The sequence below is a fragment of the Plantibacter sp. MCCC 1A11337 genome, from assembly GCF_013349365.1.
Lineage (GTDB): Bacteria > Actinomycetota > Actinomycetes > Actinomycetales > Microbacteriaceae > Plantibacter > Plantibacter flavus_A.
In genome coordinates this window covers 397,658-513,000 of the sequence record NZ_JABJWX010000003.1, presented here as the reverse complement: position 1 = coordinate 513,000, position 115,343 = coordinate 397,658, and the positions used below count along the sequence as shown (strand labels likewise).

The window sequence follows — 115,343 nt, the reverse complement described above, 5'->3', positions numbered from 1 at the left end:
TTCACGCCCCGTTCGAGAAGCGCTCGACATCGTTCGAAAACTACTTCCATGCCGGATCCCTCGAATTCTCCGCGGACCTGATCGATCACATCGATCGAGTTGCAACCGAAGTGCCGACCATCGTCGACGTCTTCCTTGACCGGCCTGCGATTCTCGGTCCGATCGTCGAGTCGGCAGCTGCCGTCATCGCGAACTTCGGCGCCGATCCCTCCGCGCTCCTCGACGTCCTCACCGGACTTGACGCTCCCAGGGGTCGACTTCCCTTCGACATCCCTTCCAGCATGGAGGCGGTCGTGGCATCTCGTTCCGACGTGCCCTTCGACACCGCTGACCCGCTCTTCGCGTTCGGTCACGGACTCACCTTCCCTGCCCGCCGTCGCACCACTCCCTGACCCTGCTACCCACGAACCTTTCACCGAGACCGACCAAGGAGACCACAATGCTCACGCTCGAATCCGCCACTCGTCGCTTCAGCGAGAGGTTCGCCACATCTGCCCAGCTCACCACGGAGGGTCGGGAGGTGATCCCCGGCGGCTACAGCCGCACGTCTTTCAACTTCGGCCCCCACGCCGTGTTCGTCGAGGGCGGTGACGGTGCGTACATCGACACGGTCGACGGACACCGACTCCTGGACCTGAACAACAACTTCACGGTCAACATCCTCGGTCACGGCAACCAGGCGATCAGCGAGGCGCTCATCGCGGCCATTCCTTCGGGTACGTCGTTCGGCAACCCGGTCGCGGAGGAGGCGGCACTGGCGCGGATTCTCATCGACCGCGTCGCCTCGATCGACATGGTGCAGTTCTCGTGTTCGGCGTCAGAGTCCGTGATGAGTGCGATTCGCGTTGCACGCGCGTTCACGGGAAGAACCCTGATCGCGAAGTTCGAGGGGGGCTACCACGGCTTCACCGACCCGGTCAGTGTGTCCGCCCACCCGCACGGTGGCGAGGAATACGGGTCAGACAGCAAGCCCCGTCCGGTCGCCGACAGTGAGGGCATCCCTGACGCGGTCGTCGAGCACGTGGTGATGCTCACGCAGAACGACGAAGCAGGCACAGAACGCATCCTCCGCGAGCACGCCGACGACCTCGCCTGTGTGATCGTCGAACTCGAAAGCGGCGCGGGCGGCCACGTCGTGCTGCGAAAGGGGTTCGTCCAGATGCTGCGTCGGGTCACCGCTGAACTCGGCATCCTGCTCGTCATCGACGAGACGATGACCCTGCGGGCCTCGTTCCACGGCATGCAAAACACATACGGCATCGATGCGGACATCACCGTGATGGGAAAGATCATCGGGGGCGGGCTACCGCTTGGCGCGATCGGCGGCCGCGCAGACGTCATGGGCCTGCTCGCCGATGGCAGGGTGCCGATTTCCGGGACTCACCACGGGCACCGGCTCGCCCTGATCGCCGGCATCGCGTGTATGACCGCACTCGACGAAGCGGCGTACGACCGGCTCAACACGATGGCCGGGCGCATCCTGTCCGAGGTCGGTGAGTGGACCGCGGCGCGGCGGAGTCCGTTCACGATCTTTGGGAGCGGCTACTCATCACTCGCCTACGCGTACTGCGTCGAGGCGGGAATGACCGTGGAGACCCAACGGGATCACTGGCGCAACGTCGACGCCGAGAAGACACAGACCTTCTCGCTCGAACTCGCGAATCGGGGCTTCTTCCCCGTCGCTCGCGGTGAGTTCTCGCTGTCGCTGGCGATGACCGACGACGACGTCACGTCGTACATCGAGACTGTGAAGGACATCATCACCGACCTCGAGGCCTAAGCGCGGTCCATGGTTTCAGGCTCGGCGCGGCTATCCACTCCGACCCCCGTTCCGATCGAAAGAGAACCAGCATGAGCCGCCACGCGGTTATCGATCCTGCCATCGGCGAGCGCCTGGTCCAGCGCAATAGCTCGCTCACAGGAGCCCGTCGGACCAACGTGCGGCTCGTCTTCTCGCGAAACGAGCTATTCTTCTACATGACGTAGAACTGCGTATCCGCGCTAGTGAAGGAGCCCCATGCGACCCCCTGCCCGACGAATCGTCTCCTCGACAGGGGCTGCCTCGGTCTTTCTCATGGTTGCCACCGCTTGCGCCGGGAGCGGCGCACCGGGTTCGACTGCGCCCACAAGCGCCACTGCCGCGACCGGGTATCCGGTGTCGTTGGAGAACTGCGGCCGGACCATCACCGTCGACTCTGCGCCGGACCGTGTGGTGAGCCTGTGGCAGTCCAATACCGAAGCACTCCTTGCGCTCGGACTCCGGGACAAGATCGTCGCGGTCCAGGCGGACTACGCCCCCTACCCGGACTCGGTCGCGAAGGCGGCGGATGGGTTGCAGACCATCGGGAGCATGATGGGGTTCCCGCCGAAAGAGGTTCTGTTGAGCGAGAAGCCGGACTTCGTCACCGGGCAGGTGCTGGAAGGGTTCGCGTTCGACGCTTCACAGGGATACGCGTCGGTCGAGCAGCTCGAGCAGGCCGGGGCGACCGTCTACGGCGCCAACCTCTGTGGGGCGACCGATTCACAGAGCACGAAGATCTGGAACATCGACTCCGTGTCCAAGACGCTCCGCGACTACGGCACGATCTTCAACGTCTCGGCGAAGGCCAATGAAGTTATCGCTCGGCTCGATGCCGAGAAGGAGGAGGTCGTCAAGGCCGTCCGGGGCAAGCCGACGGTGAAGACCGCGTACTTCAACGGCGGATCCGGCCCCGTGATCGTCCTGGCGGGCGGTATCTACGATGACCTGATCAGCACGGCCGGCGGCAAGAACGTCTTCTCCTCTGACTCCGTCTACGTCAGTAAAGAGGAGTTCGCCGCCTCGGACGCCGACGTCATCCTCGTCGGCACGTTCCCGGGCCAGGACTTCGCGACGCAGAAGGCGTTCCTCGAGGGGAACTTCCCCGACCTCCCCGCGGTGAAGAACGGTCGGATCAGTGAGGTGCCGACGCAGGAGACCGACTCGTCGATCTCGGTCATGGTGGGCCTGACGAAGATCGCCAACGCCCTCCACCCCGATCTGGATCTTCCGGTTCCCTCCTCGTGACAGCAGCTCCCGCACCAGCACGGACACACACCCTAGCCCGGCGGCACCCGCAACCGGTGATCGCCATCCTCCTCGTCGCCTGCATCGTCGCGGTGGTGCTTTCTGTCGCCGTGGGGAGCGTGGGCATCGCACCGGGGCGCGTCGTCGAAGTGATCGGAGCGCGCCTGCTCCCCTGGGGCGGTGGCCCGGTCGCCGGGCTCGACGACCAGATCGTGTGGGAGTTCCGCCTTCCCCGAGCATTGCTCGGGTTCGTCGTCGGTGCGGCGCTTGCGGTCGCCGGCGCCGTGCTCCAGGCCGTCGTGCGCAATCCGTTGGCGGACCCGTTCGTCTTCGGTGTCTCCTCAGGCGCCTCCGTGGCCGCGGTCGCCGCGTTGACGCTCACAAGCGGACTGTTCGCCGCCGTGTCGACTCCCGTCGCGGCCTTCGTCGGGGCCTTGATCACCACGGTTCTCGTCTTCGCTCTCGCGCAGCAGAGTGGGCGGGTGACGCCGAACCGTCTGGTGCTCGCCGGCGTGGCGATGTCATATCTCCTCAGTTCGATCACGAGTTATCTCGTCCTCCGATCCAGCGGGGCCAACCAAGGCGTCGGACAAGTCCTGTCCTGGCTCGCTGGCAGCCTCGCCGCGGCCACCTGGAGCGACCTGGGCGTCCCGGCTCTCGTCCTGATCATCGCGACCATCCTGGTCGTCCTCCTCGCGCCCATCTTGAACGCATTCCTCACCGGCGACGAGACAGCAGTCAGCCTCGGCGTAGACGTCGGCCGGATGCGACTCGTGCTGTTCATCATCACCTCGCTGCTCGTCGGCGTCGTCGTCACGGTGAGCGGATCCATCGGCTTCGTCGGCCTCGTGGTTCCGCACGCTGTCCGCATGGTGATCGGTTCCGACCACCGTTGGGTGCTCCCCGCGTCCGCTTTGGCAGGCGGGCTGCTCCTCGTCGTCGTGGACATCGGGGCACGATTGCTCCTCGCGCCCACCGAGGTCCCTGTCGGGCTGCTCACCGCCGTCGTCGGTGCACCGTTCTTCCTGTGGCTGCTGCGGCGATCCGGTCGGAGCCAGCGATGAACGCGGCCGAAGGCAGATCACTGGAAGTCCAGGGCGTCAGCGTGGACATCGCCGGCCGACGGATCATCGAGGATGTCGCCTTGCGGGCGCGTTCGAACGTCGTCGGGCTCGTCGGGCCGAACGGCAGCGGGAAGTCGACACTCCTCCGGACGGTCTATCGGATGCTGCGTCCGTCAGAGGGACAGGTTCTGGCCGACGACCGCGACGTCTGGACAATGCCGGCCCGCAAGGCAGCGTGGGTGATCGCCGCAGTCGTCCAGGACAGCCCAGCAGACCTCGAACTCACCGTGGCCGACTGCGTCGCGACCGGACGCCTGCCACACGGACGGCTCCTCGCCACCGACAGTGCCGAGGACCGGCAGGTCGTGGAGCGAGCCATGGTGACCGCGGGCGTCGCGGAGTTCGCGGACCGTGATGTCAGCACGCTGTCCGGCGGCGAACGGCAGCGCGTGCAGCTCGCCCGTGCACTGGCGCAGGAACCGCAGATCCTCGTGCTCGACGAGCCCACGAACCACCTCGACATCCGTCATCAGTTGCAGTTGCTCGCACTGGTGCGCGACCTCCAGGTCACCACGCTCGTCACACTGCACGAACTGAATCTCGCCGCCTCCTACTGCGATGAGATCGTCGTGCTCGAGCACGGCCGTGTCGTCGCCTCCGGAACACCGGATGCAGTGTTCACCCCGCATCTGCTCGACCGGGTGTTCGGCGTCCGAGCCGAGACCCTCGTCAACCCACTCACCGGGCGCATGCAGCTCGTCTTCGCCGACAGCTGATCGAACCGGTCCGACAGACACGACACCGACAACCGACAACCAGGCACAGGAGTATCTGCATGCATGACGACGACCAGCCCCTCAAGACCACCGCCCTCCCGGGTCACACGGTGGGGCACGACCCTTCCGCCAGCACCCTTTTCACGGTGATCGGCGATGATCCCGCCAAGCAGCAAGCGGTCGACCGCTCCATCGCCGCCCATCACACGCTCGCCGCACGACGCGGAGTCAGCTTTGCGACGGACAAGATAATCCTCATCGTCCTGCACCCGGGTTTCGAACTCCTCGACGTCGTGGGCCCGTTCCACTTCCTCGCGGGAACCGGTGCGACGGTGCAGTTCGTGACCACCAGAACCACCCTTGAACCCGTGCCGAGTGGGAGCGGGCCGACCCTCTCACCTGCGCTCACGCTCGACCAGGTGACCGATGCACCCGCCGTCATCCTCGTCCCGGGCGGCGATACCGGCATCCTCCTCCGCGACACCCGCGCCATGGCGAACCTCGAGCGCATCGGTCGAACCGCGGAGTACGTGACCAGCGTGTGCTCCGGCTCCATCGCTCTCGCTGCCGCCGGACTGCTCGACGGTCGCCGAGCCACCTCGCACTGGTCCGTCCGCCACCTCCTCGGAGGCTACGGCGCGATAGAGGTCGACGAACGCGTCGTCGAAGACGGCAACCGGCTGACCGCGGCCGGAGTCACCGCGGGTATGGACCTCGGCATCCGCCTCGTCTCCTACCTGTCCGGCGAAGAGCTGGCAAAGTTCGCCGTCCTGGGAGCCGAATACACCCCGGAACCGCCCTTCGACACCGGCACCCCGGAGCGGGCCGGCGCTGAGCTCACCGATCTCTCCCGCGAGTTCCTCGCACCGCTCGTAGTCGAGCTCACAGCACCGACGGTCTGACCGACGAGGCCCGCCGCGACCCGGCCGGTGTTCGTCGATACACCGGCGCTGCCCCCGCTCGAAGAGCGGCGCCTTCGGACATCTGGCTCGACTGATCTGTCCGAAGGCGCCGCAGGGCGGGCCCGCTACACGGGGCGGAAGAACGTCCTCGACGCATACACGCGGCCAGTGTTCATGCGCACCATCAGTACACGTTCCCGGGCATTCTCATGAATGCAACCATCTCGACGACCTTCCGGCTCGTCGTGACGAGCGAGATCTAGGCGGGCAATCGCCCGTCCCGCATCCGAACCTCAGCTCTCAGCAGGCCCCCAGAACGTGTCCTCCGCCGGGCCGTCCGCGGAGAACAGGCTCACCTCGACGATGCGCCCGCTACGGACGGTCAGGAGGTCGACACCGGGCATGTCCATGACGACGTCGCCACGGGTCCCCGTGAACCGGACGGGGACTGCGACGAGCTCGCCGTTCACCATCGCAGGTCCGGTCACAGCAAGCTGGAAGGTGCCTTCGCTCGTGGCCATCATGCCGCCGAGGAGCGCACCGACACCGTCGACGCCGCGGTGATCACCCGAGAACTGGTTCGCTCCGGGCTGGTGCCACACCACCTCGGGGTCGAACTGCGCCATCACCGTCGGAATGTCACCGCGGCCGAGGGCATCGAAGTAGGTGACGGCGACGGCTGCAGGGGTCTGGTCGATCATGGTGTGTCTCCTTCGTGAGGGTGAGTGGTAGCACCATAGTTTCAGGCGGTAACCTGTTACCTCAACGTAACTAAGGAGTATTCGCGATGAACTCTGATGCGCCTGTCGACGCACCCGTCTGGAACGTGATGCTGCCGACATGCCCATCGCGCACCTCGCTCGCCCGGATCGCCAACAAGTGGACCGCGATGGTCGTCATCGCATTGAGCAACGGTCCCCTCCGATTCGGGACGCTCCGCGAGACGGTCGGCGGGATCAGCGGCAAGGTCCTCTCGGGCACCCTTCGGGATCTGGAACGCGACGGCATCCTCACTCGCACCGCATACGACGAGATGCCACCCCGCGTCGAGTACACCCTGACGCCACTCGGCCAGACACTGCGCGAACCGCTGACCGCTCTCGGCCAATGGGCGGAGCAGCACATCGCTGAGGTCCTCGACTCCCGCGACACCTTCGACAACGTCGTGCATGGAACCGCGGCCCAGCGCACCGACAGCTAACGACGTCATCAGCACGTCTGCACGCTCGATAGGGCACCACCCACGCCGGCGGTGATGAACCGCAACCTCGTCGTATAGGCACCTCAGTCCAGCCCTCGACCCCGGAGCGCGGCAGGCTGTAGGCGGAACCTCGAACTGGGGGTTGGCAATACATACTATGTATGATGAACTGTCTATCAGGCCGAGATGAACTCGGACCCCATCGCCAATGAAGCCGACCCGAAATGGATCCACGATGTCCACACAGCACCGTCGTCACCCCCGTCGCGTTCCACGCGCCCTGTCCCTGTCAGCCACCGCTGCCGTCGGTCTCGCCCTGCTCACCGCCTGCACCGCCGGCCCGAGCGCGACGACGGACAAGTACGGTTTCCCCGCCGCAGAGCAGGACCCCAACGCGGGTCTCACCGTTCTGGTCGACGCTGCCCGCGAGCCGATCGCGAAGGCGTTCCAGTCGGAGAACCCCGACGTGAAGATGACCATCGAGACGTACGACGGTAGCGCCGGCGGCAGCGATTCGTTCAAGACGAAGATCGCCCTGTTCGACCAATCAGGTGAAGGGTGGCCCGATGTCGTCTTCTCCACGCAGACCAACGACACCGCCTGGGCGGGCGTCGAGCAGAACGGCGTGCAGGCCTTCGCAGCAGTGCTGAACAAGGGGCTGCTCTCCGATGACTTCCTCGACGGGTTCACGCCCGGCGCCTTGGACCCGATGACGATCGACGAGAACGTCTATGGCGTCCGCAACGACCTCGCTCCGGTCGTGTACTGGTACAACGAACCACTGATGACCCAGTTCGGGTATGAGGTCCCGACCACCTGGGAGGACTACCGGGAGCTCAGCGACAAGGTGGCAGCCGAACACCCCGGCTACATCCTCGGGTCTGTCGGCGACGCCTTCACCGGGCCCTTCACCTACTACTGGAGTGGCGAAGCTCCGGTCTTCCAGGTCGACGGGCAGACGTTCTCCAGCGACTTCGCGGATCCGAAGTCGGAGCAGGTGACGGACCTCATCGACCACATGCTCGCGAACGGCACGCTCGTCCAGGACAGTGTGTTCGGGGCTGACTTCGTGTCGAAGTACAGCGACAAGCTGCTCGGGACGCCCGGACCGGCATGGTTCGCTGGAGCTCTCTTCCAAAATCCCGACAGCCTGAACGCTGCGCCGGGCACCGTCGGTGCCGCTGCTCCCCTGCACTGGGAGGGTGAGGCCGAGGTCACTGGCAACGTCGGTGGCGGGATCTGGTACGGCTCGAGCCACTCGAAGAACCTGGACGGAGTCGCGTCCTTCCTGGAGTTCGTGAGCAGTTCCGACAAGGCCGCAGAGCTTGCCACCGGGCTTCCTGCCTACGGCTCCACCGCTGACGCCTGGCTGGGCGCTCAGGCGGCCTCCGGGTACTTCGCGGGTGATTTCCAGGGCGCCATCACCAGTGCCGCGGACAGCGTCTGGGACGGCTGGGGCTTCCCGTCGTTCAGCCCGGAAACCGGGTTCTCCTCGGTCGTGATCCCAGGTCTCGCCGAAGGCAAGACCCTGAAAGAGCTGGTCCCGGCACTGCAAGCCGAGTACGAGAACCAGGCTCAGGTCCAGGGCTACACCGTCAAGTAACCACCGTTCACCGCAGGTCCCCCTGCGCGAGCAAAGGACACCCCATCACATTCCCAGCACCGACACCCGCCGCCGTCCGCTCCCCCCTCGAGGGGCGGCGGCGGGTGTCCCGCACTCGCCGGCCAGACCGTTCGCAAGCCCGGATCGGAGCTGTCTTCACGTCTGGCTACGCCCTCCTGTTGATCGCCTTCGGCGTCGTGCCGACGCTGTACACGATCTTCCTCGCCTTCACGACCGACGGTGCCTTCGCCGGCATCTCGAACTTCACCCGGATCTTCGGCGATTATCGCTTCCTCCCCGCGGTGGCACACGTGGCCGTCTACCTTGTGGTGTACCTGGTGACGCTTCTCGTGTTCGTCGTCTTGCTGGCCTTGCTCGTCCATTCGATCGGGCGACGCTGGCTGGCGAACAGCCTCCGGTTCGTCTACTACATCCCGGGCGCCCTCGCAGGAGCGTCGAGTGTGATGCTCTGGCTGTTCCTGCTCGACCCTTCCGTGAGCCCGGTGGCGGCCATCCTGAACGCGTTCGGCTTCGAGAATTTCGTGCAGACCGTCTCCGTCGACAACCTGCCGGTCATCTTCACCATCGTCGCGTTCTGGACGGGTGCCGGCGGGTGGATCGTGATCATGTACGGCGCACTCAACAACATCTCCGCTGACGTCATGGAAGCTGCACGAATCGATGGCGCTGGGCCGGTCAAGGCCGCCTGGTACATCCAGATCCCACTTCTTCGGAAATGGATCTCGTACACCGCGGTGATGTCGCTGGCCGCTGGCACCCAACTGTTCGTCGAGCCCCGCGTCCTCTCCCAAGCATCCAAGGGTGTCGTCCCTCCGGACTACTCACTCAATCAACTCGCCTACCTGTACGCCTTCAGACAGGGCGACTTCAACGGTTCCGCGGCGATCTCGCTCCTGCTCCTTGCAGTGGCGGCGGCGCTGTCGGCGATCTTCGTCTTCCGAGGAGGACTCTTTGAACGCGACTGAATTCCGATCCGCCCGCTCCGCCGGGCGCGAAAGCCAGAAGGCGAGCCGCTCGGGCGGTCGCGAGTATGTATCTCCTGGCCGATGGCTCGGGCGGGTCACGGTCGTCGCCGTCCTCACCGTCTTCGCCCTCTTCTTCGCGATACCGATCATCTGGCTCCTCCTTGCCCCGACCAAGTCCGCTAGCGACCTCGTCCAGAACGCGCCGTTCAGCATCGGATCGATCGACGTCCTGCTGGCGAACTGGGCGAGCCTTGCCGAGTTCCAGAACGGCATCATCTGGACCTGGCTCGGCAATTCCGTGCTGTACAGCGGCGTTGCGCTCGTGATCACGCTCATCGTGACGATTCCAGCAGGTTATGCGCTGGCGCTCACCGAGTTCCGCCTGCGGCGGACGTTGCTGGTCGTGACGCTCATCGTGATGCTCATCCCCAACACGGCGTTGGTCCTCCCGGTCTTCCTGGAACTCTCGGCGCTGAAGCTCATCGGCAATCCTCTGGCGGTCATCCTGCCGTTCTCGTTCTTCCCGTTCGGCGTGTACTTGACGTACATCTACTTCACGACGAGCGTCTCGAAGGATTTGCTCAATGCGGCTCGGATCGACGGTGCGACCGAGTTCCGAGTGTTCGCCCAGATCGCCATGCCTCTCGCGACTCCGGTGATCGCCCTCGTCGGCTTCTTCAACCTCGTCGGGAACTGGAACAACTACTTCCTCCCGTTCGTCACCGCTCCGGGACGGAAGTCGCCGATCCAGGTCGGGCTCGTCGAGCTACTGTCGAACGTTCCGCTCTTCAACCCGACCAGCGCTGCATCGGTGACAATCAGCCTGCCGGTGCTCGCGTTGGCGACCATTCTCTCGGTCGCGCCCGTCCTCGTGATCTTCCTGTTCTCCCAGCGATTCCTCGTCTCAGGGATGACGGCCGGAGGGACCAAGGAATGACCGACGAGCAACAGCAGCCGGTCCGTCGTTTCGGGATGGCCGCGCGCCTCGTCGGCTCGAAACGTGACGAGTACATCGAGCTGCATCGCAGCGTCTGGCCGCGAATCGAAACCGCTCTGTCCGCAAGCGGCATCCGGAACTTCACGATCTTCGCGCTGGACGACTACATCCTCGGCTACTACGAGTACGTCGGGTCCGATTACGAGGCCGATCAACGTCGCATGGCGCTGGACCCGATCACCCAACATTGGTGGTCCTACACCGCTCCCTGCCAACGCCCCCTTCGCGATGACTCCACAGCTGACAACTGGGAGCTCTTCACCGAAATCTGGCATCTCAACTGATCTTCATTGCCCGCCGACTGACGAGCCGGCCCCTCAGCGCTCCCCGCCCCATATGCGTTTCCCTACCTACTGCGAGAAGAACCCATGCGTACGAGACAACTCCGCGGACTGAAGGTCACTGAGATTGGTTTCGGTGCCGCCCAGCTCGGCAACCTGTTCCGTCCGACGACCGACGAAGAGGCGAAGGAAGCTGTCGACACCGCCTGGAAGAGCGGGATCCGCTACTTCGACACCGCCCCGCACTACGGACTCGGCCTCTCCGAACAACGACTCGGCGAGTACCTCCGCAGTCGCCCACGAGACCAGTTCGTCATCTCCACCAAGGTCGGACGCCGCCTCGTTCCAACACCGGAACGCGCCGCAGCAGGTGACCTCGACCTCGAGGACGGCTTCGCTGTGCCCGCAACCCATCGTCGGGAGTGGGACTTCAGCCGCGACGGGGTGCTCCGATCGATCGAGAGCAGCCTTTCGCGACTGCATATGGACCGACTGGACATCGTCTATCTGCACGACCCGGACGACCACTGGGACAGCGCATCGACCACTGGGCTGGACGCCTTGATCGAGCTGCGCGACCAGGGCGTGGTCGGGGCGGTCGGGGCAGGGATGAATCAGGCCCCGATGCTCGCGAGATTGGTCCGCGAACGCGACGTCGATGTCGTCATGGTCGCTGGTCGCTACACCCTGCTCGATCGCTCCGCGGAGGATGAACTGCTAGCCGCGGCGGCCGAGCGCGGCGTCGCCATCGTCGCCGCCGGCGTCTACAACTCAGGACTCCTCAGCCAGCCACAAGTACCGGCAGACGCCACCTACGACTACCAACAGGCTCCATCAGAGATCCTCCGCCGTGCGCGGGCTCTGTCCGCCGCGTGCTCCGAGGTGGGCGTGACGTTGCCACAAGCCGCTGTCCAGTTCCCGCTCCTCCAGCCCAACGTCGCCTCGGTCGTGGTTGGAATGCGCACAGCCGAGCAGGTTGAGGGCACCGTCACCTACTACGACTCGACGATTTCCCCGGAAGCATGGCGACACCTCGGGGTGACCTCATGATCATCGACGCTCACGTTCATGTCTGGGATCTCTCCTGCGCGAGCTATTCCTGGCTCACCGACGCCGTCCACCCCCTCGATCGCACGGTTCTGCTCGATGAGTTCCCCAGCATCCGGCCCACGACTCGCATCATTCTCGTGCAGGCAGCAGACAACGCGGCCGACACCGCTGTCATGCGGGCACAGGCCGAGCTCGATCCTCGCGTGGTCGGAATCGTCGCTTGGGTCCCATTGGACCAGCCCCACCTCGTGGCCGAGCTCGCCGAGGAGTACGCGAACGATCCGCTCATCGTGGGCGTCCGAAACCTCATCCACGAACGCGCTCCTGGATGGCTGGCTGGTGCTGCGCAGACCGAGTCTCTGAACCTGCTGGCGAACGCCGGGCTGACACTGGACTTCGTCACGGCGGACCACGCCGCGCTCTGCGAGGTTCCAGCGCTCGCAGATCGCCATCCAGGTCTGCGCATCGTGATCGACCATCTGGGCAAACCTCCGCTGGCCGGTGACGCCAGGGCTCGCCTGGCCTGGAGGTCGGCGCTCGCTGACGCGGCGACACGACCGACGGTGTTCGCCAAGGCGTCTGGTCTGCTCGGCCCCGCGGACTCTCTCTCCCCTGGCGCAGGTCATCCGGCGCGTCCGTTCGTCGACACAGCGCTCGATCTGTTCGGCACGGACCGGGTGATGTACGGAAGCGACTGGCCTCTCGTCGAACTCGTCGAAGACCACCGCAAGGCCTTTGATCTCGTCGCTTCCGCCGCCGGCGATCGAGGCGGAACCTCACTCACTTCCGTCTTCTCCGACACCGCCGCCCACTTCTACGACATTCACGGACTGGACTCATGAAACTCGGACGACTGAACACCCCCACTGGCCCTCTGCCCGTGCTCTTCGAGCAGGACGAGACCTACGACCTGTCCCCCATCACCACAGACATCGACCGGGGGTTCCACGAACGCGGAGGAATCGACCTCGCGCGTGCAGCGATGATCGCTGGGGACCTCCGCACCGTCGCTTCCGGACTCGGAACATCGATGGCGGCGCCCATCGCCCGACCGGGCAAGGTGGTCTGCGTCGGTCTCAACTATCGAGACCATGCCGAAGAGACCGGGGCGGCGATCCCGACGGAGCCGGTGGTCTTCATGAAGGATCCGTCCACGGTGGTCGGCCCTTACGACACCATCCTGATCCCCCGACGCTCACGCAAGACAGACTGGGAGGTCGAGCTCGGCGTCGTCATCGGCCGGACCGCTCGATATCTCGACAGCCCCGCGGATGCTCTCGCGACCGTCGCCGGCTACACGGTGTCTCACGACGTCTCGGAGCGGGAGTTCCAGCTGGAACGAGGCGGGCAGTGGGACAAGGGCAAGAGCTGCGAGACGTTCAACCCGCTCGGCCCATACCTGGTCACGCGCGACGAGATCCCCGATCCGCAGCATCTGGGACTCCGCCTGTCCGTCAACGGACAGCAACGGCAGAACGGGAGCACAGCAGACATGATCTTCTCGGTCGAGTACGTGATCTGGTACCTGTCGCAGTTCATGGTGTTGCATCCCGGGGACCTCATCAACACCGGAACGCCGGCGGGCGTCGCCCTCGGGCAGGCAGACGACGTGTATTTGCGCGCTGGAGACGTCGTCGAGCTTGAGATCGACGGTCTCGGCACGTCGCGGCAGACGGTGAGTGCGGCGTGAGCGGCCGGTTCGTCGGGCTCAGCGCGATCGTCACCGGAGGCTCTTCCGGGATCGGAGCCTCGGTCGTCTCGGCGCTCCAAGCCGAGGGTGCGAGAGTCGGTGTCCTCGACCTCCAGGTCCTCGGGCTCCCAGAAACGGTTGTCGGTCATGCCGCAAACGTGCGGGATCGGTCGAGCGTCACGACAGCGGTCGAGTCTCTCGCTGATGAGCTGGGCGGCATCGACATCGTCGTCAACTCGGCGGGCATCTCCGCCGTGGGAACGGTCGAGGAGAACGACGACGACGATTGGGCTCGAGTACTGGACGTGAACGTCACCGGCACGGCCAGGGTCGTCGCGGCATCGCTTCCCTACCTCAGGCGGTCCGGCCACGCTTCAATCGTCAATGTCTGCTCCATTGCCGCTCTCAACGGACTTCCGCGTCGTGCTCTCTACGCCGCTTCGAAGGGGGCCATCCTCGCCTTGACCTACGCCATGGCGACCGATCACGTCGCGGAAGGTATCCGCGTGAACTGCGTGAGCCCCGGCACCGTCGCGACTCCGTTCGTCGAGCGCATGCTCGCGGGCTTCGACGATCCGATCACTGAGCGGGCGCAACTGGACGAACGGCAGGCGACGGGGCGAATGGTGACCCCAGACGAAGTCGCCGACGCCATTCTCTACCTCGCCTCGCCCGCTGCCGGCTCGACCACCGGTACCGCTCTCGAGGTGGACGGTGGCGTCACGCACCTTCGTCCCCGGCGCCCTGTCTCCAACCGAGCGCACGGCTGATCGAACAACATCGCATGAAACCTCCAGCACGCAAGGCAGCGACGACGCAGCCGAACCGCAACGCCATCGACCTCTCGGGAAGAGCATCATGAAGATCACCGGCTACCGCACCATCCATACCCATCGCGACTGGGGACGGCCCGTGGGCGACGTCAACGGGTTCATCGCTTCGGGTATCACCGACGTCGCGATCGTCATCCTCGAGACCGACGCCGGTGTCGAAGGCATCGGAATGGGCTCTGACCACGCGGTCGAGCTCCTCTTCCCTGCACTCGAAGGCCGCGATCCGAGGGCTGTGACCAGTCTCTATGACGCGATGCTGAGCCATGCCTTCAAGGCCGGGCATGGGGGGACGACCTTCGGCGGTATCGCCATCCTCGATGCCGCGCTCTGGGACTTGAAGGCGAAGCTCGCGGGCGAACCACTCTGGAGACTGCTCGGAGCCGACGACCGTTTCGTGCCCGGATACGCATCCGGCCTCGACATCGCGCTGACGGACGATGAGCTGGTCTCCTTCTACACGACGATGGCCGAGCGGGGGTACACCGCAGGCAAACTCAAGGGTGGCCGTGACGTCAACGCCGACCTTCGCCGGTTGCTGTTGATCGCCGACACCCTCAGTGTGAACACCGATCGGCCGGCGCTCATGCTGGATGCGAACGAATCGTGGAATCTGAAGCAGGGTGTGCGATACGTGTCAGAGATCGAGGAGCATCTGGACCTCACCTGGATCGAGGAGCCGCTGCGACGCTGGGACGCTTCCGGCCACCATCGCCTGTCGCAGCAGGTGCGTGCGGGTGTCGCCACCGGTGAGAACCTCACGGGGTTGGAACTGTATCGACCCCTGTTCGACCACGGCTCAGTCGACATCGTCCAAACCGGAGCCGTCTGGGGTGTGACGAACTTCCTCCGGCTGGCCGTCGCCGCTCATTCGAGAGACCTCCCCATCAGCCCCGTGGGCCTCACGAGCAATCCGGCCGTTGCACATGCCGCCGCCGCGGTTCCAAATCACCTGACGGCCGAAGTCCAGGATCTGCACGCCCCGTTCGCTGTGACGATCGACCAGACGTACAGCGACGGTGGGATCGTTCTCGGGGACACTCCGGGCGGCGGCATCACCGTGGACGAGGACCTGATCGCTCTGACGAGCGCACAGGGAGACTGGCGGCAGAGCGCCGGACCGCATGTCCGTCCGAAGCGCGCAGGTCTGTCGATGACTCCGGCGGGTGGGCCGGGTGATGAGCTTCAGGGCATCACCTATACTGCAGTGGATGAGTGAGCCCGCCACCCGATTCGCCAAGCATGCGATCTTCGCGGACGCTGCGGCGAAGGTGCCCGCTACTCGTCTCGGAGTCGCCGTCGTGCACGACCTCGTCACCGCGATCGTCACCGGCGAGGTCGCCGAGGGGTCCATGTTGCCCATCGAGGCGGAGCTCACGGCGCACTTCGGAGTGAGCCGGACCGTCATCCGTGAGTCGATCAAGCGGGTCGAGGAGAAGGGGCTTGTCAGCGTCGTCCAGGGCAGCGGCACGACGGTCCGCTCTCAGGAGTCGTGGAACGTCTTGGACCCGGTCGTCCTCGAGGTCATGCTCGAACATGACGACTCGCTCGGCGTGCTCGATCAACTCGCGGTCGTTCGCAGCTCGCTTGAAGGTGCCATGGCCGCTGCCACGGCCGTCCGCCGGTCCGCCGTCGAGCTGGAGGCGATGGAGCACGCGATTCAGTTGATGTCCGACTCCATGGACGATGAACAGGGGTTCGGCGATGCTGACATGATGTTCCACATGGCCGTCATGGCAGCGTCGAACATTCCGCTGGCCGAAAGCATCAACCGCACCCTGTACACCCGGGCACGAGACACCGCTCGGTTCACGTTGAACGGCACTCGTGAAGCGTTCGAGGCATCTCGAGACGAGCACAGCATCGTGCTGGAAGCGATCCGAGCTGGCGATGCCGATCAGGCAGAGCGCGCGATGCGCCACCACATTCTGGAGTCATGGGGTCGACGTCGACCCCCGACTTCACGGAGGCCCTGACGGCTTCAGCACGGACAAGGTCCTCGGCTCCGGCCGCAGCACCCGGCCTCCACTCCACGGGTAGTCTGTGCTCCATGTCTGAGATGCCGCCGTTCAGCCCGACGGTCACCCTCCTCGCCCTGTCCAGAATCTGGGAGGACTCTCTGACCTCAGCACTGAAGCCGCTGGGCCTCACGACGCGCAGGTATGCCTTGCTCGGACACATCCGTAGCACCCCTGGCATCTCGTTCAGCGATCTCGCGCGACGATCGAGGATCACCGTCCAGAGCACACATGTCGCCGTCGGTGGCTTCGTAGCCGATGGCATCGTCGCCGATTCCACCGGCCGCGCCGGCTCAGCGGCACAGCTCGAGATCACACCGGCGGGGCACCGGCTCCTCGCCGAAGCGGCCGGGGTAGTCGCTCGCCTGGACGCGGATTTCGAGACGAGTCACCCTGCTCTGCGCGCGGCGCTCGCTGATCACATGCTGCAGATGATGCAGTCCCCTGGACTGCGTGAGTGAGGAAAGCTTCAGTCTGACTGATGCCTTCAGCTAGGCTGAAGGTATGGAATCCGTCCTTCTCGCCGCGCACGTGCTCGCGGGCATTCTGTTCATCGGCCCGGTTGCGGTGACCGCCAGTCTGTTTCCCCGGTTCGCTCCGATCAGCGGTTCGGCACCGGCAGGCGACATCGATGAACACCTCCACGGCCGAGACCGCGCTACCGGTCCCACCGTGGTCGCCTCGGACCGAAGCATCGACGTCGCCAGACTCCTGGCACGAATCACGCGGGCCTACGGCCGAATCGCACTCGTCGTCCCAGTACTCGGCCTGATCCTCGCCGCGGTGCAGGGCAGGCTCACGGAGATCTGGATCCTCCTCGCGATGGTCCTGACCGCCGTCGCGGGGGCCCTGCTCGCACTCCGGATCACCCCGATGCAGCAAGAAGCGTTGTCCCAACCGGACGACGGATCACGATTGCGATCGCTACGACCCTTGACCGGGATGTTCAACCTGCTGTGGGCAGTGGTTGTCATCCTCATGATCGTGCGTCCCGGCGCGTCGTCGTGAGCGCGTCTCCACGAATCCTGCGCACCCTTGAAGCGCTGTCCGTCCTCGAGCTCGGCAGCATCGCGGTCCTCTTCGGGAACCTCCTCACCGCACATGTGCCTGGCCTCGCTTCGGTACTCGGACCTGTCCACGGCGCGTTGTACCTGACCGTCGCAGTCACGGCGTTGCTCGGGCGTGGACTCCTACTCCGCACCCGGCTCTTGGCCCTCGTCCCGCTGCTCGGTGGAGTATTCACCTTGATCAACGTCCGGCAAGAGCGACGACGATGCACTTCGGCGTCCCCTCCACACACGCCCAAGTCCTCCGCGACGCGAGGCGACAGCGACAAGTTCAACGCGAAAGGCACCTCATGATCGCTCAGATCATCCTCTTCGAGGGATTCGACCCACTCGATGTGATCGCCCCCTTCGAAGTGCTCTGCGCCGGCTCGGACGCTCTCGGAGGAACCCTTGACGTCAGGCTGGTGGCACTCGACCGCATCGGTCCGGTCGTGAGCGGAACGCGGAATTTGGAGCTCACCGCAACCTATGTGTTGGAGCCGGAGGCTCCTGGCATCGTGATCGTGCCGGGCGCTGCCGGCCCCACCGTCGGCGACCCCGATTTCGTGAGGACGATTCCGGTCATCCTCGCTGAGCTTGGTTCGAGCCGCTTGCCGGCGCTCATAGGCCGCGCGTTCGCATCACCGGACACCCTGGTCGCCACGATCTGCGGAGGCGGTTTGGCGCTCGGCATGGCAGGCCTCCTGGCGGGGCGGACCGCGGTGACCCATACGTTGTGGAACGACGTCCTCGAGGCCACCGGCACCACGGTGGTGCGAGCGCGGGTCGTCGACGACGGGGACCTGGTCAGTGCCGGTGGAGTCACATCCGGTCTGGATCTAGGGCTCTATCTGCTGGAACGCGAATTCGGCCCGCGGATCGCGCACGCCGTAGAGCAACTGTTCGAGTACGAGCGGCGCGGAACCGTGTGGTCAGCCAGAGGACTCGACGCCCTTCCGCTCTGAATCAGCCCCGCCGCTGGTCCAGCCCACCCAGCCGACAGGCTCATATCGAAGGACACCGTCATGCATCGGATCATCGGCACCTGGGACCTCGCCATTCGCACACCGATCGGCACCCTGAACGCCGTGATGACGTTCCAGGACGAACAGGGGGTCTTGTCAGGCTTCGCCGCCAGCAGGACCGAGGACGTCCCGCTTCGCGATCTGCGAGTCGCCACCGACGCGCAGGAGGACCACGTGATGTGGACGCAGACGATCACCACACCCATGCGGTTGGAGCTCGCGTTCGACGTGACCATCGACGGCAACCGGATGACTGGCGATTCGCGCGCCGGACGGCTCCCGCGCAGCACGGTGACCGGCGTTCGCAGAGTTCCGTGACAGCGGCCTCCCCTCCGATGGGTGTGCATCGCAGGGGAGGCCAGCGTGCTGCGTCGGACAACATGAAGCCGAGGACCACTACCGTGAGTTCCATCGCATCGGCTGATCGCAGAACGGCCGAAACTAGATGGGAGATCGCGTGTCACTCGCTACGAATCCGTTGGGGCAGCTCGCGCTGGACGAGCTACGCACACGAACCAGTATGAAGTGGCGAACGCACCCCGCAGACGTTCTCCCACTATGGGTGGCGGAAATGGACGTCCCTCTCGCAGCGCCGGTGAAAGATGCGGTTCGGTCCGCCCTCGAGCGTGGCGACACCGGCTACGCGACCGGCATCGGATACGCCTCGGCGTTCCAGCAGTTCGCCGCGCATCGCTGGTCCTGGGCGGGACTCGAGCTGGAGCAAACGGCCATCGTCCCGGACGTGATGCTGGGAATCGTGGAGGCGCTGCGTCTCCTGACAGGACCTGGGGACGTCGTCGTCGTGACGCCTCCCGTGTACGCCCCGTTCTACGCGTTCGTGGAGCACGAGAATCGCTTGATCCTCGAAGCTCCGCTGTCGGGTGAGGGCCGGTTGGATCCTTCCGCCTTGGAGGTCGCCTTCGCAGAAGCCGCGCGACGGTGCCCGTCCCCCACTTTCCTGCTGTGCAATCCACATAACCCCACGGGCACCGTCCACTCGCGGGAGGAGCTGGGGATGGTGGCAACACTCGCGCGTCGCCATGGCATTCGTGTGATCTCCGACGAGATACATGCGCCGCTCGCGCTTGATGGAGTCGAGTTCGTGCCGTATCTGTCCGTTCCCGGTTCCGAAAACGGCATGTCGTTGGCGTCCGCCTCCAAAGCTTGGAACCTCGCGGGACTCAAAGCCGCTCTCCTCGTCGCAGGACACGAGAGCCTCCCCGATCTTGCGCGGCTCCCAGAGGAAGTCAGCCACGGCGTGAGCCACCTCGCGGTCATCGGCCATGCTGCAGCATTCCAGGACGGAGGAACGTGGCTGGACAGCCTGCTGTCCGGACTCTCCGAGAATCGACACCTGCTCGAGGAGCTCGTTGCACGCCACCTGCCTCAAGCGAGGTTGCGACGACCGGAGGGATCGTATCTCGCGTGGATCGACTGCTCGAAGCTCGGCTTCGAGGAAGAGCCTCACCTGGGCCAGCGCGCAACCGTTGCTGAGCTCGAGGGCCCGGCGCAGTTCTTCCTCGACCATGCAAGGGTCGCCCTGAGCTCAGGTCACGTCTTCGGCACGGGTGGCCACGGTCACGTCCGGCTGAACTTCGCGACCAATCCCCTCATTCTCGAGCTCGCGCTACGGCGGATGGGCGACGCTGCCAGGGCGAGGGACTGACTCGACAAGTATGCACGGGCCGGCCGGCCCGGCTCACTGCCCCACGCTGCGGTCCGTCTTCCGGGCGCCGGGGCCATCGCCGACACAGGAAGCCGGAAGCGGCACGGCACCGACATCGTCAGCGTCGGCGTCGGCGTCGACACCCGGAACAGTGGCCGCCCAGGCGTTCATCGCGTCGAGGACCGACTGCAGACCGTGGCCGACCCCGGTCAGTTCGTACTCGACGCGAGGCGGGAGCTCGCCGTACGCCGTACGAGTGACGATCCCGTACGTCTCAAAGCGGCGCAGGCGATTCGTCAGGGTATGGGCGCTGATGCCTGGGAGTGCCGCCTTCAGATCACCGAAGCGAAGTGGACCACCGAGCAGTTCACGGACGATGAGCGTCGCCCACGGGCCGTCCAGCAGGGTCAGGAACCGCGCGATCCCGCATTCCGGCCAGGCTTCCGCAGAGAATGACATGAGTTTCGACCAATCTCCGTTAGTGAACTTGAGGTAACCAGTGCATCATATGCACTAATAGTCACATGACCTACCTCATCCACGGAGCGACCGGTGCACAGGGTGCCCCCGTCGCCGCCGCACTCACCCGTTTCGGCCACCACGTCACCGCAGCCGTCCGCAATACCGCCGCCTACACCGCCGGACCGGCGGTCGCCGTCGACACCGCCGACCTCGACTCCCTTGTGGACGCTTACACCGGTGCGGACGGCGTGTTCGTCCACCTCCCGCTCGGTTCCCCCGCCCAGCAACTCGAGCAGGCGACCACCATAGCCACCGCGGTCGATCGGGCACGCCCCGGTCGGGTCGTCTTCTCCACCAGCGGCTATACCCTCGGCGGTGACAACGACGAGGACGACAGCGCGCACGGTGTGCTCGTGCGCCGTCTAGAGGCAAGCGGCGTTCCGACTGCCGTCATCGCCCCGCGCCTGTACCTCGAGAACTTGCTCCTGCCGCCCGTCATCACCGCTACCCGCGAGGAGGGGATCCTCCCGTACCCGATCCGCGAGGATTTCCTCGTCTCGTGGAGCTCGCACCTCGACATCGCCGAGGTCGCCCTCCGCCTCTTCGAAGACCGCTCCGTGACGGGCGTCGTCACCGTCGGCGCCCTCCCGGGACTCTCCGGACCCGACCTCGCCAAGGCGTTCTCCAACCACTTCGGTCGCGAGGTGCGCTTCCACGCTCAGACACCAGACGAGTTCGGCGAGATGATCATCCCCATCTTCGGCGCAGACGGCATCGCGCCCGTCGTCGACTCCTACCGCTGGCGTGCCACCCTCGACGACGAACTCATCGACGAGACGCGTAGCGCTCAGGCGCTTCTCGGCCTCGCACCACGCTCCGTCGAGCACTGGCTGCGCGACATCGGCGCCTGATCCCAGAGACACTGCGGCGGAGCGGACGACCGTCTCCGCCGCAGCGCTGGAGGTTCGGGGCACGGCTACAGTGAGTGAATGGACCTATGGACGTTGTCCTGCAGTACACGGAAGCACGACAACCGAGACCTCGTGATACGCACGGAATCGGTCCGGTGACATGATGCGCGGAACATACCGGAAAACGGAACATCGTCGACGCGACATCGTTGCGGCGGGGCTGACAGTGTGTCGGGCTGGAGAAGGTTCGACCGGCCTCCTCCGAAAGACGGCCGCCCAGGCAGGTTTGAGCGAGGCCGGAGTGCTCCATCATTTCGCCGGAGTAGGCGATCTGCTGGAAGCCATCCTGGACCGCCATATGGCCGAGATTTTCGAGTGTGCAGCATGCGATCGAGTCTCGGGGAGAGCCAAGCTGCTCTGCCTGTCGGATCTCTTGGACTGCAGCCTGCGAGACCCCCACCTGGCGCATCTCTACCTCACGCGCACCAGCGAACCTGGGTCGACGGCGAACAACGCTCAGCAGGCGTCGAACGCCTACACCGACGCACTCCGCGAATGCTCGCGCCTGGGCTTCAAGCAATGCCACGACGAGGGCCAACTTCGATCAGGGGCCGATATGGACGCAGCGGTCGAGGCGCTGATCTCACTGGTCCACGGGCTCCAGCTCCGTGCGCTGCGAGAACCAGATCTGAATGTGCGTGCGGTGTTGGAGACGCACCTTGGCACCTACCTCCGCGACGGACCTCAGATGGCCTCCGCAGCGGGCTGAGCGATCGTTCGCCCCGAGCCGGGTGCACTGGTGGCCGGGCATGGGTCGATCAGCTGGCATGAGACCGAGAACGACGAACGAGACTTCATATCCACGTAACCAGGAGGCGACTATGTCAAAGACTCGGCCAACGGCGATCTTGGTGCGCGGCGCCCGCGTGCACAATCTGAAGAACGTCGATGTGGACATCCCGTTGAATCAGCTCGTCGCAGTCGCGGGGGTTTCCGGCTCTGGAAAATCCTCCTTGGCGCTCGGCGTGGTCTACGCGGAAGGATCACGCCGATACGTGGAAGCACTCTCCACCTACACCCGCCGACGCATGACGCACGCTGCCCGTGCCACGGTCGACTCGGTCACCTACGTGCCGGCTGCGCTCGCACTGCGTCAACGGCCGGGTGTGCCCAGCGTACGATCGACGTTCGGCACGTCCACAGAGCTGCTGAACGTTTTGAGAGTCGCGTTCTCGCGGCTTGGGTCGCACCTCTGTCCCAATGGACACCGTCTCGCCCCGACGATCGATGTCGCTGCGAACCTGGATCTCCAATGCCCAATCTGTGGAGCGACGTTCTATCCCCCCGGTGCCGAGTCCCTCGCCTTCAATTCAGACGGTGCGTGCTCGGTGTGCACCGGGACGGGATTCGTCCGCGACATCGACGACGCGGCGCTTGTGCCTGATCCGACGAAATCGATCAGCGAAGGCGCCGTCGCACCCTGGGGGATGTTCGGTCTGTCCGTGATGCCGCAGGTCGCTGCTGAACTCGGAGTACGCATCGATGTGCCGTACCGCGACCTCACCGACGCGGAACGGAGCATTGTCCTCGATGGGGCCTCGGTCAAGCGCGAGATCCGAGTGCCCTCGAAATCCGGGAAGCTCTTCGACCTGAACTTCACCTACCGCAATGCCCGACTCGCGGTCCGCGAAGCAATGGACAAGGCAACGAGCGAAACGGGGCTGGCACGAGTCAATCGGTTCATCACGGCGCAGGAGTGCTGGTCTTGCCACGGAAGCCGACTGTCGAACGACGCTCTCGGTAGTGAGGTCGACGGAATCAACCTGGCCGCCGCGACCAGCAAGGACCTCAGCGCCGTCATGGACTGGATGGCCACGATCCCGAGCCTTGTCTCGTCCGAGCTTCGCCCGATGGCGAGGCTGATCGCCGAACAATTCGCCGAGATGGGCACGCGTCTCGTCGAGCTTGGTCTCGGGTATCTCACCCTCGACCGGGCGAGCTCGACCCTTTCCACCGGTGAGCGCCAGCGGGTGCAACTCGCTCGAGCTGTCCGTAATCAGACGACTGGAGTCCTGTACGTCCTGGACGAGCCGTCCATCGGGCTCCACCCGGCGAACATCGACGGTCTGGTCGGGGTGATGCGCGACCTACTGGACGATGGGAACTCGGTCCTCCTCGTCGACCATGACGTGCAGGTGCTCCGCGAAGCCGATTGGGTGATCGAGATCGGTCCCGGTTCGGGCGGAAACGGCGGGACGGTGCTCGCTCAGGGAACCGTCGCGCAGATCGGCGCGCATCCAAATTCACTGATCGGGGGCTATCTGGTCGGGGATGAGGACGTCATCGGCCGGAAGCGCGCCAAAGCCGATGAGATGTTCTCGATTGGCACGATCCAGGTCGCAACGACGCCCGTCCACACGGTCCATGCGCTCGAGGTCGCGATTCCGAAGGGGCGACTCATCGCGGTCACCGGCATGTCCGGCTCGGGCAAGACCACGTTGGTGCTCGACAGCCTGGCAGCAGCCATCAATGCAAGCCGGGACGGCACGAAGATACCCGCGCACGTCCAGAGCTTGGGTGCTGCAGGCCTCTCGAGCGCGGAGGTGGTCGACGCGACTCCGATCGGCACCAACGTCCGGTCGACGGTCGCGACCTACAGTGGCATCCTCGACGAGTTACGCCGACTCTTCGCCGCCACCGATGTCGCACGGGCTCGAGGACTGGGCGCGGGTGACTTCTCGTACAACACCGGGTCCCTCCGGTGTTCCCGATGCGAGGGTACGGGGCAGGTCGTGCTCGACGTCCAGTTCCTTCCGGATGTCGAGATCCCCTGTCCGACGTGTGTCGGAACCCGGTACGGGCCGGACGCCGACACCGTCAGGATCACCACCAGTCGGGGTGACCGAAGTCTGCCGGAGCTCCTCGCCAGCACGGTCGAGGACGCTGGAGACATCTTGGCCGACCGTCCTCGCATCGCTCAGCGGCTCCAGACGCTCAGCTCTCTCGGCCTCGGTTATCTCACGCTGGGCGAGGACACACCGGCACTGTCCGGGGGCGAGGCTCAGCGGCTGAAGCTTGCAACCGAGCTCGGTCGGAAGCATCAAGGCACGCTCTTCATCTTCGACGAACCATCTGTCGGCCTGCATCCTCGCGATATCTCGGTCCTCCTCGGCGTCCTGGATCGATTGCTGGCCACCGGCGCGACGGTGATCGTCATCGAACACGACCTGGACGTGATCTCGAACGCCGACTACGTGATCGACATGGGGCCGGGTGGAGGTGTCGAGGGAGGCAGGGTCGTGGCGACCGGCACTCCTGAGGAGGTCTGCCGCAACCCGGAAAGCGTCACAGGCCGATACCTGGGACCTGCCCTGAAGATCGCTGGTGAGCGGACTGTCGGCTGACGGGAAGAACGGATTCGGGCCGGGCAGGTCATGGCGACGCGGTGACGATATGGGGGCGCCCGGTGATGGGGTGGTCGATGATGCGCGAATCGACGTGGAAAACATCGTTGGTCAGCGACGGGGTCAGCGTCTGAGCCGGCGGACCATCGGCGTGGACACGACCGTCCTTCATGACGATGATGCGGTCGGCGTGGGAGACGGCGTGATCCAGGTCATGCAACACGATGATGCGGGTGAGCTCAACCGCAGCCAGGAGCTCAAGCAGCTCGTGCTGCGCAGTGACATCGAGGTGGTTCGTCGGCTCATCCAGTAGGAGGACAGGCGCGTCCTGTGCAAGGGCACGAGCCAGGAGTACCCGCTGGCGCTCACCGCCCGACAACGTGCTGTAGCGGCGATCCGAGAGGTGAGCGGCTCTGCAGCGCTGCAAAGCAGACTCGATCACATCGCGATCTCGGACCGACTCACCACGAAACCACGGCTGGTGCACATGACGTCCTGTGGCGACGATGTCACTCACGCGGAGACCGTCGTTGTTCGTCTGGTGTTGCGTGACCACGGCCCGCAACTTGGCAGCTTCCCGGGGTGACGCCTCCCACACGTCTGTTGTGCCGATGATGATCTGCCCCGTGTCAGGCTTCAGCGCACGATACAGGGCGCGAAGCAGCGTCGATTTCCCTGAACCATTCGGTCCGACGATCGCGACGAACGCGCCCGGCTCGATATCCAGCGAGAGCTGCTCGATGAACGGCCGTCCTCCCACGCTCACCTGGAGCTCATCGATGGAGAGCTTCATGACCGCCCCTCCGGCGAACGCATCAACCAGAGGAAGAAGGGCCCGCCGACCAAAGCCGTGAAGATCGTGAGTGGATACTCGTTCGGGCTGCCAATGGTCCGCGCGACGAGATCGACGAGGACCAGGAAGACTGCGCCGGACAGCGCGGAGACGGGCAGCAGCCGCCGATGGTCCGCTCCGACCAGCATTCGAACCGCGTGAGGGACGATCAACCCGACGAACCCGACGCCGCCTGCGACAGCCACCGTGACGGCGGTCAAGAGCGCAGCGACAAGCAGCAGTCCGAGTCGGAATCGACGGAGATCGACTCCCACGGCGACGGCGTCATCGTCTCCGAGAGCAAGCGCATTCAACCCGCGCGCTTGAATGAGCAGCCAAGCACCAGCACCGAGCAGAGCGACAGTGGGCAAGGCGAGCGTTTCCCAACGAGCCCCTGCTACGCTGCCCATCATCCAGAAGAGGATCCCCCGAACCTGTCCAGGCTCGGCCTGCAACTGCGCAAAGCTGGTTCCGGCCATCGCGACGTATCCCAACGCCACTCCTGACAGCACCAAACGGATGTCCGTGAACGAACCGGACCGCTGAGCGAACGCGAAGACGAGGAGAAGGAGAACCAGCGCACCGATGAAGGCCGCCGCCGGTGTGCTGAGTCCGAACAGCGCGCCGGAGCCGAATGACATGACCAGCACTGCCCCCAACGAGGCCCCGGACGACACGCCGACGATATATGGATCTGCGAGCGGATTTCGGAGCAACCCTTGGAGTGCGGCACCGGCCAGTGCGAGGCTGGCGCCCACGACGGCGGCCATGAGAACCCGGGGGACTCGCAGCTCCCAGACGATCTGCTGGTCGAGCGGATCGAGCCCTGCTGCTCGACCGGTGAGGTTCGCACACAACACGGCGATGACCCGGTCTGCGGAGATGTTGACGCTACCGAAACCGATCGCGAGCAGCGCCACCAACACGGTCACGCAGACCGTCGCCGCCAACCACCATGCGAGTGGCGCATTTCCCCCCGAACGATGCGCGGCACTGGCCGCCGGCGCCGTCCTAGAACGCGTCGGGATGTGCGGCACGGGCGATCTTGTCGATGGCTGCGGCGTTCGTAGGGCCGACGTACACCCCGTCGGAGACTTTGACGTAGTTGTTGGTCCGTGAAGCCTCCCACTGGGGGTACGCGGAAAAGATCTTTGCGGCCGCGGCGTCGAGGTCCTCCCCCGGCATGAATCCACCGACGACGAGCAGCTGCACATCGGCTGCCGCCAACTGCTCTTCAGTGATGTTCTCGGTCAGGTCGGTGCCCGCGTTGGCGAAGGTACTCGTGACTCCGGCTCGCTCGAGCACATCGTCGAAAATACCGCCGGCCATGACCGCCGGGAGTCCGTTCGCACTCATCATCGACATCCCTGGGAACACGATGAGCCCGGTCGGTCGGTCCGCTCCGTCCACGGCCAGTGAGACGGCTTCGATCTGTTGACGTTGTTCATCGACGAGTGCCTGTGCCGCGGCCTGCACGTCGAACACATTGCCGACAAGGTTCAAGAAGTCGAAGGACGACTCGATCGTGGCAGAGGCGAACGTCTCTCGTTCGGCGTCAGTCGCATCATCCTTCCCCATGGCACAGTTGGCAGGATTCACAATGGACTCGATACCGAGACCTGCGAGTTCCTCCCGCGTCGCCTGCCCGGCATCCGCGTCGAAACCTCCAGACCAGGTCGATATCACCAGGTCTGGTTTGAGCGCCAGGAGCTGTTCCGACGGGATGTCGAAACTCCCCATGTCGAGATTCGCTGTCGGCAGTGCGTCGATCTGCTCGACGAGTTCGGGACTGTCCGACATGCCGTAGTTCTGCGCATTGGCGAGCACAGCATCGCTCAGCCCCAGCATGACCATCGACTCGACTTCGCTGACCGAAGCGCCGTTGAGGAGCACGACCCGCTCAGGAGCTTTCTCGAACGTCTGCTCGTATCCGCAGTTGTCGATCGTGAAGGGATAGCTGGTCGCTCCCCCGGTCAATTTCGTTCCGTCGGTAAGAGCAGCCTCGGGTGCTGCAGCTTGCGCAGAGCAACCAGCCAGTGCCGCTAGGAGGAATGCCGATCCGACCGCGAGCGCGGTGCGTCGTTGACGGGGAGAGTTCATGAGCGAGATCGCCTTTCACAAGACACGAGTGCGTGGATGGCCCAACCACTGATCGACGGAAGGACCCAGAGCGTGGAGAACACCCGTATAACGCCAAGGTCGAGCACGAGTGCATGATTCACGACGCTACTCTACATCATGTAGAGCAACGATCCACGGAGCTCGGGGGCCTGTTCTACATGTTGTAGAATTAGCTCGGATGCGATGTCGTCACCTTAGGAGCGTCACATCCAATCGGAGGCCGGCCCTTCCGCTCGTCACGGAGACACACGGGTCGGCCTCCTCCCTCAAGGTGGTGCGCATCAGGGACGATGACCCCGGCAGGTTCGAAGACACGTCCACGCCGGCACTCAGATGCCGAGGTCCCCGAGCCATTCGTGCACCGCTCGAGGCCGCAGGCCCAACAGGCTCACTGCGGACACTGAACCGTCGGTCGCCCGACTCTGAATCTGAGCACGGTGCAGGCGGTCGACGACAGACTGGCCGGACACCGCGCCCCCGTCGGCGAATGCACTGAGCTCAAGGAACGCGTCCTGCGAGATGGCCTCGTAGGCGATCTCACGTTCGAAGTAGCGACTGAAACCAGCCGCGATGTCGGGACCAGACAGCCCCGGAGAGGCACCGACCAATACGCGCCCGCCGACGTGCTGGTGGAAGAGCTGGGTGACGGTGTCCGCGACATCGAGGTGCGAGCTCCAGCGGAGCCTTACGTCACGGTGCATCGGGAGCCGGAGCACCTCCTCGCGAAGCGCTGCGTCGAAGATCTGCGGCGCCAGCAGGTTCTCAAGCGAGATCTGCGGCTCGACGACGGCGAACGGGACACCGATGGCCTGCAGCTCATGATGCAGGATGGCGATGGCCGCACCGGAGCCGGGGCCAATTGCGTGCCCGCTCGTGGACATGATGACGCGCCTGGGTCGAGCGACGCGAATGGCTCGGCTGACCGCCATCATCTGCGCGCGATGGTCCTCCGGCCGTCCCTCAGGGAGGTGGATGAAGACGCCACCCGAACCGCGATAGGCCCGTATCAGAGCTTCGGTGGACGACAGATCTACGACCATGGCCGGGCCTCCGATGCGAGTGACATCTCGGACAGCCCCGATCGCGTTGAAGCCGGCAGCGGTGAGCGCGGTCACGACGGGTGCTCCTTGCGCCCCTGTTGCACCGTGCACGATGTACCTCGGCGACGGACCACTCATCGGCCTCACCCACTTCCTCTGACACTCGCGCATTGGTCGACAAGCGACGTCGGCAGGTTCACCACACCGGCCAGAAGCCGAGGCACATACCGATCGCCATGAGCGCCATGAGGGAGAGGTTCAGACGAACGACAGAGGGAGCCCGTCGTAGGCGGATGAAACTCGCGAGGTACCAGATCGTCGACACACCGAAGGCGACCATGAACGACACACTGATGACGTTCTCGGCCGTCCACATGAGGCCCTGCGGCGGATCCATGTGCCCCTCGTCGTGGGACATGCCGTTCATCAGGACGCCCATGACGACCATCGCTCCCATCATGAACGCATGGAACCCGACCCTGGGCCAGCCAGCGTGATGATGACTCGAGATGGGCGAATCCGGGTCCGTGTGATGAGCCGGAGCGGGAGTGCCGAAGAGCAGCACCAGATAGAACAGGGTGGCCAACGAGAAGACGATGATCTGGATGACCGGAGGAAAGACGGCCATACCCCAGGACCATGGCATCGCGAGCATGGAGAAGCTCATGACCACGTGGAAGATGTCGCTGAGCCGCCCTACTGGGTCGCGATCTCGCGCGGCCCGGATGAGGTAGCCGACGCCGGTGACGAAGAACAGGACGGTCATGATGATCGCCACGGGGGTTGGGTACGGCACGGTGTCCCTTCAGAACGTGGATACGGCGAACGTCGAGCAGATGCTGCGGGAGGTGGCCGCTTGGGATCGAGGTGTTCCTGAAACCATCACGCTCGCGTCGCACGTCGTTGGAATTCCCCGACCAGCACGTCCGTGACGACGAAGGCGGCGAGACTCAGACCGAGCAGCGGAAGGAACAGCCCGATCACCAGCCCCCCGGCCAGGATCGCCAGCACTGCCCACCAGGGTGCGCGTGCAAGCACCTGTGAGGCCGGCGGCTTCCCGACGAGGCGCCCGCCGCCCGTTGGACGGCGCTTCCACCACATCAGGTACCCGAAGATGATCATTGCTATGATCCCGGCAGCGAGCACAAACAACGCCAGTTGATTGGGGAGCCCGAACATCGATCCCATGTGGGTGTCGATGCCCCAGCGCGTGAGCTTCGCCGCCAGTGGGAATTCCGAGAAATCTGTGCGGTCCGTCACTTGCATCGTCGCACCGTCGATGGCGACCGCGTCTACTTCCGTCGGAAAGCTGCGTTGAATCTCCTGGACCACCCACGCCGAGCCTGCCTCTGCGGGGGGCCTGATCTCCACCAACCCCGTGTTGACGTTGACGCCTCGGGCGACAGCCAGTGCTCGCTCGAAATCCTCGGGAGAGGGTGCAGGAGCCGGAGTGCCGCCGTCGGACGCACCGCCCCCGCCATGCCCAGCGTGTTCTCCGCTTGGGGATGAACCGCCGGAGATGTCCGTCTGTACTGACGGAGTCGACCAATCGAACGCTTGACGAAGCGTGCTGAAGTTTCCCCCGCCCCATTGCGACCACGAAATGCCCGTGGCCGAGAGGAACAGAGCGCCGATGAGTAGCCAGACTCCAGTGGATGCATGCCACGAGAAGATGCGGCGATATCCGCGCGCCGAACGATTGGGGCGGAGGAAGTCTCTTTTGGAGCGACTCCTCCGTATACGCGCTATCCACAGCCCGAGGCCTGCCAGGGCGATGATGCCAAGCCAGGATGCGGCGAGCTCGCTGTACAGTCGTCCCGCATCGCCCAGGTGGAGATTGCGATGCAACTGATCGATCCATGTGCGGATCGGGAGAGCGCCACTCGTCCCATAGGCGGTGAGGTCCCCGCGGATCTCCGCGGTCGAAGGATCGATGAAGATCGCTCTCGTCTCACTCTCCCCGAGACGGCCGTCCGCGTACATCACGCGGGTGGTGTCACCCGGGCGAGGTGCCGGCCGCACTGCGACGATGGTCTCTGACCCACCGACAAAGGCCTCCGAGGCAGCAATCTGCTCGGCAAGTGGCACGGTGTGACCACGCACCGGCGCGTGCAGCTGCTGGGCGTAGACCATCTGCTCCAACTGAGGCGCCAACGCATACAGAGCCCCACTGCCCGCAGCGACGAGGATGAACGGCCCCACGAAGATGGCGGCATAGAAATGCAGGCGGAGGAGGAAGGACGGAAACCAGCTGCGTCGGCGGGGCACCCCCGCCGGAGTGCCCGCATCAGCGCCGCGTGCGTCCTGGCGGTCGTGCAACCTGGTCAATACCTTCTCCTTCGGGCGCGTGGAGTCCCCGAGTTCCATGAGGATCTGCGGAAACCGAGGGCGTGCTGTCGCATGTGCTCTACAAATAGTAGAGCACATGCGGCGACCCTCCGTGGCAACGGAACATCGGACAGGCGGGATGACGTACGCGGGTACTACTGCTTGTAGAGTAGACGAGGGCAGCTGCCCTCCATCGACTGAGAGAGGTACCTCATGTCCGACATCACGACCACCTACTCGGTATCAGGTATGACGTGCGAGCATTGCGTCGCGTCCGTGACCGAAGAGCTCTCCGAGATCTCCACAGTCCACGCGGTGGACGTCCACCTCGAATCCGGATCCGTGCAGGTGTCATCGACCGCGCCGCTCAGCGAAGCCGCCATCCGGAACGCCATCGAAGGCGTCGGCTACACCTTCAACGGCCTCGCCTCAAGCTGAGGCGCCTCCGTGAACGACATCGCAGCGCGGGAGCGACCGAGCCATGTGCAGGCGCTTCGGCGTCCTTTGACCGCTGCGGTGGCACTGTCGGCGCTCATCGTGATCGGGGTGATCCTGGCGGTCGGTGATTCGAGTTACGTCGACCTCAGCAGAGGCGACCCGGGGCCAACCGTGTCTCTTGGGACCGGTGTCCTTCGGCTGATCGCCGAGTGGGCGGGCATCCTCTGCGTGAGTGCGCTCGTGTACGTGGCGTTCCTGCAGGTCCGAAGCGGGCGAGAACGAACCGTTGTCGAGAACATTGCCGAGCTCTCCGTCGTTCGGGTGAGCGCACTCGTCTGGACGCTCACCGGAGGTGGGCTGGTCGTCTTCGACGCAGCGGATGCGAACGGGGTGACGCTCGAGCGCGTGCTGTCTCCCGGCGGCCTGCCCTACCTCGTGAGCGCGATGGATCTCCCGAAAGCCTGGATCCTCGTCACCGTCGCGGCGTTCATCATCTTCTGCGGCGCGTGGTGGACGCGATCCTGGACGACCACACTCGTCTTAGCGGCCGTGGCGGTCCTCGCCTTGATCAGTCCAGTCCTGGTTCATCAGGTCCTGGTCGGGCCCGGCCATGACTTCGGCAGTGATCTCGCAACCTTCGGCGTGCCGGCAGCCGGGATCGTAATCGGTGTGCCGATCGTACTCATCCTCGTCACGGCGAGAGGCTTCGGGCTCCCGCCACGGACGCTGCGGCGCGCCCGAGCCCTACTCCGAGGAGCCTGGGCCGTCGCGTTCGCGGTGGAGATCGGTTTGCTCCTCTTCAAGACCGTGTTGCTGAGATTCGCCCTCACACCGACAGCAGGACTGATCGCCGTCCGGCTCCTCGTCCTCCTGCTCGTCGCAGCGCTCGCGTCAGCACTCATTGCTCGGCTTCTGGATGCTTCCTCTCCGGACGCGTCGAGGGCGGTCGCCCTCAGGCACCTCTGGCCGCTTGCCCTGACGGCCGCCGTCTACATCGGCGTCACCGTCGCGATGACGAGGACCCCCCCGCCCCAGTACTTCATGCGCGTCAGCGCCATGGAAGTGCTGTTCGGCTTCGAGATGCTGAAGACCCCGACGCTTGCCATCCTCTTCGGCGAATGGAGAGGCAACATCTTGTTCGCCGTCGTCGGTGCTGTGGCGGTCATCCTGTATCTCGGTGCCGTCATCAGGCTCCGCCGCCGCGGGGACGCATGGCCGGTCGGCCGCACCGTGGCCTGGGTCCTCGGTTGGGCCGTCATCGTTTTCGCGACGTCCTCCGGATTCGGATCCTATTCCGGCCCGTCGTTCAGCATCCACATGATGGTGCACATGGGTCTGAACATGTTCGGCCCAGTCCTCCTCGCGATGGGCGGCGTGGTCACCCTCCTCCTTCGGGCTACGCCCCCCGCCAAGCGACGAGACGTGGCTGGACCACATGAATGGTTGATCGACATCATCGGCAGCCCGATCGCCCGATTGGTGTTCGATCCGATACTCGTTTTCCTCGTATTCGTCGGGTCGTACTACGCGTTGTACCTGTCGCCGTTGTTCGAGGAGGCGATGCGCTTCCACTGGTCGCATCAGCTCATGAACATTCACTTCCTGGTCTCCGGGTACCTCTTCTACTCGCTGATCATCGGCGTGGATCGCCCCCCGCGGCCGTTACCGCACCTCGGCAAACTCGGGTTCGTCCTCGCAGCGATGCCGTTCCACGCGTTCTTCGGAGTGATCGTGATGACGAGCACCACGCTGATCGCCGGAAACTTCTACGCCTACATGAGGGCGCCCTGGCACGACGACTTGCTCGCCGACCAGCACCTCGGCGGGGGCATCGCCTGGGCTGCGGGAGAAATCCCGTTGCTCATCGTGGTGATTGCACTGTGCCTGCAATGGGCGCGTCAGGATGACCGAGAAGCGAAACGCAAGGATCGACACCTCGATTCCGGGGTGGACGAGGACTTCGACGCGTACAACGACATGCTGAAACACCTCGCCGACCGAGGTCGGCTCCAGCCCCAGCAGCCGACGGCATCCGCTCAACGAAAGGACACTGGATCGTGAACTTCAGCGACGACTACCTCGAACTGAACGTCAGCGGAATGACCTGCGCCGCGTGCGCCGGCCGAGTCGAACGAAGCCTCAACAAGTTGGACGGCGTGACCGCCTCGGTGAACTACGCGACCGAACGAGCCGTGGTCGCCGGACTCACGCCGGCGGAGTCCGAACGTGCACTCGAAGCCATCACCAAGGCCGGCTACGGTGCGGTGGTCCGCACTGAGGGCGATGACGACTGGAACCGCCGTGCCACGGCGGACCGGATCGCCTCCCTGAGACGGCGCCTCACACTCTCCGCGATACTCACCATCCCCCTCTGCGACCTGACCATCATCCTGGCCCTCGTCCCCGATCTGAGATTTCCCCTGTGGGAGCTCGTCTGCATCTTGCTGGCGTTGCCCATCGTCTTCTGGTGCGCATTGCCATTCCACCGTGCCACGATCAGAAATCTGCGCCATGGCACCGTGAGCATGGACACCTTGGTATCGCTCGGCATCGTCGCCTCCTTCGGATGGGCGGTGACGACTCTCCTCATCGGCGGATCGGACGAGCCAGGCTATTGGCTCGGATTCGGGATGACCCCGGCCGGGGCGGACTCGATCTACTTGGACGTTGCGGCAGGCATGACGACTTTCCAACTCGCGGGTCGATACTTCGAGACGCGTTCGCGCCGACGGGCGGGCGACGTCCTCTCAGCACTCGGCAACTTGGCCGCCACGGAGGCGAGAGTGCTGAGATCTGGCGTGGAACACGTCATCCCGACCATCGAGCTACGCAAGGGCGACACGATCATCGTCCTCGCCGGCGAGACGATCGCCGCGGACGGCACCGTCGTCGCCGGTTCCGGTGTCGTCGATGCCAGCATGATGACTGGCGAGCCGGTTCCGATAGAGGTTGTCCAGGGATCCCCCGTCGTCGGCGGCACGATCAACACCTCTGGCCGACTGACAGTGGAAGCGACCTCCGTGGGAACCAACACGCAGCTGGCACAGATGGCGTCGCTGGCTGAACAGGCCCAGGAACGAAAAGCCCGAGTACAGAAACTCGTCGACCGGATCATCACCGTCTTCGTTCCTGCGGTCATCTCACTGTCACTCGTCGTCGGATTTGCGTGGCTTGCGTTCGGAGCAGCACCTCGAGACGCCTTCGGCACGGCCATTGCGGTCCTCATCATCGCTTGTCCGTGCGCTCTCGGCCTCGCAACCCCCACCGCGCTCATGGTCGGCGTCGGTCGAGGGGCCCAGATCGGAATCCTCATCAAGGGACAGGACGCACTCGAAGCAAGTGGGCGAATCGACACCGTCGTCTTCGACAAGACCGGAACGGTGACGACGGGCCAAATGCGTGTTGCCGACGCCGTGATCGCAGGCTCTCACATGGAACGTGAGGTTCTCGCCATGGCACGGTCCGTCGAATCCGCATCGGAGCATGCGATCGCGAAAGCGCTGGTGGAGTACGCCGATGGACTCGGCGCTCATCATCTCGACGTCACCGACTATGAGACGCTCGCAGGGCTGGGTGCCCGCGGGAGGGTCAACGACAAGGAGGTCCTTGTCGGGAGCGAGAAGCTCGTACGCGCACACGGAGCGAGCCTCGATGACCTGCCGATCGGTGACCCGGAACACACAGCCGTGTACGTCGTCATCGACGGCACGACTGCTGCACGATTCGTGCTGACGGATGAGATCAAGCGCTCCGCTCGACCGACGATTGATCGACTCCGGAACCTCGGACTCCGAACCATCCTCCTCAGTGGAGACGCGACGACTGCGACGGAGCGGGTCGGCGCGCTCGTCGGTGTCGACGAGGTGATCGCCGGGGTCCTCCCGACTGAGAAGGCGGCCACGATCAGTCGACTCCAAGAGGAGGGAAACGTCGTCGCGATGGTGGGTGATGGCATCAACGACGCAGCGGCGCTCGCGACCGCAGATCTCGGCCTCGCCATGGTTGAAGGCACCGACGTGGCGATGAAGTCGGCGGACATCATCCTCGTGCGTGATGATCTCGGTGTCGTCGTCGATGCGGTCCAGCTGTCCCGGAAGACACTGAGCACCATCAAGGGCAACCTCATCTGGGCGTTCGGCTACAACCTGGCGGCTATCCCCATCGCGGCAGCTGGTCTGCTCAACCCACTGATCGCCGCGGCCGCAATGAGCGTCTCGTCGATCCTGGTCATCTCGAACAGTCTGCGGCTGCGGAATTACCAGCCGACTCCCCCGACCAGGCCTGAGCGGGGGGTCGCACCGTCCGCTCGTGGTCAGCAGAACGCTGCCGGAGCTGGTGTGATCTGACGGATGTGGCCCGTCCCATACCGGACGGGCCGCTTTGAGAAATATAGAATGGCTTGGCGAACGAGCGACGGAGGACTCATGGCGGGAGAACGTCTACGAGGGCGCGGCGAGCTGGAGAACACGGTGCTCAGGATCCTCTGGGAGAGTGACGAGGCGCTGCGCGTGCGCGAGATCCAGGAACGTTTCCCCGAGAAGCAGCCCGCGATAACCACGCTGCTGACCGTGCTCGAACGGCTGCGGTTGAAGGGGAGTGTCCTACGAGAGGCGGACGGGCCGAAAGGGAACCGCTTCACCGCCAGCACCAGTGAATCCGGGTACGCCGCAGACGCCATGCTGAGTGCTTTGACCGGGGTCGGCGATCGATCCGCTGCGCTCGTGCACTTCGCTGGAGACCTCGATGACGACGACGTGGAGCTCCTCCGGTCAGCGCTCGACGCCAAAGCACGCCGCTCACGCCGTCAGACCTGAGCGATGTTCCTCGTTCTCGCCTTGTTGGGCTATGCCGCTCTCACGATCGTCATGGCTCCGCTCGTCCTCACACGGGGAATGTGGCGACTTCGATTTCCACGGACGGCACTTTTGCTCTGGCATGGCGCTTTCCTCAGCGGCATAGCGGCAGCTCTCATCAGCATGGTCGTTGCGGTCGTTCTTGCTGTCGGAGTCCACACCGCTGTACCCGACGGTCGGACCAATGTCCTGGAGCCGACGGTTATCGTCCTGGCTGCATGGCTGGCGCTAGGGACTGTCGGCGGATTGATCGCGCTGGTCTTCGCGAGAGCAGAGCCGCTCTTCGAGCTTGACCGTGAGGCCGAGGCATCGTTCTCGGAATTGCTTGGATCAGGCTTCGCGCGCGTGGAACACGTCGGCAACCTCACCGTGAGGTACATCGACTCCTCCCTGCCGGTCGCCTGCACGACACCGGGACGTCGACCGGAGGTGATCGTCTCGTCGCGCCTGGAGTATGCACTCACCCCTTGGGAGCTGCGGGCCGTCATCGAACACGAGCGCGCTCATGTCAGACATCGGCATGCATTCGCCAAGCGCCTCGCTCTACTCAACTCAGCCTGTCTCCCGACCGTCCGCGGCGCGACACAGTTCAAGCGTTCCACCAACCTGCTGATTGAACTCATCGCAGACGACAGCGCGGCTCGCGTCTGCGGGAGCGATCAGGTGGCCGCTGCTCTCGCACGCGTTGCGGAGCTGAGCGGAAGTGCCGGAACGGCCGTGAGATCCGAGCGGCTCCTCCAGTTGCCGGCGAAGCGACTGAGTGCCGCTGGCCGTCGGCTCTTGGTTGCGGGCGGTTGAGCGTCCTGATCGCAGCCCTCGCCATCCTCTACAATATGTAGAAGTTGTTCGGCGTCCACCGCGAGTCGGACGGGGAGGGGAGTCGCATCTCCATACTCCTGGTTCTCACTCAGCTCATCGCCCTCTCTGGACTCATCATCCTCATCGGATTGGGATCACCTCCGAGGAACGATGACGTGCCGGACCCCACGTTCGTCGAGGAGATCTCGGGATACGCCGAATCACTTCGCCGATGTCTGGCGCGGCTCAGGAGGCGGGACCACTGAGGTGGCGACACCATCCTCGAGTCGCCTCAGAGCTCACCAGACTCCTCAGCGCGACCCGTCGATCTCCCGAGCGGGCCGCGCTGAGTGGTCGGAGATTACTCCGACGGAGAAACTGGCGATCAGTAGACGACGTCGAACGTGGCATCCGCTCGATCAAGTACCGTCGAGATCCGCGTGAGCTCCAGTTGACCGTTGATGTGACGGATGTAGCGATCCGGGTAGTTCACCGACCTGAAGGAGTCCCACCCGGCGTCGGCAAGCCCCGGGACTCTCGTGAAGGTTGCGTCTGCGCGGTAGCCGGCTGTCCCGTCGTTCGACGCCAGCACCAGCTTGAATCCCGAGTGACGGAGGAAATGCCCCGGGTAGTTCACGGACTCCAACGAGACCGCCGAGGGGTCCGACAATCCAGCGACGATCCGCCACTGCGAGTCAGCCTGAGGGTCGAACGGAACCGCATCGATACGGGCTTTGAGACCCGCATGCCTGACGTACGAGCCGGGGTAGTTGAACGACTTCAGTCGCTCGCTTTGCGATCCGCCGAAGCGTCCGAGCAAGCGATCATAGTCGGCACGGGCGATCGGCTTGATGCTGTTGTGCTTCGACCCGAGCGGTGCGGTGAAGTCGGCACTGCTGACGGCGTTCCATGTTCCAGTCGTGATGTCGCCCTGCCAGTTGACGAACGTGCTGTTGGGGCAATAGTTGTCACCCCACAACGTCCAGGAACCAGGGTCGGTCAACGACCGCACCAGTGTGGGAGCCTCAGCACATCCGGGTAGGTTCGGGGCCTCCGAATATTGACGGAAACTGCCTGGCTCGAGCGTGGACGACCTCGCCCCCATGAGGCCTGCGTCGGGGTTCGGCCCTCGATAGTAGAGGTAGTTCTGGCCCCCGACACCCGTCACGACGTCGGAGTCGATCACACCGCCCCGCCCTCCGTTGTCGAAGAAGCGGACAGCCGGTGATGCCGTCCGGAAATCGGTGGTGTAGGAGACCATGATGACGCCTTCTGGCCCGCCTGCCGGCGAGGCGGAGTAGGTGATCCCGTATTGCTGGCGAACGGGGTCCCAATGGACCGCCGGCGCCCAGGTGTATGACCCGGGGTTCGCCGAGTTCACGCTCAGCAACCGATCGGCCGACCAGGTGACGAGGTCGGGCGATGTCCAGACATGCAGGTTGGGATTCGCTTGGCCGAAGGGCACACCGACCTCGAGATCTGTCGCGAGGAGCACCCAGGTGCCGTCCTGCAGTCGATGGATGAACGGGTCGCGAATTCCGCCCGTACCCGCCGTCGGGTCGAGGATCGGCCGGTTGTCGTTGAGTGCCTGCCACTGCCTGCCATCGAGACTTACGGCCAGATGGACGTTGTTGGAGTTCCCGGTGCCGTCGAGGCTCTCCCGGAAGTAGGTCATGACGTAGGCCGCATCGGCGTCCGCAGCTGCTGCCGGGGATACCGGGCTTCCGGCTGTCACGAGGCCAGCAAGTATCGCGACGCTGCTGGCGAGCGCGAGGAGGGATCCTCGGCGCAGCCTGGTCGGCAGATGTCCGGTGTGCTGGCGCTGTCGCCGAACGTCCTGAGTGTGAAGTGGTAGCATGCTGGTTCCTTCCAAGGAGTTGCGTGATCGAGCGGGGGCGGGTCGAGAGCGCGTCGTGTTCCGAAGCCCCCGGTCAGTCGATGGCGAACGTCGCATCCGCCGCGCCGACCGTGCCGCTCACCCGCTCCACGTACAGGCGATAGTCGCGGTGCCGGAGGTAGGCTCCGGGTGTGGCGATGGACTCGAAGGACGTCTTGGCGGCGTCCGCAAGCCCTGCACGAAGCGTGAACGATGCCGCGGCCGCGAACGTCGGTGTGTTGTTGGATCTGGCCAACGAGACTCCCGAGGGGCCTGCGAGTAGATAGTGGCCCGGGAAGTTCGCCGACTCGAGCGAGTTCCCACCAGCGAGGCCCTCGACGACGCGGAACCAGGAGTCGACACTGGGTTTGGGCGCGGCGTCGAGGCGACCGACGTAGTTGGCGTGACGGACGAAACGGTCAGGGAAGTTGTGAGACCGCAGGCGCGAGGGCAGGATTCCGGCGGCGACGGGGATGCCGAAGTCCGGGGTGCCGTCGGCGTTCCAGTACAGGCGCTGCACCCTCGCGTGGCGGTTCGGGTCGAACAGCGGATCTCCCGGGATGTCCCGGTACTCACGCGCGTGGTAGACCAGCACGTCGATCTCCCCACCACGCCCGTCCGGCGCGGTCGTGAAGCAGTTGTGACCGGGTCCGTACTGGCTCGTGGCATCGTTCGACACGAACACCGGTCCTGACGACTTGAACCATGAGTTTGCCGAGAGCAGATCGGCTGAGGCGTTGGCCGTCAGCAACCCGAGGCAGTAGTTCGCGTCGGTTGCGCTCGCAGAGAAGCTGATGAATACCCGGTCGTTGCGGATGATGACCGACGGGCCTTCGTTGACTTTGAACCCGCGGGTCTCCCATGATGCCGTCGGAACCGAGATGCGGGTCTGGGGTCCGGTGAGGGTCGACGGGTCGGACATCTCCGAGATGTAGAGATTGCTCCCGGAGTCGATGCCGGGCTCCCCTTGAGCCCACACGAGGTACTGGCGGCCGTTGTGGGAGAAGGTCGTGGCGTCCAGGGAGAACGTGTCGAACTGGGTGAGGATCCGTGCCCGCACGCTCCAGTTGGCGGTCATAGGGTCGGGGCCATCCGCCTGGAGCACGTACGGGCGGACGCGGAAGGGTTCGCCGGCGTCGCCGGCTGCGAAGTAGATGTACCACCGGCCGCCCACCTGATGGATCTCGGGCGCCCAGATATACCCGCCCATCGTCCCGCTCGGCGGCCGGACCCAGAGCGTGCGCTCAGTCGCGGTGGCGAGCCCGGCCAATGATGGTGCGGCCCGAAGGACGATCCGGTCGTACTCGGGGACCGACGCGGTGAAGAGGTAGCGACCGTCGGGATGCCGGTTGATGTGCGGATCGGCCCGCTGCCGGATCAGCGGGTTCTGTGCTCCGAGCGGCAGGAGTGCCGGTGCGGCGACGGCGGCACCGGCGACACCGAGAGCGGGTAGCGCCAGTCCCGCCGTCAGCCCTGCCGCTCCGATCAACAGCGTGCGGCGGGAGAGCGAGGAAGGTGCTTGCGCGAGAGGGGGGATGTTCACAGGGTGACTCCTTCGTCATCGTGAGGTGGGTTGGTGGGACGAATCACTTGATGGTGAATCGCTGGCACGCGTTGTCGAGTGTGCTGTATTGCTGCAGCCGCGCGCCGTCACCGGCTGCGCAGTCGGCGAGGTCGATCGACTTCCCGGTGAGTGCCGACACGAACCGTATGGAGCCGTCCGAGAGTGGCGTGAGGCGCCAGGATGATGCGGTCCCGCAGGCCTCCTGTACCAGGCCGGCGCCGTCAGCAGTGGATCCGCCACTCACGGCGAGGCACAAGGCTGGTGCCGAGGCCGGGTGGATGCGCACCGCGCCACCGACGTCGGAACTGAAGGTGTAGGTCTGGCAGGGCGATCCCAGATACTGATGCTGTTGGAGGGTCGCGCCGATCGCCGTGTCGCAGTTCGGCACGTCGAAGGACTTGCCGGTCGGGACGCTGAGGATCTGGGTCGGTCCGACCGGGCGGATCGACCACTGCTGACAGGCGTTGCCGAGCGCTCTCCACTGCCTCACCTCTCCCCCTGCGGCCGTCGTGCAGTTCGCGACGTCCAGCATCTTGCCGTTGGCGCGGTTCGCGATGTTGAGGTAGCCCTCCGATGCCGGGGCGGGGAGCCACTCCTGGCAGGTGTTCGCCAGCCAGGCCCATTGGCGGGCGTCAGTTCCGTCCGCGGTTCCACAGTTCGCGGAATCGAGGACCTTGTTGGTCGAGGCGTTCACGAAACGGTACGCGCCGTCCGCGGTCGAATCCATGACCCAACTGGACGCGGCGGTTGCGCTGTTCGCGCAGGCTCCCTGCACCACGTTGCCGCCGTCGACGGTCGAGCCGCCCGCGACCGTCAGGCACAGGCCGCTGTTGCGGTTCACGACTTCGAAGGACGCGCCTTCGACACTGGCGCTGACCGGCCCGCGCTCACCGGAGGGCACCGCAATGGGCGTGCCGGTGGCGATCGGCGTCCCGAAGTCCGGCTCGCCACTCGCATTCCACGTCACCTGTTGCGCCCGCGCCGAACGCTGACGAGCGCATCCACCGTCGGCCCTGGTGTTGCCGTGATAGAGGTTCCACGTCTGGGTGCCGTCGGGTGAGGTGAAGAAGTCGTTGTGCCCGGGGCCGAAGACGCCATTCGCCTTCGAGAAGACGGGACCCGCACTTTTGTTCCACGATGCTGCGAGCACCGGATCACCGCCGGTGTACCTCAGCGTTCCGAGCTGGTAATCCTCGGTACCGCAGGAACTGGCCGAGAAGACGATCCACGTCTTTCCGTCCTTCTGCAGCGGCACTGGGCCTTCGTTCACCGGCATACCGATGCGCTCCCAGTCGGCCGTCGGCTGGGACAGGATGTTGATCGGGCCGGTGGCCGTCCACGGGTTCGACATCCTCGCGATGTAGTTGCTCTGCAGGCGATTCGGCTCCGGGGAGAACATGGACCAGGTCACGAACAACTCGCCGTTCAGCTCCAGGTACGAGCCGTCGATGTTCCAATCGTTCGTCGGAATCGGCTGTCCTTTGTAGGTGTACGGACCGGTCGGGTCGTCGCCGGCGCTCTCGATCACCTGCAGGTGCTGGCGGTCGAACGTCCCGGCTGCGCCCATGGTGTACATCAGGTACCAGCGCGGACCGTTCGGGCCGGTGAGACGCTTGAGTTCGGGCGCCCACATGTTGGCGTTGCGCCCGGCGGTGGTGTCCGAATAGACCGTGACTGGGGCAGCGGTCTTCAGCCCCTCGAGCGCGGGCGCCTTGCGCATCACGACCCGGTTGTCCCAGGTGGTGGCGACGAGGTAGTAATTCCCGTCGAAGAACTCGATCGTGGGATCGGCTCCGTCGGGCAGAACGGGGTTCGTGAACGTCGCCTCGCCGATGGCGTCTGCGGGTGACGTCGGCGCGACCAGTGCGCCGGATAGGACGAACAGCAGACATGCCGCTGCGAGGAGGAAACGACGGAAGAGTGACACGGAGAGCTCCTTCGATCTCGAGTCGCGGCCAAGCGCAGCCACAATGCCGCACTCAGATGCTGCATCTCTTCGCGTGCCGAGCACGCCAGAGCAGCTGACCGTCCGGGTGCGGGGGCACCCTCCTGACGGAAGTCGGACGGCGTCGTCCGTCACCAACGCTCATGAATTGTGAGCGCTATCAACCGGATCACAATGTGCACCATGTGGGGGGTTTAAGTCAACTGACTGCAGGACAGGGGACCCCGGTCCACCGATGAGAGCGCTCACAGCACACTCGTCGTCGTCGATATACCCGCACCTCGGCGACCGCCGGCCGCAAATGCACGGGTGCCGCGGGAACCACGGGCAGGCCCGTCAGCGATACGGAAATCGAGCACGCACAGCCCTGAAATTGAGCGTTGTGTTCTTTTTTGTTCCGAGATATGTTCTGTGCCGTTGCTGCTCAGCCGCAGCGGAAAGGACACCCCGATGACATCCCGTCAGCGCGCGCTCCTCACGACGTCCCAGACCCATCCCATCGGCGAGATCGACAGACGTCTCTTCGGATCGTTCATCGAGCACCTCGGTCGCTGCGTTTACGACGGAGTCCTAGAACCCGGACACCCACTCGCCGACGAGAGAGGTTTTCGAAGCGATGTGCTCGACCTGGTCCAGGAACTCGGGGTTACGACCGTCCGTTACCCAGGAGGCAACTTCGTGTCAGGCTTCTGCTGGGAGGATGCGGTCGGCCCGAAAGAGCAACGGCCACGTCGGCTCGACCTCGCCTGGCATTCGACCGAGACGAACCAGTTCGGCCTCGATGAGTTCATCGATTGGGCGGCAGAAGCCGACGTTGAGCCGATGTACGCGGTCAACCTCGGAACGCGCGGCGTGGAAGAGGCGTTGAACGTGCTGGAATACTCGAACCACCGCTCAGGCACCGAACTCGCAGATGCAAGAATCGCCAACGGGCACCGGAAACCGCATGCCATTCGGATGTGGTGCCTCGGAGACGAGATGGACGGCCCCTGGCAGCTCGGCCACCGCAACGCAACGGATAATGGAAAGGTCGCGGCCCGAACCGCGCGCGCGATGAGGCAGTTCGACGAGTCGCTCGAGCTCGTCGTGTGCGGCTCGTCCCACGCGCGTATGCCGACGTTCGGCGCCTGGGAACACGCGGTCCTGTCCGAGACGTTCGATGACGTCGACTTCATCTCCGCCCATGCCTACTTCGAGGAGACGGACGGCGACGCGGCGACATTCCTCGCTTCTGCCGTGGAGATGGACCGGTTCATCGAGGCAGTCGCGGCACAAGCGGACGCCGTTGCCGGCGCCCGCAAGAGCACCAAGCAGATCATGATCTCATTCGACGAGTGGAAGGTCTGGTATAGCGCCCGATTCAACCAGGAAGAGAAGATCACGGCTCCCGACCAGTGGCCGGAGGCACCCCGCCTCCTGGAGGACCGTTACTCGGTCCTCGATGCGGTTGTCCTCGGTGGCCTACTGATCTCTCTTCTGAATCATGCTGACCGGGTCAAGGCAGCATCGCTCGCACAGTTGGTGAACGTGATCGCTCCCATCATGACCGAGCCCGGAGGGCCAGCCTGGCGCCAAACGATCTTCTACCCGTTCGCGGCGACGTCTGCGCTCGCCACCGGACGCACACTGCGAACCACCTTCGAAACACCGACCTATGACACCGAGAAGTACGGAACCGTTCGTACGGTCGATGCGGCAGTCACCTTCGACGAGTCCACAGGCAGCGGGTCCGTGTTTCTGGTCAACCGTTCCCTCACCGATGAGGTCGACGTCGAGCTCACACTGGACGGCTGCGGCTGCAGCCATGTCGAGTCGACTCAGACCGTCTCGGACGAAGATGTCTCGGCGTCCAACACACTTGAACATCAGGACCGGATGGTCCCGCACCCGAACGTGACCACCCGGATCGAAGACTCGGTCCTCCGCGTCACGCTCCCCGCCGTGTCCTGGACTGCCATCAAGTTGGTGTGAGGCGAGGCCCGGTACCGAGCGAACGCAGACGAACGTCATGGCACTGTTGCGACAGACCGAGTCGGCCTATGCGGCGAAGCGGTTTCTTGTCGACCGTGCTTCCAAGGTCACCATCGCAAGCGAACTGGGGATGTCCCGGTTCCGCGTTGCGAGGCTCATCGACGAGGCCTACGAGAACGGGCTCGTCGACGTGAAGATCAGCATGCCGGGCGGCGTTGATTGGGAACTCTCCAGTGCGATTAAGGAGCAATTCGGCCTGGCCTCGGCCTCGGTCGTGCAAGTGACGGCTCAGGACGCAAAGACGGTCCGGAGCGCCCTCGGGCCAGTGGCCGCGCAAGTTCTGCGGGACGAACTCCGAGACGGCGACCTTCTCGGCGTGTCCGTGGGGAGATCGATGCTCGACGTCGCTCTGTCCGCCCGCGGCCTTCCGCATTGCGATGTGGTCCAGCTCACGGGCATCGCCGCCCCCGATCCCGCGTCGGATCAAGCGATACCGGACATTATGGCGCGAGCCTCCGGGGGCTCTGCCCATCTGCTGCACTCACCGCTGACCCTCCCGGACCCAACAATCGCGGCCGCGATGCGCAGCCGCCCGATCAACCGCCGGAGCCTCGCGAAGCTGGACGATCTCGATATCGCCATCGTCACCATCGGCAGCTGGGATCCTCCCCAATCCCAGCTGTTCGAGACTCTGGCCGATGAGGAGTTGCGCCGACGCATCCTGCAAACCGGAGTGCTTGGGGAGGTGGGCGCGACGCTTTTTCTCGGCGATGGCCGACTCTCGGAGGACCTGGCGCCGGTCGCGATCGCCGTGTCCGTGGCACAGCTCGCTCGCGCGCGCTCGGTCATCGCGGTCGCGGGCGGGCCGGGGAAGGCGCGCGCCATCAGGGCGGCCTTGCTGTCGGACATGGTGTCCTCGCTTGTGACCGACGGCCCGACGGCCCGCGAACTTCTCCGATAGCCGCTCACATGAGCGGTGACAAACCCCGGTTCGGCGAACCGTCCTACCGTGTGGAACGCACACTCGACGAAATGGAAACCACATGACCGACCAGGCAGGTACGAAGGAGCACGAAGTAAGGCGGATGCGCGCAAGCGTGCTGACTGGACCGCGACAGCTGGAGGTGCAAGAAGTCCGTGTCCCAGACGTCGGCTCCCGGGACGTACTCGTGCGAGTGGAAGCAGTCGGAGTTTGCGGATCCGATACTCACTTCTATCAGGCCGGACGGATCGGTGATCTGGTCGTCGAGGGACCGATCATTCTCGGTCACGAGACTGCGGGGGTGATCGTCGACGTCGGTGTTGAGGTTGATCGAGCCAGGATCGGGGAACGGGTGTCTATCGAGCCACAGCGGCCGTGTCGTCGCTGCGATCATTGCCGGAACGGCGATTACAACCAATGCTCGGACATCGAATTCTATGGTGCCTACCCAATCCACGGCTCGTTCGCCGAGTTCGCCGTCATTCCCGATGATTTCGCATACCGTCTCCCCGACGCCATGACGCTCGAGGAGGGCGCCTTGCTCGAGCCGCTCTCGGTCGCGATCTACGCATGCCGCACTGGACGAATCACGGCCGGCTCGAGGGTACTCATCGCTGGCGCTGGACCGATCGGGCTGCTCATCGCGCAGGTCGCTTTCGCATTCGGAGCAGCCGAGGTGTCGGTGACAGACCCCCGGCGGAGCCGCCGAGATTTCGCGGAGGAGTACGCCGAGGTCCGCGGCATGGTCCCCGCCGCGCTCGAGGGAGTGCCGCCCTTCGCAGATGTCTTCATCGATGCATCCGGAGCTCCATCGGCGATCGTCAGCGGGGTGCTAGCGGTGCACCCTCGCGGAAGGGTGGTCCTCGTTGGGATGGGGATGGACGATGTCACGCTCCCGGTATCGGTGATCCAGCATCGAGAGCTCATGGTGACCGGGACGTTCCGCTATGCACACACCTGGCCGCTCGCTATAGAACTCGCTTCGACCGGGAAGGTGCGACTTGCGCCGCTCGTGACGAGCAGGCATTCGCTCGACGACGTGGAGAGCGCTCTTCTAGCGGCATCGACAGATCCATCCAGCGTCAAGTCGGTCGTCGTCCCCACTGCGATGAAGGAGTGACTCACGGAACGGGCGCGGGCTCGCCATGTTCACTGCTGAGCCCGACCGTCAGAGCTTTCGGGTCGAAGCCCGCACGATCAGGGAGCCGAGGAGCGCGGTGCGGGCAGGACTGACGACTTCTCCGGCGCTGTCCTCAGAACGCTCGATGAGGAAGCGCATCGTCCGAGCGGCTGCTCGACCGAGGTCGAACGTCGGGATGTGATAAGTCGTGAGTGGGGGCGACATGAGCTGGCTCTGGTGGACATCATCGGTCGCGACGATCGAGATGTCCTCTGGAATGCGCAGTCCTGCTTCTGCGATCGCCTGATACGCACCAAAGGCGCTCTTGTCGCTCACGGCATAGATGGCAGTCGGCGGTTCAGACAGCGCCAAGAGCTGCACGGTCTGGCGATAGCCCTTAAGGACGTCACCCGGTTCTTGACGAGGCATGAGCCCAGGGTCGGGAGTCAAGCCGGCATCTGAAAGCGCCGCCTGATATCCGTACATCCGGTCTCGGAGGCTCACATATCGTCTGGATCCGAGGAGCATTCCAATACGGCGATGGCCGAGATCCAGCAGGTGGGACGTGCTCAGGTGCCCCGCCGTGAAGTTGTCGGCCGTCACGGCATGCGTGCTGGCGTCGTCCTCGAGGTAGTTCTCCAGAAGTACGACCGGTATCGAACTCCGAACGACGCGCCTGACCACATCGCCGTCGACATCACCTCCATTGGCCAGGATGACGCCGTCGAGGCCGCCTCCGGACATCGAAGCGAGGTCGCGGATCGGATCGTCGCCGACTCGACAGAGTTGAAGCAACATCCGCATGCCGTGCTCTCTGAGTCCCTGCTCGACGCCCGAGACGACCTGCGCCATGAAGCCGTCCTTCGCCGCCTCCGGAGAGATGGCTTCCATGACGAGCCCGACCGTGAGCTTTCGCGCCGCCTCACGCGGCCGCTGCACGTGGACGTATCCGATCTCCTCTATGGCCTGCAGGATCGCCGAACGACGTCGATCGGAGACGCCGCCCTTGCCGTTGAGGACCAGAGACACCGCTGAAACGCTCGTGCCGGCCCGCGCTGCCACATCACGCATCGTCGCAACGCTCGCGGCGCCAGCAGCTTTGGCTGAATTCAGGTTCGACATGTAACTCTTCTCGGTCGAAAGGTGTCCCTCATCTAAACACGCTGTCCAAAAAAAACAAACAAGAACAGGACGCTTTGTTGCGGCATGTTCCATCACGCCAATAGAGTGCTGCCATCAGTCCCGTCGCTGCGGACGGGCTCACAGAATCAGGAGAACTTCATCGATGACCACTTCAGCCCGAGCCGACATCAGCCTGGCGTCAACGCCAACGACGTACTCCCGGGACATCTTCGGGCACTTCATCGAACACTTCCACCGGCAGGTCTACGGAGGGATCTTCGAACCGGGCTCGCAGCTGACCGACGAGCGCGGATTCCGCCTCGATGTCATCGAGGCGATGCGCGAGCTGCGGCCCTCGGTCGTTCGTTGGCCCGGAGGCTGCTTCGTATCCGGATACCACTGGGTCGACGGAGTGGGACCGGACCGCGTGCCCTTCTACGATAAGGCGTGGCGCGTCACCGACCCCAACACCTTCGGAACGAAGGAGTTCATCGCGTGGTGCGAGGCAATCGGTGCTGCACCCTACATCTGCACCAACGCTGGAACCGGCACTGCCGAGCAGATGAGCGACTGGGTCGAATACACGAACCTCCCGGCCGGGTCCGGGAAGTGGTCAGATCTCCGAGCAGCACATGGCGACCAGCGCCCCTTCGATGTGCGCTACTGGAGTATCGGCAACGAAAACTACGGTGACTGGGAGATCGGGGCCAAGGACGCTCACGAGTGGTCGCGGCTGGTTGCGGAGTCAGCAAAGATGATGCGCCACGTGGACGAGGACCTCATTCTCCTCACCGCCGCTCGAGCCGACCTGGACTGGATGCTTCCGCTACTCAACGAAGCGGGTCAGTTCCTCGACACTTTGTCGATCCACGGCTACTGGGACAAGTTGTCCCAGGTCGATGAGCCCTCCGACTACCTGACCTCGATCGCACAGTCTGTCGCTCCGCAGGACGACATTCAGCGCACTCGCGAGATCATCGGGGCCGCCGGCCTCACGGGGAAGATCTCAATCGCGTTCGACGAGTGGAACCTTCGAGGATGGCATCACCCGAACGGCAACTCACCCGAGAAGCTCGCAGCACGAGACCGCAACGACCTGAACTCGACCTACACGGTTGCCGACGCCCTCTTCTCGGCAAGCTTCTTCAACACGTGTCTTCGTAACGCGGACATCGTGTCAATGGCGAACATCGCGCCCAGTGTGAACACTCGAGGTCCCCTGTACGTCCATGCCGATGGCGTCGTGCGCCGCACGACATTCCATGTGATGTCCATGTATGCCACTCTCCTCGGCGATCGCGCTCTGACCAGTAGCGCTCAGTCCCGAGAGCTCCCGGGAACCGACATCCCGGTCTTCGATCACCTTGCAACGATCGACGAAGCGACCGGTCAGCTGTCGATCGTGCTCATCAACCGTGAGCCTGTCGAAGACCTGCAGGTCACCCTTTCGATCGGGGGAGTCCCCGTGGACGGCACCTTCCCATCCACCGTCCTGTCGGGTCCCAACGTCGACGCCTTCAATGATGTCGACCGGCCGGACGCAGTCGTCCCTATCGAGCGCCAACTTGGCTTCCACCACGGCGTCGTCAACCTCGAACCCCACTCCGTGACGATCTGCCAGATCGCGCTGCCACTCGCCCATGGAGCAGGAGCCGTCGAAACGCCGGCGCCTGGGCTCGCTTGGGAGCTCGACGGTCGGCTCTGGCACCGCAACGCCACCGCTTGACCCGTCATTCGAACCACCATCGATCAAAGGAGATTTCATGGACATCATCACTGGCGGCCCGGTTATCAGCCGGGCGACCCTGCTCCGGGGGATGGGCGCCGCGGCGCTCCTCTCCGTCACCGGCGTTTCCTTGGCAGCATGTGCCCCAGGAGCCGGCCCGAACGGCCCGACCTCGGGCAAGCTGGTCTTCGTCGTCTACGGAGACGCGGAGGCCCAGAAGACGTACAACCGTCTCTTCGCGGCGTTCTCGAAGCAATATCCGGGCATTCAACTTCAAGCGCTGGCGATCGCGGCCGACACTTGGGCGGACTTCCTCAACACCGTCTCGACACGGATTGCCGGCGGGCAGCAGATCGATGTCATCCAGGTCGCAACCGAGGGCCAGCGGCTGTTCGCATCACGAGATGTCCTCGAGCCACTCGACTCGTTCATCAGCAAGGACCGGTCGCTGGTCGACGAGTACTACGCCGACACGCCGCCGCAGCTTCGTGAATGGTTGAACACCTACGGCTCGCCCGACGGTCGCACCTACTACATGCCGACCGGCTACAACACGATGGCGCTGCAGGTGAGTACGAAGGTGCTCTCGCAGGCCGGAATCGAACTTCCGGACGCCGGCTGGACCTGGGACGAGTTCCGCGCCGCCGGGCAGACACTGAAGAGTAAAACCGGTGCGTTCATCGGCACCGCTGGAAGCGGATACTTCATCGATGTCATGCCCTGGCTCGTCAACAACGGTGCCAGCACCATGGACGCGGACTGGACGAAGCCGACCTTCTACACCCCGCAGGCTGTGGAGGCGCTCGAGTTCGTCCGGTCTCTGGTCGTCGACCAACTCGTGCCGAAGCCCGGCGGGACCTTCGACGCCGCATCGCAGATGCAGAAGGGCAAGCTGGCCACGTTTGGCGGCGGACGCTGGCCGACTGCCGCCTTCCAGGACTTGAAGATGTCAGACCAGGTCACCCTGCGTCCCTGGCCTCGGAACCAGACTGAAGGGACAGTCGTCGGCTGGGAGGGTTGGCCGATCCTGAAGGGGTCGAAGAACAAGGAGGCGGCGTGGACCTTGATCAAGTTCCTCATGTCGAAGGAGTACGGGGAGGCGATCACGACAGGAGGTGCTTCCTTCGTCCCTGCCCGCGTCTCGATCACCACGGGCCCGCTTTTCACGAAGGACGCACCTTCCAACTCCACGCTGCTGTATGAACAGCTGCCCACCGCGGTGCCGCTCCCCGCGCCGGATCGCTCCACCGAGTTTGCTCGCATCGTCGAGGAGGCTTGGTCACAGGGGGTGACCGGCGCGAAGTCGGCTGACACCGCCCTCCGTGACGCTCAGAAGAAGCTGGAGGGGCTGGTGTCGTGAGCGCTTCTCCAGCTGCCGTACGGGTGGGGACTCCCTCATCTCCACCCGTACGGCGTCACCGCCGACGCAACGGCTGGACCGCGGCCGCCTTCATCGGGCCCGCGATGCTGCTGTTCCTGGTGTTCATCCTCGGACCACTCATCGCGGCGTTCATCCTGAGCTTCTTCCACTACGACCTCCTGACTCCGCCCGAATACGCGGGTCTGGAGAACTTTCAGGCCCTCGCTACAGATCCGCTCGTCCTCCGCGCGCTAGGGAACACCTTTCTCTTCAGCCTCGGTTCGATGGTGACCCACCTCGTCGGCGGCCTGCTCCTCGCACTCGCCGTGAACTCCGGCATCAACAAAGTGCTCGGATACCTTGTGCGCTCTGCAGTCTTCTTCCCGTTCCTCATCTCCTGGGCAGCAGTCGCGCTCATCTGGCAGTTCGTCCTGGACCCGGCCTTCGGTCTCCTCAACCACTACCTCGGAACGATCGGGATCTCAGCACCGAACTGGTTTGCGGATCCTGCCTGGGCGTTGCCCGCGATCATCGGAATCGACTTCTGGCATACCATCGGATACACGTTCCTGATCATGCTCGCCGGCCTTCAGACCATCCCTCGTGAGATCAATGAAGCCGCAACCGTCGATGGGGCCTCTGCCGTCCAGCGGTTCTTCCACATCACGCTGCCACTCATGTCACCGACGCTGTTCTTCGCGACCATCGTGACGTTCATCGGCGCTTTCCAGATCTTCGATCCCATTCAGATCATCACCAAGGGCGGCCCGGACGATGCGACGTTGTCCGCCGTCATGTATCTCTACCGAACCGGCTTCCAAGCGTTCGAAATTGGCTACGCCTCGTCAGTCGCGTTGGTGATCTTCGTGGTCATCATGCTCGTCACACTGGTGCAGTTCATCGGACTTCGCAGATGGGTTGACCAGACATGACATCCTCCACAGATCAGACCGGTGTCCCGCAGGGCGCCGACGCCCGTGCGACCCGACCCTCTCGGACACGTCGGCGAACACCCGGTCAACGCGCATTACGGGGACTGCTCAACCTGGGTCTCTGCCTCATCATCGTGCTCATGGCAGCCCCTCTCGTCTGGCTTGTGTCGTCAAGCCTGACCGCTCCTGAAGCAGCCTTCCAGCTGCCGCCCAACTGGATACCGATCCCGTTCACCCTGGACAACTTCGTGGCGGTCTTCACCGTCGTTCCTCTCGGACGCATGGCGCTGAACAGCCTCATCGTCGCGGTCATCAGCGTCGGCGGATCGCTGATCATCGCGTCTCTAGCAGCGTATGCGTTCTCACGCCTGCAATTCCGTGGCAAGGAAGCGGTCTTCGTCGTCCTCCTCTCGGCTCTGATGATCCCCGGCCAGCTCACGCTCATTCCCGTGTTCATTCTGATGCGCAACATCGGCCTCATCGACTCACTGGCTGCCCTCTGGCTCCCTGCCCTCATCAACGTGTTCGCGATCTTCTTCCTCCGTCAGTACTTCAATTCCATTCCCCGCGACCTGGACGAAGCCGCTCGGATCGATGGTGCCGGACACGTGCGTATCCTGTTCCAGATCATGCTGCCGTTGGCCACGCCGGCGCTCTCTGCGCTCGCCATCCTCGGCTTCGAAGCGTCGTGGAACAGTTACTTCGGACCACTGGTCTTCTTGAACACGCCTGAGAACATGACGCTCCCGATTGGCCTGGTGTCCCTCTCCTCGGGGCTGGGCTCGGCACAACCGACAGTCGTCTTCGCCGGAATCACCCTGGTGGTCCTGCCGATGCTCGTGCTCTTCCTTCTGCTGCAACGGACGTTTGTGGAAAGCGTGGCGGCGGTGGGGGTGCGCGGATGACGTACAACGCCCTCGCTTCGGTGCCCCGCAACCCCCTCACGAGAGCGGCGGCGGCGATCTGGACGGACCTCCCTGTCCAACTGCTCCTCGGCACCGCCGCCGCCGCTGCGTGGTCTCTTGCGCGCTACTCTGTTCTGTTCACCTTCATTGCACTGCTCATCGTGGTTCCCATTCTCGGACTGCAACTCGCCGTATTCACCGCGTCCTACGACGGTCGGGCAGTCCGGCTGTCTGCGACGTTGGCGCTACTCCCCCGCGCAGCCCTGTCTGCCTGGCTGTTGAGCGGTCCGGGAGTCGCTGCGTTCGCGCTCACCGTCGCGGCGTTCCAGATCTTCGCCGTGAGCGGCCAGTCCTGGATGCTCCTGAGTGGGGGTGCCGGCCTCGCCGTCACGGTCGTCCTGACGGCCATCGGTCTCATGGCGGCACCACGGACGATGGCCGGAAAGCAACCGCGTAGGTCGGCTTGGGCCGATGCATTCATCCAGTTCGTTTCGAGGCCAGCGTCAGGACTTGCTACCGTCTCGGTGTTCGGTCTCGCCGGTTGGGCCAGTTCCGTGTTGGCTTTCCCTCTCCTCATTCTGTTGTCCCTGCCGCTCGTCGCCCTGTGGCACGCCACCACTCGGCCACTCACGAACTGACGTTCAGGAGCGAGAGGAGCAGGGGGATGGTCACACAAGCGAGGACCGTCTGGACACCGGTGATGGACGCCATAAGCCGCGCGTCTCCGCCCATGCGGGACGCGAGTACATAGGCCGACGGTGCCGTAGGGACGGCCGTGATGAGCAGGATGCTCGTCAGGGTCGGTCCGGTGATCCCGAAGGTGAAGGCGATGGCGACTGCGCCGAGCGGGAGCGCGATGAGCTTCACGGTGGCCGTGATGCCGATATCGAGGATGTCTCGTCGGGAAAATGACCAGCGAAGCGCCGCACCGGAGATGAGCGTGCCGCAGACGAGGGCCGGAGCTGCGAGAAGCATGATCGTCGAGGAGACCGGGCCAGGCAGTGATACCCCGGAGAGATTGACGATGAGGCCGAGGGCGACGCCCTGGATGAGTGGGTTCACGAGCATCTCTTTCCACAGTGGCGGTTTGCGGCTGTCTCCTAAGCGGTCACCGAACCTGGACAGCGCACTGACGGAGATCACGTTGACGAGGGGCACGACGACCGCGCTGGCCAGAGCAAAGGTCGCCGTCCCCTCTGCCGCGTGGAGCGACGAGGCGAAGACGAGCCCGATATAGGTATTGATCCGGATCGAGCCTTGCACGAGTGACGTCAGCTGTGGACCGCCCGCGCGCAGCGGCCGCCGGAGAACGACGATCACTCCTGTTGCGACGAGGATGGGCGCAGCGACGCTCACAGCAAGCGGTCCGAGGGGGACCGATCCGAGGTCCGTCGACGCCACAGAGGTGACGAAGAGGGCAGGGGTGAAGACCCGGTAACTCATCCACTCGAGGCCGCGCCAGAAGCTCGGGTCGCTGACGAACCAACGTCGGATGGCCGCCCCACCTCCCAAGAGCAGGAGTATCGGGACGATCGCCGTTGCCACACCAGTCATGAGAACCGACTGTGGTGCAATGGGTCAGTGCAGTTCAACCATGACAATATGACCGGCGCCTTCCTCGCCGCGGACCTCGTGAACTTGGCCCATCGACACTGGTCGCGATCAGCCCTCCTCGACGTGCTCACCACGCATGAGATACGTCGTCGCGAGGTCACCGAATCAGGTTCGACGTCCCTTCGGGACTGGACGGGTCGCCTGCGACGAGTGTTCGACAGCGGCGAGGCCGACACACGATGCACGGCAATCAATGATGTTCTCGATGCGGCGGTCTCCCGTGTCTACGTCACCACCCACAGCGAGTTGCGCCCGCACCTGCACTTCGTCTCGGACGAGCTGGATGTCGTCGCGCGTGTCAGAGCCGTCACCGCCGGCGGCCTCGCCATGTTCCTGGTCGAAGCGGGAGGCGAACGCCTCGGTCGCTGCGGCCGTGACGGCTGCGGTCTGGTTTTTGTGGACACCAGCAGAAACGGCCGGAGAGCCTACTGCTCGGCGCGCTGCGGGAATGCGGTCGCAGTCGCTCGTCATCGTGGCCGGGTCGTGCCGAAGGCTGAGACCGAGTCGGAACGACAAACACGCGCGAATCCGGGTTGGCCCTCGAGTCCGGTGAGTGATGACTGCACGCGACGGTAGGCAATGTGGACGGAGCTCTTGACGTGCGAACCCACACTCGGGCACTCTCCAACTGCGCGTTGTTAACGCTCACATTTTCTCAATGACGAGGAGAGCCCCATATGGCGATACACAGAATCAAGCGCAGGACGAGCCCCGTGGATGGAAGTCATGCGGACCGCGGAGCCGACGTCCGGTCCGATCGAACACGGTCTTCGACGCGTGCGCGGCGTCGCGTCTACAGCATCCTGTGCATGATCGTCGCTCTCGTGGCGTCGCTGGTCGGACCACTCGCCGTCTCGTCCTCTCCGGCCGAGGCCGTCGGAGAGCCGACGTTCAGGAACCCGCTGGTGAGTGGCGCGGATCCCACGATCGAATACGCCGACGGCAACTACTACATGGCCACCACGACCTACGTCAACCGCGTCACCATCCGCAAGGCTCCTACGCTCGCAGCGCTTGCAACGGCCGTGCCTGCGACGGTCTACTCGGACACCGTGCCGGGACGGAACGGGACCATGTGGGCGCCGGAACTCATGCGGCTGCAGGGCCCGAACGGTTGGCGCTGGTACATCATGTACACGATCGGGGCGACGAACACGTTCGCCCAGCAGCACCTCCACGTGTTGGAGAGCGCTGGCGACGACCCGATGGGGCCGTACACCTACCGAGGCCGGCCGGTCCCCACCGACGAGTTCAACATCGACGGTTCGTACCTGGAGCTGGGCGGGCAGCTGTACATGATGTGGTCGGAGGTCAAGCCTGGCTCGCAGAACAACTACATCGCACGCATGTCGAATCCTTGGACCCTGTCGACGGCGCCGGCGATCTTGTCGCAGCCGACCGAGGATTGGGAGCGCGTCGGCTCGCCCGTCAACGAGGGTCCGGTGGCTCTCCAACGGAACGGGCAGACCTACGTGGTCTACTCCGCGAGCTTCTGCGGGACAGAGGACTACAAGTTGGGCATGCTGACCTACGGCGGCGGAGATCCTCTGGTCGCCGCGTCCTGGACCAAGAGTGGACCGGTCTTCTCGAAGGCGAATGGCGTGTTCGGGCCAGGCCACAACGACTTCTTCACCTCTCCCGACGGGACCGAGGTGTGGAACATGTACCACGGGAACGCGGGGCCGAACGACGGCTGCGGCACCGGTCGCACGAGTCGCGCCCAGCCCGTGTCGTTCGCTGCCTCCGGAGTACCGGCGTTCGGACAGCCCGTGTCCACAACCACCGATGTGGCTGTCCCGAGCGGTGAGCGCAGTGGCCGCACGCAGGCCGTCAGAGGTGCGTCGATGGAGCTCGTGAATCGCAACAGTGGACTCTGCGCAGTCATCACCGGCGGGAGTCCCGCTGATGGGGCACTCCTCCAACAGGGTCCGTGCACCGGAGAAGCATCCACGCGGTGGACATGGGATTCGACCGGCGACGGCTTCTTCCGACTGGTGAATGCCTCCTCCGGAAAGTCACTCGACTCTGCCAACTGCGGAACCGCCAACGGCACCGCCGCCCGACAGTGGTCATGGCTCGCCAATGCCTGCCAGCAATGGAGCGCCTCGCCCTCCAACGGAGGCTATTCGGTCATCACGAACCGCGCCAACGGTCGCGTCCTCGACGCCGCGAACTGCAGCACGGCGCCCGGATCGGCAGTCCGTCAGTGGGCGGCGCTCGGAAACGCCTGCCAGGACTGGACGCTCCGACCCGTCGGAGACGTCGCGGTGACCTCGACGGCGAGCGGCAAGTCGGTCGATCTCCCGAACTGCTCGACGGCGGTCGGTGCGGTTCTGCAGCAGTTCGACTGGCAGGCGAGCCCATGTCAGCGCTGGTCGTTCACTGCGGCGCCGGGTGGCGGTGTGCAGATCCATGCCGCTTCAGCACCCGAACTCTGCCTCGCAGTCGCAGGAGGAAGCACGTCCGACGGAGCGGATGTCGCCCAAACCACTTGTGGATCGCCGGGGAGCTCCTGGAGGGTGGATCCTGCATCGGACGGCGCGGTTCGCTTCGTCGCGCTCCACAGCGGGAAAGCCCTCGACCTCGGGAACTGCCGGCTGGACAATGGCGCTCGCATCGGCCAGTGGACAGATCTCGGGAATCAGTGCCAGCGATTCCGTCTGGCTAGCTGACCACCGGTGTGCTGACGGCGGGGTCGTCCGATCGCACTCGGACGGCCTCGCCTTGCGCCATTCCCCGCACGGCGGTGACAGACGGCTTGAGCGGCGAGCACACGTCCAGACTCCCTACCGGGAGGATCCCAATGGGCAGCCCGGAACTACCTCAGGTGCAAGGCATCGCGTGAAACCATGCGATTGGGTCGATTCCGTGCCGACGGCGGCACAACGCAGCCCTGGGTGCGGTCCGCAAGACCGCACCCAAGGCTGCGTGCAAGGCCCTACTGGACCGTCGGAACGGTGAACTCATTCACCCCGAAGCGCGAAGGATCGTGGGAGGTCGAGAAGACCCCCGCATCCGGCGCGGTCGCCAGCCCAGGCAGCGTGACGGCACCGCCCACAGCCGCGAAGTTGGATCCATCCGTCGAGTAGTAGCCGGTGACCTGGTTTCCCGACCGAGTCAGCTTCAGCCAGAGGGGTCGGCTGGTCGTCAAAGCGACTTTGGACTCGGAGTCGATGTATCCGTCTCCGTCTGAGTCCCACTCGAGGACGACGCCGTTCGACGGGGTGACCGCCAGGACCGCGTAGCCGGGAGAATACCCAGGACTGGAGATCGAATTCTTCACCATGAGGCCCGACTTGGCCCACGCGCTGCTGTCGGCTTGTGAGACTACCTTGGTCGTCACAGACTTCCCGGTCGTCAGCCCGCCAGGAACGTAGACCGCGCCGTAGCCGTCGTCGAACTGGGCGCCTCCCTTGAACACATCGTTTCCGTTCGCGCCCAGCAGGAGCTGGGTTCCGTTCTGTGCGGCTTCACCTCCGCCGGTCATGAACGAAGACAATGGAGCGGCAACACCGGTACTGACCTGCAGGTCGCTGATGAAGTTGGTGGAAGCCCGTGTCGCATCGTGGGATGTGCTGAAGATGCCGCCGTCTGCCGCTCCCGCGATACCCGTCAACGTGACCGCGGAACCGATCTGGCGGTACGAGCTCCCGTCGATGGAGTAGAAGGCTGTGACCTGAGTACCTGACCGCACCAGACGGAGCGAAATCGGACGCTGTGTCTCCACAGCAACCTTGGACTCCTTGTCCAGGTAGCCGTCTGCGTTCGAATCCCATTCCAGTACGACACCGTTGGCTGGGGTGACCGCGAGGATCGCGTAACCGGGCGAGGAGCCGGCCTTTGTCATGTCGTTGCGGATCATGAGCCCGGTCTTCGCCCAGGGGTTCGTGTCGTTCTGCGCATCGACCCGAGCCGACAGCGTGGTGCCCGATCGGACGACCCCGTCCTGATAGACAGCGCCGAAGGCATCATCGGTCTGCGTCCCACCGCGCCACACATCAGCACCCGCCGCGGAGATCGAGAACTGATCGCCGCCCTCCTGCGCGAAGTAGGACGACGTCGCCGAGGTGCCAGTCGTTTGGTAGGGGGCGGCTACATGCGACCCTCCGGCGCCGCAGGAGGGGTAGCTGGTAGCCGAGTAGTTGGCGTTCGCGGGTGTCCGCAGACCGGGTGCGACGCCCGCTTCGCACATGATGACCCGAGCGGTCGTCGGCCACGGCCCGGAAACAGCCTGGTCGTTGGTCACCGTGTTGTTCGTGGTGGAGTTGAAGAGGCCCCAGACATCACCCCTGTTGTGATAGTTGTTATCGGCGTTGTTGTCTTTCGTTTCGTTCGGTCCTTGATTGCCATTGGTGTTGGCGAAGATCCACTGGCCGGCGTCCTGGATGACGTTGTACCGCGCCGACATGTAGCGCGAGCCCTCGTCGAGATACAGGCCGATTGTTGACTGCAGGTCATAGATGTAGTTGTTGCGGTAGACCGTGCCCGGACTCGCGGAGAGGTTGTAGATCGAGCCCCCGTCGCTGAAGCCCTTCTTAGTCCCGTGCACCAGGTTGTATGCCACGACGTTGTTGGCCAGGGTCGTCTTGGTCGAGTACTGCGGGTTGAACGCGTAGTAGCCGCGGTTGCGGTAGTCCGGCGATCCTCCTGGGTCGTTCACTCCCCAGCCCCAACCAGTGTCGATCCCGTCGTAGGGCACGTCCGCGACCTCGTTCTGCACGATGCGGGCATTGGTCACGTAGGTGGTGAGAATCCCTGAGTTGTCCTTATAGTCCTGGCCGATCTTCGTGACGGTGTTGTTCTGGATCAGAATGTCGCGAACGATCATCCTCGGATCCGACGGGTGGTGGGCGTCTTCACGAATGCCTCCGACAACGACGCCACTTCCGGCGAGCTGGGTAAAAGTGTTGGCCGACACTGTGATGTTGGAGGTGCCGAGGCCGACGCCGGTCGCGTGGGCGTTGGCGTCCATGCCGATTCCGAGGCCCGTCTGACCAAGAGCCGTGAACGTGTTCTTCACGAACGCGACCTGGCTCGCCGCCGAAACTTGCACTGCTGCGGGCTCCTGGAACCAGGTGTTGCGAGATCGCTCGAAAGCAGCACAACCCCGATTGCAGGTGGTGAACGCATCGGCCGGTCGGTAGTCGTAAGCGCCCTTGGAGAAGGTGCCGTTCTGCTGGTTCGTGTAGCCGTCAGCGCTGGACGGGCCGAGCCACGATGTTCCCGAGAACTGGATGCCCTGGAAGGTCAGGTTCGACACAGGTGCGTCATAGGTGCCACCGATGTGCACGAGAGACTGCAGCCGCGGGAGCTCTACGGCGAGTGATCCCGGGTCGACTCCGTCAGCCGGCTTGTAGTAGAGCTTTCCTGCCACTGGGTCGATGTACCACTGGCCTGCGGTCCGCACAAAGTTGAGCGAGTTGTTCAGTGTGAGGGTCGGTCCGTGGAAACCGTTCTGGAGCGTGTCCCAGCCCCAGGTGTTGTTGTCCCACCCCGGCTGAGCCATAACCACCGATGTACCGGAGATCGAGGCGACTCGGCTGTAACGATCGGTCCATGCTCCGGTACCGTTCAGCTCGATGCGATCCTGCTGCGGAAGGGAACTCAAATAGTTGAGGGCCGCGTTGTTGATCGTGAGTCCCGTGGCCGTGAGGGTGACGTCGGTCTTGCTGATCGGGATCGAGGCACGCGGAGCACGCACGCCGTCGACGTACAGCTGTCGTGTATCAAGCCCGACCGGTGTATCGGCGACGTAGATGTTGTTCGCACCATCGAACTTCGTCCAACCGCTCACAGGCGTCGCGCCGGTGATGATGGGTGTGCTGCTCGTCTGGTTCTGCCAGATCACGTGGCGACCCGGTGAACCGCCGTCCGATGCGCCGAAGTTCAGCGGCGCGGAGACACGATATGTGCCGCCCCCCAGCAGCACGGTGACGTCTTCGGAAGATGATGCCAGCGCCGATCTGGCCGCGACCTGAGCGTCCGTGATCGAACACGGTGCAGCGGCAGAACACGCCGTGCCAGTTCCAGTAGGCGACGTATAGATCGTCGTGGATGCAGCGCTGGCGGACGGAGCGGGTCCGGCGACGACGGCAAGCGCGACGAGGACTGTGGCCGATAGCGCGGCTAGAGGTCCCAGCTTCATTGTTGGTCCTTTGTTCGTGCGATCCCCGCGAGGATCTGCCCTCCCATGGCGACAACGCCGTCGCACGGATCGAGCTTTCGACAAAGATTATACATATGATGAAAGGCTGTCAATGCGGTCGATGCGCGCTTCGCACGTCCAAACTCTGCCGTCCTGGCCCGTTGAGATACCGCGCCAGCCCGATGGCAGGAACGGTGAGCACGAGCCACCCGACACCTGGGTTTCGAGAGTTGGCGCCGAACACCTCAGCTTGCGACAAGGATCAACGCTGGTCAGCGCCAGCGCCCCCGTCGATTCTGGACCGGACCGCCCATGCCTGTTGAGAAGCTCATGCTCACTGCCGAAGAGGCTGCAGCATCCCTCGGGGTGGGCCACTCCACGGGCGACGACCTCAAGAGGCTCGCTGCGCCATCCGCTGACAGCACTGAGACTCTGGGCGGAGCGACAGATCGACGAGGACTTGGAAGCCAGGGACGCCTTCGACGAGCTAGGGCCCGAGGAGGCGACTTCGGCGCTCTGACTCGAGGCGGCTTGGTGCCGCCCCAGAGAGTCTCAGCTATTCGCGCCGCGCGTCGCCGAACTCGGGAGGTTGTCCTTCGGAAGGCTCTCACCCGCTGCCAAGGCCTCGGTCCAGACTTCCGTGGTCGAGACCGCCGCGAAGTTCGAGTTGAGCAATGCCATGAGCGTGCCGTGCAAGGTCCGAGCGTCCGCAGATCCGGCGTCGTTGGTGATGTTGATGGCCCCGGTCGCGTCGGAGAGGACTTCGGCCTCAAGGCCGAGTGTCTCGGACTGGGCCGCCGACGCAAGGATGCAGTTGTTCGTCATGTAGCCGACGAGTGTGACGGTATTCACATCGTGCTCCTGGAGCCAGTCGAGCAGATCCGTTCCCGCGAAAACAGACCCGTACTGCTTGGTGATCGACTTCCATTCGGGCCGCTGGCGGCGCGCGATCTCTGGGTGCACGTCAAACCCGGTGGTGGCGGGGTTGAAGACCGGGGCACCCTCGCCCGCCGTGTGCTGGACGACCGCGACTGGGACGCCGGCCGCGACGGCAGCGTCGATCGCCGCGGTGATCCGAGGGAGAGACTCGGCGTGAGGCGGGAACTGGATCTCCAGTGGACCGGAGAAGTACTCCTGCTGTACGTCAACGAGGATCAGCGCGCGTCGTGCGGTACTCATGGTTTATTCCTTACGGTCAGATGTCGCCGTTCTGGTGACCTGCCTAGCCTTCGCTGTCGTCGCATGATCGACAAGTGGCCCAGATACGCAATACTGATGAGATCAGGCCAAGATCGGAGCGCTCGTGAACATTGCTGTCTACGCTTTCGACGGCATCTCGCTGTTCCACCTCTCGGTGCCGCAGATGGTCTTCGACGAGGTACGACGACTGGGACTCGGAGACTGGCGGCCAGTCCTGTTCGGCGATTCCCTTGGCCCGATTCGCACGGCTGAGGGCTACACGATCGAGGGGGCTCAGGGGCTGGGCGCTGTCGACGCCGCCGACATCGTCGTCATTCCGTCCTGGACGGACGATGCCCGAGCCGTTCCGCCGAGCCTGCACGACTCCGTCGTCGGCGCACACCGAAGCGGTGCGATGGTCGTGGGTCTCTGCCTCGGAGCCATCGCTGTCTCCGATATGGGCCTCCTCACCGGTCGCAGCGCTGCTACCCATTGGCACGCCGTGGAGAGCCTCCGAGCCCGCCACCCCGACATCTCAGTTGACGCCGACAAGCTCTACGTGGATCACGGCGATGTCCTGACCTCGGCCGGAACGGCCTCGGGTATCGATGCTTGTCTCCACATCGTGCGAACCAGACTCGGCGCGGAGGCTGCCAACCGCGTCGCACGCAGCCTGGTCGTCGCCCCGCACCGCGAAGGTGGGCAGGCCCAGTACATCGAGCGGCCGATCCCGAGTGACACCGGCGAGGACCCCATCGCCCGGGCGTCCGCATGGGCTCTCGACCACCTCGACGATGATCTGTCTGTCGATCGTCTCGCTGCGGCTGCTCGGATGAGTCGTCGATCATTCGTGCGACTCTTTCGGATGGCGACCGGCGCGACGCCCGCCGCCTGGATCCGCGCGCGACGCCTGGACGAGGCCCGCCGGCTCCTCGAGATGACCGATCTCCCCATCGATCGCATCGCCGCGTCATGCGGGTTCACACCGGTCACCTTCCGGCAGAACTTCGCAGCGACCTTCGGCAGCACACCGTCCCGGTACCGTGCCCGGTTCGACGCGCGGCAGGCGGCGGCAGGATAGTCGGCCGGACCCGAACGTCGCGCAACCGGTGACCGTTCACCCACCGCGACCCCAAGCCGCCGAAGTGCTCAGCCGGACCGATACACATCGCCTACCAATGAGGATCGGCGAGCCTGTCCGGCTGCCGTAGGCCGTCGCTGAACTCGACTCATCTGATCTCGATCTCGTTTCCACTCTTGACGCGCAATCGGCGCAGGCTTAGTCTCATTTCAAGTACAGACCGAGCGCTCGGTCGGTCCATATTTCGTTCGATAGAGTCATCCATCCGCCCCGCGGAGGGAACTTCAATGAGGAGGTTTCATGTCCATGTCCAACCCGGGCGGTTTGCCGCTCACGGCGGCTGATGCCGTCACCCCAGCACAGGAGCGCGTTCCACTGATCGCGCCACCGACCGAGAAGGCGGCGCCGCGCGTGATCGCGGCGATGGTCGGAGCACGCCTAGGACTGATGGTCGCGTTGTCGACGCCGCTGACCGCGGGCCTCGTCCTCAAGCTCCAGACCCTGGTCGACCCGGATGCCATCGTCGGCACCCTCGGCCTCGTCACGTCACTCGGGGCGCTGTCCGCCCTCCTGTTCGATCCCATCTTCGGCCGACTGAGCGACCGTACGACCAGCCGGTTCGGTCGACGCCGCCCGTGGATGCTGATCGGCGCGGCGGGTCTCATCGTCGCTCTCGCGATCATCGCGCTCGCGCCGAACGCCGGAGTGGTCGCACTCGGATGGGTGCTCGGCCAGATGCTCGCCAATGCAGCGGTCAGCGCACACACCGCCACACTCGCCGATCAACTCCCTTCTCGCCAGCGCGGCAAGGTCAGCGGCATGATCGGCATCGCGCAGCAGGCGGCAGCGCTCGGCGCCGCCTACGCCGCCCAGTTCCTGGGGACCCAGCTCCTTCTGCTGTTCCTGGTGCCCGGCGTGATCGGCTTCATCCTTGTGGCCGTGTACGCCTTGGTGCTGCCCGATCAGCAGCTGCCGAAGCGGCCGCGCAGCGAGGGCGGGTTCCTCACGGTCCTCAAGACGTTCTGGGTCAACCCGCTCGAACACCCCGACTTCGCACTCGCGTGGGGCTCGCGATTCCTGCTCGTCCTCGCGAACTTCATGTTCATCACCTTCCGCCTGCTCTGGATCCAGAACGAATTCGGCCTGACACCCGCCAAGGCTGCCGAGGTGATGGCCACCGGCGTGCTCTGCTACACGATCTCGCTCATCGTGGCCGGCCAGATCGCCGGCTGGTTGTCAGACAAGATCGGCCGTCGCAAGCCGTTCATCGTGGGTTCCGCGCTGATCTTCGCCGTCGGGACGTACATGCTCACGCATGTCGAGAGCAACCAAGGGTTCTTCCTTGCCGAGGTCGTCCTCGGCATCGGTTTCGGCATCTACGTGGCCGTGGACCTGGCTCTCGTGCTCGACGTGCTGCCGAGCGCGAACGACGCCGCGAAAGACCTCGGCGTGTTCAACATCGCGATGGCGGGGCCGCAGGTGCTCGCCCCTGGCGCGTCGGCGATCCTGATCGGTCTTGGCGCCGGGCAGAACTTCGACCTGATGCTCGTCGCCGCCGCCGTCATCGCCATCCTCGGGGCCGTGATGATCCTGCCCGTCAAAACCGTCAAGTAGATCGAAAGAGCTCACAACATGTCACGAACAGTTGAGGACCTCCGCTCGATGGTCGCAACGATGACCCTTGACGAGAAGGTGCGCCTCCTTTCCGGAGCCGGGATGTTCATCCTCGCCGCGGACGAGCGCCTCGGGCTCGAAGCGATCGTCCTGTCGGACGGCCCGACGGGAGTTCGTGGCGAGATCGTCGTCGGGGGCAGGCAGGCGTGCCTGCTCCCCAACGCCAGCTCGATCGCGCAGAGCTGGAATCGGGAAGTCCTGGAGGAGGTCGGCGGCATCCTCGCCGAGGAAGCGCTGCTGCAGCGGATTCACGTCGTCCTCGGCCCGACGATCAACTTGCACCGCTCCCCCCTCGGCGGACGCCTCTTCGAGGCGTTCAGTGAGGACCCTCTCCTGACCGGCCACCTCGCGTCGGCCTACATCCGCGGCCTGCAGCGCCACGGTGTCGGGGCGAGCGTGAAGCATTTCCTCGCCAATGAATCGGAGACGGAACGCACGACCGTCGACTCCCTCATCGACGAGGCAACCCTCCGCGAGGTGTACCTCGCTCCCTTCGAGATCGCCGTTCAGGATGCCCAGCCATGGACACTCATGGCCGCCTACAACCGGGTGAACGGCGTGCCCTCCACGGAGCAGCAGGAGCTGCTGGCCGACATTCTGAAGGACGAGTGGGGCTACGACGGTGTGGTCATGTCCGACTGGTACGCGACCTCGCGGACCGCAGAGAGCGTGACCGCGGGCCTCGACCTCGTGATGCCGGGGCCGAGCACACCCTGGGCGGATTCCCTGGTCACCGAGGTGCGCGGCGGCAACGTTCCCGAATCCGTCGTAGACGACCATGTCGTGCGCATCCTCCGTCTCGGTGACCGGGTGGGCGCGCTCGGCGAGCAGCGCAGCTGGCCCGCACACCTCCCCTCCCCGGACTCGCCCGAGCGGCGGGAACAGCTCCGTCGGATCGCAGCGTCGGGAATGGTGGTCCTGAAGAACGACGATCACATCCTCCCTCTGTCGAGTGACGCTGCGGAGACGCTGTTCGTGACTGGCCGTCACGCCCATGACACGGTCGCTCAAGGCGGCGGGTCCGCTCAGGTGCGTCCTCCGCACGTCGTGTCCATTGAGGCCGGACTCCGAACCATGTTCGGGTCGCAGCGGGTAACCGTCCTCGACGGCGTGGAGACGCGCGCTACGCTCCCTGCCATTGACGGGAGGTTGATCAGCGATCCTGTCACCGGAGCCCAGGGCATGCGGATCCGTGTCTTCGACGATGCCGGGGCCGTGCTCCACGACCGAGTGGTCGACGTCGCAGAGGTCGAGGACAACAAGACCGGGTGGCTCGAGCACGCTGCGGCCATCGAGCTCAGCGCAAGACTGAACGTGCCGTCCGGCGACTACCAGATCGGGGTGCGAGGACCAGGCGTCTGGGAGGTCCACGCGCCAGGCCACCGGGAGGAGTTCGAGATCCCGTTCCACCCGGGCCCGGGAGGCGGCTTCTTCCGACCCCGCAGTCACTCGTCGGCCGTCCAGTTGGAGACCGGCTCGATCGTCACCGCCACCGTGCAGCGAGCAGGCATGGCGAGGATCCTCGGGCTCGTCCTGAGCGATGCCGCTCGTCCGGCTGCCCAAGCGATCGCCGCGGCCGCGGCCGGCGCTCAGCGCGCCGATGTGGCGATCGTCGTCGTCGGCCTGACCCCGGACGAAGAGACAGAGGGACAGGACAAGCGCACCTTGGCGCTCCCCGGCCACCAGGATGCGCTGGTGACCGCGGTGGCTGCAGCGGCCCACCGAACGATCGTCGTCGTCAACGCTGCGACTCCGGTGCTCATGCCATGGATCGATGACGTCGACGCCGTCCTCGTCGCCGGGCTTCCCGGACAGGAGGCGGGCGACGCTGTCGCGGCCGCGATCTCGGGCCTGGTCCCGCCGGAAGGCCGACTCGTGACGACGTACCCGGCGGCGAACGGCCAGGGTCCTGCCTGGAGCACCACACCGCAGAACGGCCGTCTCGAATACCGGGAAGGTGCGTTCGTCGGGTACCGCGGGTGGTTGAGGACGGATGACGAACCGGCTTTCTGGTTCGGAGCCGGCCTGGGATATACCGAATGGGCCTATGGCTCGATCGAGGTGTCGAGCGCCGGCCCGGCCGGAGTCCAGGAGGTGTCGGTCTCTGTCACGAATGTCGGCGAACACGTCGGCCGCGAGACCGTCCAGGTGTACCTCGAACCCGCTTCGGCCGAGCTCCCCACACGCCTTATCGGTTGGTCCTCGGTCGAGCTGGTCCCCGGCGAGAGTGCATCCGTGTCGGTCGAGTGCGACGTGCGCTTCCAGCGCCGGTGGCAACCGTCGCACCAGGCATGGACGCCGCTCGTGGACGGCCGGCTCATCGTCGCCCGGGGTCTCGGAGACGTTCGCGCTAGTCTTCCAATCGGACCCGCCGCAGCAGGCGGTTCACTGAACATGTCGAGAACCAGCGTCACAGCAGAGGTGTGAATCCATGTCGTTTCCCGCGAACTACCTGATCGAAGCCCAGACCGACAAGCTCAAGCGCGACGGTGATCTGACCCGGATCACAGCGCTCCAGGCGGCGGCCGCTCAGATCTCGGAAGTCGGATTCCACAAGACGACCATTTCAAACGTCGCGGCACGGGCGGGCATCTCCCAGTCCGGCCTGTTGCACCACTTCCCCTCCAAATCGGCACTCCTGGCAGCGGTCCTCGACCAGCGAGAACAGGACGATAGCGACTTCCTCTTCGGCGAGGGTGTCACACCCATGGGCTGGGCAGCGTTCGACTCGCTCGTCGCGCTCACCGCTCGGAACGCCACGCGACCTGAGTGGGTGAGGCTGTTCGTCCTCGTCGCCGCCGAGGGCACAGCGCCGAGCCATCCCGCGCACGATTGGGTGACCAGGCACTATCGCAGCATGCGGTCCTGGCTCACCGACGCCATCCGTGACGGTGTCGCGAACGGCGAGATCAGTGAAGCGGCGCCCATCGACGCCCTCGCTGCGGGAACCATTGCTTTGCTCGACGGCGTGCAACAGCAATGGGTGCTCGACCCGCAGTCGGTGCCACTCGTGCAGACCGTCCGCGTGCACGTCGAGGGGCTCAAACGCCTCTGGACCCCGGGCAGCTAGGACACCGTTCGCCTACACGGGAGCCGCATGGCTTCAGAACAGACCGAGCGCTCGGCCTGCCTCCACGACTCGATCCATAACTTAGAGGACCCCGCATGATCTTCGGCTTGATCGCCTTTGGCCTCCTCGTTGGAGGTCTGACCGGGATACTCGGCGCCGGCGGCGGCATCATCGCCGTCCCCGCGCTGGTCTACATCGTCGGGATCCCCCTGGAGACGGCTATCTCGACATCACTTCTGATGGGCGCGGTCGGACCGATCGCCGCCCTGATCCCACGTATCCGGACTGCCGTCGACTGGCGCATGGTCGGCGCCGTGGCCATCGCGGGAATCCCGATGGCGTTCATTGGAACCGCGGTCGGTTCCCTGCTTCCCGAGCAGGTGATCTTGGTGGTGTTCGCGGCGCTCATGTTCGCGTCGGCCGTCCAGATGCTCCGACGCCGACCCACCGAAGCCGTCGACGACTCGCGGCCGCCGCTCTGGATGCTCCGTGGCTTCGCGGTCGGAGTACTAGTCGGATTCCTGACCGGCCTGCTCGGTGTCGGAGGAGGCTTCATCACGGTGCCGGCCCTCGTGCTCGCGCTGCGTCTCCCCATCAAGAAGGCCATCGGAACGTCACTCGCAATCGCCGTCCTGAACTCCGTCGCGGGGATCGTGGCACACGTCGGGATCACCCGCCCGGACTGGGGGGTCGCCCTGGCCTTCGGACTACCCGCGATCGCCGCATCCTTCGTCACGGCGCGATTCGCCCACCTGATCAGTGGTCGAGTACTGCAGACGGGGTTCGCGGTCCTCTTGTTCGTCGTCGCAGGCCTGACGATCCTCCAAGTCCTGACGCGATAGAACCGCATCGGTAGTCGCCCCGGGGCGACCCGTCCGGCCCCGGGGCACCAGGTCAGACGCCGAGCGCGCGGAGCCACGAGTTCGAGCGCCGCGAGCACTCCTGGCACGTAAGAGCACTCCGGACGCGCACGCCCTCCACACCGCTCGGCGGCCGACCTGGATGCCGTAGCCCACCCATGACGCCGCCTCAGGCGCCGACCGGGAGGGCGAAGCGATCGGCGACGAGTTCCACCGTCCTGGTCTGGATTTCACGGGAGTGGCCGCCAGTAACAAGCATGATCTCGTCGGCGGACGTCTGCTCGTGCAGGCGTTCCAGCGCCAGTCCGACCTCGGAACCGGTTCCGTGCAGGGTGTTCGCCATGTACATGTCGAGCACTTGACGCTCATCGAGTGTGGCCGGATACGCTGCGACCTCGTCCGGGGAGAGCAGAGCGTAGGGCTTGCGCTGGAACATCCGCAGCATTGCCATCGCCGTCGAACTCGTCTGTCGACGCGCCTCTTCCGGATCATCGTGAGCCGCAACCGAGACACTGACCATGACGCGTGGTTCGGCTAGCGCCGGAGAGGGCCGGAAGGCGTCACGGTAGATCCGCAGGGCGCTGGTGACATCAGCCCGACCGAACTGCAGGGCGAACGCGTAGGGGCGCCCGAGCCGGGCAGCCAGATGAGCGGAATACGTGGAGGACCCCAAAGTCCAGAGCTCAGGGAGCCCCTCGGTGTGCGGAACCCGGTTCTGTTCAGCCTGCCAAGGCCCTGGCACGGCATGCACAGCCCGGTACGGGTGCCCCTCCGGGAAATCATCCTCGAGGAAGCCGACGAGTTCCCCGATCTGCTCCGGAAAGCGGTCGTCGTGATCGTGCCGTCGGCGCAGCGCGGCAGCCGTTGCTTGATCGGTACCGGGAGCGCGCCCCACGCCGAGATCGATACGACCGGGCGCGAGCGCGCTCAGCATGCCGAACTGCTCCGCGATCAGGAGAGGTGAGTGATTGGGGAGCATGATTCCACCGGCTCCGAGCCGGATGCGTTGCGTCTCGCCCGTCAGCCGAGCCAGCATCATCTGGGGAGAGGAGGTGGAGGCGCCAGGCATCGCGTGATGCTCCGACATCCAGTAGCGCTGAAAACCGCGTCGATCAGCCAGCTGCGCCAGGGCGATCACCTCACGGTACGCCTCACTGGCCGAGGTACCGATACCGGTCAGCGCGTTGTCCAACACGGACAGGCCGAACGGTGCGGTTCCAGAAGAGCTAGCAGCAGTCATCATTTCATCTCACTTCTCATGGCAAAAGGCCGTGAATAACGTGAGGATGAGCCTAACACGTTCTCACGGCATCCCTTCTTTGCTACCGTGAGAACATGACGAGGATCACCCTTCCGCCTGCCCCAGGCGAATCTGAGCACCCCAGCCTCGTTCTTGCTAACAGCAGGGTGCTGCTCCCCGGCGGTCGCCGAGTCGATGAGCTCGAGAGTCCTGATACAGCCACCGCCTGGCTCATCGAAAATGGTCTTGTGCCCTCGGACACCACGCTCCTCCCGTACTGCCAGAACCAGCTGGCCGGATTCCGAGAGGCGCTCCGCGACCTGTTCCGAGCACAGGTGGAAGGGCAGGCTCCTCCAGCTGTGGCGCTACAACACCTGAACTCGGGGTTGATTGCAGCACCAGCGGTCCCGATCCTCAAGTATGCGCCGAACACGGGCTTCTCCCGCGTGGCGGAGCACCCGACGACGTTGCTGGTTGAGCACGCAATCGCCCAGCTCGCGGAGGATGCAGCGGCGATGTTGAGCGACCAGCAAGTGTCACGGTTGGCGCAATGCGCCGCAGCGCCATGCGACCGGTTCCTCCTCCGCACGCACGCTCGGCGCCATTGGTGCTCGACCCGGTGCGGCGACAGGGTTCGCGCAGCGCGCGCCTACGAGCGTCGGCAGCGCGCAACCGCGCCGGCGTGAGCGGGTCGACGTCTCGACGGCGAGTGCGCACTGGCTCGAGAGCGCGGACTAGCCGCGTTGACGACGTCTCTCTCAACCGTCGGAGTTTAGAATCCAACCTGCGGTGCGCGCGTCTGGCCGCGACTTTAGGACTGGTCGTCGCGTTCACACACGAACACTGCCGGGACGCCCTCAGTCACGCCACGCACCCCGCGGCAGGGCCTGGGCCTTGGTCATCCATCGGACGCCGGACCGTCAATTGATACCCGGCCTGCTCCTGCCTACCGCGACGTCGGACGCCCTCGTTTTGGTGCTGAGGGATGAATGATGGTCGACTGGCTTCTGTGAACGACACCCATCGCGGATCCGGCCGCTCTGCCCTGACGGCTCCTCGATCCCGGGGATGGCGAATGCTCGCCTTCGCGGTAGCGGGGGCGATCGCCTGCGGTGCCGCACCGGCCGCCGGATCGGTACTGGCGGTAGAACCCGCGGAGGTGACGCCTCAGAGCGAGACGGCCGCCTTGACCTCGCAGGACACGACCGCCTGGCTCGACGGGCTGCTGCCCGCCGCGCTCGAACGTGAGGGGATCGCCGGCGCCGTCGTGTCGGTGGTGAGCGGCGGCGAGATCGTGGCTGAGCGCGGCTACGGCGTGGCGAAGGCTGCCACCGGGACCGCCCAGCCCATGACGGTTGACGTCGACCGGACGCTGTTCCGGATCGGCTCCGTGTCAAAGCTGCTCACGGCGACCGCGGTCATGCAGCAGGTCGAAGCGGGTGCCGTCGATCTGGACGAACCCGTCCAGTCCTACCTCGACTTCACCCTGCCGGTGACGTTCGACACCCCCGTCACCCTCCGTCACCTCCTGACGCACACGGCCGGCTTCGAGGATCAGCTGGGCGGCCTCATCGCCTCGGCGCCCGCTCAGCCGAAGCCTCTCCGCGACACGGTGTCCGTCGATCCTCCCGTGCAGCTGTTCGAGCCGGGCACCACGCCGTCTTACTCCAACTACTCCAACGGACTCGCCGCCTACGTGGTCGAACGCGTCACCGGACGACCGTTCGAGGAGTACGCCACCGAGCACATCCTCGAGGCAGCCGACATGGACGGCGCGACGTTCGAACAGCCACTCTCACCCGAACGGCAGCAGGACATGTCGGCCGGGTACCGGTTCGCCGGATCACCGGAGGTGCCCTTCGAAGTGGTCAGTCCGTCGCCGGCGGGTGCCGTCAGCGGAACCGCTGGAGATCTGGCGAACTTCATGAACGCGCAGCTCGGTCACCCCGCCGCCGACGGGCGCACCCTCCTCGCCCCTGAGACGCTCGACGAGATGCATGCCCCGGCGCTCGGCGAGGAACAGTTGGGGAACCTGGTGAACGGTCCGCAGATGACCCTCGGTTTCTTCGAGAGGGACCGCAACGGACACCGCGTCCTCAGCCACGCCGGCGACCTGACCGCCTTCCACGCTCAGCTCGAGATCTACCCCGACGACGACGCCGGGATCTTCATCTCCCTCAACAGCACCGGCACCAACGGTGACTCCACGACGGCGATCCGCGATGCGATCACAACCGGGTTCGCCGATCGGTACTTCCCCGAGGATCGGCCTGCCCCTCCTGCGGTCGAGACGGCGGCGGACCACGGCGCAGCACTGGCCGGTACGTATCAGCTGTCGCGACGTGGCGAGTCGACGTTCGTGCGCCTGTTCTACATCCTCTCGAGCGTGGAGGTCACCGCCGAGCAGGACGGGGTGGTCACGATCTCCGCGATCACCGACAGCGCCGGGACACCGCTCCGCTTCACCGAGGTCGAGCCGTGGGTCTGGCAGGAGATCGGCGGTCAGCGCCGGGTCGCCGCTGCGACGGACGGGGACGTCGTCACGGCCGTCGGGTTCGATCCGGCGTTCACGATGCAGCCCATGCCGACCGCGCGTGCGCTGGTCCCGACCGTCGCCGCCCTGGCGCTGATCGTCCTCGTCCTCGCCCTGATCGCGTGGCCGCTCGGAGCCCTACGTCGCGCGGGCCGCGATCAGCCCACATCCTCCGATCGACGTGGGCGCGTGCTCACCTGGTGGACGCGGGGATCGATCCTGGCCCTGATCGCCGCGGCACCCTTCTGGGCCGTCGTCGCGCAGGCGCTCATCTCCGACGGACCTGCGCCGTCGGCCCTCGTCATCCGGATCGCACAGATCCTGACGGTCTTCGCGGTGCTCGGGTGTGTTCCGAGCGCTTGGCGGGCGATCCGGGCGGCGCGCGGCGCCGGATCGGCCGAGGGCCAACGTCACCGTCGGATATCGACGCTGCTCCGCGTGATCGGCGCGACGCTCGTCTCGCTCGCCTTCATCGGCCTCGGCTTCATCGCGATCGTCGGAGGACTCCTCCTCCCCGACCTCAGCTACTGACCACGGCACTCACCAACGAGGTTGGCCTGCCACTCGATGATCCTGAACCATCGGACGTCTGGACAACCGCCGCTGGTCACCGCTCCGACCCAGTGATGTGAGGCTTCGTCGACAGCTGAATGAAACCCGTTGCGCGACGGTTGGGAGCGAGTCACCCGGAACGACCGTGCGCGGGGTCGACTGGAGCCTGCGCTCGCTCGACGGGCCAGGGTCTCTTGAACCTCTACAAAACGGCGCTCGGGACACCGGCCGGATCTCTCGTTCATCCGAATGCGTCAGCCGAGATGGATGGACCCTCGAAGCACTCGGGGTCCATCAGGGTGTCGTGGGTCTCCTATCCGTCACAGCACTCCCGGCGAACCTGGGGCTGTGCCATGAAGGACCTGGAGATCCCCCGGCATCACCCTCGCTCTCAGATTGTTGGGATCGACTCAGCCATACGATCGTCTAGCTCAGACGATCGTCTAAGCAAGCCGTATGAGATCAGGAGCATCCGCTCCTGGCCATCCGACGATCCATTGCATATCGAACGGAGCCTCATGAGCACCACGCCAATCCACTGGGCCGGCGGCACCCCAACCGAAGCGGTCGAGCTTCTGTCGGGAGCAGGCGGAATCGCGGTCGTCCCAACGAAAGTCGGGTACATCATCATGACGAGCGATCGTCGAGGGCTCGACCGCAAGTTCGACGCCAAGGAGCGCCACCGGAACAAGCCGGGCGTCGTCCTGGTGAGCTCACTCGACATGCTTCGCGAACTCGCCCAGCTCACCCCGGAGATCGACTCCCTCTACGAGCGGTGCTGGAACGAGGACGTGCTGCTCGGCTGCATTCTCCCGTGGAGCGACGTCGGGAAGAAGGCCATTCCGTCCGATGGGTCCCACCAGCTCATGATGGACGCCCGCGGCACGTCCTGCTTCGTCATCAAGTTCGGTGTTCCCGCCGAGAACGTGGCCCGCCAACTCTACGAAGACCACGGCAAGATCGCATTCGCCAGCTCCGCGAACCCGTCTGGCCAAGGGAACCGCGGGCTCGTCGAAGGAATCGGTGATCGCATCACGGAAGCTGCCGACGTGATCATCGAAGCCGACGACTACGTCGCCTCGATCCAACCGGACACGAGCGTGGACACTCGCTATGAGCAAGGCGTCATGGTGTCCATGGTCGACCCGTCGGGCGCCCTTGTACCCGAACAGAACGGCCAGCGATCGATCGCTCCCTGCCCGACGCTCATTCGCAAAGGACTCGCCGTCGACCGCATCATGATGCTTCTGGCCGACACCTTCACCAGCTGGGACTATCGCCAAGGCGAGTACTACTAGGCCTGGAACAACGCGGGCCCTTCCGCTCCAGACGACTCACCCATGCGCAGCACATCCGACCATCCTGAGGAGTCCCATGCGACGCTGCAGCCTGCGATCACGAACCGCCGGGATCACCCCGTTCCGGTGGGTGGCATGACCGAATCTCAGGTGCCCTCGGGGCCGAGGCTGTCTCGGGAGGACGCCTCCAGCCGGATCACGGCCTACGTCTACGGCAACATCGTGATCCTCGCCACGATCGCACCCCTCACGGCGGTGAACGCCGAGAACGGCGGCAGCTTCTGGTACGTGCTCGCTACGGCGTTCACCACCTTCCTGGCGCACACGTTCGCCGAATCGATCGGGCGACGCGCCAGGAGCGACGAGCGGTTGACGCCTGCGATCATCCGTGCAGAGCTGCGCGACTCCCTCCCGGTGCTGACGTCGGCCTTCTTCCCGGCGGCGGTGTTGGGCCTGGCCTGGGTGAGCAACGTCTCCGGCTTCGTGGCGGAGGTCACCGCCCTGGCTTACCTGATCGTCCGGCTTGCGCTGATCGGCCCGGTCGTCGCTCGGATCCGGCAGGAGCGCCCGTCGTTCCGCACCTTCGCTGCCGGGATCCTGCTCGCCATGGTCGGTGCCGCGGTGGCGCTCGTCAAGGTCGTTCTCGGGTCCTGACCATCGGCTCCCCGATCACGAGCAAGGTTGGATGCCTCGGTATCGCATGTGGTCATGGACCGGCATCGCCGAAAGGGGGTCGATGTGAGCCTCGGTGACCATCTGAGACGACCGCCGCGGCGCTCCCAGGGCATACTGACCCGTTCGGACTGAGAACGCACCTCGGCGGGTCAGTGTCCTGACTTTGCGGCACTCGCGCTGCAGTCAGCGCTCGGATCGGCGCGGACGGAGGCTGCGGGCCCAGTCCGCTTTGTGATCCGCCCGGCCAGGAATCGGAACTGCTGCCGGCGATGCCGTCGGTGCATGAGGTTCCGGCAACCTGCCGGAACCGCTGGCGCGCAGCCGTGCGAGGGGCCGGACGGAACGGCATTCGGTCGAGCAGTCGACTCGGTTTAGGCAGCTTCCCCGAAGAAATCGTCTTCGAAGTGGAAGTGGCTTCTAAACGCTCACTAGCTGACGCAATCCGCTGAAGTCCGCCGCTTCGTTCGCTAGGCAGCAAGAGCAGCCAAAGGGCATCCACTCGGCAGCCCAATGACTGATCGGATCATGATGCCAATCGACAAGCTCTTGCTCACCGCCGAAGAAGCAGCGGAATCGCTCGGAGTGGGACGATCCACCGTCTACGACCTCATGAGGTTGGGTCACCTTTCCAGCGTCAAGATCGGACGCGCCAGACGCATCCCCGTCGCAGCGCTGCACCGCTTTGCCCAGCACCTCGCAGGTGAAGACCAGGCGTGAGCCAGCGGGCAAACGGCGAGGGGTCGATCTACAAGCGCACCGATGGGAGATGGACAGGTGCCACCTATGTGTTGGCGCCGGACGGATCACAGAAGCGCCGACAGGTCTACGGTCGCACCAAAGCAGAGGTCGCGGCCAAGGTCCGTGACCTCATCACGCAGACAGACAGCGGTGTGCCGACGGCAGTGTCGGGCTGGACGATGCAGACGTACGCGGCGCACTGGATGCAGCACGTCGCTCCGACCGCGCTCCGCCCGACGACACGCGCCAACTACGGATGGATCCTTGGGAAGCACATACTGCCTATCCTCGGGACGAAGAAGCTCGAGCAGATCACGCCAGCGCACGTGCGCGAGATGCACACCGCCATCGCCCGCACCGGCGTATCAGCGCACACCGTGCGACTCGCCCACGCAGTGTTGAGAAGTATCCTCGCCGAAGCAGCCAGAGAACAACACATTGCTCGGAACGTCGCCTCGCTCGTCCGAGCACCGAAACTCGATGACACCGAGGTCGAGCCCTGGACTGCCGAGGATGCCTCGACCTTCCTCGAGTCCAGTCGTGAGTCGCAGTTCGCCGAGATCTATACCCTGGCGCTCACCCTCGGTATGAGGCGAGGCGAGCTCTTGGGCCTGCGCTGGATTGACATCAACGCCGAACGAACAGAGCTCCGGGTTCGTCAGACGGCACATCGCGCCGGCGTCGGCCAGGGCATGAGCATCGGCCCCACCAAGACCAAGCGCTCCCGACGAACACTCCCCCTGCCCGAACGCGCCGCCGATGCACTGAAACGTCGGCACGCGATCCAAGACGGCGACCGCCGAGCCGCAGGACCAGCGTGGGACGACACGGGGCTGGTCTTCACGACGAAGATCGGCACACCGATCGAGCCCAGCAACCTGCGCCGAACCTTCGACAAGGACATCGCGGCCGCGGGCGTCCGCCGCATCCGCTTTCACGACATGCGCCACACCTGCGCATCCCTGCTCCTCTCGCAGGGCGTGCAGATGCGAGTCGTCATGGAGATCCTTGGACACTCGAACATGGCGATCACCTCCGACATCTACTCGCATGTTGCGCCGGCGACGCTGAAGAGCGCTTCTGCGGCGATGAACTCCGCGCTCACCGACCGAGGCCCGAGCCTCGACTGACCACTGTCGTGCGCCGCGGTTCGTCGGCGTCCGTGGGCGTTGCTGTCAGCCGTTGCTGTCAGCGTTGCTGTCAATCGGGCCCAAAACCACACCTGCCCGCCAGAACTGCGAGGCGATCGTGGATGGATCGAGGCGAGAAAAAAGCCGCTGACCTGGGATTTCCAGAGCAACGGCCGGGTGATGCTGGTGGAGCCGCCCAAGGGAATCGAACCCTTGACCTTCTCATTACGAGTGAGATGCTCTGCCGACTGAGCTAGGGCGGCGCGTGCGCTGGTCGCCCGGCGCACGAGTATCCATGTTAGCGCAGCTTTTGGACCGTCGTGTACAGCTCGGCGAAAGAACGACGGATCCGCTCGGCGAGGGACCCGGGGGTCGGCGCATCAGCCCAGCAACGCCACGCGTGGCGCAGGCCGGCGAAGCCCACCATCGTCACCATCCAGCAGCGGTCGAACAGTGCCTCGGCGTCCTCCGCGAGCGTCGGGTCGTCGTTCAGCACCCGCCGCTCGACGACCTTGTACAGGCCCTCCTCGAAGCCGCGCATACTCGCGATCCGCGCACCCAGCAGGTGTGGGTGGTCGCGCAGCACGTCCTTGCGGAGATGGTGGATCTCGACGTCCTCGTCGGCGTCCCCCACGGTCCGGGCCAGGAGCTCCCCCAGATCGGTGAGCACGTCGGTGGCGGGCCCGGCGGTCAGGAAGGCGTGCAGGGCGTCGCCGTCCGGGATCAGCGGGATGTCGCCGATCAGCGCCTCCTCCTTCGTCCCGAAGTAGTTGAAGAAGGTCCGCGGCGAGACCTCCGCCCGACGGCTCACCTCCTCGACCGTCACGTTCTCGAGCCCCTGCTCACTCGCGAGCGTCAGCACCGCGTGCTGGATCGCCCGACGCGTCGCGAGCCGCTTCCGCTCGCGGAGCCCGAGTTCAGCCGGCGCCGTCATGGTCATCAGGATCCCGCCGTCAACTGCACATCGGGTCCTTCGACGGCACCGTGCCGTCGATGAGGTACTGGTCGACCGCCTGGTTCACGCAGTCGCTGCCCTTGTTGTAGCCGGTGTGACCCTCACCCTTGTAGGTGATCAGCTGACCCTTGTCGAGCTGCTCCGCGAGGTTCTGCGCCCAGACGTACGGCGTGGCCGGGTCGTTCGTCGTCCCGACGACGAGGATCGGCGCTGCGCCCTTCGCGTGGATCTCCCCACGCTCGGTCCGCGTCTGGTACGGCCAGTTGGCGCAGAACGTGTCGCCGTAGGCCATGTACTCGCCGATCACGGGAGCCGCCTCCTCCAGCTGCTTCGCTTCGTCGGCCATCTTCGTCTTGTCGTCGTCGTAGCTGTAGTCGAGGCAGTTGATCGCATTGAAGGCCTCGGTCTGGTTGTCGGCGTACTTGCCGGACTCGTTGCGACCGTTGTAGCCGTCGGCGAACTGGAACGCGATGTCGGTCCCGCCCTGCATGACCTCGTCGAACATCTGGCTGAGGTACGGCCAGGCATCGGCCTGGTACAGCGGGTAGATGATCGCCGTGAGCAGCGTGTTGCCGCCCAGCTCACGTCCGTCGTCACCGGGGATCGGGTTCGCGTCGACCTCGTCGAGGAGCGTCTTGATCTCGGTCATCGCGCTGTCGACCGAGCCACTGAACGGGCAGTCCTTGCCCGTCATGCAGTCCTCGAGGTAGGCGCGCAGAGCACTCTCGAAGCCCTTGGCCTGCTCCTTGACGACCTCGAAGTTCGACGTCGACGGGTCGATCGCGCCGTCGAGCACGAGGCGCCCGACGTTCTTCGGGAAGAGCTCCGCGTAGGTCGCTCCGAGGAACGTGCCGTACGAGTACCCGAGGTAGTAGAGCTGCTTGTCGCCGACGGCGGCGCGCAGCATGTCGAGGTCCTTCGCCGCGCTCTGCGTGTCGACGAACTCGAGCATCTTGCCCGTCTCCTCAGCACACGCGTCGCCGAAGTCCTTCGCGGCCTTCTCGTTCGCGGCGATCCACTCGTCGGAACCGCGCTTCCCCGGCGTGACGTCGTACAGGTACGCGTCCATCTCGGAGTCGGTCAGACATTTCACCGGCGTCGACTTCCCGACACCGCGGGGGTCGAAACCGACGACGTCGAAGTTCTCCTGGAGGTCCTTGTCGACCGCGAAATCGAGGCTGTCGGCGACGAGGCTGTAACCGGAACCGCCCGGGCCGCCGGGGTTCATGAAGAGCGAACCGATCGGCTTGCCGTTCGTGGCCTGGTGCCGCACGAGCGCCAGGGCGAGTTCGCCGTCCGAGGGGTTGTCCCAGTCGATGGGCGCCTTCGCCGTGGCGCACTCGAAGCCATCGGCACAGCCGCTGGTCTTCCAGTCGAGTTTCTGCTCGTAGAAGGGCTTCAGCTCAGCGTCGACGTCGCTCGTCGCCGGTGACGAGGACGACGTCGTCGGCTCGGCGGCCTTCGGCGGCAGGAAGGCCGTCACGCACCCGCTCAGCGTGAGCGCCGCGACCGCGAGACCGGCCACCAGGGCGACCCGCGCCGTACGGCGCGCACCGGGACCCCTGCGACGGGGCGCACCGGTCGATCCCGTCGAGTCCGACGGCTGCTGCCTGGGCGAAGTCACAGAGGCTCCCTACCGGACCGCCGACACGAGCATGGCCTCCAAGGCCAGCGCCGGGGCGACGTTCCCTTCGATTCGTGTGCGGGCGACGGAGATCGCCTCCAAGGTTTCGATCGTAACCGCAGGCGTCGTCCGGCGAGCGGCTTCCTCGAGTTCCGGACGCAATTCACGGTTGATGATCGTGGCGTCGTGCCCCAGCTGCAGGAGCACGATGTCGCGGTACAGCGACAGCAGGTCGACCATGATCCGGTCGAGGCCGTCACGCAGGCTGCGGGTGGCGCGCCGCTTCTGGTCCTCCTCCATCGCCCGCACCTGCGAGCGGAGGGCCGGCGGGACCGATTGACCGGGCTCGACGCCGAGCGAGCGCAGGGTGCTCTCCCGCTCGGCCTCGTCGCGCAGCGAGGTGTACGCCTTCGCGTCGTCGCCCGCCAGCTCCAGGAGGCGCCCAGCGGTGACGACCGCCTGACCGGCACTCCGGATGTCGAGCACGGCGCGGAGCGTGGACTCACGGCGCTGCCGCGCGCCGGGGTCGGTCGCGAGGCGGTGGGCCATGCCGACGTGGCTCTGCGCCTCGCGGGCGGCGCGTTCGGCGAGCTCGGGCGCCACGCCGTCACGCCGTTCCAGCAGCTCCGCGACGTCGTCGATGGTGGGGACGCCGAGACGGACCGAGCGGACGCGCGACCGGATGGTGGGCAACAGGTCGGCCTCGCTCGGCGCGCACAGGACCCAGATCGTGCTGCTCGGCGGCTCTTCGAGCGACTTCAACAGCAGGTTGGAGGTGCGCTCGGTCATGCGGTCGGCGTCCTCGACGACCATGACGCGGAAGCGACCGACGGACGGCGCGCGGTAGGCGTTCCGGACGAGGTCGCGGACTTCGTCGATCGTGATGATCACGCGATCGGTGCTCAGCGCGGAGAGGTCGGGGTGGGTGCGCGCCTCCACCTGACGACGGGTGACGTCGTCGCCCCCGGGCTCGCGGCTGAGGAGCGCGGCGGCGAAGGCGTAGGCGAGGGTCGACCGGCCGGAACCGGGCGGCCCGGTGATGAGCCAGGCGTGGGTGAGGCCCTTGGGCGTGATCGGGTCCGACGCCGACTGGAGGAGCTCGATCGCGTCGCGTTGACCCGTCAAGTCGGTCCAGGAAGCCATGCGTCTACGATACCGGGCGGTACCGACGTGAGCCGGCGGGGCCCTGCGACAGGCTCAGGGAGCGGGAGGGCGCGCGCTCAGAGGAGCGGCGCGATGCGGGCCTGGATGTCGGCGGCCAGTCGCTCGGGTGGGAGCGCGGCGTCGACGACGAGGAACCGCTCGGGCTCCGCGGCCGCGAGGGCGAGGAACGACTCCCGCACCCGGGTGTGGAAGTCCTGCGCCTCGGCCTCGAGCCGGTCGAACCGCTTGTTGGCGTTGTCGAGACGGCCGCGGGCGACGGCGACGTCCAAGTCGAGCAGGACGGTCACGTCGGGCAGGAGGTCCTCGGCGGCCCAGAGCGAGATGTCGCGGATCTGCTGGGCGTCGAGCACGCGTCCGCTGCCCTGATAGGCGACCGACGAGTCCAGGTACCGGTCCTGCAGGACGACCTCGCCCCTCGCGAGAGCCGGGCGCACGACGGTGGCGATGTGGTGTGCGCGGTCCGCCGCGTAGAGCAGGGCCTCGGCACGCGGGCTGATATCGCCTCGGTGATGCAACACGATCTCGCGGATCTCGACACCGAGCTCACTGCCGCCCGGCTCGCGGGTCCGGACGACCGTCCGCCCCTGCTGCTCGAACCAGTCGCTCAACAGCCGCGCCTGCGTCGACTTCCCGACGCCGTCGCCGCCCTCGAGGGTGATGAACAGGCCCCGAGGGCGTCCTCCCCCGCTCACGTGACGGCGTCGGCCTTCGCCGCAGCCGCCTTGTTCGCGGCGCGCGTCGCGGCAGCCTTCTTCGCCGCTTCCGAACGGACGGTCGACGTGGCCGACGCGGACTTCGTGGCCGTCGCCTTGGCGGTCCCCGTCTTCGCGGCGGGGGTCTTCTTGGCCGGAGCCTTCTTCGCGGGTGCCTTCTTCGCGGGAGCCTTGCGACCGGCCTTCGGCTTCGCCGGGCCCTTCGCACGCTTGTCCGCCAGGAGCTGGACCGCTCGCTCGAAGTCGACGTCCTCGACCTGCTCGCCACGAGGGATCGTCGCGTTGGTCACGCCGTCGGTCACGTAGGCGCCGAAGCGGCCGTCCTTGATCTTGATCGGCTTCCCGCTCTCGGGGTCGGCCTCGAACTCCTTGAGGGCGCTCGACGCCTTCCTGGCTCCGTACTTGGGCTGGGCGAACAGCTCGACGGCACCGGCGAGGTCGACCGCGAAGATGTCGTCCTCGGAGGTGAGCGACCGGGTGTCGGTGCCCTTCTTCAGGTACGGACCGTAGCGGCCGTTCTGCGCGAGGATCTCCTCGCCCGACTCGGGGTCGGCGCCGACGACCCGCGGCAGGTCGAGGAGCTTGAGCGCGGTCTCGAGGTCGATGGTCGCGAGGTCCATCGACTTGAAGAGCGATGCGGTGCGCGGCTTCTCGGCCGCCGCCTTCTTCTTGGCGGGAGCCTTCTTCTTGGCACCCGCTGCGGGCTCGGTCACCTCGCCGGTCGCCGTGTCGACGGAGAGCTCCGCCTCGGGCTCCGGGTCGACCTCGGTGATGTACGGGCCGAAGCGTCCGTCCTTCGCGACGATCTCCTTACCGGTCGTGGGGTTCACGCCGATGACGCGATCGCCGACGACGGGTGCATCGATGAGCTCGTGCGCCTTCGCGGGCGTCAGTTCATCGGGCGCGAGGTCCTCGGGCAGGTTGACCCGACGCGGTGTCGGGGCTTCCTCTCCCTCGGCCGGCGGCGGACCGTCGGGCGTGACCTCGAGGTACGGGCCGTACTTGCCGATGCGGAGCGTGACCCCGTCGTCGATGACGATCGAGTTGATGCGGCGGGCGTCGATGTCGCCGAGGTTGTCGATGACCTGACGCAGGCCGCGACCCGAGGCGTCGCCGAAGTAGAAGCCCTTGAGCCAGTCGACGCGGTCGACCGAGCCGCCGGCGATCCGGTCGAGGTCGTTCTCCATCTCAGCGGTGAAGTCGTACTCGACGAGCTCCTCGAAGTACTCCTCCAGGAGACGGACGACGCTGAACGCCACCCAGCTGGGGATGAGCGCCTGGCCGCGCTGCGTCACGTAGCCGCGGTCGATGATCGTGGAGATGATCGACGCGAAGGTGGAGGGTCGGCCGATGCCGAGCTCCTCGAGCCGCTTCACCAGGCTGGCCTCGGTGTAGCGCGGCGGCGGCGAGGTCTCGTGCCCCTTCGCCTCCGGGTCCTCGATGCCGAGCTGCTGACCTTCGGTGAGGGGCGGCAACTTCGCCTCGGACGCGTCGTCCTGGGAGTTGCGGTCCTCGTCCTGGCCCTCTTCGTAGGCGGCGAGGAAGCCACGGAAGGTGATGACGGTGCCGGAGGCGGTGAACTCGGCACGGCCGACGTCGGTCTTCGACTCGAGCGTGATCGTCGCCGTGGAGCCCTTCGCGTCGGCCATCTGGCTTGCGACGGTGCGCTTCCAGATCAGGTCGTACAGCTTGAAGTCGTTCCCGCGGAGGGTCGATGCGAGCGAGGACGGCGTGCGGAACGTGTCGCCCGAGGGACGGATCGCCTCGTGCGCCTCCTGCGCGTTCTTGCTCTTGCCGCTGTAGAGGCGCGGCTTGTCGGGCACCGTCTCGGCGCCGTAGAGCGCAGCAGCCTGCTTCCGAGCCGCGTCGATCGCCTGCTTGCTCAACGACGGCGAGTCGGTACGCATGTACGTGATGTAGCCGTTCTCGTATAACGACTGCGCGACACTCATCGTCTGGCGAGCGGAGAACCGGAGCTTGCGACCGGCCTCCTGCTGGAGCGTGGAGGTCGTGAAGGGAGCCGCCGGACGGCGGGAGTACGGCTTGGACTCGACGGAGAGGACGGTCGCCTTCGATTGCTCGAGTGCTGCGGCGAGCGCCGTGGCCCGCTGTTCGTCGAGCGGGACGGCACTGCCCTTGAGCTCTCCGAGGTCGTCGAAGTCGCGGCCGGTGGCGACGCGGTCGCCGTCGAGCCGGACGAGCCGCGCGGTGAAGGGCGCTCCGGTGGCGTCGGCTTCGGGGAGGAAGCGGGCGATGACGTCCCAGTAGGAGGCGGCGCGGAAGGCGAGGCGCTCGCGCTCCCGGTCGACGACGAGTCGGGTGGCGGCGGACTGCACGCGTCCGGCGCTCAGTCCGGGGCCGACCTTGCGCCAGAGCACGGGCGAGATCTCGTACCCGTAGAGACGGTCGAGGATCCGGCGGGTCTCCTGGGCGTCGACGAGGTCGGTGTCGAGGGGCCGCGTCTTGTCCTTCGCGGCGAGGATGGCGTCCTTGGTGATCTCGTGGAAGACCATGCGGCTGACGGGGACCTTGGGCTGCAGGACCTGCAGGAGGTGCCACGCGATGGCTTCGCCTTCGCGGTCCTCATCAGTCGCGAGGAGGAGTTCGTCGGCGTTCTTGAGTGCGCGCTTGAGGTCCGCGACGGTCTTCTTCTTCGCGTCGGAGACGACGTAGTACGGCTCGAAGCCGTTGTCGACGTCGACCGAGAACTTGCCGAGCGAGCCCTTCTTGAGCTCGGCGGGAAGGTTCTTCGGCTCGATGAGGTCGCGGATGTGACCGACCGAGGACAGCACCTCGTAGTCGTCACCGAGGTATCCGGCGATCGACTTCATCTTGGTCGGTGACTCTACGATCACGAGTTTCTTGCCTGCCACGAGGCTCCTTCCATCAGGCACACCATACACACGTGCACAGCAGGCTTGTCCAATCGTGGGGCGGCCACGCGCGTGTCCAACCCCTTGCGTTCTGCGGCGTTCGGAGCAGAATGTCTGCCATGAGTACCCAGACGAGTTACACCGTGAAGTTGACCGACGGTCCACTGGAGGGCAAGACGATCAGCGCCCGACTCAGCGACCATGGATCACCGACGCCCACTGTCGACGTCCCGAGCGGTACCGCCGGCAAGGTCTACCGGTACGCCCGGACGACCGGTGAGGAGTACGACGACTCCGGCGCCCCGAGCGCGGTCGACTACCGCTTCCTGGAGGCGGTCTTCACGACCGGCTCCGGTCAGGACTGACCGGTCGCACCGCTACCTCTTAATAGGTGGCGGTCACGGGCACCCCGGCGACGGCGCCGGACGCCTCAGGAGGCGGTCCGGCTCTCGCGGCGACCGTGATGGCGCCGAAGGCCGTGTCGACAGTGGCGTCGACGAGGACCGTGAGGCCCTCCACGCTGCAGGTGCCGAGCGACGCCGCATTGCGCGCCGCGACCATGCGAGCAGTTTCGCAGGGGAAGCCTGGGAGCCTGCCGGACGCGGTGTCGGCTGCCGCCAACGCGGCTGCGTCGGCCGCGTTCGCCGCTCGCTGATGAGCGGCGAAGAGCGTCACCACGGGCAGTGTCGCCAGGAGGACGGCGATCAGGGCTCCGAGGACGCCTGCCGCCAGGACCGACCCGGCTCCGGTCTCGTCGTGCAGGCCTTCCGTCGCGCGGAGGGCGATACGGCGCAGCTGCACGTTCACCGGCCGCCACCCATGGCGCACGAGGAGGCCGATACCGGGACGATGCCGGCCAGGCCGGATCCGCCGACGGCGTCGACCCGCACGCAGACGAGGTCGCCTTCCGCCCCACTCGTCATGGTCGCCCCCGGCAGGACGCGCTCGACTCGACCCGCCGCGGTCCCGGCGTCGTCGCCTCGCCCCAGACTCCGGGCGGCGTCCGCAGCCGCGTCGGTCGCGCGGAGCTGGGTCAGCCCCACCTGCACCGCCGAGAGCCCCATCGCCAGCACGAGGACGACGGCCGGGACGACGACCGCGAACTCCGCCGTCACCGCGCCATCCTCCGAACGGCATGTCGGCACACTCAGTCGCACGGCTCAGCCGTTCGCCGTCAGGGCTCGTCGGATGAGGTCGGTGAGGATGCCCCGCACCTCGTCTCCGCGGAGGATGGCGACCAGGAGACCTGCGAACCCGACGGCCGCCATCGTGGCCACCGCGTACTCCGCCGTGGCGGACCCCCGTTCGTCCTGCAGGACGCGCCGCACCTCGCGCGTGACACGCTGCTCGACTCGACGACCGATCGTGATCATGATGTTCCTTCCCCGCACCGGAGTGCTGCGCTCGTGGCACGAACACCTCCATGTTCGGCGAACGCGTCCAGCGACGCGCGAGCGGAGCCGACGTCGGCGACGGGCCGCGTCGGCCGGCCGGTTGTGGAGCGATCTCGCCTTGCACCCGACCGCTATTCATGCTTGAGTAATAGTCATGGATGAACAGCTGGCGGCGCGCGACTCGCAACTCCTCCGGGGCGTGTTGCCGATGCTCATCCTGTCCACCGTGCACCGCGGTGAGACCTACGGGTACGAGCTGGTCGAACGTCTCCGAGCCCTCGGTCTGGCCGATCTGGCGACCGGCGTCGTGTATCCGGTCCTCAGCCGGTTCGAACGCGACGGACTGGTGACCGCGCGTCGGGTCGCCTCCTCGGGCGGCCCAGCACGGAAGTACTACGCGATCACCGAACGAGGAGACGCGGCGAGGCTCGACGCCATCGCCCGCTGGAGGGCGATGACCGACATCGCCGAACGAGGAATCGACCCTGAAGGAGCATCAGCATGATCGACCAGAAGCACCCGACGGCCGATGACCTGCTCGCCGAGCGCGCTGCCCGTGGATTGAGCCTCGCGGACCGCTGGCGACGCGACTCGTACCTGCAGCGCCTCGACTGGCACCTGGAGGCCGTGGTCACGGGGCGGGAACGCCGCTCGATCATCCGTTCACTCCGAGACGAACTCTCGGTCGATCGGCGACCGATGACGATCGCGCTGGCCGACCTCGGCTCACCACGCGCTCTGGCCGCCCGCTACGCCGACGACCCGGCCCGGTTGCGGCCGACCTGGTCGATCGGGGTCATCTGGGGCGGCGTCGCGATCCTCGTCTACTGGTTCTCGTTCGCCCTGTTCACCCTCGGGATGCTCGCGGTGGTCGAGCAGTCGACACTCGATGAAGCGCACGCGCGGTTCTTCTTCGTCGACGTGCTCGCCTTCGCCAACGAGGACGGCATCGGCGTCGGCTGGTCCGGCGACGTCGCGTGGATCCTCGTGCCACTCGTGATCATCGCAGTCGCCGTGCTCGTCGGAGCACGCTGCTGGCGCGCACTGCCACGCTCCCGCGACTGAAGCAGCCACGCGACGGAAGCAGGCAGGTCGGCGTCGAACCGTTGGTCAGAACCCGAGCGTCGTCGAGGTGACGACGCTGAGGAGGAGCGGAGCCACACCGACGAGGAGGAAGGCCGGCAGGATGCAGACCCCGAGCGGGATCATGAGGCGGGTCGCGAGGATCGCTGCAGCCCGCTCGCCATCGGACCGTGCCTGATCACGCTGCTGTTCCGCCTCGCTGCGGAGCAGCTCACCGGCGGGGATCCCGGCCCTGGCAGAGAGCGCGAGGACGCCCGCGATCGTGGCACCGTCGTAGGGGACGGCGAACCGCTCGCACGCCTCCTCGACGATCGACCGGGCCGCCGGCGCCGCTCCCCCACCCGCCATCGCCACCGCGACGAGGTCGAGCGACAACCCCGGCGCGGGGTCGCGCCTGGCCGCCCGTGCACTGAGCGCCGAACTCCAGCGCGCACCGACGATGAGGAACACCACACCGGCCGCAAGACAACAGAGCCCGGGAGGTGTCGCGAAGAGCGTCCGCAGCGTGTCGAAGCCGAGGGCCATCCCGAGGAGGACGGCGACGAGCGGCAACCAGAGCACCAGCCTCGCCGTCGCGGACGGTCCGGCGAGCGCCGTGCCGACGTCGCGACCGATGCGGTCCAACTCGCGCAGCGACCCGGCGAGGTCGCGCAGACAGACGCCGAGCGGCGCGCCGCTGATGGCAGCGACCTGCCAAGCGGCGGCCAGGCCCGCCCAGGCCGTGCGCGCGCCGGCACCCGTCTCCTGATCAGCGACGGCGGCGATCGCCGCCGGCAGGTCGCCGCCGTGCGCTGCAGCATCGGCTACCGCTGACAGCACCGCCGCGTCGGCCCGATGATCGTTCGTCGGGCCGGCTTCGTCGTCCGGTCCATCCGCCGCGAGGCCGACGGACACCGATGCTGATCGCGTTCGCGCATCGGCGTCGGCTTCCAGGGCGAGATGCCTCCAGGCGCTGCCGGGTGCGACACCGGCACCCAGCAGTACGGCCAGACGACGGGTGGTGCGCGCCACGCGGGCGGGACCGTCGTCATCGGGCGGAGCCGCGCCGGGAAGCGCCGCGAGCACCCGCCGCAGGACCCGCAGCCGGGTCACGGCAACTCCTCGACGGAGAGGCGGTCGTGTTCGTCGATCAGGAGGCGGCCGACCGCCACCACCTGCCGTCCGACCGGGAGCCGTGCCAGGTGCACGACGAGTCCGATCGCGCTCGTCGCCTGACGGGCCACAGCCTCCTGACTCATGCCGGCGAGCGCACCGAGCGCTTCCAAACGGGCGGGCACGTCGGTCACGGAGTTCGCGTGGAGGGTGCCTGCACCGCCGTCGTGCCCGGTGTTGAGCGCCGACAGCAGCTCACGCACCTCGGGCCCCCGGCACTCGCCGAGGACGAGCCGGTCGGGACGCATGCGGAGCGCCTCGCGCAGGAGGCGTTCGAGGTCGATACCGCCGGCCCCCTCCAGGTTGGCCTGGCGCGACTGGAGTGCGACGGCATGCGGGTGGAGGATCCGCAGCTCCGCGACGTCCTCGATCACGACGAGCCGCTCGGCGGGCGAGGCGAGGCCGAGCAGGGCGCCGAGGAGCGTCGTCTTCCCGGAGCCGCCCGCACCGGTGATGAGGATGTTCGTGCGGGCCGCGACGGCATCGCGCAGCAGCTCGGCGACCGTCGCCGGGAACATCCCGGATGCCTGCAGCGCATCGAACCCCAGCGCTTCGTCCCGTGGCACCCGGATGGACAGGAGCGTCCCTCGCGTCGACACCGGCGGGAGGACCACGTGGACCCGCACCCCGTCCTGCAGACGCACGTCGACGCACGGCGTCGCCTCGTCGACGTGCCTCCCACCTCTCGCGACCAGACGCACCGCGAGCGCGCGGATGGTCGCCTCATCGGAGCGCCATCCCGTCTCCCGGACGAGCCCGGCGCCGTGGTCGAGCCAGAGGCCGGACGAGCCGTTGACGAAGAGGTCGGTGACCCCCGGATCGGCGAGGTAGGGCGCGAGCGCGCCGAAGTCGGCGAGCGCCGTGACACCGCGCGACTCGCCTGCTCGCGCGGGCTCGGCGTCGACCGCCGCCTCCGGCGGATCGGGCGGGGCGGCCTCGGGCGGGACGGAGACGACGAATCGATCGGACATGCGGCGAGCGTAGAAGCCCAGGCTCGAACCCCGAGGCGCGGAGGCGCTGGCCTCGCAAGCTCACGAGACCGGCCTCGCTTGTGGAGCGTCGTCGGCGAACCTCAGTGCACCTCAGCGGCCGATCGTCGAGGCGCGGATGACGAGGTCCGCCGCGATCACCGGGGCGGGTGCCACCGTCCGACCCTCGATCCGGGCGAGGAGTTGCTCAGCGCCTGCGCGACCGAGCGCCTCACCGGGCAACCGCACACTCGTCAGCGGCGGGTCGCTCACGACCGACGACGCCAGGTCGTCGAACCCGACCACCGCGAGCTCACCCGGCACCGGCATGCCCATCGCCCGCGCCGACTGCAGCACCCCGTACGCGTGCGTGTCGGTCGCGCAGACCAACGCGGTCACCCCGGCGTCGCGCCACCGCGGCCAGCTGTCGACGAACGCCTCGGCCGCCGCTTCGAGGTCGATGATGCTCTCCGCGCGATCGTCCGCGTGCACGCGCATCCCGCGCACGGCGGCCTCGCGCTCGAGCAGCAGTCGACGCAGAAGGAACGTGTCCGTCGCGGTGCGCCCACCGAGGTACCCGAGCTGACGGTGACCCAGGACGTGGAGGTGGTCGAGGAGCGCGCGGACACCGCCGAGGAGGTCGAAGTCGACGGAGACGGCGCGTCGGTCGGCGGCGACGGCACCGGACGCGGCCTCCGCCGTCGTCATCGGGAGGCGGGGTGCGTCGAGCAACACGAGCGCGGCGTCCAGCCGGAGCTCCTCGAGGAAGGCCTCGCTCGGCGCGTCGACCACGACCCCGGCCGGTCGGAGGGCCGCCAATCGGCCGAGCGCCGCCGCCGTGGGCACGTCGCCCTCCCCGGTCACTGAGACGAGCAGCTGGTAGGCGTCGCCGAGGCCGGCCCTGAGCCCGCGGATCACCGCACCGAAGTAGGGGTTCGAGGCATCCGGCGTCACGAAGACGACCAGGTTGCTCGACCCGCTCGCGAGCGCCCGCGCGGCGTGGTCGGCGACGTAGCCGAGCTCCGCGATCGCCTGGCGCACCCGTTCGGCGTTCTGTGCCGACACGTGACCGGCCTCCTTGCCGTTGGCGACGAGCGACACGGTCGCGACCGACGTCCCGGCCCGCTCCGCCACCATCGCCGCCGTCACGCGACGGGCGGCGCGTGGCTGGGGATCGTTCGGTTCGAGGGGCACCCGTCGATCGTATCGGGGCCGCGGAACCTCGCGCCGATCGAGCCGGTTTGGCGAACCTAAAGCGCTTGACGTAAGCTGCCTCCGGCGGACCTGAAGCGCTTTACGTGCCGTGTCGCCCGCTCCCCCAGCACCCCAACGATGTGGAGAACCATGCCCCGCAAGATCATCCTCGACTGCGACCCAGGCCACGACGATGCGATCGCCATCCTCCTGGCACACGGCAACCCCGAGATCGAGCTGCTCGCCGTCACGACCGTCGTCGGCAACCAGACGCTCCCGAAGGTCACCCGGAACGCCCTCGCCGTCGCCCGCATCGCCGGGATCACCGACGTGCCGTTCGCCGCCGGTGCCGACCGCCCGCTCGTACGCCCGCTCGAGAACGCGCCCGACATCCACGGCGAATCAGGCATGGACGGCCCCGTCCTGCCCGAGCCGGCGATCGCCCTCGACGACCGGCACGCCATCGACCTCATCATCGACCTCGTCATGTCGCACGAACCGGGCGAGATCACCCTCGTCCCGACCGGCGGCCTGACGAACATCGCCCTCGCAGCCCGCAAGGAGCCGCGCATCGTGGAGCGCGTCAAGGAGGTCGTCCTCATGGGCGGCGGCTACCACGTCGGCAACTGGTCGGCGGTGGCCGAGTTCAACATCAAGATCGACCCCGAGGCCGCGCACATCGTCTTCAACGAGAGCTGGCCCGTCGTCATGGTCGGCCTCGACCTCACGCACCAGGCCCTCGCCACCCCGGAGGTCGTCGAGCGGATCGCCGCGATCGGCACCGGCCCGGCACGCTTCGTCGAGGAGCTGCTCGAGTTCTTCGGCACCACCTACAAGGACGCACAGGGCTTCGACAGCCCGCCCGTGCACGACCCGTGCGCCGTCGCCTACGTGATCGACCCGACGATCGTGCGGACCGTCAAGGTGCCGATCGACATCGAACTCACGGGCACGCTCACCCTCGGCATGACGGTCGCAGACTTCCGCAGCCCGGCTCCGGACGACTGCAGCACCTGGGCCGCGACCGAGCTCGACCACGCACGCTTCTGGGGCCTCGTCACCGACGCCCTCGAGAACATCGGGGAGATCGAACTGTGAGCGACCTCCTGAACTCCACGAAGCCCGCCGTCCGCATCGGCGCCCTCATGACGGCCTTGCTCGCCGCCTGCGTCGCGTTCCAGTTGAACGCGAGCATGCTGAGCCCCGCGCTCGTCAGCATGGCGCGCGAACTGCAGACCGACGACGCCACCATCGGCCTCTCGCAGACCATGTTCTTCACCACGGCGGCGTTGTTCTCGGTCTTCCTCCCCCGCCTCAGCGACATCGTCGGCCGGAAGCGCGTCCTGACGGGCATGCTCGTCATCATGCTCGTCGGCACCGTCGTCGCGGCCCTCGCCGTGAACGTCGAGATGCTGTTCGTCGGCCGCATCATCCAGGGCGTGTCCGGGCCGGTCGTGCCCATCACCCTGCTCATGCTACGCGCCGAGGTCACCGACCCGAAGCGGTACGGCGCCATGATGGGCCTCATCACCGCAGTCAACGGCGGCATCGCCGGGATCGACGCCCTCGCCGGCGGATGGCTCGTCACGAACCACGGCTTCCGATCCGTCTTCTGGACCATGGCCGTCGTCGCAGCCGTCGCGATCGTGTTCGTCGTCCTGTGGGCCGCGAACTCGCAGCCCTCGAAGGGCACGAGGATGGACTGGTGGGGCGTGCTCCCGCTCGTCGTGTCGATCGCCGCACTGCTCACCGCGTTCAACGAGGCCGGCAAGCTCGCGGCGGCGAACTGGTTGCTCGTCGGCGGGTTCATCGTCGTCGCCCTCGTCGCATTCGCGATCTTCTGGACCGTCGAGAACCGCGTCGCCGAGCCACTGGTCGCCACGAAGTACCTCCGCCAGCGCAGCACCTGGGCACTCCTGCTCACGACGCTGCTCACGATGACCGGGGTCTTCGCCGTCGCCAACGGCCTCGTCACCTCGATCGCGCAGAACGCCGACGCGGGCTTCAGCATGGAGGCCGACCTCGCCTCGCTCGCGTTCCTGACGCCGTACGCCCTCGTCGGCTGGCTCGTCGGCCCGTTCGCCGGTCGTCTCGCGCCAACGCTCGGCTACCTGAACGTGCTCCGCATCGGTCTCATCGGTAGCATCGTCTCGCTCGTCATCATGGCGCTCGTCGGCGTGCACTCGCTCCCCGTCCTCATCGCGACGACCGTCCTCATCGGTGCGACCTACGCGGGCATCGGCAACATCATGCTCAACGGGCTGGGCATCGTCCTGTCGCCGAAGGAGAACCCGGGCTTCCTGCCCGGACTGAACGCGGGCGCCTTCAACCTGGGCGCCGGCCTCAGCTTCGTCGTCCTCCCCGCCGTCCAGATCGCCGTCGCGCCCGCCGGAGGGACGTCGACGGCCGGGTACACGAGTGCCATGCTGGTCGGCGCGGGCATCACCGCGGTCGCCCTGCTGGTGTCGTTCCTCATCCCGAAGCCCGCCGGCGCCGAGGTCCGTCCGGCCGAGACCGCCTCGGCAGCCTAGGAGGGTACCCATGCAGAGTCCACGCATCGTCGTCGTCGGGTCCTTGAACGCGGACCTTGTCGTCCGCACAGCACGCTTCCCGCAGCCCGGGGAGACGCTCACGGGATCCGAACTCGCCGTCGTCCCCGGCGGCAAGGGCGCCAACCAGGCGGTCGCCGCGGGCAGACTCGGCGGCGACGTCACCATGGTCGGCGCGGTCGGCGACGACGCGCACGGGTCGCTCCTGCTCGAGTCGCTCTCGAGCTCGGGAGTGGACGTCACCCGGATCGCCCGACGTGACGACGTCGCGACCGGCACCGCGGTGATCACCGTCGACGACGCCGGGGAGAACACGATCATCGTGTCGCCCGGGGCGAACGGCACCCTCACGCCCGACCGGATCGGCGAGGCGTGGACGGCGCTCGACGGTGCCGGCGTCGTCTGCCTGTGCCTCGAGGTGCCCATCGACACCGTGCTCGAGACGGCCCGGCGGGGCGCTGCGGCCGGCGCGCTCGCGCTCCTCAACCTCTCCCCCTACGGTCCGGTACCGGAGGAGCTCCTCCAGGCGACCGGCGTCCTCCTCGTGAACGAGCACGAGGCCGCCGATCTCGCCGGGGTCGACCCGGAGGAGGCCGGGTGGGAGGCGACCGCAACGGCGCTGCGCAGCCACGGCATCCGACGAGCCGTCGTCACGACCGGGGCCGCGGGCAGTGTCGTGATCGACGGCGAGGCCGCCCCGACACCGGTTCCGTCGCCGACGGTGGACGCCGTCGACACCACCGGATGCGGCGACGCGTTCATGGGTGCCCTCGCGCTGCGACTCGCTGCCGGCGACGAGCTCGTCGACGCGGCTCGATTCGCCTCGACCGTCGGCAGCTACGCGGCGACCGGGGCCGGCGCCCAGGCGTCGTACCCCGATCAGGAACAGCTCGCGGCGTTCCTCGAGCAGCGATGAGACAGGGGGCCCCGCGTGAACCGACGCGGGACCCCCGTGTCGCCTCAGCCGGCGGCGATCACCCAGAGGTAGAGCACCGCGGCAGCAGCGATCGCCCAGCTCGTGAAGCTGCCGACGAGGAACTCCTCCGCCTTGCCGCCGACCCCGCGATCCTCGGAGATCTCCGGGAAGCGCACGATGCCCTTCGCAGCGACGAGGGCGGCGATCACCATGCCGGTGCCGCTCAGTGCGAGGACGACGATGAAGACGCGTTCGAGCGGGCCGATGAGTCGGCCACCGAGCAGCTGTGTCGTCGGACGCCGCGGCGTGGCGCTCTGCTCGACGCTCCCCAACTCGCGTCCGCGGATCATGACCGTCCAGGCGGAGGCGGGTGCCGCGGTCGGTTGCGGCTCGTCGTCCTCACGCGCGCGGCGCAGTGACGCCCGCACGATGAGGTTGCTGCTCCGCGTGAGGAAGACGAGCGTCGACCCGGCTGCGACAGCGAGAACCAGGGGCACCTCCTGCAGCACGCCGAGGTCGAAGCCCGCGTAGACCTGTGCAGCGGGGCTGTCGGCGGCCCCGCCCGCCCCGAACACGAGCGTGGAGGCGACGACGAGGAGACCGAGCAGGAGCACGGGCCAGAACCCGCGCGGTCGTGACGCGTCCGAGGACGGCATGGCCACGATCCATCCGAGGGCGACGAGGCCGGTCAGCGTCGGCCACCACCAGTCGAGCCCGAGGCCCAGCACGGCGAACAGCCAGACCACCACCAGCCCGATCACCGGGGACCAGCGCGGGCCGCGGACCACACCCCGACAGAGGTCGGCGCCCCCGATCATGAGCAGCAGGACGGCCGTGATCATCGGGCCGGCGATCCGGCGAGCAGGTCGAGGGCCGAGACGAGCGCGGCTCCGCCCGATCGTTGCAGGTTCTGCGACACCGCGGACTGCGAGATGCCGGCTTCGGCAGCCATCGACTCCTGCGATCGGCCGAGGAGCGCTCCCGCGGCGAGCTGTCGCTGTCGGGGGTTCCGCATCTGATCGATCGTGTGGTCGCGCAGGGTGAGGAGTGCGTTCACGATGGCGTCTCCGTCCTGGGGCGCTTCGCCCTCGAACCACGATCGCAGGTACGGCTGACGTTTGTCCTCTCGCCGATGCGCCTCGTCGATGGCGGCTCGGGCCCGCCACCAGGCGGAACCGTCCTGAATGCGGGCCTCCTGCCCGGCGTCGATGTCCGTGACCTCGCCCCAGCCGAGGCCGAACCGGCAATCGACCTCCGCGGGGAACAGCAGTCGCGCGAGGGTGGTGGCTCGCAGTGCGGTCGCGACGTCCGCGTACACGACCTGGAACTCGTCGCCGACCGTGGGACGCAGCGGCTGCTCGGCGGGCCAGGTGGCCTCCACCTGGAGGAAGACGTCCTGGATCGCGCGCTGAGCTCGGGTGCGGTCGTCGAGACGGCGGGAACCGACGATGTCGACGACGACGGCCAGGAGGAGATCGGTCATCTCAGAAGCATAGAGCTGATAGTGGCAGAACTATAAGCAATAATCGAATACTCACCTGCCGCCGACGCCGGAGATAGAAGAAGGCGGCACCCATTGGGGGGAATGGGTGCCGCCTCTACAGTGCCGGATTGGGGGGAATCGCTGGCACTGCATGCACGAATGTGTATTCGGCCGGGTCCAAGTGTACGCCAGTGAACGGGGAACACAAGCACTCAGACGACCCCAGATCGAGTGGTTTCCCTACCATGCCCAGATCATTCACAGACTGGGCCCGAGAATTTGTTCGGATGAGTGACAAATCCGCAACCGAGAACGCGCTACGCTCGTGCATGGCACGGACTCGACCCGCCTCGGCAGGTCGGGTCAGGAACGCGGATTCGCAAGGGAGCGAGACACACACGATGAGCACGCAGATCGACAGCCTGATGCACGAAGACCGACGATTCCCTCCGTCGGAGGAGTTCGCCGCGCAGGCGATCGCCAGCGCGGCGCTCTACGAGCGGGCGTCGAGTGACCGGCTCGCCTTCTGGGCCGAGCAGTCCCGCGAGCTGCTCACGTGGAGCAAGCCGTTCACGAAGACCCTCGACTGGTCGAACCCTCCCTTCGCGACCTGGTTCGACGACGGCGAGCTGAACGTCGCCTACAACTGCCTCGACCGACACGTCGAGGCCGGCAACGGCGACCGCGTCGCCCTCCACTGGGAGGGCGAACCCGGCGACACCCGCACCATCACCTACGCCGAACTCACGGCGGAGGTCAAGCGCGCGGCCAACCTGTTCACCAGCCTCGGCGTCGAAGCCGGCGACCGGGTCGCCATCTACCTGCCGATGATCCCGGAGGCGATCGTCTCGATGCTCGCCGTCGCGCGCATCGGCGCGGTCCACTCGGTCGTCTTCGGCGGGTTCAGCGCGGACAGCCTGCGCTCCCGCATCGACGACGCGGAGGCCAAGCTCGTCATCACCGCCGACGGCGGCTACCGCAAGGGCAAGGTCTCCGCGCTCAAGCCCGCCGTCGACGCGGCGCTCGCGAGCCGCGGCGAGCTGCCCGAGCAGGCGACCGTGGATCACGTGCTCGTCGTCCGTCGCGGCGAGAACGAGGTCGACTGGACGGCCGGACGCGACCTCTGGTGGCACGAGGCCATCGCCGACGCCGAACCCGAGCACGACGCGCAGCCGTTCCCCGCCGAGCAGCCGCTCTTCATCCTGTACACCTCCGGCACCACCGGGAAGCCGAAGGGCATCCTGCACACCTCGGGTGGCTACCTGACGCAGACAGCGTTCACCCACAAGAACGTCTTCGACCTGCACCCCGAGACCGACGTGTACTGGTGCACGGCCGACATCGGTTGGATCACGGGCCACAGCTACGTCACCTACGGACCCCTCGCGAACGGAGCGACGCAGGTGCTCTACGAGGGCACACCGGACGCCCCGCACCCGGGACGCTGGTGGGAGATCATCGAGAAGTACGGCGTCAGCATCTTCTACACGGCTCCGACGGCGATCCGCTCCTTCATGAAGCTCGGCCGGAAGATCCCGAAGCAGTTCGACCTGTCGTCGCTCCGCCTGCTCGGCTCGGTGGGCGAGCCCATCAACCCCGAAGCGTGGATGTGGTACCGCAAGATCATCGGCAACAAGGTCGCGCCGATCGTCGACACGTGGTGGCAGACGGAGACCGGCGCGATCATGGTGTCGGCCCTCCCCGGTGTGACGTCGACGAAGCCCGGCAGCGCGCAGGTCCCGATCCCCGGCATCGCCATCGACGTGGTCGATGACGCCGGTGAGGCGGTCGGTGCCGGCGGCGGCGGACTCCTCGTCGTGACCGAGCCCTGGCCGTCGATGCTCCGCGGCATCTGGGGTGACCCCGAGCGGTTCAAGGAGACCTACTGGGAGAAGTTCTGGGACGTCGAGGGCGGCCCCTTCTACTTCGCCGGCGACGGCGCCCGACTCGACTCGGACCGCGACGTCTGGCTGCTCGGCCGTGTCGACGACGTCATGAACGTCTCCGGGCACCGACTCTCCACCGCTGAGATCGAGTCGGCGCTCGTCGCCAACGAGATGGTGGCCGAGTCCGCCGTGGTCGGTGCAGCCGACGAGACCACCGGGCAGGCGGTCGTCGCCTTCGTCATCATCAAGGAGTCCCACCTCGAGCAGGCGTCCGGACTCGCGGACATCACCGGCGCGCTCCGCAGCTGGGTCGGCGAACAGATCGGTCCGATCGCCCGCCCCCGCGAGGTCTACCTCGTGAACGAACTGCCGAAGACGCGCTCGGGCAAGATCATGCGCCGTCTCCTGCGCGACGTGGCCGAGGGCCGCGAGGTGGGCGACACGACGACGCTCGCCGACACCACGGTCATGCAGATCATCACCGACAAGATGGTGAAGAACACGTAGGTCCGCGCAGCCCCGAAGCAGGAGATCCGCTCCGCAGCAGGAGGAACGTGGCTACGTTCTCATGCTCCGGAGCGGATCTCCTGTGCTCCACAGGGCAGGCTCTCGGGCAGCTCATCCCTGTCTCCCCGGGGCGGCGGCCGTGGCCCTGCCCAGCCCGCGAAGCTGAGGTGATGGACCTCACCCCGTGGATAGACCGGCACGACGGGATCGTGCATCGTCTCGACGCGCTTGATGCCGGAGCGACCAGGCACGGCATCGAATGCGCGAAGCGATCAGGCTCGGTCCGAGTCGTCAGACGCAACTGGCTGGTGACCGAGGCGTGTGATCCCCAACTGCTCTTCGCGGCGACGCGCGGAGGACGATTGACGTGTCTGACGATCGCCGGTCGTCGCGGTTGGTGGAACCTCTCCGACGGACTCGTCCACCTCTCCGTCCCGTCGACGTCTGCCGCGACGATCGAATCAGGGCTACGGCTCCATTGGAGCGCGACCCCGGCACCAGTGTCCGCCCGCACGCTGGTGCAGCCACCGGTCAATGCACTCTTCCACATCGCCGAGTGCCAACCGTTCGAACGCGCACTCGTGGTCTTCGAATCGGCTGTCCGCATCGGCGATGCCGACCTCGACCGGCTCAGACTCATGCCCACCCGTTCCCGCCGGTTCCGGAGGGTGATCGACCGCACCAGCCACCTCTCCGACTCCGGCATCGAGTCGATACCTCGCATCCGTCTCGCGCGCATCGGGATTCACATGCGTCAGCAGGTCGTGGTCGACGGTCACCGTGTCGACGGTCTCGTCGGCGAGCGCCTTATCCTGCAATTCGATGGACACGCCCCGCACCAGGATGCATCACAGCGGAGCCGCGACCTCGCGCAGGATCGCCGCCTCGCGCTGTCCGGTCACACCGTCCTGCGGTTCAGTTACCAGCAGGTCATGCATGATTGGACACTCGTCGAGCGCGAGGTCTCAGACGCGATCGCGCAAGGCAGGCATCAGTGGTGAACGCAGGAGATCCGCTCCGCAGCAGGAGGAACGTAGCTACGTTCTCCTGCTCCGGAGCGGATCTCCTGTTGTGACGTCGCGCGTTACGCGAACTCGACGATGAGCTCCACCTCGACGGGCGAGTCGAGCGGGAGCACGGCGACGCCGACGGCGGAGCGGGCGTGCACGCCGAGGTCGCCGAAGATCTCGCCGAGGACCTCTGACGCACCGTTGATGACGCCGGGCTGGCCGGTGAACGCGGGGTCGGAGGCGACGAAGCCGACGACCTTCACGATGCGGGTGACGCGGTCGAGCGAACCGATCTGACTCTCCACCGCGGCGAGCGCGTTGAGCGCGCACGTCCGGGCGTAGGACTTGGCGTCGGCGGGCGAGACGAGTCCGTCGCCCTCACCGACCTTGCCGGTGGCGGGGAGCTTGCCGTCGGTCATGGGCAGCTGGCCCGAGGTGAAAACGTGCTCGCCGGAGACCACCGCGGGGATGTAGGCGGCGACGGGCGGGACGACGGTGGGCAGGGTGATACCGAGCTCGGCGAGTCGGTCGGCGATCTGGGACATGGGGGTTCCTCCGGGGCGTCGGGTCAGTCGGCGATGGGGCGCTTGAGGTAGGCGACGAGCCCACCTTCCGGACCGGTGACGACCTGGACGAGCTCCCAACCCTCCCCGCCCCAGTTGTTCAGGATGGCTGCCGTGTTGTGGATCATCAGCGGCGTGGTGAGGTACTCCCAGCGGGTCATGTCTCTCCTCGATCGGGCGCTCCGCACGGAGAGGCGGAGGCGCAGGGGATGCTCATGGCGGGCCCCAAGTGAAGCTCGCTCACAGTTTCCCCGCTTACCTTCGATCCTATGCCTGAACCACGTACCCCCGCGAAGACGGTCGCGCAGAGCGTCCTCGGCTTCGTCGGCTTGAGCGTCGCCGCCGGTGTGCTCGCCACCGCCGCGGTCACCCCTGCCATCGCGATGACCGGCCTCGCCACCTCCACGGGCATCTCCGTCTTCGACGGCCTCCCCGACTACCTGCAGCTCGACTCACTCGCCCAGAAGTCGAGCATCTACGCCAAGGACTCCGCCGGCAACCCGGTGCTCCTCGCCTCCTTCTACGACCAGAACCGGATCGAGGACAGCTGGGACCAGATCTCCCAGTTCGCGAAGGACGCCGCGGTCTCGGCCGAGGACCCCCGCTTCTTCGAACACGGTGGCATCGACCTCGCGGGCACCGTCCGCGCGGTCGTCAACAACGCCGCCGGCGGGTCGACGCAGGGTGGCTCCTCCATCACGCAGCAGTACGTGAAGAACGTCCTGGTGCAGAAGGCCGAGGCGATCCCCGACAAGAAGGAGAGCGACGCGGCCTACGAGGAGGCGACCGCGACGACCCCGGAGCGCAAGCTCAAGGAGATGCGACTCGCGATCGGTCTCGAGAAGACGTACGGCAAGGAGGACATCCTCCGCGGGTACCTCAACATCTCCGGTTTCGGCGGACGCGTCTACGGGATCGAGGCGGCGTCCAACTACTACTTCAACACCACGGCGGCGAACCTCACGCTGGAGCAGGCGGCGACCCTGCTCGCGATCGTCAACAACCCCGAGAACCTCAGGATCGACAAGCCCGACAGCGCCGACAACGGCGCGGCCAACGGCTACGCCCTGACGAAGACGCGACGGGACTACGTCCTCGACCAGATGCTCAAAGAGCAGAAGATCTCCAAGGAGCAGCACGACACCGCCGTGGCGATCCCGATCACCCCGACGATCGTGCCGCCCGTCACCGGCTGTTCCGCGGCCGGGTCGTCCGCCTACTTCTGTGATTACGTGACGAACGTGCTCCAGAACAACGAGATCTTCGGTGCCACACAGGACGAACGGTGGACGAACTTCAAGCGCGGCGGATACAGCGTCTTCACGACCCTCGACCTCGACCTCCAGAGCGCCTCGCAGGCGGCGATCGACGAATACGTCCCGAAGACCACCACGGAACTCGACCTCGGTGCCGTCTCCGTGAGCGTGCAGCCCGGGAGCGGGCGGATCCTCGCCATGGCCCAGAACAAGGACTACTCGCAGGATCCCGATGTCCTCGCGACGGGCTCCAACTACAGCGCCATCAACTACAACACCGACCAGGCCTACGGCGGCTCGGCCGGCTTCCAGCCCGGGTCGACGTACAAGATCTTCACCCTGACGGACTGGCTGAAGTCGGGCAAGGGCGTCAACGAGTCGATCAACGCGAACCGCAGATCCGACTGGGGCACCTTCACCAACAGTTGCGTCCCGGGTGGGACGGAGCAGGCCGAGGCCGGGTGGAGCCCGCGGAACGACGAGGGCGAATCAGGGTCCTACACCGTGAGACGTGCCACGCAGCAGTCGATCAACACCGCGTTCATCGCGATGGCGCAGGAGCTCGACCTCTGCGACATCAGCAAGACCGCCGAGTCGATGGGCGTTCACCGTGCCGACGGCGCGCCACTGAACAACTCCCCCGCGACCGTGCTCGGCACGAACGAGGTCGCCCCGCTGAGCATGGCGACCGCGTTCGCGACGCTCGCGGCCGGCGGCAAGACCTGCGACCCGATCGCGATCGACTCGATCACGAAGCCCGACGGGTCGACTGCCGAGGTCCCCTCCGCGAACTGCCGCCAGTCGGTCGATGCGAAGGTGGCGGCCGCGGCCGACGACGTCCTCCAGGGCGTCGTGTCGAGCGGTACCGCGTCCGCCTCGGGCGCCCGCACCGACGGCGTCGGTGAGCTGATCGGCAAGACGGGGACCACGGACAACGCCGAGGCGACCTGGATGAGTGGCGCGAGCACGACCGTCGCGACGGTCGTCGGCACCTTCAACGTCAGCGGACACGTCAACCTCCGCGACACCTACATCGACGGCACCCAGGTCGCGTCCATGCGGCACTACATCTGGCCGGAGGTCATGTCGGCCGCGCTCGCCAAGTACCCGGGCGGCGACTTCCCTGAGGCCGACCGAGCCACGCTGCAGGGCGACGGTTCCGGCAGCAGCGGCGAGGACTCCACACCTGCTCCGACGCCCACGACCGACCCGACGCAGGCACCGAGCGAGGCGCCGACACCGGCGCCTGGCGACGGTGGGGACACCGACGGGACCGGGGAGAACGGTGGTCCGGCAGCCCCGGGGAACGGCAATGGGAACGGCGGCGGTGCCGGGAACGGGAACGGGAACGGCTCACCCGGATGATCGGAGGCGGCTGCCGGGCGGACGCCGTCCGGCAGCCGCTCCGGGCCGCTCCGGCGGCAACGATCGGGTTTCAACGCGGCGCTGAGCGGGCCTTTTTCAGGATTGTCGCTTAGCATCGATCCATGCCTCAACAACATCGCACGGCCACCGGTGTGCTCGGCGGCTTCCTCGGCTTTCTCGGCCTGAGCGTCGCAGCGGGTGTCCTGGTCACCGCCACGGTCACCCCGGCCCTCGCCGTCACGGGGATGGCGACCAACAGCACGATCAACGTGTTCGATGGTCTGCCCGACTACCTGGCCCTCGACGAGCTGGCGCAGAAGTCCAACATCTACGCGACCGACAGCGCCGGTAACCCGCAGCTGCTCGCGTCCTTCTACCAGCAGAACCGCATCGAGGTCGGCTGGGACCAGATCAACCAGTTCGTCAAGGACGCGGCGGTCTCGGCCGAGGACCCGCGCTTCTACGAGCACGGCGGTGTCGACCTCACGGGTACGATCCGAGCCGTCGCGATCAGCGCGACCGGCCGCGACCTCCAGGGTGGTTCGTCGATCACGCAGCAGTACGTGAAGAACGTGCTCGTGCAGAAGGCCGAGGCCATCACCGACGAGGCCAAGATGAAAGCCGCGTACGAAGAGGCGACGAAGGCGACCCCGGAGCGCAAGCTCAAGGAGATGCGCATGGCCATCGGCCTCGAGAAGCGCTACGGCAAGCAGGACATCCTTCGTGGTTACCTCAACATCGCCGGCTTCGGTGGCCGCACCTACGGCATCGAAGCCGCAGCCAACTACTACTTCGCGACCTCCGCGGCCAACCTCAATCTCGAGCAGGCGGCCGCGCTGATGGCGATCGTCAACAACCCGGAGACCCTGCGTCTCGACCGCCCGGACAGTGAGACCAACGGTGCGGCGAACGGATACGCGCTCACCCTCGAACGGCGGAACTACGTCCTCGATCAGATGATCAAGGAGGGCAAGATCACGCAGGAGCAGTACGACGTCGCGATCGCGACGGCCATCACGCCCACGATCAACCCGGCGAGCACGGGTTGCCAGACGGCCGTCAACGTCAGCCCCGGCGCAGGGTACTTCTGCGACTACGTGACGCGCGTGTTCCAGAACAACCCGATCTTCGGGGCCACCGAGGACGAGCGCTGGGCCGCGTTCAACCGCGGTGGGTACAGCGTGTTCACGACGCTCGACCTCGACGTCCAGTACGCCGCCCAGACGGCGATCGACGAGCTCATCCCGCGGGTGAGCGACCAGCTCGACATCGGTGCCGTCTCGGTCACGGTCCAGCCCGGGACGGGGCGCATCCTCGCGATGGCGCAGAACAAGGACTACTCGAACGACCCCGACGTCCTGGCCACCGGCGCCAACTACTCCGCGGTCAACTACAACACCGACGTCGATTACGGCGGGTCCACCGGCTTCCAGCCGGGATCGACGTACAAGACGTTCACGCTCGCCGAATGGCTCAAGGAGGGCCACGGCTTGAACGAGGGCGTCGACGGTCGCAAGCGCTCGCCCTGGGGCACCTTCAAGGACTCCTGCGCCGACGGTGGGACCGTGTACGCCGGTTCCGACTGGAACCCCGGCAACGACGAGGGCGGCAACGGCGGCCAGTACACCGCGCTCCAGTCGACGAAGCAGTCCATCAACACCGGCTTCATCGCGATGGCGAAGCAGCTCGACCTCTGCGGCATCCGCAAGACGGCCGAGTCGATGGGCGTGCACCGCGCCGACGGCGGCCCACTGTTGCAGTCCCCCGCCACGGTCCTCGGCACGAACGAGGTCGCTCCGCTCAGCATGGCGACGGCCTTCGCGACCTTCGCATCCGGCGGCATCACCTGCGACCCGATCGCGATCGACCGGGTCGTGAAGCCCGACGGCACCGAGATCCCCGTTCCGCCGGCGAACTGTCGGCAGGGCCTCGAGGCCAATGTCGCCGCCACGGCGAACGTCGCGCTCCAGGCGACGTTCAACGGCGGTACGACGAGCTCGTCCCGCATCGGCGACGGCGTGCCCCTCATCGGTAAGACGGGCACCACCGACAACAACGAGGCGACGTGGATGAGTGGCGCGAGCACGAAGGCGGCGACCGTCGTCGGCGTCTTCAACGCGACGGGCCACGTCAACCTCCGCCGCACCTACTTCGACGCCGGGCAGGCCGCGACGATCCGTCACAAGATCTGGCCGCGGGTCATGGCGACCGCCAACGCGAAATTCGGCGGCGACGCGTTCGGCGACCCCGATCCGTCGCTCATCAACGGTCAGTCGGTCATGGTGCCCGACGTCGCCGGGAAGACCATCGAGGAGGCCCAGAAGCTCCTCGAGGACGCCGGCTTCGGCTTCGCGAACGGCGGCGCCGGCGACTCTGCGCTGCCCGCAGGTCAGGCCGCCAGCACGAACCCCTCGGGTACGGTGCCGAAGGGCTCCATCGTGACCGTCTACACCAGTAACGGCCTCCTCGCGACCGTCCCCGACGTGAGCGGCGCGGCGAGCTACGACGAGGCGAAGGCGGCCCTGCAGGGTGCCGGGTTCGCGAACGTCGGCCAGAAGTGTGCGGTCGATCCCGCAGCGACGACCCCGAAGGTGACCGGAGTCGATCCACCGGCCGGGACCGCGGCGCGCAAGGACGGCAAGGTGACGGTGACGGTCTCGAAGACCAGCTGTTAACGTCCTGACGCCGGCACGGAGGGCCCGATCGGATTCGATCGGGCCCTCCGTCGTCTGCGCGGGGCCCGCTCCGGGCGTCTTCGGAGGGGCCAGCGGGTACGCTCGTGGGACGGTCGGCACCACTCGACGACCGAGGAGGAGACGATCGATGGCGGCACCCATGAGCACCGGCGGCAGACTCGGCACGGCAGCGGCCGTCGTGGCGGGCCTCGGGGCCCTCACCTTCGGGTACGCGTCGGTCGTCGAGCGCAACGCCTTCACGCTGCGCAGGGTGACCGCTCCGGTCCTCCCGCCCGACGCCGAGCCGATCACCGTGCTGCACCTCTCCGACCTCCACATGGCGCCCTGGCAGCGCCGGAAGCAGGCCTGGCTGCGGTCGCTGGCCGATCTCCGGCCGGACGTCGTGATCAACACCGGCGACAACCTGGGGCATGAGCAGGGCATCGACGGGATCCGGGCTGCGCTGTCGGTGTTCGCGGGGGTTCCGGGGGCGTTCGTGCACGGCTCGAACGACTACTACGGCCCGACCGCGAAGAACCCGTTCAAGTACTTCACGCAGACCTCGTCGAAGCACGTCTCACCGACCACCCTCGACACGGGCGCGCTCGAGCGGTTCTTCATGGACGAACTCGGCTGGATCGACCTCAACAACGCGGTCGGTGAGATGTCAGTCCGCGGGACCCGCCTCGACCTGTTCGGCGTCGACGACCCGCACAAGCACTTCGACCGTCTGGACACGTTGACGGCCCTCATCGACGAGCGGCTGGACGCCGAGACGCTGGAGACCGACGACCCGTCCCTGGCGCACACCGTGACGGTGGGCGTGATGCACGCTCCGTATCGTCGGGTGCTCGACGCCTTCGTGACCCAGGGTGCGCAGTTCATCTTCGCGGGTCACACCCACGGTGGTCAGGTCTGTGTGCCGGGCTACGGGGCACTCGTGACGAACTGCGACATCCCTCGCAAGCAGGTGAAGGGGCTCAGCGTCTGGCGCCACGCCCTCCGCTCGGCGTACCTGAACGTGTCCGCTGGCATCGGGACCTCCATCTACGCGCCCGTGCGGTTCGCCTGCCGGCCGGAAGCGTCGCTCGTGACGCTCCTTCCTCGTCGCACGGTGGTCTGACCAGGCCCGACTGCCCTTCGACAGGCTCAGGGACCGGGACCTTCCGGGCCGAGCGCCCTCCGCCGGTCACTGAGCGCCCTCCGCCGGTCACTGAGCTTGTCGAAGTGCTGCCCTTCGACAAGCTCAGGGACCGGGACCTTCCGGGCTGTGCTGTCGGGGTAGCGGGATGTGCAACCCGCCAGCCCAGCGGACCGCCAGCCCACGAAAACAGAGAAGCCCGGTCAGACAATCTCTTGTCTGACCGGGCTTTGCTGTCGGGGTAGCGGGATTTGAACCCACGACCTCTTCGTCCCGAACGAAGCGCGCTACCAAACTGCGCCACACCCCGATGGCCCGAAGGCCTTGTCTAGGATAGCCGATTTTTCAGCGGCTGTTCGCCACTTCCTGGAATCGGTGGATCCCGGACCGGATCAGCCGAGCGCCGCCATCGCCGCCCGGCCGATCCGTGATCTCACGCCTGCTGGCGGCGACGCACGACCACGGTGCCGAGCGCGGCAGCACCGACGGCGAGGAGCCCACCGGCCACCCATGGGAGGGCGGTTCCGGCGAACCCGGTGTCGGCGAGGGCGTCGCCCCCGGCAGACGGGTCGGAGGCCGACGCGGCGGCAGCAGCGGCGTCCGCGGGGTCCAGCACGGTGAAGTCGGACGAATCGGTCACGGCGCCCTGGGTCGCGGTCAACGTGTAGGTGCCCGCGGGGTCCGCAGCCGTGTCGATGGAGACCTGGATGTCTCCAGCGGCGTCAGCGACGGTCGACAGGGTGCGAGCGGAGACGCCGGCCACCGAGGAGTCGATGGTGATCGACACGGTCTGGTTCGCGGCCCAGAAGTCCGAGCACGAGTACGAGACCGCCGCGCCGCGCGCGACGCTCGCCGGCGTGATCGAGTTACAGCTGCCTGGACCGTAGCTGTCGCCCTCGACCGCGTTGGCTGCGGTGGGCAGCGCGACGACGGCGAGGAGGACGAGTGCGGCGGCGGAGAGAGTTCGTTTCATGTGCGGGCCCCTAGGTGTGCGGATGGCGCATGCGCTGCGTGATGCGACATGCGGACACGGCCTGGAGCCGAGCGCTGTTCACTCGTGGCCTCCATGGCCGTCATCATGCTAGGGCAGCCGCTCGCTCGCCAGAGCTGGAAAACCGCGGAATTCCGCGGATGTGACCACCTTTGGGGGTACGCCCTGTCCGCCTGACGCCAAGCCGGGTGAGGACCGTGCCAGGCCGAAGCCCAGGAGGGTGAGGTGCCCTCCCGTCAGGCCGTGGTCCGAGCGGACGACCGCCCGGACCACGCATCCCGACCGACGGATCAGGCCGTCTTGCGGCGACGGATCGCCATCGCGCCGACGACGCCGGCACCGACGACGAGGAGGCCTCCGCCGATCCACGGCAGGGCTCCACCGTCGAAGCCGGTCGAGGCGAACTCGCGCTCCGAGACCTGGAACGAGGCGCTCTCCGTGGTGGCGCCCTGGGTCGCCGTGACCATGCAGGTGCCGGAGGCGGTCTTGCTGGTCTCGATCGTCACGGCGAACGCGCGGGCGTCGTCGGCGCTGAACGTGCCGGACGTGGGTACGGCGCTCTGCTCGGCGGCCTGCTCGGTCGCTCCGGCGGTGTTCGGCTTCGCAGCGGGAATGCTGCAGCCGGGCCCGGCGACGGTGACCGTCACCGGAGTGCCGGGGTCGAAGGTGCCGTCGCAGCGGAAGACGGTCGACTCCCCCTGGGTCACCGACACCGGTGTGAGGGTCGCACAGCCGGCAGGGCCGTAGGTGGACGAGTCGGTCGCTGCACTCGCGGCGGTCGGGGCCGCGAAGACTGCCAGGAGGCAGAGCGATGCTAGGGCAAGGGTGCGCTTCATGTTGATATCCCCAAGGAACGTCGAATACCCCCTGCGTCCGCCGATTTCGGGTGGGCGTCCGCGCGAGGTTCCCCAGGGTCACGAATTCGGGTGCGTGGCTTCCTGAGGTGTTGTCATGCTATGTCAGGAGCCGCACCGAGGGAAGGCTGAAATGGTCGTTTTGCCCGTGATTCCGGGGGTTGTGACCAGGTTTGGGGGTACGTCGGAGGCCTTCGGAGCGAGCACGGTGAAGACGAGTTCCGCTGTCGCCCCCGGAGTGAGGGTCACGTCGGTCTGGGCGTAGAGACGACCGTTCGGGTCGGTCACGGCCTTCACCGGCAGGTCCTCGCCGTCGCTCGCACCGAGCAGGGTCGCGCCGAGCGGGCCGTGGATCACGACGCGCGTCGCGATGTCTCCCGCGGGGGTGCCGAAGCGCCCGCCGGCGGTCACGTAGTCCGGCAGGGAGGTTGCGGCGTCCGCCGGTGCGGTGGACGTCAGGGTGACGGCGACGACGTATTCGGCGCCCTGTTTCGTGCACCGGGCGTCGCGGATGTCGACCTTCGTCTCCAGGTAGTAGTCCATCTTCGCGCGGGTCAGGTCTTCGAGGTAGACCCCGGTGTACACGGCTGCGTCGTCGGTCGCCGGCGGGATCCCGGCGAGGCTCGTCTCGGCGATCAACGACTGTTCGGTGGGGACCGCACTCCACACGTGGAGACGGTTCTCCGCACCGGACTCGGACAGGGCCTGGACGAGGGCGCCAGGGTCGGGCGAGCGGGAGATCATGCCCTCGAACACCGCACCCGAGACCGCGGCGAAGAACGCGTCCTGTACGAGCCGGTCCGGGAACCGGGCGTAGACGTCGCTCAGCAGCGTCTTCGCCGCGTTGTCGGCGGTGAGCTCGGTGCCGTCCGGGAGGGCGACGGGCCCGGTCGCCTCCAGCAGGTGTGCGAGGACGTAGGGGTCGACGGCGACCACGGTGTCGATGGGAACGCCGAACACCTGGGTCCCCATGGCTGCGGCGAGCTCGCCGGTGCGACTGAAGTCGACCGTGAGGTTGGTGTCCTGGATGTACCGGCCGAGGTTGTCGGTGTAGACGTTCTGCTCGAACGGGGTGAGCGGGAGTACCGGGGCGGGGAATCCGGAGAAGTCGTCGCTCCCCCGGGTGCCGACGAACGAGATGACGCCGTTCTCCGCGTGGATGAGGGCCACCGCCCCGGCGATGCCGCCACTCGAGCGCAGCTCCGCGTTGTTCTGGATCATCACCATGATGTTCCGAGGCCCGGCCCCTCCCGCCATGTCCGGCAGGAGCGCCGTGGCCCGCGCCGCGGTGTCGAGCATCGTGGATGCACCGGTGATCGTGCGGGTGAGCTTCTCGACGGCGTCGGCGACCACCGGCAGCGCACCGTCCGTGCCGATCGTGTCCACGCGCCCGGCGATGGCGTCAGCCGCTGCAGCCGCCTCGGCCACGGTCGGCGCGACGGCGCGGAGCGGCTCCGTCGCGATCGACCCGTCCCCGGGGAGCAGGGACGACAGGTTCACCTGATCGGCGATCTCGACGACCTTCGGCACGACGTCGACTGCGACGTCATCGGTCGCGGCGGCGGCCTGTCGCACCGCGGAGAAGTTCACGCCGAGGAACGGGACCGCCTCTGCCGCCCGCCAGATGGGATCACTCGTCAGCGACACCGCCTCGCCGGTGTGCTTGGTGAGGGCACGCTGCGTGACCTCGGTGCCGCTCGCGTCACCCTTGAGCACGGCCGACTGGAGCGCCTTCGCCTCCGGCTGGGCGGCTTCGAGCGCGTTCTTCGCCAAGGACGCCCGGACGCCGAGCCAGGCTCCGAGCGCGAGGACGACGAGGAGGACGGCGAGTGCGATCCACCACAGACGCGAACGCCGGCGGCCGGGCAGGCGGATGCCGGCCGTCGCCGGGCGTGGGTCAGCCAAGAGTGCTCCTTGTTCGGGTAGGCACAGCCTAACCGCCGGATGACGGCCTCCGAGGGTCGCTGCACGCCCCCTTTCAGGGGTGGACGACGCACGCCACACCAGGGCTCACGGCCGCTCATGGCCTACGATTGCGGGGTGCCGTCAGCACGCCCGTCGACCGATCTGGAGCCGCACCGCAGATGACCCGCACGCCGCGCATCGTGATCGGGATCCTGCTGCTGCTCTGCCTGTGCGTCATGCTCGGCATCGCGTTCTGGCCGACGCCCGTCGACGCCGGCGGTCGGACGACGCTGCTGGCGATCCTCGATCGCTTGCAGGCCGCGGGCGCCCCGACCTGGTTCGACTACCGCTTCGTCGAATCGGCCGCGAACGTCGTGCTGTTCATCCCGCTCGGAGCACTGCTCGCCCTTGAGCTGCCGTTACGCCTCTGGTGGGTCGCACCGCTGACGACGACCCTGTTCTCGGTCGCGATCGAACTCGGACAGACCCTGCTCCCCGAGCGGGTCGCGACGATCGCCGACGTCTACGCCAATGCGGCCGGAGGGCTGCTCGGCGCGACGATCGTGCTCGTCGTCCGGCTACTCGTCACCGGTCACGGACGACCGAGACCGACGTAACGCCACCCGGCGCCCCGCCAGGCGTCCACGTCGAGGCAGTTGCGTCCGTCCACGATCGTCTTGCCCGCGGTCAGCTCGGCGACGGCCGAGGGATCCAGGGCTCGGAACGCCTTCCACTCGGTCACGACCACGACGATGTCCGCGTCCGTCACAGCCTCTTCCGCCGAGTCAGCGAACGTCAGCTGGGGGTGGAGCCGACGCGCGTTGGGAACCGCTTCCGGATCGAAGGCGAGCACCTTCGCACCCAGTCCGTTGAGGCCGACGGCGACGTCGAGGGCCGGCGAGTCTCGGACGTCGTCGCTGTCGGGCTTGAACGCGAGCCCGAGCACCGCGACCCGCTTCTGGTAGGCGCTCCCGCCGAGCTCCTCGACGACGAGGTCGATGACGCGCTGACGACGACGCAGGTTGATCGCGTCGACCTCCTTGAGGAAGGCCACCGACTCCCCACGACCGAGCTCCTCGGCGCGAGCGGTGAAGGCGCGGATGTCCTTCGGCAGGCAGCCGCCGCCGAACCCGACACCGGCGTTGAGGAAGCGGCGACCGATCCGGGCGTCGTAACCGATCGCATCGGCGAGCTCCGTGACGTCGGCGTCGGTGACCTCGGCGATCTCCGCCATCGCGTTGATGAAGGAGATCTTCGTGGCGAGGAACGCGTTCGCGGCGACCTTCACCAGCTCCGCGGTCGAGTACCCGGTGGCGACGAGCGGCGTGCCGGTGGAGAGTGCCTGCGCGTAGACCTCGTCGAAAGCGGCTCGAGCGACGGCGGCGTCCTCGGGAGCCGGCGGCAGCCCGTACACGAGTCGGTCGGGCGCGATCGTGTCCTGCACGGCGAAGCCCTCCCGCAGGAACTCGGGGTTCCAGGCGAGCACCGCGCCGGTGGGGGCGACGAGTTCGGCCAGGCGCGCGGCGGTGCCGACGGGGACGGTCGACTTGCCGACGACGACGTCTCCTGCCGACAGGTGCGGCAGGAGGGCCGTCACCGCTGCGTCCACGTAGCGCAGGTCGGCGGCGTTGGAGCCGGCCTTCTGCGGCGTGCCGACCGCGACGAAGTGCATGGTGGCCCCGGCCGCGTCGGCCATGTCCGTACTGAACCGCAGGCGGCCCGATTCGACGCCGGCCAGCAGCAGCTCCGGAAGGCCGGGCTCGAAGATCGGCGAGCGTCCGGCGGCGAGCGCCTCGATCTTGGCCGGGTCCACGTCGATGCCGACGACCTCGTGCCCGATCGATGCCATGGCGGCCGCGTGCACGGCCCCCAGGTAGCCGCAGCCGATGACGGAGAGCTTCATGCGTGTGATCCTTCGCTGATGGGAGGTGCGGTGGGTGTGCTGGACAGGCGACCGCCGGACTCCTGCAGGTAGCAGACGCCGCAGAGCGATTCGTAGGTGACGGTGGTGCCGTCGATGGCGACCTGGTCGCCGTCGAAGACGAAGGTGTCGCCGAACCGGCGGCCGTTGAAGATCGCCTTTCGACCACAGCGACAGATCGTCTTGAGCTCCTCGAGGCTGTGGGCCACCTCGAGGAGGCGGCGGCTCCCGGGGAACGCGACGGTCTGGAAATCGGTCCGGATGCCGTAGGCGAGGACCGGGATGCCCTCGAGCAGCGCGATGCGCAGCAGATCGTCGACCTGTTCCCCGTGGAGGAACTGGGCTTCGTCGACGAGCAGGCAGCTGACGTCCTCGCCGGTCTCCTGCACGACGCGGCGACGGTGCTCCGCGAACACCCGGACGGCGTCGTCGTCAGGACCGAGCAGGAAGTCGGCGTCGCGGGTCACGCCGAGGCGACTGACGATGGCGGCGTCGCCCTTCGTGTCGAGGGACGGCTTGGTGAGGAGGACGCGGTGGCCGCGCTCCTCGTAGTTGAACGCCGCCTGGAGCAAGGCGGTGCTCTTGCCGGAGTTCATCGCCCCGTATCGGAAATACAGTTTCGCCACCAGGCAAGCTTAGGGTTCCCAAGCTGCACCTGTCGCATCCGACGAGGGGCCGGGCGAGGACCCGTATCGGGGCTACAGCGAGATGTCGAGGGCCTCGGCGGTGCTCTCGAGGACCTTCGCCGCCGTCTCGGGGACGTCGTTCAGCGTCGAGCCGTAGGTCGGGATCATCTCGCGGAGCCTCGGCTCCCACGCGGTCATCCTGTCGGGGAAGCACTTGCGCAGGACGTCGAGCATGATCGGCACGGCCGTCGATGCGCCGGGCGAAGCGCCCAGCAGTCCCGCGATCGTGCCGTCCGCACCCGTGATGACCTCGGTGCCGAACTGCAGGACGCCGCCCTTGGCCTTGTCCTTCTTCATGACCTGGGCTCGCTGCCCGGCCTCGATGAGGTACCAGTCCTCGTCCTTCGCCGTCGGCAGGAACTCGCGGAGGCTGTCCATCTTCTGCTTGCGGGACTGCAGGAGCTGCCCGATGAGGTACGTGATGAGACTCGGGTTGTCCTTGGCGACCGCCAGCATCGGGAGGAGGTTGTGCGGGCGCACCTGGGTGACGAGGTCGAGCATCGATCCGCGCTTGAGGAACTTCGGGCTGAACGTCGCGTACGGGCCGAAGAGGAGGCTCGCCTGACCGTCGACGACGCGGGTGTCGAGGTGCGGGACCGACATCGGCGGGGCCCCCACCGAGGCCTGGCTGTAGACCTTGGCCTGGTGCTTCGAGACCACCGCGGGGTTGTCGGTGCGGAGGAACTGCCCACCGATGGGGAAGACGCCGTAGCCCTTGATCTCGGGGATCCCGGACTTCTGCAGCAGCTTGAGCGCCCATCCGCCGGCGCCGACGAAGACGAAGCGGGCGTTGATCTCCATCGGAGAACGTCCGAGCGTCTGACGGCCTCGGATGCGCCAGGTGCCGTCCTTCAACCGCTTGAGCGACCGGACCTCGTGGTTGGTGCGGACGTGGGCGTTCGGCGATGCGCCGAAGAGCTTGTGCGTGAGTGAACCGAAGTCGACGTCGGTGCCCGCGGTGATCCGGGTGGCCGCGATGCGTTCACCGACGGCACGACGGTTGATGAGCAGTGGAGCCCACTCGGCGATGACGGCCGGGTCCTCCGAGAACTCGATGCCGGCGAAGAGCGGCTGATCCTTCAGCGCCTCGTAGCGCTTCCGCAGGTATTCGACGTCCTTGTCACCGCGCACGAACGTCATGTGCGGGGTCGGGTTGATGAAGGTGTCGGGTGCGCCGAGCAGGCCCTCCTCGACGAGGTGCGACCAGAACTGACGGCTGAGCTGGAACTGCTCGTTGATGCCGATGGCCTTCGCCGGGTCGACGTGGCCGTGGGCGTCCTGCGGCATGTAGTTGAGCTCGCACAGCGCGGCGTGGCCCGTCCCGGCGTTGTTCCAGGGGTTGGAGCTCTCGAGTGCGACGTCGCTCAGGCGCTCGTACACCTCGACCTTCCAGTCAGGCTGCACCTGGTGGATGAGGGCGGCGAGCGTGGCGCTCATGATGCCACCACCAATGAGGGCTACGTCGATGGTTTCGGTCACCAGAGCAGTCTAGTCGCGGCGAGGCCCGAGCTCTCCACCCGCGTGCTGTCGCTGATCGCATGCTGTGAGATCGCTCGATGTCGAGACACTTCGGCCCGACTGCACGACCGCCGGGTCAGCGTCCGGGGAGCGCGGGGGTGAGGGCGTCGAGCTCCTCGAGCATGCGCTGCGCGAGGTGCGCGTACCCGGCGTCGCTCGGGTGGAGGCCGTCGGCGGAGATCCACGTCGCCGGGTCCTCGTCCAGCCAGTGCGACGCCCCGGAGATGTAGTCGGCCCCGATGGTGTCGGCGGCGTCGTGCACCCATCCGATGATCTGTTCGACGGAGGCCGGTCGCTCGGCGGTGTACCACCAGGGCTCCACCACGATGATGCGGGTGCCGGGCAGCCCGTCGCGCAGCCGCTGGAACTCCGGCAGGATCGCCTCCCGGATCGCCTGCTCGTTGCCGGTCCACTCGAAGTTGTCGTTGATGCCGAGCGCGACGATGAGGATCTCGGGGTGCTGCGCGATGACGTCGGCCGTGACATCGCCGACCTTGTCGCGTTTTCGGACGAATCCGAGGCCCGGGTAGCCGGCGTTGTACTCCGTCCAGCCCTCGGCCTTCGCGACGAGCGAGGACCAACGGGCGGCCGGCGACGACGCTGCCGAGCCCTTCGTGTACGAGTCGCCGTAGAACGCGACGAGCGGTCCGACGGCGACCTCGGACCCGGAGGTGTCGGCGCGGGCGACCGTCGTCTGCTGGACGTCGGCACGCAGGCCACTCACGGTGATCACCGCAGTGACGGCGATGGCGGCCGCGATGAACGCGGCCAACCACCGTCGGCGCAGGCGTGGTCGCTGGCGGGCCATGTCGTCGTCCCCGATCGGGTGGAGGGAGGGCCGGTCAGACCGTTGCGGGCTGTGCGAGCAGCTCGGCGGCGACGATCTCGGCGATCTGCACCGCGTTGAGGGCCGCACCCTTGCGCAGGTTGTCGTTCGAGATGAACAGCGCGAGGCCCTTGCCGGCCGGCGCGCTCTGGTCGGGACGGATGCGCCCCACGAACGACGGGTCCGCGCCGGCGGCCTCGAGCGGCGTCGGAACGTCCGACAGCTGGACGCCCGGAGCGTCACGGAGCAGCTCGATCGCACGTTCCGGCGACAGGTCGCGCGAGAACTCGGCGTTGATGGCTAGCGAGTGGCCGGTGAACACGGGCACGCGTACGCAGGTGCCCGACACGAGCAGCTCGGGGAGCTCGAGGATCTTCCGGCTCTCGTTGCGGAGCTTCTTCTCCTCGTCGGTCTCGCCCAGGCCGTCGTCGACGATCGAGCCGGCGAGCGGGATGACGTCGAAGGCGATCGGGGCGACGTACTTGTCGGGAGCCGGGAACTCGATCGCCGAACCGTCGTGGACGAGTCGGGTGAGGTCGCCCTGGGCGACCGCGGCCTCGATCTGGCCGGCGAGTTCAGCCGCGCCGGCGAGTCCGGACCCGGAGACGGCCTGGTAGGTGTTGACGATGAGGCGGGTGAGCCCGGCCTCCGCGTCGAGCACCTTGAGGACCGGCATGGCCGCCATGGTCGTGCAGTTGGGGTTCGCGACGATGCCCTTGACCGCGTCCTTGATGGCGTGCGGGTTCACCTCGCTGACGACGAGCGGGACCTCGGGATCCATCCGCCACGCGCTCGAGTTGTCGATGACGAGCGCACCGGCAGCGGCGAACCGCGGAGCCTGCGTGCGGGAGCCGGTCGCGCCGGCCGAGAACAGGGCGATGTCGATGCCGCTCGGGTCGGCCGTCTCGACGTCCTCGACCACGATGTCCTGGCCACGGAACGGGAGCGTCGTGCCCGCCGAGCGAGCCGTCGCGAAGAAGCGGATCTCGCTGATCGGGAACTCGCGTTCCTCCAGCAGGCGGCGCATGACCTTGCCGACCTGACCGGTCGCTCCGACGACACCGACACGTACACCGTTGCTCATGGGGATTCCTCTGGTTTCAGGGGGTTGTTGTGAACCATCTTGCATCAGGATCGGCCAGGCTCCGGCCCCTGAGCCTGTCGAAGGGTCGTTCCTCAGCCTGCCGAAGGGCGGGCTCAGCGGCCGGTGCCACCGTGGACGACGGCTTCGTCCTCGCCGTCGAGACCGAACGCGGAGTGGACCACGTTCGCGGCCTTGTTGAGGGTGTCGGCACGCGTCACGACCGAGATGCGGATCTCGCTGGTGGAGATCATCTCGATGTTGATGCCCGCTGCACTGAGCGCCTCGAAGAGCTTCGCCGAGACGCCGGTGTTCGTGCGCATGCCGGCACCGACGAGGGCGAGCTTGCCGATCTGGTCGTCGTGCTGGATGGCCGAGAAGCCCACCCGCTCCTGCTCCGCCGCGAGCGCGCGGAGGACCTGCTGCGCCT

104 protein-coding genes and 2 tRNA genes (2 of these 106 running past the window's edge) are annotated in these 115,343 nt (G+C 66.3%); 64 read left to right on the top strand and 42 right to left on the bottom strand.

Features of this window, described 5'->3' with window-relative positions; all coding sequences use genetic code 11:
• The 6 genes from HOW07_RS14085 to HOW07_RS14060 all read left to right on the top strand — a co-directional run.
• Window positions 1-392, top strand: partial view of a glycoside hydrolase family 3 protein gene (locus HOW07_RS14085; protein ID WP_175117527.1) — the final stretch only. It extends 1,426 nt beyond the left edge of the window; only the last 392 of its 1,818 coding nucleotides appear in the window; the start codon falls outside the window, past its left edge; the stop codon is at window positions 390-392.
• A gap of 47 nt (window positions 393-439) precedes the next feature.
• Window positions 440-1,780 carry an aspartate aminotransferase family protein gene (locus tag HOW07_RS14080; RefSeq protein WP_175117526.1) on the top strand — a complete coding sequence of 447 codons (1,341 nt, stop codon included), beginning with the start codon at window positions 440-442 and terminating at the stop codon, window positions 1,778-1,780.
• 432 nt (window positions 1,781-2,212) lie between these two features.
• Window positions 2,213-3,046: an ABC transporter substrate-binding protein gene (locus tag HOW07_RS14075; protein WP_175117525.1), complete on the top strand. Its 834-nt coding sequence runs from the start codon at window positions 2,213-2,215 to the stop codon at window positions 3,044-3,046.
• Window positions 3,047-3,102: 56 nt separating this feature from the next.
• Complete coding sequence (locus HOW07_RS14070; RefSeq protein WP_217485314.1) at window positions 3,103-4,110, top strand: iron ABC transporter permease; 1,008 nt, start codon at window positions 3,103-3,105, stop codon at window positions 4,108-4,110.
• Complete coding sequence (locus HOW07_RS14065; protein WP_175117523.1) at window positions 4,107-4,886, top strand: ABC transporter ATP-binding protein; 780 nt, start codon at window positions 4,107-4,109, stop codon at window positions 4,884-4,886. Before HOW07_RS14070 ends, HOW07_RS14065 begins: the two co-directional genes overlap by 4 nt.
• Window positions 4,887-4,945: 59 nt before the next feature.
• Window positions 4,946-5,788 (top strand): DJ-1/PfpI family protein, encoded by an 843-nt coding sequence (locus tag HOW07_RS14060; protein WP_175117522.1) that lies wholly within the window; start codon window positions 4,946-4,948, stop codon window positions 5,786-5,788.
• A gap of 293 nt (window positions 5,789-6,081) precedes the next feature.
• Here HOW07_RS14060 and HOW07_RS14055 read toward each other — a convergent pair whose 3' ends face one another.
• On the bottom strand, window positions 6,082-6,489 hold the full coding sequence (locus HOW07_RS14055; protein ID WP_175117521.1) for a nuclear transport factor 2 family protein: 408 nt from the start codon (window positions 6,487-6,489) through the stop codon (window positions 6,082-6,084).
• Between the two features lie 86 nt (window positions 6,490-6,575).
• On the opposite strand from HOW07_RS14055, the gene HOW07_RS14050 reads away from it, so the two are divergent.
• The 16 genes from HOW07_RS14050 (at window position 6,576) to HOW07_RS13975 (ending at window position 20,181) form a co-directional block, all read left to right on the top strand.
• Window positions 6,576-6,989 carry a helix-turn-helix domain-containing protein gene (locus HOW07_RS14050; protein WP_175117520.1) on the top strand — a complete coding sequence of 138 codons (414 nt, stop codon included), beginning with the start codon at window positions 6,576-6,578 and terminating at the stop codon, window positions 6,987-6,989.
• Between the two features lie 235 nt (window positions 6,990-7,224).
• Window positions 7,225-8,592: an ABC transporter substrate-binding protein gene (locus HOW07_RS14045; protein ID WP_175117519.1), complete on the top strand. Its 1,368-nt coding sequence runs from the start codon at window positions 7,225-7,227 to the stop codon at window positions 8,590-8,592.
• 179 nt (window positions 8,593-8,771) lie between these two features.
• Entirely contained in the window at window positions 8,772-9,578 is an 807-nt protein-coding gene (locus tag HOW07_RS14040; protein WP_199862352.1) for a carbohydrate ABC transporter permease, read from the top strand.
• On the top strand, window positions 9,565-10,515 hold the full coding sequence (locus tag HOW07_RS14035; protein WP_175117517.1) for a carbohydrate ABC transporter permease: 951 nt from the start codon (window positions 9,565-9,567) through the stop codon (window positions 10,513-10,515). The genes HOW07_RS14040 and HOW07_RS14035 overlap by 14 nt, the downstream gene beginning before the upstream one ends.
• A complete protein-coding gene (locus HOW07_RS14030) occupies window positions 10,512-10,859 on the top strand; it encodes an L-rhamnose mutarotase (protein WP_175117516.1) in 348 nt (115 codons plus the stop codon). The genes HOW07_RS14035 and HOW07_RS14030 overlap by 4 nt, the downstream gene beginning before the upstream one ends.
• Before the next feature lie 84 nt (window positions 10,860-10,943).
• A complete protein-coding gene (locus HOW07_RS14025; RefSeq protein ID WP_175117515.1) occupies window positions 10,944-11,906 on the top strand; it encodes an aldo/keto reductase in 963 nt (320 codons plus the stop codon).
• Window positions 11,903-12,748, top strand: coding sequence for an amidohydrolase (locus HOW07_RS14020; RefSeq protein ID WP_175117514.1), 846 nt, complete (start codon window positions 11,903-11,905; stop codon window positions 12,746-12,748). The genes HOW07_RS14025 and HOW07_RS14020 overlap by 4 nt, the downstream gene beginning before the upstream one ends.
• A complete protein-coding gene (locus tag HOW07_RS14015) occupies window positions 12,745-13,596 on the top strand; it encodes a fumarylacetoacetate hydrolase family protein (RefSeq protein WP_175117513.1) in 852 nt (283 codons plus the stop codon). The genes HOW07_RS14020 and HOW07_RS14015 overlap by 4 nt, the downstream gene beginning before the upstream one ends.
• Complete coding sequence (locus HOW07_RS14010; RefSeq protein WP_175117512.1) at window positions 13,593-14,366, top strand: SDR family oxidoreductase; 774 nt, start codon at window positions 13,593-13,595, stop codon at window positions 14,364-14,366. The genes HOW07_RS14015 and HOW07_RS14010 overlap by 4 nt, the downstream gene beginning before the upstream one ends.
• An 88-nt stretch (window positions 14,367-14,454) precedes the next feature.
• Complete coding sequence (locus HOW07_RS14005; protein WP_175117511.1) at window positions 14,455-15,645, top strand: mandelate racemase/muconate lactonizing enzyme family protein; 1,191 nt, start codon at window positions 14,455-14,457, stop codon at window positions 15,643-15,645.
• Window positions 15,638-16,402 (top strand): FadR/GntR family transcriptional regulator, encoded by a 765-nt coding sequence (locus HOW07_RS14000; RefSeq protein ID WP_175117510.1) that lies wholly within the window; start codon window positions 15,638-15,640, stop codon window positions 16,400-16,402. The genes HOW07_RS14005 and HOW07_RS14000 overlap by 8 nt, the downstream gene beginning before the upstream one ends.
• Window positions 16,403-16,476: 74 nt before the next feature.
• Window positions 16,477-16,905, top strand: a complete 429-nt coding sequence (locus HOW07_RS13995; RefSeq protein ID WP_175117509.1) for a MarR family winged helix-turn-helix transcriptional regulator — start codon at window positions 16,477-16,479, stop codon at window positions 16,903-16,905.
• A 43-nt stretch (window positions 16,906-16,948) separates the two neighbouring features.
• On the top strand, window positions 16,949-17,452 hold the full coding sequence (locus HOW07_RS13990) for a hypothetical protein (protein ID WP_175117508.1): 504 nt from the start codon (window positions 16,949-16,951) through the stop codon (window positions 17,450-17,452).
• Window positions 17,453-17,801: 349 nt separating this feature from the next.
• The gene (locus HOW07_RS13985) at window positions 17,802-18,455 is read left to right on the top strand and encodes a DJ-1/PfpI family protein (protein ID WP_175117507.1); all 654 of its coding nucleotides are present in this window, start codon (window positions 17,802-17,804) and stop codon (window positions 18,453-18,455) included.
• Between the two features lie 126 nt (window positions 18,456-18,581).
• Window positions 18,582-18,833, top strand: coding sequence for a hypothetical protein (locus tag HOW07_RS13980; RefSeq protein WP_217485313.1), 252 nt, complete (start codon window positions 18,582-18,584; stop codon window positions 18,831-18,833).
• Between the two features lie 253 nt (window positions 18,834-19,086).
• Window positions 19,087-20,181: a MalY/PatB family protein gene (locus HOW07_RS13975; protein ID WP_254628356.1), complete on the top strand. Its 1,095-nt coding sequence runs from the start codon at window positions 19,087-19,089 to the stop codon at window positions 20,179-20,181.
• Between the two features lie 33 nt (window positions 20,182-20,214).
• Here the strand turns inward: HOW07_RS13975 and HOW07_RS13970 are convergent, their stop codons facing one another.
• A complete protein-coding gene (locus HOW07_RS13970; protein ID WP_175117504.1) occupies window positions 20,215-20,640 on the bottom strand; it encodes a helix-turn-helix domain-containing protein in 426 nt (141 codons plus the stop codon).
• Between the two features lie 65 nt (window positions 20,641-20,705).
• On the opposite strand from HOW07_RS13970, the gene HOW07_RS13965 reads away from it, so the two are divergent.
• The 3 genes from HOW07_RS13965 to HOW07_RS13955 all read left to right on the top strand — a co-directional run bounded on the left by HOW07_RS13965 (window position 20,706) and on the right by HOW07_RS13955 (window position 24,958).
• Window positions 20,706-21,554 carry an SDR family oxidoreductase gene (locus tag HOW07_RS13965; RefSeq protein WP_175117503.1) on the top strand — a complete coding sequence of 283 codons (849 nt, stop codon included), beginning with the start codon at window positions 20,706-20,708 and terminating at the stop codon, window positions 21,552-21,554.
• Between the two features lie 163 nt (window positions 21,555-21,717).
• Window positions 21,718-22,323 (top strand): TetR/AcrR family transcriptional regulator, encoded by a 606-nt coding sequence (locus tag HOW07_RS13960; protein ID WP_175117502.1) that lies wholly within the window; start codon window positions 21,718-21,720, stop codon window positions 22,321-22,323.
• A 112-nt stretch (window positions 22,324-22,435) separates the two neighbouring features.
• Complete coding sequence (locus HOW07_RS13955) at window positions 22,436-24,958, top strand: ATP-binding cassette domain-containing protein (RefSeq protein ID WP_175117501.1); 2,523 nt, start codon at window positions 22,436-22,438, stop codon at window positions 24,956-24,958.
• Window positions 24,959-24,986: 28 nt separating this feature from the next.
• Here HOW07_RS13955 and HOW07_RS13950 read toward each other — a convergent pair whose 3' ends face one another.
• The 6 genes from HOW07_RS13950 to HOW07_RS13930 all read right to left on the bottom strand — a co-directional run bounded on the left by HOW07_RS13950 (window position 24,987) and on the right by HOW07_RS13930 (window position 31,279).
• Window positions 24,987-25,751, bottom strand: coding sequence for an ABC transporter ATP-binding protein (locus HOW07_RS13950; protein WP_124769860.1), 765 nt, complete (start codon window positions 25,749-25,751; stop codon window positions 24,987-24,989).
• The gene (locus HOW07_RS13945) at window positions 25,748-26,722 is read right to left on the bottom strand and encodes a FecCD family ABC transporter permease (protein ID WP_371743686.1); all 975 of its coding nucleotides are present in this window, start codon (window positions 26,720-26,722) and stop codon (window positions 25,748-25,750) included. The genes HOW07_RS13950 and HOW07_RS13945 overlap by 4 nt, the downstream gene beginning before the upstream one ends.
• 79 nt (window positions 26,723-26,801) lie before the next feature.
• Window positions 26,802-27,890 carry an ABC transporter substrate-binding protein gene (locus tag HOW07_RS19510; protein WP_254628355.1) on the bottom strand — a complete coding sequence of 363 codons (1,089 nt, stop codon included), beginning with the start codon at window positions 27,888-27,890 and terminating at the stop codon, window positions 26,802-26,804.
• 350 nt (window positions 27,891-28,240) lie between these two features.
• A complete protein-coding gene (locus tag HOW07_RS13940; RefSeq protein WP_254628354.1) occupies window positions 28,241-29,089 on the bottom strand; it encodes an SDR family oxidoreductase in 849 nt (282 codons plus the stop codon).
• Window positions 29,090-29,147: 58 nt separating this feature from the next.
• The gene (locus HOW07_RS13935) at window positions 29,148-29,729 is read right to left on the bottom strand and encodes a DUF5134 domain-containing protein (protein WP_124769864.1); all 582 of its coding nucleotides are present in this window, start codon (window positions 29,727-29,729) and stop codon (window positions 29,148-29,150) included.
• 104 nt (window positions 29,730-29,833) lie between these two features.
• Window positions 29,834-31,279, bottom strand: a complete 1,446-nt coding sequence (locus HOW07_RS13930; protein ID WP_371743685.1) for a PepSY-associated TM helix domain-containing protein — start codon at window positions 31,277-31,279, stop codon at window positions 29,834-29,836.
• Between the two features lie 213 nt (window positions 31,280-31,492).
• On the opposite strand from HOW07_RS13930, the gene HOW07_RS13925 reads away from it, so the two are divergent.
• The 6 genes from HOW07_RS13925 to HOW07_RS13900 all read left to right on the top strand — a co-directional run bounded on the left by HOW07_RS13925 (window position 31,493) and on the right by HOW07_RS13900 (window position 37,634).
• Window positions 31,493-31,717 carry a heavy-metal-associated domain-containing protein gene (locus HOW07_RS13925; RefSeq protein ID WP_124769866.1) on the top strand — a complete coding sequence of 75 codons (225 nt, stop codon included), beginning with the start codon at window positions 31,493-31,495 and terminating at the stop codon, window positions 31,715-31,717.
• Between the two features lie 99 nt (window positions 31,718-31,816).
• Complete coding sequence (locus HOW07_RS19870; protein WP_175117497.1) at window positions 31,817-33,778, top strand: cytochrome c oxidase assembly protein; 1,962 nt, start codon at window positions 31,817-31,819, stop codon at window positions 33,776-33,778.
• Entirely contained in the window at window positions 33,775-36,063 is a 2,289-nt protein-coding gene (locus tag HOW07_RS13915) for a heavy metal translocating P-type ATPase (RefSeq protein WP_371743684.1), read from the top strand. Before HOW07_RS19870 ends, HOW07_RS13915 begins: the two co-directional genes overlap by 4 nt.
• Window positions 36,064-36,141: 78 nt before the next feature.
• Window positions 36,142-36,531 carry a BlaI/MecI/CopY family transcriptional regulator gene (locus HOW07_RS13910; RefSeq protein WP_175117496.1) on the top strand — a complete coding sequence of 130 codons (390 nt, stop codon included), beginning with the start codon at window positions 36,142-36,144 and terminating at the stop codon, window positions 36,529-36,531.
• Between the two features lie 3 nt (window positions 36,532-36,534).
• On the top strand, window positions 36,535-37,368 hold the full coding sequence (locus tag HOW07_RS13905; RefSeq protein WP_124769869.1) for a M56 family metallopeptidase: 834 nt from the start codon (window positions 36,535-36,537) through the stop codon (window positions 37,366-37,368).
• Window positions 37,369-37,412: 44 nt separating this feature from the next.
• Window positions 37,413-37,634 carry a hypothetical protein gene (locus HOW07_RS13900; protein ID WP_175117495.1) on the top strand — a complete coding sequence of 74 codons (222 nt, stop codon included), beginning with the start codon at window positions 37,413-37,415 and terminating at the stop codon, window positions 37,632-37,634.
• A 119-nt stretch (window positions 37,635-37,753) separates the two neighbouring features.
• On the opposite strand, the gene HOW07_RS13895 is transcribed toward HOW07_RS13900, so the two are convergent.
• From HOW07_RS13895 to HOW07_RS13885, 3 genes are read right to left on the bottom strand one after another with little or no spacing between them, the layout of a single operon-like run.
• On the bottom strand, window positions 37,754-39,322 hold the full coding sequence (locus tag HOW07_RS13895; protein ID WP_217485312.1) for a glycoside hydrolase family 43 protein: 1,569 nt from the start codon (window positions 39,320-39,322) through the stop codon (window positions 37,754-37,756).
• On the bottom strand, window positions 39,300-40,787 hold the full coding sequence (locus HOW07_RS13890) for a family 43 glycosylhydrolase (protein ID WP_217485311.1): 1,488 nt from the start codon (window positions 40,785-40,787) through the stop codon (window positions 39,300-39,302). The genes HOW07_RS13895 and HOW07_RS13890 overlap by 23 nt, the downstream gene beginning before the upstream one ends.
• A gap of 43 nt (window positions 40,788-40,830) precedes the next feature.
• Window positions 40,831-42,735: an RICIN domain-containing protein gene (locus HOW07_RS13885; RefSeq protein ID WP_217485310.1), complete on the bottom strand. Its 1,905-nt coding sequence runs from the start codon at window positions 42,733-42,735 to the stop codon at window positions 40,831-40,833.
• 468 nt (window positions 42,736-43,203) lie between these two features.
• On the opposite strand from HOW07_RS13885, the gene HOW07_RS13880 reads away from it, so the two are divergent.
• The 3 genes from HOW07_RS13880 to HOW07_RS13870 all read left to right on the top strand — a co-directional run bounded on the left by HOW07_RS13880 (window position 43,204) and on the right by HOW07_RS13870 (window position 46,826).
• A complete protein-coding gene (locus HOW07_RS13880; RefSeq protein ID WP_175117667.1) occupies window positions 43,204-44,724 on the top strand; it encodes an alpha-N-arabinofuranosidase in 1,521 nt (506 codons plus the stop codon).
• 37 nt (window positions 44,725-44,761) lie between these two features.
• Window positions 44,762-45,685: a sugar-binding transcriptional regulator gene (locus HOW07_RS13875; protein ID WP_175117494.1), complete on the top strand. Its 924-nt coding sequence runs from the start codon at window positions 44,762-44,764 to the stop codon at window positions 45,683-45,685.
• 82 nt (window positions 45,686-45,767) lie between these two features.
• The gene (locus tag HOW07_RS13870; protein ID WP_175117493.1) at window positions 45,768-46,826 is read left to right on the top strand and encodes an NAD(P)-dependent alcohol dehydrogenase; all 1,059 of its coding nucleotides are present in this window, start codon (window positions 45,768-45,770) and stop codon (window positions 46,824-46,826) included.
• Window positions 46,827-46,874: 48 nt separating this feature from the next.
• On the opposite strand, the gene HOW07_RS13865 is transcribed toward HOW07_RS13870, so the two are convergent.
• The gene (locus tag HOW07_RS13865) at window positions 46,875-47,948 is read right to left on the bottom strand and encodes a LacI family DNA-binding transcriptional regulator (protein WP_175117492.1); all 1,074 of its coding nucleotides are present in this window, start codon (window positions 47,946-47,948) and stop codon (window positions 46,875-46,877) included.
• Window positions 47,949-48,111: 163 nt separating this feature from the next.
• Between HOW07_RS13865 and HOW07_RS13860 the strand changes: the two genes are divergently transcribed.
• From HOW07_RS13860 to HOW07_RS13840, 5 genes are all read left to right on the top strand, one after another.
• Window positions 48,112-49,674, top strand: coding sequence for an alpha-L-arabinofuranosidase C-terminal domain-containing protein (locus tag HOW07_RS13860; protein ID WP_175117491.1), 1,563 nt, complete (start codon window positions 48,112-48,114; stop codon window positions 49,672-49,674).
• 37 nt (window positions 49,675-49,711) lie between these two features.
• Window positions 49,712-51,034, top strand: a complete 1,323-nt coding sequence (locus HOW07_RS13855) for a sugar ABC transporter substrate-binding protein (RefSeq protein ID WP_217485309.1) — start codon at window positions 49,712-49,714, stop codon at window positions 51,032-51,034.
• A gap of 104 nt (window positions 51,035-51,138) precedes the next feature.
• Window positions 51,139-51,966, top strand: coding sequence for a carbohydrate ABC transporter permease (locus HOW07_RS13850; RefSeq protein ID WP_175117490.1), 828 nt, complete (start codon window positions 51,139-51,141; stop codon window positions 51,964-51,966).
• A gap of 140 nt (window positions 51,967-52,106) precedes the next feature.
• Window positions 52,107-52,871 (top strand): carbohydrate ABC transporter permease, encoded by a 765-nt coding sequence (locus HOW07_RS13845; RefSeq protein ID WP_197977588.1) that lies wholly within the window; start codon window positions 52,107-52,109, stop codon window positions 52,869-52,871.
• The gene (locus tag HOW07_RS13840; RefSeq protein ID WP_175117488.1) at window positions 52,868-53,509 is read left to right on the top strand and encodes a hypothetical protein; all 642 of its coding nucleotides are present in this window, start codon (window positions 52,868-52,870) and stop codon (window positions 53,507-53,509) included. The genes HOW07_RS13845 and HOW07_RS13840 overlap by 4 nt, the downstream gene beginning before the upstream one ends.
• Here HOW07_RS13840 and HOW07_RS13835 read toward each other — a convergent pair.
• Entirely contained in the window at window positions 53,499-54,425 is a 927-nt protein-coding gene (locus HOW07_RS13835; protein WP_175117487.1) for an AEC family transporter, read from the bottom strand. The two genes, HOW07_RS13840 and HOW07_RS13835, sit on opposite strands and share 11 nt — an antisense overlap.
• A gap of 27 nt (window positions 54,426-54,452) precedes the next feature.
• Between HOW07_RS13835 and HOW07_RS13830 the strand changes: the two genes are divergently transcribed.
• On the top strand, window positions 54,453-55,061 hold the full coding sequence (locus HOW07_RS13830) for a CGNR zinc finger domain-containing protein (protein WP_175117486.1): 609 nt from the start codon (window positions 54,453-54,455) through the stop codon (window positions 55,059-55,061).
• A 233-nt stretch (window positions 55,062-55,294) separates the two neighbouring features.
• Entirely contained in the window at window positions 55,295-57,157 is a 1,863-nt protein-coding gene (locus HOW07_RS13825) for an RICIN domain-containing protein (protein WP_137243679.1), read from the top strand.
• Between the two features lie 266 nt (window positions 57,158-57,423).
• Here the strand turns inward: HOW07_RS13825 and HOW07_RS13820 are convergent, their stop codons facing one another.
• Together HOW07_RS13820 and HOW07_RS13815 are read right to left on the bottom strand one after the other, a co-directional pair.
• On the bottom strand, window positions 57,424-60,630 hold the full coding sequence (locus tag HOW07_RS13820; protein WP_175117485.1) for a right-handed parallel beta-helix repeat-containing protein: 3,207 nt from the start codon (window positions 60,628-60,630) through the stop codon (window positions 57,424-57,426).
• A gap of 552 nt (window positions 60,631-61,182) precedes the next feature.
• Window positions 61,183-61,809, bottom strand: a complete 627-nt coding sequence (locus HOW07_RS13815) for an isochorismatase family protein (protein ID WP_175117484.1) — start codon at window positions 61,807-61,809, stop codon at window positions 61,183-61,185.
• 124 nt (window positions 61,810-61,933) lie between these two features.
• Between HOW07_RS13815 and HOW07_RS13810 the strand changes: the two genes are divergently transcribed.
• The 5 genes from HOW07_RS13810 (at window position 61,934) to HOW07_RS13790 (ending at window position 68,476) form a co-directional block, all read left to right on the top strand.
• Window positions 61,934-62,890, top strand: coding sequence for a helix-turn-helix domain-containing protein (locus HOW07_RS13810; protein ID WP_175117483.1), 957 nt, complete (start codon window positions 61,934-61,936; stop codon window positions 62,888-62,890).
• A gap of 300 nt (window positions 62,891-63,190) precedes the next feature.
• Window positions 63,191-64,504, top strand: a complete 1,314-nt coding sequence (locus tag HOW07_RS13805; RefSeq protein ID WP_254628352.1) for an MFS transporter — start codon at window positions 63,191-63,193, stop codon at window positions 64,502-64,504.
• Between the two features lie 60 nt (window positions 64,505-64,564).
• Window positions 64,565-66,991, top strand: coding sequence for a glycoside hydrolase family 3 C-terminal domain-containing protein (locus HOW07_RS13800; protein WP_254628351.1), 2,427 nt, complete (start codon window positions 64,565-64,567; stop codon window positions 66,989-66,991).
• Window positions 66,992-66,995: 4 nt separating this feature from the next.
• Window positions 66,996-67,634: a TetR/AcrR family transcriptional regulator gene (locus HOW07_RS13795; protein WP_137243683.1), complete on the top strand. Its 639-nt coding sequence runs from the start codon at window positions 66,996-66,998 to the stop codon at window positions 67,632-67,634.
• 95 nt (window positions 67,635-67,729) lie between these two features.
• On the top strand, window positions 67,730-68,476 hold the full coding sequence (locus HOW07_RS13790; RefSeq protein WP_175117482.1) for a sulfite exporter TauE/SafE family protein: 747 nt from the start codon (window positions 67,730-67,732) through the stop codon (window positions 68,474-68,476).
• Between the two features lie 187 nt (window positions 68,477-68,663).
• On the opposite strand, the gene HOW07_RS13785 is transcribed toward HOW07_RS13790, so the two are convergent.
• Window positions 68,664-69,737 carry an LLM class flavin-dependent oxidoreductase gene (locus tag HOW07_RS13785; RefSeq protein WP_244631810.1) on the bottom strand — a complete coding sequence of 358 codons (1,074 nt, stop codon included), beginning with the start codon at window positions 69,735-69,737 and terminating at the stop codon, window positions 68,664-68,666.
• A gap of 92 nt (window positions 69,738-69,829) precedes the next feature.
• Between HOW07_RS13785 and HOW07_RS13780 the strand changes: the two genes are divergently transcribed.
• The 6 genes from HOW07_RS13780 to xerC all read left to right on the top strand — a co-directional run bounded on the left by HOW07_RS13780 (window position 69,830) and on the right by xerC (window position 76,660).
• A complete protein-coding gene (locus tag HOW07_RS13780) occupies window positions 69,830-70,420 on the top strand; it encodes an ABATE domain-containing protein (RefSeq protein WP_175117481.1) in 591 nt (196 codons plus the stop codon).
• Between the two features lie 500 nt (window positions 70,421-70,920).
• Window positions 70,921-72,798 (top strand): serine hydrolase, encoded by a 1,878-nt coding sequence (locus HOW07_RS13775; RefSeq protein ID WP_175117480.1) that lies wholly within the window; start codon window positions 70,921-70,923, stop codon window positions 72,796-72,798.
• Window positions 72,799-73,172: 374 nt separating this feature from the next.
• A complete protein-coding gene (locus HOW07_RS13770; protein ID WP_254628350.1) occupies window positions 73,173-74,117 on the top strand; it encodes a Sua5/YciO/YrdC/YwlC family protein in 945 nt (314 codons plus the stop codon).
• Between the two features lie 135 nt (window positions 74,118-74,252).
• Window positions 74,253-74,771: a hypothetical protein gene (locus tag HOW07_RS13765; protein WP_175117479.1), complete on the top strand. Its 519-nt coding sequence runs from the start codon at window positions 74,253-74,255 to the stop codon at window positions 74,769-74,771.
• Window positions 74,772-75,302: 531 nt separating this feature from the next.
• On the top strand, window positions 75,303-75,509 hold the full coding sequence (locus tag HOW07_RS13760; protein WP_197977590.1) for a helix-turn-helix domain-containing protein: 207 nt from the start codon (window positions 75,303-75,305) through the stop codon (window positions 75,507-75,509).
• Window positions 75,506-76,660, top strand: coding sequence for a site-specific integrase (xerC, locus tag HOW07_RS13755; protein ID WP_175117478.1), 1,155 nt, complete (start codon window positions 75,506-75,508; stop codon window positions 76,658-76,660). Before HOW07_RS13760 ends, xerC begins: the two co-directional genes overlap by 4 nt.
• A gap of 187 nt (window positions 76,661-76,847) precedes the next feature.
• Here the strand turns inward: xerC and HOW07_RS13750 are convergent.
• From HOW07_RS13750 to topA, 6 genes are all read right to left on the bottom strand, one after another.
• Window positions 76,848-76,923, bottom strand: a tRNA-Thr gene (locus HOW07_RS13750).
• Between the two features lie 35 nt (window positions 76,924-76,958).
• Complete coding sequence (locus HOW07_RS13745) at window positions 76,959-77,594, bottom strand: TetR/AcrR family transcriptional regulator (RefSeq protein ID WP_175117477.1); 636 nt, start codon at window positions 77,592-77,594, stop codon at window positions 76,959-76,961.
• Between the two features lie 19 nt (window positions 77,595-77,613).
• The gene (locus tag HOW07_RS13740) at window positions 77,614-79,239 is read right to left on the bottom strand and encodes an alpha/beta hydrolase (RefSeq protein WP_175117476.1); all 1,626 of its coding nucleotides are present in this window, start codon (window positions 79,237-79,239) and stop codon (window positions 77,614-77,616) included.
• Between the two features lie 9 nt (window positions 79,240-79,248).
• Window positions 79,249-80,382 carry a DNA polymerase III subunit delta' gene (locus tag HOW07_RS13735; protein WP_064294662.1) on the bottom strand — a complete coding sequence of 378 codons (1,134 nt, stop codon included), beginning with the start codon at window positions 80,380-80,382 and terminating at the stop codon, window positions 79,249-79,251.
• Window positions 80,383-80,459: 77 nt separating this feature from the next.
• Window positions 80,460-81,095, bottom strand: a complete 636-nt coding sequence (gene tmk / locus HOW07_RS13730; protein ID WP_121293959.1) for a dTMP kinase — start codon at window positions 81,093-81,095, stop codon at window positions 80,460-80,462.
• Window positions 81,092-83,947, bottom strand: a complete 2,856-nt coding sequence (gene topA / locus HOW07_RS13725; RefSeq protein WP_175117660.1) for a type I DNA topoisomerase — start codon at window positions 83,945-83,947, stop codon at window positions 81,092-81,094. The genes tmk and topA overlap by 4 nt, the downstream gene beginning before the upstream one ends.
• Window positions 83,948-84,108: 161 nt before the next feature.
• Between topA and HOW07_RS13720 the strand changes: the two genes are divergently transcribed.
• Window positions 84,109-84,354 carry a hypothetical protein gene (locus HOW07_RS13720; protein ID WP_147427206.1) on the top strand — a complete coding sequence of 82 codons (246 nt, stop codon included), beginning with the start codon at window positions 84,109-84,111 and terminating at the stop codon, window positions 84,352-84,354.
• A gap of 19 nt (window positions 84,355-84,373) precedes the next feature.
• Here the strand turns inward: HOW07_RS13720 and HOW07_RS13715 are convergent, their stop codons facing one another.
• Genes HOW07_RS13715 through HOW07_RS13705 form a run of 3 tightly spaced genes read right to left on the bottom strand, consistent with a single transcriptional unit; the run spans window position 84,374 to window position 85,362 of the window.
• Window positions 84,374-84,796 carry an Rv3654c family TadE-like protein gene (locus HOW07_RS13715; RefSeq protein WP_285038886.1) on the bottom strand — a complete coding sequence of 141 codons (423 nt, stop codon included), beginning with the start codon at window positions 84,794-84,796 and terminating at the stop codon, window positions 84,374-84,376.
• Complete coding sequence (locus HOW07_RS13710; RefSeq protein ID WP_285038887.1) at window positions 84,793-85,104, bottom strand: TadE family type IV pilus minor pilin; 312 nt, start codon at window positions 85,102-85,104, stop codon at window positions 84,793-84,795. The genes HOW07_RS13715 and HOW07_RS13710 overlap by 4 nt, the downstream gene beginning before the upstream one ends.
• 45 nt (window positions 85,105-85,149) lie before the next feature.
• Entirely contained in the window at window positions 85,150-85,362 is a 213-nt protein-coding gene (locus HOW07_RS13705; protein ID WP_121293956.1) for a DUF4244 domain-containing protein, read from the bottom strand.
• 175 nt (window positions 85,363-85,537) lie between these two features.
• On the opposite strand from HOW07_RS13705, the gene HOW07_RS13700 reads away from it, so the two are divergent.
• Together HOW07_RS13700 and HOW07_RS13695 are read left to right on the top strand one after the other, a co-directional pair.
• Window positions 85,538-85,888, top strand: coding sequence for a PadR family transcriptional regulator (locus HOW07_RS13700; RefSeq protein ID WP_079706884.1), 351 nt, complete (start codon window positions 85,538-85,540; stop codon window positions 85,886-85,888).
• Entirely contained in the window at window positions 85,885-86,448 is a 564-nt protein-coding gene (locus HOW07_RS13695; RefSeq protein ID WP_254628349.1) for a hypothetical protein, read from the top strand. Before HOW07_RS13700 ends, HOW07_RS13695 begins: the two co-directional genes overlap by 4 nt.
• 45 nt (window positions 86,449-86,493) lie before the next feature.
• On the opposite strand, the gene HOW07_RS13690 is transcribed toward HOW07_RS13695, so the two are convergent.
• The 3 genes from HOW07_RS13690 to HOW07_RS13680 form a co-directional block, all read right to left on the bottom strand.
• Window positions 86,494-87,558: a type II secretion system F family protein gene (locus HOW07_RS13690; RefSeq protein ID WP_175117474.1), complete on the bottom strand. Its 1,065-nt coding sequence runs from the start codon at window positions 87,556-87,558 to the stop codon at window positions 86,494-86,496.
• Window positions 87,555-88,589 carry a TadA family conjugal transfer-associated ATPase gene (locus HOW07_RS13685; RefSeq protein WP_175117473.1) on the bottom strand — a complete coding sequence of 345 codons (1,035 nt, stop codon included), beginning with the start codon at window positions 88,587-88,589 and terminating at the stop codon, window positions 87,555-87,557. Before HOW07_RS13685 ends, HOW07_RS13690 begins: the two co-directional genes overlap by 4 nt.
• Window positions 88,590-88,700: 111 nt before the next feature.
• Entirely contained in the window at window positions 88,701-89,780 is a 1,080-nt protein-coding gene (locus HOW07_RS13680) for a LacI family DNA-binding transcriptional regulator (protein WP_354295307.1), read from the bottom strand.
• A 150-nt stretch (window positions 89,781-89,930) separates the two neighbouring features.
• Here HOW07_RS13680 and HOW07_RS13675 point away from each other — a divergent pair, with 150 nt between their 5' ends.
• The 3 genes from HOW07_RS13675 to HOW07_RS13665 are packed head-to-tail and all read left to right on the top strand — an operon-like array spanning window position 89,931 to window position 93,245.
• Complete coding sequence (locus tag HOW07_RS13675; RefSeq protein ID WP_079003118.1) at window positions 89,931-90,878, top strand: nucleoside hydrolase; 948 nt, start codon at window positions 89,931-89,933, stop codon at window positions 90,876-90,878.
• Entirely contained in the window at window positions 90,875-92,311 is a 1,437-nt protein-coding gene (locus HOW07_RS13670) for an MFS transporter (protein WP_371743683.1), read from the top strand. The genes HOW07_RS13675 and HOW07_RS13670 overlap by 4 nt, the downstream gene beginning before the upstream one ends.
• 10 nt (window positions 92,312-92,321) lie before the next feature.
• Window positions 92,322-93,245 (top strand): ribokinase, encoded by a 924-nt coding sequence (locus HOW07_RS13665; RefSeq protein ID WP_175117472.1) that lies wholly within the window; start codon window positions 92,322-92,324, stop codon window positions 93,243-93,245.
• A 44-nt stretch (window positions 93,246-93,289) separates the two neighbouring features.
• Here HOW07_RS13665 and HOW07_RS13660 read toward each other — a convergent pair whose 3' ends face one another.
• Together HOW07_RS13660 and HOW07_RS13655 are read right to left on the bottom strand one after the other, a co-directional pair.
• Window positions 93,290-94,087 carry a hypothetical protein gene (locus HOW07_RS13660; RefSeq protein WP_175117471.1) on the bottom strand — a complete coding sequence of 266 codons (798 nt, stop codon included), beginning with the start codon at window positions 94,085-94,087 and terminating at the stop codon, window positions 93,290-93,292.
• Complete coding sequence (locus HOW07_RS13655) at window positions 94,084-94,728, bottom strand: SatD family protein (RefSeq protein ID WP_175117470.1); 645 nt, start codon at window positions 94,726-94,728, stop codon at window positions 94,084-94,086. Before HOW07_RS13655 ends, HOW07_RS13660 begins: the two co-directional genes overlap by 4 nt.
• 401 nt (window positions 94,729-95,129) lie before the next feature.
• Here HOW07_RS13655 and acs point away from each other — a divergent pair, with 401 nt between their 5' ends.
• Together acs and HOW07_RS13645 are read left to right on the top strand one after the other, a co-directional pair.
• Window positions 95,130-97,121, top strand: a complete 1,992-nt coding sequence (acs, locus tag HOW07_RS13650) for an acetate--CoA ligase (RefSeq protein ID WP_175117469.1) — start codon at window positions 95,130-95,132, stop codon at window positions 97,119-97,121.
• A gap of 170 nt (window positions 97,122-97,291) precedes the next feature.
• A complete protein-coding gene (locus tag HOW07_RS13645) occupies window positions 97,292-98,122 on the top strand; it encodes an endonuclease domain-containing protein (RefSeq protein WP_175117468.1) in 831 nt (276 codons plus the stop codon).
• Window positions 98,123-98,205: 83 nt separating this feature from the next.
• Here the strand turns inward: HOW07_RS13645 and HOW07_RS13640 are convergent, their stop codons facing one another.
• Complete coding sequence (locus tag HOW07_RS13640) at window positions 98,206-98,676, bottom strand: RidA family protein (protein ID WP_175117467.1); 471 nt, start codon at window positions 98,674-98,676, stop codon at window positions 98,206-98,208.
• A gap of 23 nt (window positions 98,677-98,699) precedes the next feature.
• On the bottom strand, window positions 98,700-98,855 hold the full coding sequence (locus HOW07_RS13635; protein WP_162852301.1) for a hypothetical protein: 156 nt from the start codon (window positions 98,853-98,855) through the stop codon (window positions 98,700-98,702).
• A 108-nt stretch (window positions 98,856-98,963) separates the two neighbouring features.
• On the opposite strand from HOW07_RS13635, the gene HOW07_RS13630 reads away from it, so the two are divergent.
• The 3 genes from HOW07_RS13630 (at window position 98,964) to HOW07_RS13620 (ending at window position 105,113) form a co-directional block, all read left to right on the top strand.
• Window positions 98,964-101,315 carry a transglycosylase domain-containing protein gene (locus HOW07_RS13630; RefSeq protein WP_079003125.1) on the top strand — a complete coding sequence of 784 codons (2,352 nt, stop codon included), beginning with the start codon at window positions 98,964-98,966 and terminating at the stop codon, window positions 101,313-101,315.
• A gap of 122 nt (window positions 101,316-101,437) precedes the next feature.
• The gene (locus HOW07_RS13625; RefSeq protein ID WP_175117466.1) at window positions 101,438-103,990 is read left to right on the top strand and encodes a transglycosylase domain-containing protein; all 2,553 of its coding nucleotides are present in this window, start codon (window positions 101,438-101,440) and stop codon (window positions 103,988-103,990) included.
• Between the two features lie 148 nt (window positions 103,991-104,138).
• Entirely contained in the window at window positions 104,139-105,113 is a 975-nt protein-coding gene (locus tag HOW07_RS13620) for a metallophosphoesterase (protein WP_254628348.1), read from the top strand.
• A 254-nt stretch (window positions 105,114-105,367) separates the two neighbouring features.
• Here HOW07_RS13620 and HOW07_RS13615 read toward each other — a convergent pair.
• The 4 genes from HOW07_RS13615 to HOW07_RS13600 all read right to left on the bottom strand — a co-directional run bounded on the left by HOW07_RS13615 (window position 105,368) and on the right by HOW07_RS13600 (window position 108,881).
• Window positions 105,368-105,441 (bottom strand) — tRNA-Pro (locus HOW07_RS13615).
• Window positions 105,442-105,564: 123 nt separating this feature from the next.
• The gene (locus HOW07_RS13610) at window positions 105,565-106,104 is read right to left on the bottom strand and encodes a hypothetical protein (protein WP_175117465.1); all 540 of its coding nucleotides are present in this window, start codon (window positions 106,102-106,104) and stop codon (window positions 105,565-105,567) included.
• A 308-nt stretch (window positions 106,105-106,412) separates the two neighbouring features.
• Window positions 106,413-106,958 carry a hypothetical protein gene (locus HOW07_RS13605; RefSeq protein WP_175117464.1) on the bottom strand — a complete coding sequence of 182 codons (546 nt, stop codon included), beginning with the start codon at window positions 106,956-106,958 and terminating at the stop codon, window positions 106,413-106,415.
• A gap of 123 nt (window positions 106,959-107,081) precedes the next feature.
• Window positions 107,082-108,881, bottom strand: a complete 1,800-nt coding sequence (locus tag HOW07_RS13600; protein WP_175117463.1) for a DUF4012 domain-containing protein — start codon at window positions 108,879-108,881, stop codon at window positions 107,082-107,084.
• Window positions 108,882-109,060: 179 nt separating this feature from the next.
• Between HOW07_RS13600 and HOW07_RS13595 the strand changes: the two genes are divergently transcribed.
• On the top strand, window positions 109,061-109,498 hold the full coding sequence (locus HOW07_RS13595) for a VanZ family protein (RefSeq protein ID WP_175117462.1): 438 nt from the start codon (window positions 109,061-109,063) through the stop codon (window positions 109,496-109,498).
• On the opposite strand, the gene HOW07_RS13590 is transcribed toward HOW07_RS13595, so the two are convergent.
• From HOW07_RS13590 to HOW07_RS13565, 6 genes are all read right to left on the bottom strand, one after another.
• Window positions 109,474-110,784 carry a UDP-glucose/GDP-mannose dehydrogenase family protein gene (locus tag HOW07_RS13590; protein WP_079003131.1) on the bottom strand — a complete coding sequence of 437 codons (1,311 nt, stop codon included), beginning with the start codon at window positions 110,782-110,784 and terminating at the stop codon, window positions 109,474-109,476. The genes HOW07_RS13595 and HOW07_RS13590 overlap by 25 nt on opposite strands.
• Window positions 110,781-111,428, bottom strand: a complete 648-nt coding sequence (locus HOW07_RS13585) for a thymidine kinase (protein ID WP_121293934.1) — start codon at window positions 111,426-111,428, stop codon at window positions 110,781-110,783. Before HOW07_RS13585 ends, HOW07_RS13590 begins: the two co-directional genes overlap by 4 nt.
• Window positions 111,429-111,500: 72 nt before the next feature.
• Window positions 111,501-112,967, bottom strand: coding sequence for a malate:quinone oxidoreductase (locus HOW07_RS13580; protein WP_175117461.1), 1,467 nt, complete (start codon window positions 112,965-112,967; stop codon window positions 111,501-111,503).
• 115 nt (window positions 112,968-113,082) lie between these two features.
• A complete protein-coding gene (locus HOW07_RS13575; protein WP_175117460.1) occupies window positions 113,083-113,814 on the bottom strand; it encodes an SGNH/GDSL hydrolase family protein in 732 nt (243 codons plus the stop codon).
• 34 nt (window positions 113,815-113,848) lie between these two features.
• Window positions 113,849-114,916 (bottom strand): aspartate-semialdehyde dehydrogenase, encoded by a 1,068-nt coding sequence (locus HOW07_RS13570; RefSeq protein WP_079003135.1) that lies wholly within the window; start codon window positions 114,914-114,916, stop codon window positions 113,849-113,851.
• Between the two features lie 113 nt (window positions 114,917-115,029).
• A protein-coding gene (locus HOW07_RS13565) for an aspartate kinase (RefSeq protein WP_064296092.1) crosses the window boundary here: on the bottom strand, window positions 115,030-115,343 show its final stretch. The gene runs 973 nt beyond the window's last position; 314 of the gene's 1,287 nt are visible here — the last part of the coding sequence; its start codon lies off the right edge, out of view; it ends in the stop codon at window positions 115,030-115,032.

Excerpts from the sequence above, each read along its gene's own strand:
- HOW07_RS14000 (WP_175117510.1), top strand. The coding sequence starts at position 15,638 with ATGAGTGAGCCCGCCACCCGATTCGCCAAGCATGCGATCTTCGCGGAC.
- HOW07_RS13570 (WP_079003135.1), bottom strand. The coding sequence starts at position 114,916 with ATGAGCAACGGTGTACGTGTCGGTGTCGTCGGAGCGACCGGTCAGGTC.
- HOW07_RS13655 (WP_175117470.1), bottom strand. The coding sequence starts at position 94,728 with ATGACCGATCTCCTCCTGGCCGTCGTCGTCGACATCGTCGGTTCCCGC.
- acs (WP_175117469.1), top strand. The coding sequence starts at position 95,130 with ATGAGCACGCAGATCGACAGCCTGATGCACGAAGACCGACGATTCCCT.
- HOW07_RS13705 (WP_121293956.1), bottom strand. The coding sequence starts at position 85,362 with ATGATCACGATCGGTCGTCGAGTCGAGCAGCGTGTCACGCGCGAGGTG.
- HOW07_RS13785 (WP_244631810.1), bottom strand. The coding sequence starts at position 69,737 with ATGATGACTGCTGCTAGCTCTTCTGGAACCGCACCGTTCGGCCTGTCC.
- HOW07_RS13735 (WP_064294662.1), bottom strand. The coding sequence starts at position 80,382 with ATGGCTTCCTGGACCGACTTGACGGGTCAACGCGACGCGATCGAGCTC.
- HOW07_RS14080 (WP_175117526.1), top strand. The coding sequence starts at position 440 with ATGCTCACGCTCGAATCCGCCACTCGTCGCTTCAGCGAGAGGTTCGCC.
- HOW07_RS14025 (WP_175117515.1), top strand. The coding sequence starts at position 10,944 with ATGCGTACGAGACAACTCCGCGGACTGAAGGTCACTGAGATTGGTTTC.
- HOW07_RS13790 (WP_175117482.1), top strand. The coding sequence starts at position 67,730 with ATGATCTTCGGCTTGATCGCCTTTGGCCTCCTCGTTGGAGGTCTGACC.
- HOW07_RS13850 (WP_175117490.1), top strand. The coding sequence starts at position 51,139 with ATGCTGCTGTTCCTGGTGTTCATCCTCGGACCACTCATCGCGGCGTTC.
- HOW07_RS14030 (WP_175117516.1), top strand. The coding sequence starts at position 10,512 with ATGACCGACGAGCAACAGCAGCCGGTCCGTCGTTTCGGGATGGCCGCG.
- HOW07_RS13605 (WP_175117464.1), bottom strand. The coding sequence starts at position 106,958 with ATGAAGCGCACCCTTGCCCTAGCATCGCTCTGCCTCCTGGCAGTCTTC.
- HOW07_RS13765 (WP_175117479.1), top strand. The coding sequence starts at position 74,253 with ATGACCGAATCTCAGGTGCCCTCGGGGCCGAGGCTGTCTCGGGAGGAC.
- HOW07_RS13625 (WP_175117466.1), top strand. The coding sequence starts at position 101,438 with ATGCCTCAACAACATCGCACGGCCACCGGTGTGCTCGGCGGCTTCCTC.
- HOW07_RS13985 (WP_175117507.1), top strand. The coding sequence starts at position 17,802 with ATGATCGCTCAGATCATCCTCTTCGAGGGATTCGACCCACTCGATGTG.
- HOW07_RS13745 (WP_175117477.1), bottom strand. The coding sequence starts at position 77,594 with ATGACGGCGCCGGCTGAACTCGGGCTCCGCGAGCGGAAGCGGCTCGCG.
- HOW07_RS13795 (WP_137243683.1), top strand. The coding sequence starts at position 66,996 with ATGTCGTTTCCCGCGAACTACCTGATCGAAGCCCAGACCGACAAGCTC.
- HOW07_RS13640 (WP_175117467.1), bottom strand. The coding sequence starts at position 98,676 with ATGTCCCAGATCGCCGACCGACTCGCCGAGCTCGGTATCACCCTGCCC.
- HOW07_RS13610 (WP_175117465.1), bottom strand. The coding sequence starts at position 106,104 with ATGAAACGAACTCTCTCCGCCGCCGCACTCGTCCTCCTCGCCGTCGTC.
- HOW07_RS14005 (WP_175117511.1), top strand. The coding sequence starts at position 14,455 with ATGAAGATCACCGGCTACCGCACCATCCATACCCATCGCGACTGGGGA.
- HOW07_RS13865 (WP_175117492.1), bottom strand. The coding sequence starts at position 47,948 with ATGTCGAACCTGAATTCAGCCAAAGCTGCTGGCGCCGCGAGCGTTGCG.
- HOW07_RS13860 (WP_175117491.1), top strand. The coding sequence starts at position 48,112 with ATGACCACTTCAGCCCGAGCCGACATCAGCCTGGCGTCAACGCCAACG.
- HOW07_RS13700 (WP_079706884.1), top strand. The coding sequence starts at position 85,538 with ATGGATGAACAGCTGGCGGCGCGCGACTCGCAACTCCTCCGGGGCGTG.
- HOW07_RS14065 (WP_175117523.1), top strand. The coding sequence starts at position 4,107 with ATGAACGCGGCCGAAGGCAGATCACTGGAAGTCCAGGGCGTCAGCGTG.
- HOW07_RS13695 (WP_254628349.1), top strand. The coding sequence starts at position 85,885 with ATGATCGACCAGAAGCACCCGACGGCCGATGACCTGCTCGCCGAGCGC.
- HOW07_RS13845 (WP_197977588.1), top strand. The coding sequence starts at position 52,107 with ATGGCAGCCCCTCTCGTCTGGCTTGTGTCGTCAAGCCTGACCGCTCCT.
- HOW07_RS13675 (WP_079003118.1), top strand. The coding sequence starts at position 89,931 with ATGCCCCGCAAGATCATCCTCGACTGCGACCCAGGCCACGACGATGCG.
- HOW07_RS13950 (WP_124769860.1), bottom strand. The coding sequence starts at position 25,751 with ATGAAGCTCTCCATCGATGAGCTCCAGGTGAGCGTGGGAGGACGGCCG.
- HOW07_RS13770 (WP_254628350.1), top strand. The coding sequence starts at position 73,173 with ATGAAGGACCTGGAGATCCCCCGGCATCACCCTCGCTCTCAGATTGTT.
- topA (WP_175117660.1), bottom strand. The coding sequence starts at position 83,947 with ATGAAGTCGATCGCCGGATACCTCGGTGACGACTACGAGGTGCTGTCC.
- HOW07_RS14015 (WP_175117513.1), top strand. The coding sequence starts at position 12,745 with ATGAAACTCGGACGACTGAACACCCCCACTGGCCCTCTGCCCGTGCTC.
- HOW07_RS13575 (WP_175117460.1), bottom strand. The coding sequence starts at position 113,814 with ATGGCCCGCCAGCGACCACGCCTGCGCCGACGGTGGTTGGCCGCGTTC.
- HOW07_RS13825 (WP_137243679.1), top strand. The coding sequence starts at position 55,295 with ATGATCGTCGCTCTCGTGGCGTCGCTGGTCGGACCACTCGCCGTCTCG.
- HOW07_RS13665 (WP_175117472.1), top strand. The coding sequence starts at position 92,322 with ATGCAGAGTCCACGCATCGTCGTCGTCGGGTCCTTGAACGCGGACCTT.
- HOW07_RS13835 (WP_175117487.1), bottom strand. The coding sequence starts at position 54,425 with ATGACTGGTGTGGCAACGGCGATCGTCCCGATACTCCTGCTCTTGGGA.
- HOW07_RS13970 (WP_175117504.1), bottom strand. The coding sequence starts at position 20,640 with ATGTCATTCTCTGCGGAAGCCTGGCCGGAATGCGGGATCGCGCGGTTC.
- HOW07_RS13720 (WP_147427206.1), top strand. The coding sequence starts at position 84,109 with ATGAGTACCCAGACGAGTTACACCGTGAAGTTGACCGACGGTCCACTG.
- HOW07_RS14050 (WP_175117520.1), top strand. The coding sequence starts at position 6,576 with ATGAACTCTGATGCGCCTGTCGACGCACCCGTCTGGAACGTGATGCTG.
- HOW07_RS13910 (WP_175117496.1), top strand. The coding sequence starts at position 36,142 with ATGGCGGGAGAACGTCTACGAGGGCGCGGCGAGCTGGAGAACACGGTG.
- HOW07_RS13805 (WP_254628352.1), top strand. The coding sequence starts at position 63,191 with ATGTCCATGTCCAACCCGGGCGGTTTGCCGCTCACGGCGGCTGATGCC.
- HOW07_RS13990 (WP_175117508.1), top strand. The coding sequence starts at position 16,949 with ATGGAATCCGTCCTTCTCGCCGCGCACGTGCTCGCGGGCATTCTGTTC.
- HOW07_RS14020 (WP_175117514.1), top strand. The coding sequence starts at position 11,903 with ATGATCATCGACGCTCACGTTCATGTCTGGGATCTCTCCTGCGCGAGC.
- HOW07_RS13780 (WP_175117481.1), top strand. The coding sequence starts at position 69,830 with ATGACGAGGATCACCCTTCCGCCTGCCCCAGGCGAATCTGAGCACCCC.
- HOW07_RS13905 (WP_124769869.1), top strand. The coding sequence starts at position 36,535 with ATGTTCCTCGTTCTCGCCTTGTTGGGCTATGCCGCTCTCACGATCGTC.
- HOW07_RS13895 (WP_217485312.1), bottom strand. The coding sequence starts at position 39,322 with ATGCGACGTTCGCCATCGACTGACCGGGGGCTTCGGAACACGACGCGC.
- HOW07_RS14045 (WP_175117519.1), top strand. The coding sequence starts at position 7,225 with ATGTCCACACAGCACCGTCGTCACCCCCGTCGCGTTCCACGCGCCCTG.
- HOW07_RS13645 (WP_175117468.1), top strand. The coding sequence starts at position 97,292 with ATGGACCTCACCCCGTGGATAGACCGGCACGACGGGATCGTGCATCGT.
- HOW07_RS13870 (WP_175117493.1), top strand. The coding sequence starts at position 45,768 with ATGACCGACCAGGCAGGTACGAAGGAGCACGAAGTAAGGCGGATGCGC.
- HOW07_RS13995 (WP_175117509.1), top strand. The coding sequence starts at position 16,477 with ATGTCTGAGATGCCGCCGTTCAGCCCGACGGTCACCCTCCTCGCCCTG.
- HOW07_RS13880 (WP_175117667.1), top strand. The coding sequence starts at position 43,204 with ATGACATCCCGTCAGCGCGCGCTCCTCACGACGTCCCAGACCCATCCC.
- HOW07_RS13980 (WP_217485313.1), top strand. The coding sequence starts at position 18,582 with ATGACGTTCCAGGACGAACAGGGGGTCTTGTCAGGCTTCGCCGCCAGC.
- HOW07_RS13840 (WP_175117488.1), top strand. The coding sequence starts at position 52,868 with ATGACGTACAACGCCCTCGCTTCGGTGCCCCGCAACCCCCTCACGAGA.
- HOW07_RS13635 (WP_162852301.1), bottom strand. The coding sequence starts at position 98,855 with ATGACCCGCTGGGAGTACCTCACCACGCCGCTGATGATCCACAACACG.
- HOW07_RS13955 (WP_175117501.1), top strand. The coding sequence starts at position 22,436 with ATGTCAAAGACTCGGCCAACGGCGATCTTGGTGCGCGGCGCCCGCGTG.
- HOW07_RS13630 (WP_079003125.1), top strand. The coding sequence starts at position 98,964 with ATGCCTGAACCACGTACCCCCGCGAAGACGGTCGCGCAGAGCGTCCTC.
- HOW07_RS13620 (WP_254628348.1), top strand. The coding sequence starts at position 104,139 with ATGGCGGCACCCATGAGCACCGGCGGCAGACTCGGCACGGCAGCGGCC.
- HOW07_RS13855 (WP_217485309.1), top strand. The coding sequence starts at position 49,712 with ATGGACATCATCACTGGCGGCCCGGTTATCAGCCGGGCGACCCTGCTC.
- HOW07_RS13800 (WP_254628351.1), top strand. The coding sequence starts at position 64,565 with ATGACCCTTGACGAGAAGGTGCGCCTCCTTTCCGGAGCCGGGATGTTC.
- HOW07_RS13975 (WP_254628356.1), top strand. The coding sequence starts at position 19,087 with ATGGACGTCCCTCTCGCAGCGCCGGTGAAAGATGCGGTTCGGTCCGCC.
- HOW07_RS13965 (WP_175117503.1), top strand. The coding sequence starts at position 20,706 with ATGACCTACCTCATCCACGGAGCGACCGGTGCACAGGGTGCCCCCGTC.
- HOW07_RS13940 (WP_254628354.1), bottom strand. The coding sequence starts at position 29,089 with ATGAGTGGTCCGTCGCCGAGGTACATCGTGCACGGTGCAACAGGGGCG.
- HOW07_RS13820 (WP_175117485.1), bottom strand. The coding sequence starts at position 60,630 with ATGAAGCTGGGACCTCTAGCCGCGCTATCGGCCACAGTCCTCGTCGCG.
- HOW07_RS13760 (WP_197977590.1), top strand. The coding sequence starts at position 75,303 with ATGACTGATCGGATCATGATGCCAATCGACAAGCTCTTGCTCACCGCC.
- HOW07_RS13925 (WP_124769866.1), top strand. The coding sequence starts at position 31,493 with ATGTCCGACATCACGACCACCTACTCGGTATCAGGTATGACGTGCGAG.
- HOW07_RS13875 (WP_175117494.1), top strand. The coding sequence starts at position 44,762 with ATGGCACTGTTGCGACAGACCGAGTCGGCCTATGCGGCGAAGCGGTTT.
- HOW07_RS13685 (WP_175117473.1), bottom strand. The coding sequence starts at position 88,589 with ATGTCCGATCGATTCGTCGTCTCCGTCCCGCCCGAGGCCGCCCCGCCC.
- HOW07_RS13960 (WP_175117502.1), top strand. The coding sequence starts at position 21,718 with ATGCGCGGAACATACCGGAAAACGGAACATCGTCGACGCGACATCGTT.
- HOW07_RS13660 (WP_175117471.1), bottom strand. The coding sequence starts at position 94,087 with ATGATCACGGCCGTCCTGCTGCTCATGATCGGGGGCGCCGACCTCTGT.
- HOW07_RS13590 (WP_079003131.1), bottom strand. The coding sequence starts at position 110,784 with ATGAAGCTCTCCGTCATCGGCTGCGGCTACCTGGGGGCCGTGCACGCG.
- HOW07_RS14055 (WP_175117521.1), bottom strand. The coding sequence starts at position 6,489 with ATGATCGACCAGACCCCTGCAGCCGTCGCCGTCACCTACTTCGATGCC.
- HOW07_RS14060 (WP_175117522.1), top strand. The coding sequence starts at position 4,946 with ATGCATGACGACGACCAGCCCCTCAAGACCACCGCCCTCCCGGGTCAC.
- HOW07_RS13815 (WP_175117484.1), bottom strand. The coding sequence starts at position 61,809 with ATGAGTACCGCACGACGCGCGCTGATCCTCGTTGACGTACAGCAGGAG.
- HOW07_RS13595 (WP_175117462.1), top strand. The coding sequence starts at position 109,061 with ATGACCCGCACGCCGCGCATCGTGATCGGGATCCTGCTGCTGCTCTGC.
- HOW07_RS19510 (WP_254628355.1), bottom strand. The coding sequence starts at position 27,890 with ATGAACTCTCCCCGTCAACGACGCACCGCGCTCGCGGTCGGATCGGCA.